At 45.8% G+C, this 115,343-nt stretch carries 100 protein-coding genes, 1 tRNA gene, 9 rRNA genes and 3 riboswitches (2 of these 113 cut by a window edge); of the genes, 13 read left to right on the top strand and 97 right to left on the bottom strand.

The features are described 5' to 3' along the window. The 5 genes from NST45_RS26560 to NST45_RS26580 form a co-directional block, all read left to right on the top strand. Nucleotides 1-191 carry the 3' end of a hypothetical protein gene (locus NST45_RS26560; RefSeq protein ID WP_076100089.1) on the top strand. 640 nt of this gene lie to the left of the window's left edge, so only the last 191 of its 831 coding nucleotides appear in the window; its start codon lies off the left edge, out of view; its stop codon occupies nt 189-191. 217 nt (nt 192-408) lie between these two features. Beyond that, nucleotides 409-547, top strand: a riboswitch (cyclic di-AMP (ydaO/yuaA leader). Nucleotides 548-604: 57 nt separating this feature from the next. Further along, complete coding sequence (locus tag NST45_RS26565; RefSeq protein WP_052097401.1) at nt 605-1,033, top strand: C40 family peptidase; 429 nt, start codon at nt 605-607, stop codon at nt 1,031-1,033. 362 nt (nt 1,034-1,395) lie between these two features. After that, nucleotides 1,396-1,538: riboswitch (cyclic di-AMP (ydaO/yuaA leader) on the top strand. Between the two features lie 44 nt (nt 1,539-1,582). Beyond that, the gene (locus tag NST45_RS26570) at nt 1,583-2,035 is read left to right on the top strand and encodes a C40 family peptidase (RefSeq protein WP_232061490.1); all 453 of its coding nucleotides are present in this window, start codon (nt 1,583-1,585) and stop codon (nt 2,033-2,035) included. Nucleotides 2,036-2,224: 189 nt separating this feature from the next. Continuing rightward, nucleotides 2,225-2,710: a GNAT family N-acetyltransferase gene (locus NST45_RS26575; protein ID WP_076148017.1), complete on the top strand. Its 486-nt coding sequence runs from the start codon at nt 2,225-2,227 to the stop codon at nt 2,708-2,710. Between the two features lie 127 nt (nt 2,711-2,837). Next, nucleotides 2,838-3,194 carry a cytochrome c gene (locus NST45_RS26580; RefSeq protein ID WP_076148019.1) on the top strand — a complete coding sequence of 119 codons (357 nt, stop codon included), beginning with the start codon at nt 2,838-2,840 and terminating at the stop codon, nt 3,192-3,194. Between the two features lie 81 nt (nt 3,195-3,275). Here the strand turns inward: NST45_RS26580 and NST45_RS26585 are convergent, their stop codons facing one another. Beyond that, nucleotides 3,276-3,563 (bottom strand): 4a-hydroxytetrahydrobiopterin dehydratase, encoded by a 288-nt coding sequence (locus NST45_RS26585; RefSeq protein ID WP_036679964.1) that lies wholly within the window; start codon nt 3,561-3,563, stop codon nt 3,276-3,278. A 228-nt stretch (nt 3,564-3,791) separates the two neighbouring features. Next, complete coding sequence (locus tag NST45_RS26590; RefSeq protein WP_036679966.1) at nt 3,792-4,085, bottom strand: hypothetical protein; 294 nt, start codon at nt 4,083-4,085, stop codon at nt 3,792-3,794. A 206-nt stretch (nt 4,086-4,291) separates the two neighbouring features. On the opposite strand from NST45_RS26590, the gene motA reads away from it, so the two are divergent. Together motA and motB are read left to right on the top strand one after the other, a co-directional pair. Next, nucleotides 4,292-5,092 (top strand): flagellar motor stator protein MotA, encoded by an 801-nt coding sequence (gene motA / locus NST45_RS26595; protein ID WP_036679967.1) that lies wholly within the window; start codon nt 4,292-4,294, stop codon nt 5,090-5,092. After that, nucleotides 5,076-5,891, top strand: coding sequence for a flagellar motor protein MotB (gene motB, locus NST45_RS26600; RefSeq protein WP_036679969.1), 816 nt, complete (start codon nt 5,076-5,078; stop codon nt 5,889-5,891). Before motA ends, motB begins: the two co-directional genes overlap by 17 nt. 113 nt (nt 5,892-6,004) lie before the next feature. On the opposite strand, the gene rluF is transcribed toward motB, so the two are convergent. Further along, nucleotides 6,005-6,706, bottom strand: a complete 702-nt coding sequence (rluF, locus tag NST45_RS26605) for a 23S rRNA pseudouridine(2604) synthase RluF (protein ID WP_036679985.1) — start codon at nt 6,704-6,706, stop codon at nt 6,005-6,007. Then, entirely contained in the window at nt 6,696-9,023 is a 2,328-nt protein-coding gene (locus NST45_RS26610; RefSeq protein WP_036679971.1) for a sensor histidine kinase, read from the bottom strand. Before NST45_RS26610 ends, rluF begins: the two co-directional genes overlap by 11 nt. Nucleotides 9,024-9,327: 304 nt before the next feature. Here NST45_RS26610 and tadA point away from each other — a divergent pair, with 304 nt between their 5' ends. Then, on the top strand, nt 9,328-9,849 hold the full coding sequence (gene tadA, locus NST45_RS26615; protein WP_076142536.1) for a tRNA adenosine(34) deaminase TadA: 522 nt from the start codon (nt 9,328-9,330) through the stop codon (nt 9,847-9,849). Further along, nucleotides 9,850-10,419 (top strand): GNAT family protein, encoded by a 570-nt coding sequence (locus NST45_RS26620; RefSeq protein WP_076142537.1) that lies wholly within the window; start codon nt 9,850-9,852, stop codon nt 10,417-10,419. 105 nt (nt 10,420-10,524) lie between these two features. Here the strand turns inward: NST45_RS26620 and NST45_RS26625 are convergent, their stop codons facing one another. From NST45_RS26625 to pth, 48 genes are all read right to left on the bottom strand, one after another. Next, nucleotides 10,525-11,616 (bottom strand): hypothetical protein, encoded by a 1,092-nt coding sequence (locus NST45_RS26625; RefSeq protein WP_076138622.1) that lies wholly within the window; start codon nt 11,614-11,616, stop codon nt 10,525-10,527. Between the two features lie 105 nt (nt 11,617-11,721). Further along, complete coding sequence (locus tag NST45_RS26630; RefSeq protein WP_076138623.1) at nt 11,722-11,874, bottom strand: small acid-soluble spore protein P; 153 nt, start codon at nt 11,872-11,874, stop codon at nt 11,722-11,724. An 11-nt stretch (nt 11,875-11,885) separates the two neighbouring features. After that, nucleotides 11,886-12,227 (bottom strand): hypothetical protein, encoded by a 342-nt coding sequence (locus NST45_RS26635; protein WP_036679977.1) that lies wholly within the window; start codon nt 12,225-12,227, stop codon nt 11,886-11,888. A gap of 145 nt (nt 12,228-12,372) precedes the next feature. Further along, a tRNA-Ser gene (locus NST45_RS26640) sits at nt 12,373-12,461 on the bottom strand. 67 nt (nt 12,462-12,528) lie between these two features. Next, nucleotides 12,529-13,815 carry a serine--tRNA ligase gene (gene serS / locus NST45_RS26645; protein WP_038568043.1) on the bottom strand — a complete coding sequence of 429 codons (1,287 nt, stop codon included), beginning with the start codon at nt 13,813-13,815 and terminating at the stop codon, nt 12,529-12,531. 75 nt (nt 13,816-13,890) lie between these two features. After that, the gene (pdxT, locus tag NST45_RS26650; protein WP_036679979.1) at nt 13,891-14,487 is read right to left on the bottom strand and encodes a pyridoxal 5'-phosphate synthase glutaminase subunit PdxT; all 597 of its coding nucleotides are present in this window, start codon (nt 14,485-14,487) and stop codon (nt 13,891-13,893) included. Nucleotides 14,488-14,505: 18 nt separating this feature from the next. Beyond that, entirely contained in the window at nt 14,506-15,387 is an 882-nt protein-coding gene (pdxS, locus tag NST45_RS26655; protein ID WP_076148021.1) for a pyridoxal 5'-phosphate synthase lyase subunit PdxS, read from the bottom strand. Nucleotides 15,388-15,499: 112 nt separating this feature from the next. Further along, nucleotides 15,500-16,894 carry a D-alanyl-D-alanine carboxypeptidase family protein gene (locus NST45_RS26660; protein ID WP_036679981.1) on the bottom strand — a complete coding sequence of 465 codons (1,395 nt, stop codon included), beginning with the start codon at nt 16,892-16,894 and terminating at the stop codon, nt 15,500-15,502. A gap of 125 nt (nt 16,895-17,019) precedes the next feature. Then, entirely contained in the window at nt 17,020-18,477 is a 1,458-nt protein-coding gene (guaB, locus tag NST45_RS26665) for an IMP dehydrogenase (protein WP_036679982.1), read from the bottom strand. A gap of 432 nt (nt 18,478-18,909) precedes the next feature. Further along, a 5S ribosomal RNA gene (rrf, locus tag NST45_RS26670) occupies nt 18,910-19,026 on the bottom strand. Nucleotides 19,027-19,155: 129 nt separating this feature from the next. Continuing rightward, nucleotides 19,156-22,082 (bottom strand): 23S ribosomal RNA (locus NST45_RS26675). A 232-nt stretch (nt 22,083-22,314) separates the two neighbouring features. Further along, nucleotides 22,315-23,872: ribosomal RNA gene (locus NST45_RS26680) — 16S ribosomal RNA — on the bottom strand. Together the 16S, 23S and 5S rRNA genes form the textbook arrangement of a ribosomal RNA operon. 406 nt (nt 23,873-24,278) lie before the next feature. Beyond that, a complete protein-coding gene (gene lysS, locus NST45_RS26685) occupies nt 24,279-25,796 on the bottom strand; it encodes a lysine--tRNA ligase (protein WP_038573979.1) in 1,518 nt (505 codons plus the stop codon). 248 nt (nt 25,797-26,044) lie between these two features. Further along, nucleotides 26,045-26,524, bottom strand: coding sequence for a transcription elongation factor GreA (gene greA, locus NST45_RS26690; RefSeq protein WP_036678719.1), 480 nt, complete (start codon nt 26,522-26,524; stop codon nt 26,045-26,047). Between the two features lie 201 nt (nt 26,525-26,725). After that, nucleotides 26,726-27,742, bottom strand: coding sequence for a tRNA dihydrouridine synthase DusB (gene dusB / locus NST45_RS26695; RefSeq protein ID WP_036678722.1), 1,017 nt, complete (start codon nt 27,740-27,742; stop codon nt 26,726-26,728). A gap of 33 nt (nt 27,743-27,775) precedes the next feature. Further along, the gene (locus NST45_RS26700) at nt 27,776-27,985 is read right to left on the bottom strand and encodes a helix-turn-helix transcriptional regulator (RefSeq protein ID WP_076099929.1); all 210 of its coding nucleotides are present in this window, start codon (nt 27,983-27,985) and stop codon (nt 27,776-27,778) included. After that, the gene (folK, locus tag NST45_RS26705; RefSeq protein WP_036678725.1) at nt 27,937-28,488 is read right to left on the bottom strand and encodes a 2-amino-4-hydroxy-6-hydroxymethyldihydropteridine diphosphokinase; all 552 of its coding nucleotides are present in this window, start codon (nt 28,486-28,488) and stop codon (nt 27,937-27,939) included. The genes NST45_RS26700 and folK overlap by 49 nt, the downstream gene beginning before the upstream one ends. Before the next feature lie 11 nt (nt 28,489-28,499). Further along, nucleotides 28,500-28,862 (bottom strand): dihydroneopterin aldolase, encoded by a 363-nt coding sequence (gene folB, locus NST45_RS26710; RefSeq protein ID WP_036678726.1) that lies wholly within the window; start codon nt 28,860-28,862, stop codon nt 28,500-28,502. A gap of 30 nt (nt 28,863-28,892) precedes the next feature. Next, entirely contained in the window at nt 28,893-29,750 is an 858-nt protein-coding gene (folP, locus tag NST45_RS26715; protein ID WP_076142181.1) for a dihydropteroate synthase, read from the bottom strand. Beyond that, nucleotides 29,747-30,628, bottom strand: coding sequence for an aminotransferase class IV (locus tag NST45_RS26720; RefSeq protein WP_339824234.1), 882 nt, complete (start codon nt 30,626-30,628; stop codon nt 29,747-29,749). The genes folP and NST45_RS26720 overlap by 4 nt, the downstream gene beginning before the upstream one ends. Continuing rightward, complete coding sequence (gene pabA / locus NST45_RS26725) at nt 30,625-31,206, bottom strand: aminodeoxychorismate/anthranilate synthase component II (RefSeq protein WP_036678733.1); 582 nt, start codon at nt 31,204-31,206, stop codon at nt 30,625-30,627. Before pabA ends, NST45_RS26720 begins: the two co-directional genes overlap by 4 nt. Then, nucleotides 31,203-32,816, bottom strand: coding sequence for an anthranilate synthase component I family protein (locus NST45_RS26730; protein ID WP_076147579.1), 1,614 nt, complete (start codon nt 32,814-32,816; stop codon nt 31,203-31,205). Before NST45_RS26730 ends, pabA begins: the two co-directional genes overlap by 4 nt. A gap of 405 nt (nt 32,817-33,221) precedes the next feature. After that, the gene (gene cysK, locus NST45_RS26735) at nt 33,222-34,160 is read right to left on the bottom strand and encodes a cysteine synthase A (RefSeq protein WP_036678737.1); all 939 of its coding nucleotides are present in this window, start codon (nt 34,158-34,160) and stop codon (nt 33,222-33,224) included. Between the two features lie 141 nt (nt 34,161-34,301). Continuing rightward, nucleotides 34,302-35,246: a peptidylprolyl isomerase gene (locus tag NST45_RS26740; protein ID WP_081383712.1), complete on the bottom strand. Its 945-nt coding sequence runs from the start codon at nt 35,244-35,246 to the stop codon at nt 34,302-34,304. A 9-nt stretch (nt 35,247-35,255) separates the two neighbouring features. Beyond that, nucleotides 35,256-36,140, bottom strand: coding sequence for an Hsp33 family molecular chaperone HslO (gene hslO, locus NST45_RS26745; RefSeq protein WP_036678742.1), 885 nt, complete (start codon nt 36,138-36,140; stop codon nt 35,256-35,258). A 48-nt stretch (nt 36,141-36,188) separates the two neighbouring features. After that, complete coding sequence (locus NST45_RS26750) at nt 36,189-36,956, bottom strand: type III pantothenate kinase (RefSeq protein ID WP_036678745.1); 768 nt, start codon at nt 36,954-36,956, stop codon at nt 36,189-36,191. Next, the gene (nadC, locus tag NST45_RS26755) at nt 36,953-37,828 is read right to left on the bottom strand and encodes a carboxylating nicotinate-nucleotide diphosphorylase (RefSeq protein WP_339824236.1); all 876 of its coding nucleotides are present in this window, start codon (nt 37,826-37,828) and stop codon (nt 36,953-36,955) included. The genes NST45_RS26750 and nadC overlap by 4 nt, the downstream gene beginning before the upstream one ends. After that, entirely contained in the window at nt 37,818-39,434 is a 1,617-nt protein-coding gene (nadB, locus tag NST45_RS26760; RefSeq protein WP_076105842.1) for an L-aspartate oxidase, read from the bottom strand. The genes nadC and nadB overlap by 11 nt, the downstream gene beginning before the upstream one ends. A 39-nt stretch (nt 39,435-39,473) precedes the next feature. Further along, nucleotides 39,474-40,412: a quinolinate synthase NadA gene (nadA, locus tag NST45_RS26765; RefSeq protein WP_036678753.1), complete on the bottom strand. Its 939-nt coding sequence runs from the start codon at nt 40,410-40,412 to the stop codon at nt 39,474-39,476. A gap of 259 nt (nt 40,413-40,671) precedes the next feature. Then, the gene (ftsH, locus tag NST45_RS26770; protein ID WP_339824238.1) at nt 40,672-42,726 is read right to left on the bottom strand and encodes an ATP-dependent zinc metalloprotease FtsH; all 2,055 of its coding nucleotides are present in this window, start codon (nt 42,724-42,726) and stop codon (nt 40,672-40,674) included. 109 nt (nt 42,727-42,835) lie between these two features. After that, a complete protein-coding gene (gene hpt, locus NST45_RS26775; RefSeq protein ID WP_036678757.1) occupies nt 42,836-43,375 on the bottom strand; it encodes a hypoxanthine phosphoribosyltransferase in 540 nt (179 codons plus the stop codon). A 46-nt stretch (nt 43,376-43,421) separates the two neighbouring features. Then, nucleotides 43,422-44,864 (bottom strand): tRNA lysidine(34) synthetase TilS, encoded by a 1,443-nt coding sequence (tilS, locus tag NST45_RS26780; RefSeq protein WP_339824240.1) that lies wholly within the window; start codon nt 44,862-44,864, stop codon nt 43,422-43,424. A 36-nt stretch (nt 44,865-44,900) separates the two neighbouring features. Beyond that, a complete protein-coding gene (locus NST45_RS26785; RefSeq protein ID WP_094902328.1) occupies nt 44,901-45,845 on the bottom strand; it encodes a serine/threonine protein kinase in 945 nt (314 codons plus the stop codon). Further along, nucleotides 45,829-46,575 (bottom strand): VWA domain-containing protein, encoded by a 747-nt coding sequence (locus NST45_RS26790; protein WP_038568031.1) that lies wholly within the window; start codon nt 46,573-46,575, stop codon nt 45,829-45,831. The genes NST45_RS26785 and NST45_RS26790 overlap by 17 nt, the downstream gene beginning before the upstream one ends. A gap of 570 nt (nt 46,576-47,145) precedes the next feature. Continuing rightward, a complete protein-coding gene (spoIIE, locus tag NST45_RS26795) occupies nt 47,146-49,653 on the bottom strand; it encodes a stage II sporulation protein E (protein ID WP_036678764.1) in 2,508 nt (835 codons plus the stop codon). A 343-nt stretch (nt 49,654-49,996) separates the two neighbouring features. Then, a complete protein-coding gene (locus tag NST45_RS26800) occupies nt 49,997-50,497 on the bottom strand; it encodes a S1 domain-containing RNA-binding protein (protein ID WP_036678766.1) in 501 nt (166 codons plus the stop codon). Between the two features lie 124 nt (nt 50,498-50,621). Next, nucleotides 50,622-50,957: a septum formation initiator family protein gene (locus NST45_RS26805; RefSeq protein WP_036678769.1), complete on the bottom strand. Its 336-nt coding sequence runs from the start codon at nt 50,955-50,957 to the stop codon at nt 50,622-50,624. 24 nt (nt 50,958-50,981) lie between these two features. Then, nucleotides 50,982-51,545, bottom strand: a complete 564-nt coding sequence (gene yabQ, locus NST45_RS26810; protein ID WP_036678771.1) for a spore cortex biosynthesis protein YabQ — start codon at nt 51,543-51,545, stop codon at nt 50,982-50,984. After that, entirely contained in the window at nt 51,542-51,826 is a 285-nt protein-coding gene (gene yabP, locus NST45_RS26815) for a sporulation protein YabP (RefSeq protein ID WP_036678773.1), read from the bottom strand. Before yabP ends, yabQ begins: the two co-directional genes overlap by 4 nt. 158 nt (nt 51,827-51,984) lie before the next feature. Continuing rightward, the gene (locus tag NST45_RS26820) at nt 51,985-52,263 is read right to left on the bottom strand and encodes an RNA-binding S4 domain-containing protein (RefSeq protein WP_036678775.1); all 279 of its coding nucleotides are present in this window, start codon (nt 52,261-52,263) and stop codon (nt 51,985-51,987) included. Beyond that, nucleotides 52,263-52,535 (bottom strand): HU family DNA-binding protein, encoded by a 273-nt coding sequence (locus tag NST45_RS26825; protein ID WP_036678778.1) that lies wholly within the window; start codon nt 52,533-52,535, stop codon nt 52,263-52,265. The genes NST45_RS26820 and NST45_RS26825 overlap by 1 nt, the downstream gene beginning before the upstream one ends. A gap of 289 nt (nt 52,536-52,824) precedes the next feature. Next, nucleotides 52,825-54,324 carry a nucleoside triphosphate pyrophosphohydrolase gene (gene mazG, locus NST45_RS26830; protein ID WP_038568022.1) on the bottom strand — a complete coding sequence of 500 codons (1,500 nt, stop codon included), beginning with the start codon at nt 54,322-54,324 and terminating at the stop codon, nt 52,825-52,827. Nucleotides 54,325-54,351: 27 nt separating this feature from the next. Beyond that, nucleotides 54,352-56,049 carry a polysaccharide biosynthesis protein gene (locus NST45_RS26835; RefSeq protein ID WP_339824243.1) on the bottom strand — a complete coding sequence of 566 codons (1,698 nt, stop codon included), beginning with the start codon at nt 56,047-56,049 and terminating at the stop codon, nt 54,352-54,354. A gap of 147 nt (nt 56,050-56,196) precedes the next feature. Next, entirely contained in the window at nt 56,197-56,739 is a 543-nt protein-coding gene (gene spoVT, locus NST45_RS26840) for a stage V sporulation protein T (protein ID WP_036678783.1), read from the bottom strand. 255 nt (nt 56,740-56,994) lie between these two features. Beyond that, nucleotides 56,995-58,035 carry a peptidylprolyl isomerase gene (locus NST45_RS26845; RefSeq protein ID WP_036678785.1) on the bottom strand — a complete coding sequence of 347 codons (1,041 nt, stop codon included), beginning with the start codon at nt 58,033-58,035 and terminating at the stop codon, nt 56,995-56,997. Continuing rightward, a complete protein-coding gene (gene mfd / locus NST45_RS26850) occupies nt 58,022-61,546 on the bottom strand; it encodes a transcription-repair coupling factor (protein ID WP_339824245.1) in 3,525 nt (1,174 codons plus the stop codon). The genes NST45_RS26845 and mfd overlap by 14 nt, the downstream gene beginning before the upstream one ends. 131 nt (nt 61,547-61,677) lie before the next feature. Continuing rightward, nucleotides 61,678-61,908, bottom strand: coding sequence for an anti-sigma-F factor Fin family protein (locus tag NST45_RS26855; RefSeq protein ID WP_036678789.1), 231 nt, complete (start codon nt 61,906-61,908; stop codon nt 61,678-61,680). Nucleotides 61,909-61,992: 84 nt separating this feature from the next. Continuing rightward, nucleotides 61,993-62,553 (bottom strand): aminoacyl-tRNA hydrolase, encoded by a 561-nt coding sequence (pth, locus tag NST45_RS26860; RefSeq protein WP_036678864.1) that lies wholly within the window; start codon nt 62,551-62,553, stop codon nt 61,993-61,995. A gap of 125 nt (nt 62,554-62,678) precedes the next feature. On the opposite strand from pth, the gene NST45_RS26865 reads away from it, so the two are divergent. Then, nucleotides 62,679-62,879: a hypothetical protein gene (locus NST45_RS26865; RefSeq protein ID WP_036678792.1), complete on the top strand. Its 201-nt coding sequence runs from the start codon at nt 62,679-62,681 to the stop codon at nt 62,877-62,879. A gap of 88 nt (nt 62,880-62,967) precedes the next feature. On the opposite strand, the gene NST45_RS26870 is transcribed toward NST45_RS26865, so the two are convergent. From NST45_RS26870 to NST45_RS26930, 13 genes are all read right to left on the bottom strand, one after another. Continuing rightward, nucleotides 62,968-63,921 (bottom strand): ribose-phosphate diphosphokinase, encoded by a 954-nt coding sequence (locus NST45_RS26870; RefSeq protein ID WP_036678796.1) that lies wholly within the window; start codon nt 63,919-63,921, stop codon nt 62,968-62,970. 87 nt (nt 63,922-64,008) lie between these two features. Next, nucleotides 64,009-65,409 (bottom strand): bifunctional UDP-N-acetylglucosamine diphosphorylase/glucosamine-1-phosphate N-acetyltransferase GlmU, encoded by a 1,401-nt coding sequence (gene glmU / locus NST45_RS26875; protein ID WP_036678799.1) that lies wholly within the window; start codon nt 65,407-65,409, stop codon nt 64,009-64,011. 272 nt (nt 65,410-65,681) lie between these two features. Then, nucleotides 65,682-65,969 (bottom strand): septation regulator SpoVG, encoded by a 288-nt coding sequence (gene spoVG, locus NST45_RS26880; protein WP_020425826.1) that lies wholly within the window; start codon nt 65,967-65,969, stop codon nt 65,682-65,684. Between the two features lie 209 nt (nt 65,970-66,178). After that, entirely contained in the window at nt 66,179-67,006 is an 828-nt protein-coding gene (purR, locus tag NST45_RS26885) for a pur operon repressor (protein WP_036678807.1), read from the bottom strand. Nucleotides 67,007-67,081: 75 nt separating this feature from the next. Next, on the bottom strand, nt 67,082-67,936 hold the full coding sequence (gene ispE / locus NST45_RS26890; protein ID WP_036678809.1) for a 4-(cytidine 5'-diphospho)-2-C-methyl-D-erythritol kinase: 855 nt from the start codon (nt 67,934-67,936) through the stop codon (nt 67,082-67,084). Nucleotides 67,937-68,076: 140 nt separating this feature from the next. After that, a complete protein-coding gene (locus NST45_RS26895; protein WP_036678812.1) occupies nt 68,077-68,253 on the bottom strand; it encodes a small, acid-soluble spore protein, alpha/beta type in 177 nt (58 codons plus the stop codon). Nucleotides 68,254-68,396: 143 nt separating this feature from the next. After that, nucleotides 68,397-68,672, bottom strand: a complete 276-nt coding sequence (locus tag NST45_RS26900; protein ID WP_019914493.1) for a Veg family protein — start codon at nt 68,670-68,672, stop codon at nt 68,397-68,399. Between the two features lie 276 nt (nt 68,673-68,948). Beyond that, nucleotides 68,949-69,851 carry a sporulation peptidase YabG gene (gene yabG, locus NST45_RS26905; RefSeq protein ID WP_036678813.1) on the bottom strand — a complete coding sequence of 301 codons (903 nt, stop codon included), beginning with the start codon at nt 69,849-69,851 and terminating at the stop codon, nt 68,949-68,951. A gap of 165 nt (nt 69,852-70,016) precedes the next feature. Then, entirely contained in the window at nt 70,017-70,901 is an 885-nt protein-coding gene (rsmA, locus tag NST45_RS26910; RefSeq protein ID WP_036678815.1) for a 16S rRNA (adenine(1518)-N(6)/adenine(1519)-N(6))-dimethyltransferase RsmA, read from the bottom strand. After that, complete coding sequence (rnmV, locus tag NST45_RS26915; protein WP_036678817.1) at nt 70,898-71,449, bottom strand: ribonuclease M5; 552 nt, start codon at nt 71,447-71,449, stop codon at nt 70,898-70,900. Before rnmV ends, rsmA begins: the two co-directional genes overlap by 4 nt. A 176-nt stretch (nt 71,450-71,625) precedes the next feature. Then, nucleotides 71,626-72,792, bottom strand: coding sequence for a 3D domain-containing protein (locus tag NST45_RS26920; protein ID WP_036678820.1), 1,167 nt, complete (start codon nt 72,790-72,792; stop codon nt 71,626-71,628). A 285-nt stretch (nt 72,793-73,077) separates the two neighbouring features. Beyond that, nucleotides 73,078-73,307: riboswitch (cyclic di-AMP (ydaO/yuaA leader) on the bottom strand. 198 nt (nt 73,308-73,505) lie between these two features. Then, nucleotides 73,506-74,276: a TatD family hydrolase gene (locus tag NST45_RS26925; protein ID WP_036678823.1), complete on the bottom strand. Its 771-nt coding sequence runs from the start codon at nt 74,274-74,276 to the stop codon at nt 73,506-73,508. 51 nt (nt 74,277-74,327) lie between these two features. Then, complete coding sequence (locus tag NST45_RS26930) at nt 74,328-75,611, bottom strand: HD domain-containing protein (RefSeq protein WP_038568006.1); 1,284 nt, start codon at nt 75,609-75,611, stop codon at nt 74,328-74,330. Nucleotides 75,612-75,906: 295 nt separating this feature from the next. Between NST45_RS26930 and NST45_RS26935 the strand changes: the two genes are divergently transcribed. Further along, entirely contained in the window at nt 75,907-76,161 is a 255-nt protein-coding gene (locus NST45_RS26935) for an AbrB/MazE/SpoVT family DNA-binding domain-containing protein (protein WP_036678829.1), read from the top strand. 405 nt (nt 76,162-76,566) lie between these two features. Here the strand turns inward: NST45_RS26935 and rsmI are convergent, their stop codons facing one another. From rsmI to NST45_RS26985, 10 genes are all read right to left on the bottom strand, one after another. Continuing rightward, entirely contained in the window at nt 76,567-77,478 is a 912-nt protein-coding gene (gene rsmI / locus NST45_RS26940; RefSeq protein ID WP_038568004.1) for a 16S rRNA (cytidine(1402)-2'-O)-methyltransferase, read from the bottom strand. Then, nucleotides 77,475-78,248 carry a tRNA1(Val) (adenine(37)-N6)-methyltransferase gene (locus NST45_RS26945; protein WP_326047972.1) on the bottom strand — a complete coding sequence of 258 codons (774 nt, stop codon included), beginning with the start codon at nt 78,246-78,248 and terminating at the stop codon, nt 77,475-77,477. The genes rsmI and NST45_RS26945 overlap by 4 nt, the downstream gene beginning before the upstream one ends. Before the next feature lie 109 nt (nt 78,249-78,357). Next, nucleotides 78,358-78,723 (bottom strand): DNA replication initiation control protein YabA, encoded by a 366-nt coding sequence (gene yabA / locus NST45_RS26950; protein ID WP_036678835.1) that lies wholly within the window; start codon nt 78,721-78,723, stop codon nt 78,358-78,360. A 30-nt stretch (nt 78,724-78,753) separates the two neighbouring features. Further along, nucleotides 78,754-79,554, bottom strand: coding sequence for a stage 0 sporulation family protein (locus NST45_RS26955; protein WP_036678838.1), 801 nt, complete (start codon nt 79,552-79,554; stop codon nt 78,754-78,756). Between the two features lie 139 nt (nt 79,555-79,693). Further along, the gene (gene holB / locus NST45_RS26960) at nt 79,694-80,668 is read right to left on the bottom strand and encodes a DNA polymerase III subunit delta' (RefSeq protein WP_076099912.1); all 975 of its coding nucleotides are present in this window, start codon (nt 80,666-80,668) and stop codon (nt 79,694-79,696) included. Nucleotides 80,669-80,685: 17 nt separating this feature from the next. Next, nucleotides 80,686-81,129 carry a YaaR family protein gene (locus NST45_RS26965; RefSeq protein WP_036678842.1) on the bottom strand — a complete coding sequence of 148 codons (444 nt, stop codon included), beginning with the start codon at nt 81,127-81,129 and terminating at the stop codon, nt 80,686-80,688. A 51-nt stretch (nt 81,130-81,180) separates the two neighbouring features. Next, nucleotides 81,181-81,510: a cyclic-di-AMP receptor gene (locus NST45_RS26970; RefSeq protein ID WP_036678844.1), complete on the bottom strand. Its 330-nt coding sequence runs from the start codon at nt 81,508-81,510 to the stop codon at nt 81,181-81,183. Between the two features lie 126 nt (nt 81,511-81,636). Then, the gene (gene tmk, locus NST45_RS26975; protein ID WP_076099910.1) at nt 81,637-82,278 is read right to left on the bottom strand and encodes a dTMP kinase; all 642 of its coding nucleotides are present in this window, start codon (nt 82,276-82,278) and stop codon (nt 81,637-81,639) included. Then, nucleotides 82,279-83,817, bottom strand: a complete 1,539-nt coding sequence (locus tag NST45_RS26980) for an aminotransferase class I/II-fold pyridoxal phosphate-dependent enzyme (protein WP_339824248.1) — start codon at nt 83,815-83,817, stop codon at nt 82,279-82,281. Nucleotides 83,818-84,029: 212 nt separating this feature from the next. After that, a complete protein-coding gene (locus tag NST45_RS26985) occupies nt 84,030-84,215 on the bottom strand; it encodes a sigma factor G inhibitor Gin (RefSeq protein ID WP_339824250.1) in 186 nt (61 codons plus the stop codon). A gap of 209 nt (nt 84,216-84,424) precedes the next feature. Between NST45_RS26985 and NST45_RS26990 the strand changes: the two genes are divergently transcribed. Beyond that, entirely contained in the window at nt 84,425-84,949 is a 525-nt protein-coding gene (locus NST45_RS26990; protein ID WP_076105826.1) for a hypothetical protein, read from the top strand. A gap of 63 nt (nt 84,950-85,012) precedes the next feature. Here NST45_RS26990 and NST45_RS26995 read toward each other — a convergent pair whose 3' ends face one another. The 16 genes from NST45_RS26995 to gyrA form a co-directional block, all read right to left on the bottom strand. Next, nucleotides 85,013-85,426 (bottom strand): hypothetical protein, encoded by a 414-nt coding sequence (locus tag NST45_RS26995; protein ID WP_339824252.1) that lies wholly within the window; start codon nt 85,424-85,426, stop codon nt 85,013-85,015. Nucleotides 85,427-85,684: 258 nt separating this feature from the next. Continuing rightward, nucleotides 85,685-85,801, bottom strand: a 5S ribosomal RNA gene (rrf, locus tag NST45_RS27000). Nucleotides 85,802-85,930: 129 nt separating this feature from the next. Next, nucleotides 85,931-88,856: ribosomal RNA gene (locus NST45_RS27005) — 23S ribosomal RNA — on the bottom strand. Nucleotides 88,857-89,089: 233 nt separating this feature from the next. Continuing rightward, nucleotides 89,090-90,647: ribosomal RNA gene (locus tag NST45_RS27010) — 16S ribosomal RNA — on the bottom strand. A gap of 424 nt (nt 90,648-91,071) precedes the next feature. Further along, nucleotides 91,072-92,223 (bottom strand): amidohydrolase family protein, encoded by a 1,152-nt coding sequence (locus NST45_RS27015; RefSeq protein ID WP_076216158.1) that lies wholly within the window; start codon nt 92,221-92,223, stop codon nt 91,072-91,074. 2 nt (nt 92,224-92,225) lie between these two features. After that, nucleotides 92,226-93,284 carry an aminotransferase class V-fold PLP-dependent enzyme gene (locus NST45_RS27020; RefSeq protein WP_076106941.1) on the bottom strand — a complete coding sequence of 353 codons (1,059 nt, stop codon included), beginning with the start codon at nt 93,282-93,284 and terminating at the stop codon, nt 92,226-92,228. A 21-nt stretch (nt 93,285-93,305) separates the two neighbouring features. Beyond that, the gene (locus NST45_RS27025) at nt 93,306-94,055 is read right to left on the bottom strand and encodes an ATP-binding cassette domain-containing protein (protein WP_339824254.1); all 750 of its coding nucleotides are present in this window, start codon (nt 94,053-94,055) and stop codon (nt 93,306-93,308) included. Beyond that, entirely contained in the window at nt 94,052-94,810 is a 759-nt protein-coding gene (locus NST45_RS27030; protein ID WP_339824256.1) for an ABC transporter ATP-binding protein, read from the bottom strand. Before NST45_RS27030 ends, NST45_RS27025 begins: the two co-directional genes overlap by 4 nt. Next, nucleotides 94,810-95,676, bottom strand: coding sequence for an ABC transporter permease (locus NST45_RS27035; protein ID WP_139329994.1), 867 nt, complete (start codon nt 95,674-95,676; stop codon nt 94,810-94,812). The genes NST45_RS27030 and NST45_RS27035 overlap by 1 nt, the downstream gene beginning before the upstream one ends. Then, nucleotides 95,673-96,662, bottom strand: a complete 990-nt coding sequence (locus NST45_RS27040; RefSeq protein ID WP_063829812.1) for an ABC transporter permease — start codon at nt 96,660-96,662, stop codon at nt 95,673-95,675. The genes NST45_RS27035 and NST45_RS27040 overlap by 4 nt, the downstream gene beginning before the upstream one ends. After that, the gene (locus tag NST45_RS27045) at nt 96,659-98,275 is read right to left on the bottom strand and encodes an ABC transporter substrate-binding protein (RefSeq protein WP_076101044.1); all 1,617 of its coding nucleotides are present in this window, start codon (nt 98,273-98,275) and stop codon (nt 96,659-96,661) included. Before NST45_RS27045 ends, NST45_RS27040 begins: the two co-directional genes overlap by 4 nt. A 154-nt stretch (nt 98,276-98,429) precedes the next feature. Beyond that, nucleotides 98,430-98,546 (bottom strand): 5S ribosomal RNA (gene rrf / locus NST45_RS27050). 129 nt (nt 98,547-98,675) lie between these two features. After that, a 23S ribosomal RNA gene (locus NST45_RS27055) occupies nt 98,676-101,602 on the bottom strand. 262 nt (nt 101,603-101,864) lie between these two features. After that, nucleotides 101,865-103,422: ribosomal RNA gene (locus NST45_RS27060) — 16S ribosomal RNA — on the bottom strand. A 379-nt stretch (nt 103,423-103,801) separates the two neighbouring features. Beyond that, complete coding sequence (locus tag NST45_RS27065) at nt 103,802-104,899, bottom strand: HD-GYP domain-containing protein (RefSeq protein ID WP_038567989.1); 1,098 nt, start codon at nt 104,897-104,899, stop codon at nt 103,802-103,804. Nucleotides 104,900-105,155: 256 nt separating this feature from the next. Beyond that, on the bottom strand, nt 105,156-107,720 hold the full coding sequence (gene gyrA / locus NST45_RS27070; RefSeq protein WP_339824258.1) for a DNA gyrase subunit A: 2,565 nt from the start codon (nt 107,718-107,720) through the stop codon (nt 105,156-105,158). Between the two features lie 356 nt (nt 107,721-108,076). Here gyrA and NST45_RS27075 point away from each other — a divergent pair, with 356 nt between their 5' ends. Then, entirely contained in the window at nt 108,077-108,952 is an 876-nt protein-coding gene (locus tag NST45_RS27075) for a YheC/YheD family protein (RefSeq protein WP_076282221.1), read from the top strand. An 80-nt stretch (nt 108,953-109,032) separates the two neighbouring features. On the opposite strand, the gene gyrB is transcribed toward NST45_RS27075, so the two are convergent. The 6 genes from gyrB to dnaA all read right to left on the bottom strand — a co-directional run. Next, complete coding sequence (gene gyrB / locus NST45_RS27080) at nt 109,033-110,943, bottom strand: DNA topoisomerase (ATP-hydrolyzing) subunit B (RefSeq protein WP_036677726.1); 1,911 nt, start codon at nt 110,941-110,943, stop codon at nt 109,033-109,035. 47 nt (nt 110,944-110,990) lie between these two features. Then, nucleotides 110,991-111,239, bottom strand: coding sequence for an extracellular matrix/biofilm biosynthesis regulator RemA family protein (locus tag NST45_RS27085; protein ID WP_036677731.1), 249 nt, complete (start codon nt 111,237-111,239; stop codon nt 110,991-110,993). Nucleotides 111,240-111,256: 17 nt separating this feature from the next. Beyond that, on the bottom strand, nt 111,257-112,375 hold the full coding sequence (gene recF, locus NST45_RS27090; RefSeq protein WP_036677733.1) for a DNA replication/repair protein RecF: 1,119 nt from the start codon (nt 112,373-112,375) through the stop codon (nt 111,257-111,259). A gap of 23 nt (nt 112,376-112,398) precedes the next feature. After that, nucleotides 112,399-112,626 (bottom strand): S4 domain-containing protein YaaA, encoded by a 228-nt coding sequence (gene yaaA / locus NST45_RS27095; protein ID WP_036677736.1) that lies wholly within the window; start codon nt 112,624-112,626, stop codon nt 112,399-112,401. 48 nt (nt 112,627-112,674) lie between these two features. Further along, nucleotides 112,675-113,817: a DNA polymerase III subunit beta gene (gene dnaN / locus NST45_RS27100; RefSeq protein WP_036677739.1), complete on the bottom strand. Its 1,143-nt coding sequence runs from the start codon at nt 113,815-113,817 to the stop codon at nt 112,675-112,677. 197 nt (nt 113,818-114,014) lie between these two features. After that, nucleotides 114,015-115,343, bottom strand: partial view of a chromosomal replication initiator protein DnaA gene (gene dnaA, locus NST45_RS27105; RefSeq protein ID WP_036677741.1) — the 3' portion only. It continues 18 nt past the right edge of the window; 1,329 of the gene's 1,347 nt are visible here — the last part of the coding sequence; its start codon lies off the right edge, out of view; it ends in the stop codon at nt 114,015-114,017.

The following is a 115,343-nucleotide window of genomic DNA, read 5'->3' on the forward strand; positions in this document are numbered from 1 at the left end:
TAGGTGTTTCCATTGTACTTGGTGCGGGAGGCCTGCTCTTACTGCTAGTGTGCGGACTGACGGGTCTGTTCTGTCCCGGCCTACTGGCACTTATAATACGGCAAATCTCACCACTACCTTCTACGCTCTTAAAAATGTGGGGAATCTCTGCACAATATCATCTATGGCGTAGCAAAGCATTTCCACAATAAATCAACCTTATTTGACATAATAAAAAGGTCCCAATTCCTGTATTCAGGAGCTGGGACTTTTTCTCATTACGGATAACTTAAGAGTATTTGCAAAATCGTAAAAGCTCTGTTACAATAAGTCCTGTGCTATTAGTAACAATTTTGTAATCAATTGAAACGATTCCTACATAACTAAATGTATTTATCGTAAGTGTAACTGTCGAAACGTCATTCTCTGGTGCTTAACACGCCTAATTCCTTTGCACCGGGAAGTGGGGGAACCATATTTTGGGTGAATTGATCTCGCTTTACAGGGATCATAGGGAATCTTCTACCGAACCCTTAAGCTAACCTCGCAGGCCTTGGAAGGAGTACATCTTTTGAAAAGACATAATTTAAGAAAAAAATGCGTCGCTGCGGCGCTAGGACTTGTAATGGCGTTATCTATTGGTGGAGGAAGCGCCTTTGCCGACTCTAAAATGGACTCTGTAATCTCAAAAACTATTGGAGTTGCCTATAAAACCGGAGGTACAAGCACTGCCGGATTTGATTGCTCTGGATTTACAAAGTATGTATTCAAGAATGTGGGGCTTACTTTACCTCGTACATCAAAAGCTCAATATAGCGTTGGAACTGCTGTATCCAAAAGCAATCTGCGTTCTGGTGATCTAGTGTTCTTTAACACACTTGGCAATGGAGTATCCCATGTCGGCATTTATGTTGGAAACGGAAAATTCGCACAATCGTCCTCTTCGCGTGGAGTGACCATCACTTCACTCAGTCAGGCCTACTGGGCCAATCGTTATGTTGGCGCTAAAAGAGTAATGAGTACTTCAGCTTATCAAGCTGTAGCCTTCGATTGAAACCTTCCTCACAACTATAACCTCACAATTACAACTATATGAACCTGAATCTGATTATGCCCGTAATCAAATTCGGGTTTTTCTTTATTCCATAATATATTTTTACACTATTAGAGCCCAATTGAAACACGTTTATTTGATAAAAATAGCAATTATATTAAAAATTAGGTCATTATTAACGCTTACATATGCCTTTCTACCGTAAAAATGCCAATTTTTCTGCATTAATATGTTAAAAACGATTGCCAAGCGGCTTTCTGTTTGTTACAATTAGCGCAGTGAGATTTTAGTAACATTTTTGTAATCATTAAGTTGTTATTTACAAAGGTTTTGTCATGTATTGATTACAAGCTAATCCTAATCAACAGTATGAGCCGAGTTTCCTAACTATTAGGAAAACGGGGGAACCAACTTTGGGTGAATTGACCTCCATTATATAGAGGGGTCATAGGGGACCTTCAACCGAACCCTTAAGCTAACCTCGTAGGCATTTGGAAGGGGTATACACTTTTGAAGAAGAAGTTAGCAGCAGCAGTACTAAGCTTTTCCATCATCCTCACCATCGGAGCAGGAAGCGCTTTCGCAGATTCCAAAATGGATAAAGTGATTGACAAGGCCATCGGTACTAAATACGTATCCGGCGGTATATCCACTAACGGATTTGATTGCTCCGGATTTACAATGTATGTGTTTGATAAGATTGGCATTAACCTTCCACACCAATCAGGTTCCCAATATCAAATGGGCACAGCAATCTCCCGTGATGATATAAGAGCCGGAGATCTTGTATTCTTCAATACAAGTGGCAAAGGTGTCTCCCATGTCGGCATTTATGTCGGTGAAGGTAAGTTCGCACACGCTTCTACCTCACGCGGTGTTACGATTAGCTCTCTGAGTGATAGCTACTACGTGAAACGCTACGTTGGTGCCAAGCGCATTATGAGCACAGACGCTTACCAATCGGTTGCTGCTGAATCGGAAGACAATGATGATGTGCAATAAGTAACGTACATAGGCTCTTTTCCAAGGTAACTCTTGGAGGAGAGCTTGTTTTTTTGTCTTATTACTTATTTACCCCTCTCATAATTTGTAAAACATTTCTCTCATATAAAGTTTCTGAGTCGAACCTCCCCCATTTTGTATATAATTAGTAATATAGCAATGTCCTCGTGAAAGGAGATCGATGACTTTATGATAAATCCCTCGGTAACTTTTCATGTAGTTCCTATGGAGGCAATTCACGGAGAAGCTATTTGTAAGTGGAGCTATACGCCTCCATATAATATTTATGGCTGGATGCGGTGGGAGCAGATGCAGGCTCTTGGCATCGAGTTTGGTGATCTGCAGCTCCGGGAGGAACAATATATCTCCATATTAAATGAACAAGAGGTATTGTGCGGATTCGCACAGTTGTTCCCGATGGAAGGAGTCGTTCGTTTAGGAGTTGGGATGCGCCCCGATCTATGCGGCCATGGTTTAGGCAAACTATTCGTGGATGCCATCGTCCAGACAGCCTTGAATCGTTATCCTCATCGTGAGATAGATCTAGAAGTCCTGACCTGGAACCAACGCGCCATACGAACTTATCAAAAATGTGGATTTACGATTACAGATACGTATGAACGCCGCACACCTACAGGAGATAAACCTTTTTATTGCATGGTCTATGACAAATGATATTAAATACCATATATTTCATAAGAATGATTGTATTCTCGTTCATTTTTTTGTCACAAACCCTATGATAACGCTTCACCATAAGCTATAATGTAGGGAGCAGCTTACATAGAAGGGACGAATTGGGATGCAGAAATGGATCATGAGCGGTTTGTTTTTTGCCGCCTGTGCCTTTGCGGTAGTACTCATGTTTACACTTCCGGGTAAAGAAGAGGTAGCGGAAGAAAATAAGCCCACGATGCCGGTAGTTCAACTGGACGTAGCAAAGGCAGAAGCAACCGTGAAAGCCAGCTGTATCACCTGTCACGGCGATCAGCTTCAAGGTGGAGTTGGACCAAGTCTTCAGAATGAAGGCGGCCAGCATGACGCTGAGGAAATCTACAGCATCGTCACTAAAGGACGTGGTCAAATGCCTTCCTTTAAGGAGAAGCTAGCGCCTGAAGAGATCGCCAACGTCGCACTCTGGCTCTCAGAGAAAAAGTAACCAGCCAAGCAACCAAAAACGCCCGTGTATGAGATAGGTGACTATCTGTGCACGGGCGTTTATTTTATGATTTTGGCTAAACTAATGATTTTTTTCAAAGGCTTCATTAAATTCATGCGCCTCTCGAAGATCTAGAGCTGTAATCCCATCTTCTTCATTAGATTTCAGGCGCAGGGTAACTGTTTTATAATCAATCGTAATATGTGGATGGTGATCGAAGGCTTCTGAAATCGTGGCTACTTCATCAACGAACGCAATGCCCTTCATATATTGGCTGAACATATATTTTCGCACCATAACATTATCTTCCAGTTTCCAGCCCTCCAGCTTGGTGATCTCCTCACGCAGTTCCTCTTCCGTAAATAACAATTCGTTTCCTCCCTTACAAAAAATTGCAGTAAAGTGCGTAGTTCCCTTTACTTGTCTTAGGCGTTAAACAAAACATCCCTTAGCTTCTGAGGTCCAAGGGATGTGCCAGGATAAAGGCGATATTTTCGATTAAATGTATTCACAAATCCCAGCGATTATAACTCGGCTTTATCAATTTTAACACGGGCTACTAACTACGGGCAAATTACGTCCAGACGTCTCCTCTGCCTAAATCAAAACTACTGAAGCCAAATCCTCTTCGCCAACTAGAATATTAATGCGGTGCGTGTCCTTATCGTAAATAATTACGCCGCTCCCCACTTCAATCATAGGTTCATTACCCAGCGCGAAGAAAAGATCCTCAGCCAATGCTTCCCATACCTCCAGCTTTGATTCTTGGGGTAGTTCCTGCCACTCGTCCGGATCCATCTCAAAAAATAAATATCCATCGGAAATTCGTCCGACGGCTTCGGTCAAATCGGTTAGAATTTCACCGTAATCTCTACCATGCTTTACACCCACGTATATCACTCCGTTTTCTTCACAGATGAATAATTACTTACCTTATCCATTATAGCCGAAAAAATGACTTCACAAAAAACCGAATGATGTCGATAAATAAGAATATACGTTAATTCGGTTTCGCACAGAGTGCCCTGCCGCTGTTTCAAGGATGATATACGCGGCATTGTCGGAACACATCTTAAATCTCACGGACGAGGTGCAAAATGGAAATTTCAACAATAATTGGTTTAATTTTTGGTTTGGTTGCTGTAATCTGGGGCATGATCCTCAAGCACGCTCCACTTCATGCTTTGGCCACACCCGCTGCTTACGTTATTATCTTGGTGGGTACGGCAGCTTCTATTTTCATGGCCTTTCCTTTCAACGAGGTCAAAAAGATTCCAAGTCTGTTCAAAATGATTTTTATCAAAAAGAAATTAATCAGTAAACCCGAATTAATCACTATGTTCATGGAATGGGCTTCTATCACACGGCGTGAAGGTCTGTTGGCTCTAGAATCAAAGGTCGATGAAATAGAAGATAACTTCCTCAGAAACGGCATGCGGATGATTATTGATGGAAATGATCAGGATTTTGTCCGCGATGTCCTCATGGAGGATATCCACGCCACAGAGGATAGACATAAAGCAGGAGCCCTCATTTTCTCACAGGCAGGTATGTATGCTCCTACCCTCGGGGTGCTCGGGGCGGTTATCGGTCTCATCGCCGCTCTGGCTGATATGAGTGATATGAACAAACTGGCTGCGGCAATCGGGGCTGCCTTCATCGCCACATTGCTTGGTATCTTTACAGGTTACGTATTATGGCATCCTATTGCTAATAAGCTGAAACGTCTCTCCAAACAAGAAATCGAAGTTCGAATGATGATGGTCGAAGGTCTTTTGTCCATACAGTCCGGTGTATCTACTATTGCCATCAATCAGAAGCTTGCTGTATTCCTAACACCTTCGCAACGCGTTAAGTTAAATGAGAAGGACGGTGGATCAGGTGAGCAAAAAGACTAGACACGAAGAGCATGAAGAACATGCCGATGAATCGTGGCTGTTACCTTACTCCGACCTCATGACTCTTCTGGTGGCTCTGTTCATCGTTATGTATTCTATGAGTGCAACGGATGCCAAGAAATTTGAAGAGATGAGTCAGGCCTTCAGTTCCGCACTTAATGGCGGTACAGGTATTCTTGAAGAGCGGGCAGCAATGCCTAGTAAGACTCAAGAAGATCTAGGGAAAAATGATAAGATGGGTAGCTCTACTTCCAAGAAAGCTGAAGAAGCAGAAATGGCAAAGCTACGACAAAAGGAACAAGAGGATTTAGAGAAGCTTAAGAAACAATTCGATCAATATATTAAGAGCAACGGCCTAACTGATCTGCTCAGTACGAAGCTTAATCAATCTCAGCTAATGATTACGATCAGTGATAACGCATTGTTCGCTTCTGGCCAAGCCATTGTTAAGGATGATTCGCGGCAATTAGCTAAATCCATCTCAACGATGCTGCAGCAATTCCCGGATTATGATGTAGTAGTGCAAGGGCACACCGACGATATTCCGATTTCTAATAGCAACTATTCATCCAACTGGGATCTGAGTGCGGATCGGGCACTTCAGTTCATGAAGATTTTGCTGCAGAACACGAATTTAAATCCACGCAAATTTAGTGCGATTGGATACGGCGAGTATCATCCTATTTCCGATAATGACACAGCTACCGGTCGAAGCAAGAATCGCCGGGTAGAGGTTTCCATTATTCGAAAATATCAAGAAACCAAAGAGTTTACAGGGATTGTTCCCTCTGCTGAATAAGTGATTTCGTAAGGTAATAAAAAGAGCTGTCCAAAGGTCTTAGACCCCGGACAGCTCTTTTTTTTGTTGCAGTACTACATTCTATATGGAACTGTATTATTGTAATGACACTCCTACAGTAACTCGTAGTTCAGCGTAGCTCCAAGCTCTTTCTTCTCATCAGCAGACAGCTCACGCCATTCTCCCGTTTGCAATGCCCCCAGGCGAATATTCATAATCCGAATGCGTTGCAGCTTTCGAACCTCATACCCAAAAGCGCTGCACATACGACGAATCTGGCGATTTTTGCCCTCTGTCAAAATAATACGGAAGACACGCTCCGTAATACGCGTTACCTCACAGGGCAGCGTCTTCTCGCCTAATATTTTCACACCGCTGGACATGCCGGTAATAAAAGAAGGCGTAATGGGTCTGTCCACGGTAACCACGTATTCTTTTTCATGCCGGCCTTCCGCCCGCAAAATTTTATTAACGATGTCGCCATCATTGGTAAGCAGGATTAATCCTTCCGAATCCTTATCGAGACGACCAATCGGGAATATACGCTCATGATGACCTACAAAATCGACAATATTCCCCTTGATATGCTGTTCTGTGGTTGATGTAATCCCTACCGGCTTGTTTAGAGCAATGTAGACCGTCTGGCTTGAGGTTTCAAGCGCTATACCATCTATTCGCACATCATCGCCCGGAACAGCCTGACTGCCCAGCACAGCAGGCTCTCCGTTGATCGTAACTCTGCCGGCATCCACAAGCTTGTCTGCTTCTCGGCGTGAACAGTACCCTGTCTCACTGATGAATTTATTAATTCTCACGTTGTTCTTCACTCCGTTCATCCTTAATGTTAAGCCAAGGTGTACCCCCTCCAGCTGCAGGCAGCTTAATCATAACGGTTGTCCCCCGGCCAACTTCACTTTGTATTTCCAAATGACCCTTATGAGCCTGAATAATACGCTGGCTAATCATTAACCCAAGACCAGTCCCCGATTCCTTATTCGTGAAGAACGGTTCACCCAGCTTAGGCAGCACGTCCTCTGGAATCCCTTCACCCTGATCTTTGATTACTATAAAGACGCAATCCACAGAGTTCCACAGTTCCATTGAAATGACGCCACCCTCAGGCATAGCCTCAATTGCATTTTTAACAATATTAATGAATACCTGCTTCAGCTGGTTCTCTTCACAATGTACAGTAGCAGGTTGTTCAGAGAATTTCGTACTAAATTGAATATCATGTAGATGAGCGAGACTATCCAATAGAGAAACTACATCACCTAATATGTAGCGAAGATCTTTTTCCTGAAAATGAACGGCTTGCGGCTTAGCCAGGATTAAGAATTCACTGACGATAAGATTAATCCGCTCCAGCTCGGATAACATCAGCTCTACATGAAGCGGAACCAAGAGCTCCTTCTCCTGTTGAAGCTGTAGAAATCCTTTTAATGTGGTAAGAGGGTTACGAATCTCATGAGCTACTCCTGCGGCCAATTGGCCGACTGTAGTTAGTTTCTCAGAGCGTCTAAGCAGCTCCTCCATTCGATTGCGTTCCGTCATATCACGAGAAACGTGAATAAAGGAATGGGGATAACCCTCTTCATCTCGAATTATCGAGGTACTAACGCTAACCTCAACTAATGATCCGTCCCGTTTAAGTCTCACTGTCTCAATCGGCGGCAGAACTGCACCATTTCTTAACGCGTCCAGCCGCTCTTCCTCTTGCTTAAGCGCTGTCGCGGGTACAAGATATGGCATATTGCCGATCACTTCTGTTGCACTCCATCCATACAGCTCCTCAAAGGCCCTGTTAGTGCTAGTGATTCGTCCCTCCATATCCAACGTATGAATCGCATCAGACGTCCCGTTAATTACGGATTCCAAATGCTCCTTAACCGCCCGGTTCTCTTCCAGCGTCTGCTTAAGACGATTGGTGCGTTGCATAAGATGAGAAGTCATAGCGTTAATCCGCAAGGCTAATTGACCTAACTCATCACGAGAGGTTACCTTTAATGGAGGTTCGAACTTACCTCGCGCTACATCATTGACTTTGGCAAGTATAGCCTGAATTGGACGAGTAACAAAACCTGAAAGTATGTAACTACATAGCAAAAATAATGCCAGCAACAACAGAGACGTAGTCAAATAATTGGCTAATTGTTCATGAACTACGGATGAAATCACAGAATAATCCAAAACTACACCGATTACGTAGGGCTCCATTTTAGGATTCTGAATAGGGATGAAGCTTTTAAGCACTCTTTTCCCATGTACCCTCGTCTCCAGTGTAACTGGCTTCTGCTTCTGCTGAGCTAATAGAATGGCCGCTTTATCTTGCTCCACATTACCATAAGTATAGGTACCGAACTTAATTGGGCGGTTGCCAAGTTTCTTTTTAAATGCATCGCTTCCATCGCCCGCCATACTCGCTAAACCAAATGTTGTTGGATTAAATCCTGTAAGCTCTAAAATCCCTGGATTAACTTCTTTGGTTCGCTCTACAATTTGATCGGGATTGGTGATTTTGACATATTCACTAGCCGCAGTATTGAGAATAACAGGATTAATGATGTAATTGCTTGCTTCATCATGATAATAACCCCACTTCTCAATGAAATCGGGATTGTAGGTTGAATATTCAAATGGGCCTGACCAAAAATGATCCAATGCCTGACCTTGTCCCACAGTGACTTCCTGATTATCAAATAACTCCAAAAGGGCAAGGTACCAGTACCCCCAACCTTGAGTGGACATTCCAATATCAATAGGATTTGATGCCTTTGTCACCACGATATCATTATCAGTCTTTACCAGAATTGAAATATTAGACACGCCCAACTTGGAAGTTAGGGCCTTAAGTTGAGCATTGGTTATATTCTTATAATCCGGACCCAATTCCTTAGAGGCAAAGATGGCAGCCATTCTTAAGTTATGCGCAATTTGATATTCTACATAGTTAGAGCTATAGTTACTTTGTTCTACAGAAACAGCCATTTGCATAGCGGTGATCTGCATATTATTTACGTTTTCATTTCTTAGATTATTCTGAGCGGCATAAAGGTTAAATGTCAGGTTTAATGCTAAAATTAGCAGTACCGCTCCAAAAATAATAGCAGATAGTTTTGTCTTTATGGACAAACTGTTATTCACCTCTTATCCACTGGTAAATCCTTGCGGAGCCTATAATAAACATCATACCTTTTGCCCCCTCATTTGAAAAGGACATTTAAAACAAGCCTATTAATTCACGAAATATTGAAATTCAAAAGGTGTTTCTCTACAATATATAAGAAACCATCCACATCTTATGCACATATAAACAAATTATTAAAGTCCGGTGTGTACAAAAATGTGTATAAGTAGGCTGTTATCCACAGAGTTATACACATTTTGTTAAGAACGAATATTTGTTCGTTGTACAATGGTTACAGAAGAAGGGAAGATGATCTTGAATATTAAAGCCAATGAATCGCCAGAAGATATACAAGCGGTTCATGAATATTGGATGAGGCAGGCGATCGCAGAAGCACGTAAAGCTGAGGCATTAGGTGAGGTTCCTATTGGCGCTGTCATTGTTCGACATGGTGAAATTATAGGACGTGGATACAATTTACGAGAAACGACAATGGATTCGACAGCCCATGCAGAGATGGTAGCCATTCGTGAGGCCAGCAATGTCATGAATTCTTGGCGTCTGCTGGATTGCCAGCTGTACGTCACCCTAGAACCTTGTCCGATGTGTGCAGGAGCAATAGTGCAGTCCAGAGTGCCTCTCACGGTATATGGAACGCCTGACCCTAAAGCTGGATGTGCCGGGACCCTCATGAACTTGCTTGAAGAACCGCGATTTAATCATAGAACTGAGGTAATACAGGGTGTTTTACAAGAAGAATGTGCAGATCTACTCACCTCCTTCTTTCGCCGTTTACGTAAAAAGCCAATAAAACAAAAGGAGGACTCCTAAATGACCCTTACTCTATATCATACCTCTCAAGGCATCTATATTTCTCCACTTGAGCTTAAGGATGCACAGAGCCTGCTGGAGCTTCGTTTAAATAACCGGGTAACCCATGAACCGTTTGAGCCAAAACGTGATGAGCACTTCTTTACCCTGGAGAGTCAACAACAGATCATCAATCAGCGTATTGAGGACGGCCTACAGGACAGAGCTTATATGTTCGGCATTTATCTGCTGGATGGACAGCTAATCGGTCAGATCACATTGTCCAACGTCTCACGAGGTATAGCACAATATGCTGATTTAGGATATTTAATGGATCATCGGATGCAAGGACAAGGTTATATGACAGCAGCAGTCGGATTAGTCCTTGGCTATGCGTTCCGGGCCTTAGGTCTACATAGAGTTCAAGCAGCTATTTTATTGCATAATGAAGCTTCCCGAAGAGTCCTGGAGAAGAGTGGGTTCAAACCTGAAGGGATCGCCCGTCAGTATCTTAAAATAAATGGACAGTGGCAGGATCACCAAACCTACGCAATCTTAACCGAAGATGTGCTGACTGAGGAACGGAAATAAGATTCTGCATTGTCGCAGGAATGAGTGCTACTTTTTTTCCTAAAAAAAGACCCGCATGGGCGTATAATATACGCATCATGCGGGTCTTAATCTTGCTAACTGGGATTAATAAGTTCCCATACCACCGAATTCTTCTCCAAGTTGATCCATTGTAATTACATCATCACCTTGAGGGATACCAATCTTGAATACCGGCTTCTCGTTGATCTTACTGTATTGGCCCGTTCCATTTACTGAGAAGGCTACTTTTGTGCCATCTTCCGGATCATTTACTTTAACATCCATCAATAAATCCTGATACACAGCGTATCCATCTTTATTGATCGCAGTATTATAGTGGAACTGGTTGATGGTAAGGTACTTATCAAGATCAGCTAAGCCCTTATCCAATTCAGTTCTAGCTTCACCTGATGTCAGTTCTTCTTTAGCCTTAGCTAGATCTGCATCTTTAATCTGCAGCATATCCTTGTATTCTTCCTTGCTTACGATATCAATGATTTTAGGCAGGGCATTATTCACCAAGATAGTGATTGCTTCTTTAACATTATCGTTAGTCACTTGGAACTGAACGACTTGTTTAGCTTCCACGCCTTCTGGTAAATTAGCATCTTTGGGATCAATCTCGTTAAAATATTTTTCTTCGTCATATTCAGCTAGGACAGCGTCCACCACTTCATTAGACAGCTTCTGCATTTTCTGAGTATCCATCGTACTTGGGTTAAATTCTGCACCCTCCTGCTCTGCCAACGCCTTCAGATCAACCTCTACAAACTTATTGAGGATCGTCTCAGGAATCGGTACGAAAGGAATAGATGGAATCTTAACATACAACTTCTCGGCAGTCATTACCATAGGAACATTAAAGCTCATGCTCATATCGCCCTTCAGATTCAGAACCATAGTTAGTTCTGTCTGCATTGGCTCTGCTTGATATACCCCATCAACGGTAATATCAGCATTCTTAAGCATACTAAGTACCTGTGTAGTCATTGCAGCAGATTCAGCGTCAGAAGTCTCGATCGTAAGATCGTTGATCGTGAATTTACTCTTCATCTCATAAGATGACATTGTAGTCGCTTTAGTAGCGGCTGATTTTAAGGCCTCTTTTGGCGCCTCCTGTTTACTTGCACATCCCGGCAGAATTACTGCTGCTGTAAGCAGCAATGCAGCGGCCGACAAACCCCACTTTTTGTTCATTATTGTTCTCCTCTCCCATTGTAAAAGAAATCTCTCCCCCTCCTATGATAAACCATTTGTAAAAGTCAAGAAACACTTCTTTAAAATTCTTAACGTTTTTATTTGTTAACCTTGTGGATTATGGTGGTCAACATGGTTCGCTTGTTTCACCTTTTTAGAACCTGAAAGCGGTTCTGGACCTGAAGGTGTATGGTCTTTTCTCCGCTCACCACTTGTTGGCTCTGCCCCAGGAACAGGGATACTTTTTGGTTTCGACATTTTCATTCCTCCTAAGGATTGGTCAAGTTCTGAAGAGCCTGAGCACATTCATGAATTTGCCGTGAGTATTGCTGTGCCAGCTGCTGTACGGCATCACTACGCTCATCAATATGGAGACCGCTCTGTTCCACATCCAGCAGATCCACTGCCACTTCTCTGCTATCTACATACTTGCAGCGAAAATCCAATGAATAGCCTTGATGACCTGCCGCATTAAAATGAATCAGCAAGCTATTCGGATCCCCATTATCCGCCAGCACACTGAAACTATCCCCATCATCCATCAACGCCGGCAAACGCTCCTGCCAGGCTGAGACAAGCTTATGCTGATCAACTTCTAATGATCTATCCATGATTATGATCATCCTCCTTCTCTAATACATTGCGGAGAAATGAAGCTTTTTATTCTCAATAGAGCTCGGTCTACCAAACAAAACAAAAAACCGTCCCCCAGAGGGAACGGTTTCTATCTAATTATTCTTTAAGTTCATAAAGGAATGGCGGAGAGGATGGGATTCGAACCCATGTGGGCTTGCACCCTAACGGTTTTCAAGACCGCCCCGTTATGACCGCTTCGGTACCTCTCCAAATGCACTTAAATTTCACATGCATTAGGATTGTACCATACTATGCAAAGAAAAAGCAACTATATCTTTAAATAGTTTTTGGTTGTATCGATTTTACATTGCGCATATAAGGTTGTAGGCATTCTGGAATCAGAACACTGCCATCCTCTTGCTGATAATTCTCAAGAATTGCAGCAACTGTACGTCCAACCGCCAAAGCAGAGCCGTTCAGCGTATGAACAAATTCAGGCTTCGATTTTGGATCCTTACGGAAACGAATATTTGCCCGGCGCGCTTGGAAATCTTCTGTATTTGAGCAAGAGGAGATCTCACGGTACATCCCACTCTCAGGCAACCACACTTCCAGATCGTACGTCTTAGCCGATGTAAAGCCCATATCAGCCGTACATAACCCAAGTACACGATAAGGCAGTCCTAACAGCTGCAGCACACTTTCAGCGTCTGCTGTCATTTTTTCTAATTCCTCATAAGAGGATTCAGGGGTGGTGAGCTTCACCAACTCTACCTTGTTGAATTGATGCTGGCGAATCAAACCGCGAGTATCACGGCCCGCCGAGCCCGCCTCAGAACGGAAACAAGAGCTGTAAGCTACATGGTATTTAGGCAGGTCAGCTGCCGTCAAAATCTCTTCGCGATAGTAGTTCGTTACCGGTACTTCAGCTGTAGGAATCAAATAGTATTCGGTATCCCGCAGCTTGAACAGATCCTCTTCGAATTTAGGCAGTTGTCCTGTACCATACAAGCTATCTTTGTTCACAATGTAAGGCGGCAGCATTTCCTCATAGTTATGCTCACCACTGTGAAGATCCATCATAAAGTTAATCAGCGCCCGTTCTAGACGTGCTCCAAGTCCTTTATAGAAAACAAACCGGGATCCTGTAACCTTTGCTGCAGCTTCGAAATCAATAATATCAAGCTGCTGCGCAAGCTCCCAATGTGATTTCGGAGTGAATCCGAACTCTTTGGGCTCCGACCAGCGGCGTAATTCAACGTTATCATCCTCAGACTTCCCTACTGGAACTGAATCATGAGGAATATTAGGGATATTCATAGTAAGATCAGCAATCTGAGCTTCCAGTTCACGTACTTCATCATCAAGCTCTTTAATACGGTCAGATACCGTACGCATTTCTGTAATTAGGTCATCCGCTGGCTCGCCGTTCTTTTTCTTTTTCGCTACTTCACCCGAAACTGTATTACGACGGTTCTTAAGACCTTCGGTTTCTTGCAGTAATTCACGTCGACGCAAATCAAGTTGTGGAAAATCAGCAATTAAGTCCAGCGATTTGCCCCGTTTTTCTAAAGCCTCTTCCACTCTTGCGTAATCACTACGTAGTATTTTTACATCTAACACAATGTTTCCCTCCTGAAAAACAGCCTAAACTCTTTCAAAATGCTGATTACAGCTTTGAAAGAGTCAGGATGTTCTTTATATGCAATTTTGTTGTTGGACTTCCCTATTCGCCTCTACCATATCGGCAAAATATTGGTGCAGTCTGAAATCATCGGTCAGTTCTGGATGAAAAGAAGACACCAGCAAGTTCCCTTCGCGCGCGGTTACAATCTCATCATTATAGACTGTAAGCACATCAACTCCCGGTCCCACCTCGTTGATAAGCGGTGCACGTATAAATACAGCACGAACCGGCTCATCAATGCCTTTAACCTCCAGATCACATTCAAAGCTTTCCCGTTGGCGGCCGAATGCATTCCGGGCTACGGTAATATCCATCAGCTCCAAATGCCCCGGTTCACCACCGGCAATTTTTTTGGCCAGCACGATCATACCCGCACATGTGCCAAAAATAGGCTTGCCCTGATCAGAAAAATCACGGATGGCTTCTATGAAACCATATTTCCGCATTAGCTTTCCAATCGTTGTACTTTCTCCGCCGGGGATAATCAGGCCTTCAACCTCTTCTAGCTGCTCCACACGCTTGATAGGCACGCCTTCTGCACCGGTCTTCTCTATACTAACAATATGCTCCGTAACAGCGCCTTGAAGCGCCAATACTCCTATCTTCATCCTACAACCTTCTCTCTATTAACGGCCACGCTCCGACATACGTTCAGCCGGGGTGAGAGTTGCAATATCAATCCCCTTCATTGGTGCACCAAGGTTCTTGGATACTTCAGCAATCAGTTTGTAATCAGTATAGTGTGTAGTAGCTTCAACAATCGCACGCGCAAATTTCTCAGGATTGTCCGATTTAAAAATACCCGAGCCTACGAATACACCATCAGCACCCAAATGCATCATAAGAGCAGCATCGGCAGGAGTAGCTACACCCCCAGCGGCAAAGTTAACAACCGGCAGTTTGCCAAGCTCATGCACTTCGAGCAACAGCTCATAGGAAACTCCCAGGTTCTTTGCTTCATTATATAGCTCGTCCTTGGACAAATTCGTTACTTTACGGATTTGACTGTTGATAAAGCGCATGTGACGCACGGCCTCAACAATGTTGCCTGTTCCTGGTTCACCTTTTGTACGGATCATGGAGGCACCTTCGTTAATACGTCTCAATGCTTCTCCCAGATCCTTCGCTCCACATACAAAAGGAACGGTAAACTCACGTTTATCAATATGGAATACTTCATCAGCAGGAGTAAGAACTTCACTCTCATCCAAGTAATCAACACCCAAAGATTCTAGAACTTTCGCTTCTACATAATGGCCGATACGAGCCTTAGCCATAACAGGGATACTTACCACTTTGAGAACCTCTTCTACAATTGTAGGATCGGCCATCCGTGCTACACCGCCAGCTGCACGAATGTCAGAAGGTACGCGTTCCAGAGCCATAACAGCAACTGCACCAGCAGCCTCAGCAATTTTTGCTTGCTCTGCATTCATGACGTCCATAATGACGCCGCCTTTTTGCATTTCTGCCATGCCTCTTTTAACTCGCGATGTACCTGTTTCCATGTCCTAACCCCCCGAATGATCTATCTTAATCTAACTTGTAATTTTACCCCAATGAAGGGAAATCTACAACCCATTCACTCGGATTTACTGCTGATTTCGACACCGAACTGCATTAGAACAAGTTCTTGATCCCTGAAAATAAATCACCGAAGAAATCGCCAATCGCTCTAAGGAACAACTTGAACCAGCCAGCTTTCTCAGCTTCCTCTACAGTGATCAGATTAACTGTTTTCTCCTGTGCTGCTTGCATGCCTTCAGCCTTGTAGGAATAGGTAACTTTACCTACTTTAGAGGATTGGGCTATAGGAGCAACCAAAGTAGCAGGGTCATTTGTTACAACAGTTGTAGTAACTTCAGGAGAAACAGTTCCCTTAGGAACAATGAAAGAAACTCCTTCATCAGTAACTATAGAAACATCTTTATTCTTGCCTTTCAGTACCGGAACTGTTTCCGTGCCAGCAATAACGGCCTTCGGAGCTACAACCTGTTTGATTTCAAAGTTGTTAAACCCGTAGTCGAGCACTTTTTTAGTTTCTGTGAATCGATGTGCCTCTGAATTAGCACCCATAACAACACTGATTAGACGCATTCCATCACGCACAGCAGTACCTGTAAAGCAGTTACCTGCATTTGTGGTATGGCCAGTCTTCAGTCCATCTAGACCTGGATAAGCATATGCCTTAAAGTTGGGAATACTTTTGTTAGCTTCCAGCATCCAGTTGTAGTTAATGATCGGCGCTGTATCCCGATCACGGAATTTATAAGACTGAATCGTTGTAAATTCAGTGAAGTCCGGGTGGTCAGTAACTATAAATTTAGCAAGAGTAGCTGCATCTCTAGCTGACATTACAGTCTCTTTATCAAGATCAGGACGGAATTTCTTCGGCATGTCTGCCCGATCAAGTCCAGTTGAGTTAATAAAATAGGTATTTTTCATGCCCATCTTCTGTGCAGTCTGATTCATTAGTTCTACGAATTGTTCTTCTGAACCCGATACCAATTCTGCCAAAGCAACTGTGGCATCATTCGCCGATCCTACGGCCATCGCTATGTATAGCTCTTTAACCGTATGTTCATCTCCAGCTGCCAGAAAAATTCGTGATCCGACCTGTTTGGAAGCATTCTCTTGAATGATAACTTTCTGATCCCAAGAGATGTCTCCTTTTTTCACGGCATCAGATACAAGATATTCAGTCATCATCTTGGTCATACTCGCAGGTGGGAGTGGTGTATCTGGATTTAGAGCCATAAGTACTTGGCCTGTAGTTGGTTCTATTAGAATAGCAGAACTCAATTCCAAGTTAAGAGATTCCACAGAAGGGATCTTAACTGCGTTGGTCTTGGGTGCAGTTTCAGTAGTAGTTGCGGCACCTTCGGTTGTAACCGGAGTTTTGCCCGCTTCAGCCAATGCTGGAATTACTGGGTTCATTAACATATTTAAAAGCAGACCTACAGTCGCTGTCTTAATTACAATTTGCTTACCATTAAATTTTCGTTTGTGCTTCAATGATTACGACTCTCCTTTAAATCTCATATCAATAGCTTGTTCTATTCTAACACAGGGGTACCCGCAAAAAAAGACAGACAGGACGAAATAGTCCTGTCTGTCCAAAAAATAATACGGTTAGTCCATTATACGGAATAGTTTGGTGCTTCTTTTGTAATTTGCACATCATGCGGGTGGCTCTCACGAAGTCCAGCACTTGTGATGCGAATGAAAGAAGTATCGTTACGCAGTTCTTCCAATGACTTCGTACCGCAATAGCCCATACCTGAGCGCAATCCGCCGATCAATTGATGAACAGTGTCAGAAAGAGGCCCTTTAAAAGCAATACGTCCCTCAATTCCTTCAGGAACGAGCTTTTTATCATCATCTTGGAAATAACGGTCTTTACTGCCTTGTTTCATGGCACTCATGCTGCCCATACCACGATATACTTTAAATTTACGGCCTTGATAGAGCTCAGATTCCCCTGGGCTTTCTTCTGTACCCGCAAACATACTTCCCATCATTACAGCATGAGCACCAGCTGCGATAGCCTTTGTGATCTCCCCAGAATACTTAATACCGCCATCAGCGATAATAGGAATTCCATACTCACGAGCAACTGTCGCACAATCATAAATGGCTGTAACCTGAGGTACGCCGATACCAGCGATAACGCGTGTTGTACAGATCGATCCTGGTCCAATACCTACTTTAACTACAGATGCACCAGCTTCAATAAGTTCACGGGTTGCTTCGCCTGTAGCTACGTTACCAGCAACAATCGTAAGATCAGGATACAACTCACGAATTTGGCGAACCGCTTCAATAATATTAATGTGGTGACCATGTGCAGAATCGACGACGATCAGATCCACACCAGCTTTTACTAATGCTGCAGTACGTTCGAACGTGTCTTTAGAGATACCAACAGCTGCTCCAACAAGTAGACGGCCATGTGCATCTTTGGCTCCGTTAGGGAATTGAATAGCTTTTTCAATATCCTTAATGGTGATGAGACCCTTAAGAATATTATTCTCGTCCACAAGGGGAAGCTTCTCGATCTTATGACGTTGCAGGATACCTTCTGCTTCCTGAAGGGTTGTACCCACAGCAGCTGTTACAAGATTCTCATGTGTCATAACTTCTTTAATCTGAATATTGAAATCATGAATAAAGCGTAAGTCTCTATTAGTTAGAATACCGACAAGTTTATTGTCACTGTCTACAATCGGCACTCCGGAAATGCGATATTTACCCATTAAAAGCTCTGCATCAGATACCATGTGTTCTGCCGTAAGTGAGAATGGATTCGTAATAACTCCGCTCTCGGAACGCTTCACACGATCTACTTCTTCCGCTTGCTGCTCTACAGGCATATTCTTGTGTATAATCCCGATGCCACCCTCACGAGCAATTGCAATGGCCATGGCTGCTTCTGTGACTGTGTCCATACCTGCACTCATAAGTGGAATATTCAACTTCACATTCTTACTTAGAACTGTGGTCAAATCCACTTCTTTAGGCAGTACCTCAGATTTACGCGGAACCAGCAGCACATCATCAAAAGTTAGACCTTCTTTACCAAACTTATCTTTCCACACCTGGGTCATTCCTCCTCGGTTGTTTTAAATTATACCCGCCTACAAACTTTATGAAAGAAGAACCTTTGACTCCAGTCCATTCACGACAGACAATTCTGTACATCTGGGGGCTGAACAAGTGTAGATCTTCAATTAAGGTTTGAGATGCTTATCCAAAAATATATTATTGCCATCTTAGCAAAGGGCATTTGGACTGTCAAGAACATTACATCATCAGAGTAGGTATTCAAAAAACGGCCCCCGAGTAAGCGAATTATTGGACGTTAGTCCGTGCTCAGTGGACATATAGTGTATAAAAAATCCACAATGCATTTCTGCTCATCTTATTACCCACGCTTATCTCCATCATAGTATTTCAAAATATAGCCTAATGAATTCTCTATTTACATAACAAAAAGACCACTGTCGATTACTCCAACAGTGGTCTTGTGTGCTTGGCAACGTCCTACTCTCCCAGGACCCTTCGGTCCAAGTACCATCGGCGCTGGAGGGCTTAACGGTCGTGTTCGGGATGGGTACGCGTGGAACCCCTCCGCTATCGCCACCAAACATGCGTCTGTGAAACAGACGCTGCCGCGTGAAATTCGGTTCATCACTAGAAGTGACAATGAATTTCTAAGCGTATTTCAGGCTTAATCGCCTGAAAACTGAATCCGAAACGAATCTGCATTCTAAGTATAGGATAAGCCCTCGACCGATTAGTATTGGTCAGCTCCATGCATTGCTGCACTTCCACCTCCAACCTATCTACCTCGTCGTCTTCAAGGGGTCTTACTAATTGGGAAATCTCATCTTGAGGGGGGCTTCACGCTTAGATGCTTTCAGCGCTTATCCCGTCCGTACGTAGCTACCCAGCCATGCTCCTGGCGGAACAACTGGTGCACCAGCGGTACGTCCATCCCGGTCCTCTCGTACTAAGGACAGCTCCTCTCAAATTTCCTGCGCCCACGACAGATAGGGACCGAACTGTCTCACGACGTTCTGAACCCAGCTCGCGTACCGCTTTAATGGGCGAACAGCCCAACCCTTGGGACCTACTTCAGCCCCAGGATGCGATGAGCCGACATCGAGGTGCCAAACCTCCCCGTCGATGTGGACTCTTGGGGGAGATAAGCCTGTTATCCCCAGGGTAGCTTTTATCCGTTGAGCGATGGCCCTTCCATGCGGTACCACCGGATCACTAAGTCCGACTTTCGTCCCTGCTCGACTTGTAGGTCTCGCAGTCAAGCTCCCTTATGCCTTTGCACTCTGCGAATGATTTCCAACCATTCTGAGGGAACCTTGGAACGCCTCCGTTACTCTTTAGGAGGCGACCGCCCCAGTCAAACTGCCCGCCTGACACGGTCCCCGTACCCGATAAGGGTACTAGGTTAGAACCTAGATACGATCAGGGTGGTATCCCAACGGCGCCTCCACCGAAGCTTGCGCTCCGATTTCTACGGCTCCCACCTATCCTGTACAGATCGTACCCAAATTCAATATCAAGCTGCAGTAAAGCTCCATGGGGTCTTTCCGTCTTGTCGCGGGTAACCTGCATCTTCACAGGTATTAAAATTTCACCGGATCTCTCGTTGAGACAGCGCCCAAGTCGTTACGCCATTCGTGCGGGTCAGAATTTACCTGACAAGGAATTTCGCTACCTTAGGACCGTTATAGTTACGGCCGCCGTTTACTGGGGCTTCGGTTCATAGCTTCGGGTTACCCCTAACCACTCCCCTTAACCTTCCAGCACCGGGCAGGCGTCAGCCCGTATACTTCGCCTTGCGGCTTCGCACAGACCTGTGTTTTTGCTAAACAGTCGCTTGGGCCTTTTCACTGCGGCCCCCTCGTGCTATTCACACTACCGGGGCACCCCTTCTCCCGAAGTTACGGGGTCATTTTGCCGAGTTCCTTAACGAGAGTTCTTCCGCGCGCCTTAGAATTCTCTTCTCGCCTACCTGTGTCGGTTTGCGGTACGGGCACCTTCTCCTGGCTAGAGGCTTTTCTTGGCAGTGTGAGATCATGACCTTCGCTACTATAATTTTCGCTCCCCATCACAGCCCAGCCTTAATGATGTGCGGATTTGCCTACACATCAGCCTCACTGCTTAGACGGACATCCATCAGTCCGCGTCACTACCCTCCTGCGTCACCCCATCGCTCATAGCGGATTACGGTGGTACAGTAATTTCAAACTGTTGTCCTTCGACTACGCCTTTCGGCCTCGCCTTAGGTCCCGACTTACCCTGAGCGGACGAGCCTTCCTCAGGAAACCTTGGGCTTTCGGCGGATCAGATTCTCACTGATCTTTTCGTTACTCATACCGGCATTCTCACTTGTGTAGTGTCCAGCGCTCTTTTCAGTACACCTTCAACCCCTACACAACGCTCCCCTACCCCAGATACATACGTATCTAGCCATAGCTTCGGTGGTGTGTTTAGCCCCGTTACATTTTCGGCGCAGAGTCACTCGACCAGTGAGCTATTACGCACTCTTTCAATGGTGGCTGCTTCTAAGCCAACATCCTGGTTGTCTGTGCAACTCCACATCCTTTCCCACTTAACACACACTTGGGGACCTTAGCTGATGGTCTGGGCTGTTTCCCTTTTGACAATGGATCTTAGCACTCACTGTCTGACTCCCGGCAATAAGTATATGGCATTCGGAGTTTGACTGAGCTTGGTAATCCTTGCGGACCCCGCACCCAATCAGTGCTCTACCTCCACTACTCTTATACCGAGGCTAGCCCTAAAGCTATTTCGGGGAGAACCAGCTATCTCCGAGTTCGATTGGAATTTCTCCGCTACCCCCACCTCATCCCCGCACTTTTCAACGTACGTGGGTTCGGGCCTCCAGTGCGTGTTACCGCACCTTCACCCTGGACAGGGGTAGATCACACGGTTTCGGGTCTACGTCCACATACTCAATCGCCCTATTCAGACTCGCTTTCGCTGCGGCTCCACCTTCTCGGCTTAACCTTGCATGTTAAACGTAACTCGCCGGTTCATTCTACAAAAGGCACGCCATCACCCATAGATCGGGCTCTGACTTTTTGTAAGCACACGGTTTCAGGTTCTATTTCACTCCCCTTCCGGGGTGCTTTTCACCTTTCCCTCACGGTACTGTTTCACTATCGGTCGCCAGGTAGTATTTAGCCTTAGCAGATGGTCCTGCTGGATTCATACGGGGTTTCACGTGCCCCGCACTACTCGGGATCCGTCTCGGAGAGAACACAGTTTAGGTTACAGGGCTTTTACCTCTATCGCGGGCCTTTCCAGACCTCTTCACCTACCATATTCCTTTGTAACTCCATGTGAGACGTCCCACAACCCCTAAGAGCAAGCTCTTAGGTTTAGGCTGTTCCGCGTTCGCTCGCCGCTACTGACGGAATCACTATTGTTTTCTCTTCCTCAGGGTACTTAGATGTTTCAGTTCCCCTGGTCTGCCTCTACACACCCTATGTATTCAGGTATGAGTAACTGCGAATTACCACAGCTGGGTTTCCCCATTCGGACACCCCCGGATCAAAGCTTGCTTACAGCTCCCCGAGGCAGTTTCGTTGTTCGCCACGTCCTTCGTCGGCTCCTGGCGCCTAGGCATCCTCCGTGTGCTCTTATTAGCTTAACCTTGATTTTTCCGTAGGAAAATCTCACTAATAACATTTACTTGTTTACACAAGTTGCTAAAAGATGTTCTAAAACGCAAATTCGTTTCGGTATCCAGTTTTCAAGGATCAAGTCTTATTTGAGAGCTTAAACTCTCAAAACTGAGCAACGAGTGAGTAACAGGCCTAAACCTGAGTTTTGGAAGCTGAGCTTCCGATTTGAATGTCTTCATTGCAGAAGACGATTCTCCATAGAAAGGAGGTGATCCAGCCGCACCTTCCGATACGGCTACCTTGTTACGACTTCACCCCAATCATCTACCCCACCTTCGGCGGCTGGCTCCCTTGCGGGTTACCCCACCGACTTCGGGTGTTGTAAACTCTCGTGGTGTGACGGGCGGTGTGTACAAGACCCGGGAACGTATTCACCGCGGCATGCTGATCCGCGATTACTAGCAATTCCGACTTCATGCAGGCGAGTTGCAGCCTGCAATCCGAACTGAGACCGGCTTTGATGGGATTGGCTCCACCTCGCGGCTTCGCTTCCCGTTGTACCGGCCATTGTAGTACGTGTGTAGCCCAGGTCATAAGGGGCATGATGATTTGACGTCATCCCCACCTTCCTCCGGTTTGTCACCGGCAGTCACTCTAGAGTGCCCAGCTTAACCTGCTGGCAACTAAAGTTAAGGGTTGCGCTCGTTGCGGGACTTAACCCAACATCTCACGACACGAGCTGACGACAACCATGCACCACCTGTCTCCTCTGTCCCGAAGGCCGCTGCTATCTCTAGCAGATTCAGAGGGATGTCAAGACCTGGTAAGGTTCTTCGCGTTGCTTCGAATTAAACCACATACTCCACTGCTTGTGCGGGTCCCCGTCAATTCCTTTGAGTTTCAGTCTTGCGACCGTACTCCCCAGGCGGAGTGCTTACTGTGTTAACTTCGGCACCAAGGGTATCGAAACCCCTAACACCTAGCACTCATCGTTTACGGCGTGGACTACCAGGGTATCTAATCCTGTTTGCTCCCCACGCTTTCGCGCCTCAGCGTCAGTTACAGCCCAGAAAGTCGCCTTCGCCACTGGTGTTCCTCCACATATCTACGCATTTCACCGCTACACGTGGAATTCCACTTTCCTCTTCTGTACTCAAGCCACCCAGTTTCCAGTGCGACCTCAGGTTGAGCCCAAGGTTTAAACACCAGACTTAAATAGCCGCCTGCGCGCGCTTTACGCCCAATAATTCCGGACAACGCTTGCCCCCTACGTATTACCGCGGCTGCTGGCACGTAGTTAGCCGGGGCTTTCTTCTCAGGTACCGTCACTCCGATAGCAGTTACTCTACCGGACGTTCTTCCCTGGCAACAGAGCTTTACGATCCGAAAACCTTCATCACTCACGCGGCGTTGCTCCGTCAGGCTTTCGCCCATTGCGGAAGATTCCCTACTGCTGCCTCCCGTAGGAGTCTGGGCCGTGTCTCAGTCCCAGTGTGGCCGTTCACCCTCTCAGGTCGGCTACGCATCGTCGCCTTGGTGGGCCGTTACCCCACCAACTAGCTAATGCGCCGCAGGCCCATCCCTCAGTGACAGATTGCTCCGTCTTTCATTCTTCTCTCAGGAGAAAAAAGAAATTATCCGGTATTAGCTACCGTTTCCGGTAGTTATCCCAGTCTGAAGGGCAGGTTGCCTACGTGTTACTCACCCGTCCGCCGCTAAGTTATTTTGAAAGCAAGCTTTCAAAATAACTCCGCTCGACTTGCATGTATTAGGCACGCCGCCAGCGTTCGTCCTGAGCCAGGATCAAACTCTCCAATTAGTATTGAAAAGAGCGATATGCTCATTTTGAAACATCTGACGAGAAAATTAATTCTCTAATTTTGGATTTCACTTGCGTGATTTCCTACTCACTCGTTGTTCAGTTTTCAAAGATCAAGTTCTCGTTGGCGCCGTTTAATGTCTCAGCAGCAACTCTTATACTATATCATGTTCGGCTATTTAATGTCAAGCTCTTTTTTTAACTTCATTTTCGAGCTCGGCATGTGTATTTCTTGGCCGGACTTAGAATATATCATGTATAGAGATTCATTGCAAGAGTTTTTTTGAAACTAATATTAAATCTCTACATTCTATAGGAGCAATGAAGTGAAAGCACCGCTTCTAATCAACAGTAGCCAAGAGAACTGTCCTTAGACAGCTCCCTTAAGCCCTGTGTTGTATAGATACTATTCAGTACGGTTACGCATATGTGGAAACAGCAATACATCGCGAATCGATGCAGAATTGGTAAGCAGCATGATCAGACGGTCTACGCCGATTCCCAGTCCGCCAGTAGGTGGCATACCATATTCCAGGGCGCGGATGAAATCATCGTCCATCTCATGAGCTTCGTCATTACCTTGCTCTTTCTCCTGGATCTGTGCCTCAAAGCGTTGACGTTGGTCAATCGGATCATTCAATTCACTAAATGCATTAGCGTGCTCACGACCCACAATAAACAGCTCAAAACGATCGGTAAAGCGTGGATCCTCATCGTTTTTCTTCGCAAGTGGTGAAATTTCAACAGGGTGTCCCATTACAAAGGTTGGCTGAATTAGAGTTTCCTCTACAAATTGCTCGAAGAAAGCGTTAAGGATATGACCGAACGTCATATGTTTCTCAACAGGCACACGATGTTCTTTTGCCAAAGCTTGTGCTTCGTCATCTGTCATGTGAACACTGAAATCAACACCGGTTACTTCTTTAACAGCATCAACCATAGTTACACGACGCCATCCTGGAGACAGATTTACCTCTTTGCCTTGGTAATCCAGCAGTTGTGTACCTAATACCTCTTGGGCAATATGTGCAATCATATTCTCCGTGAGATTCATGATGTCCTTGTAGTCAGCATATGCTTCGTACAACTCAATCATAGTAAACTCTGGATTATGACGAGTCGACATTCCCTCGTTACGGTATACACGGCCGATTTCGTACACTTTTTCCAAACCGCCAACAATAAGGCGTTTCAAGTGAAGCTCGATAGCAATCCGCATATACAGCTGCATTTCAAGTGTGTTGTGGTAAGTAATAAACGGACGCGCAGCTGCTCCGCCGGCGATCGTATGAAGTGTAGGTGTTTCAACTTCAAGATAACCAAGTGAATCCAAATAGCGACGCATCGATTGAATAATTCTTGAACGGGCAATAAAGGTCTGTTGAACTTCCGGATTAATAATCAAATCAACATAGCGCTGGCGATAACGCAGTTCTACATCTTTAAGACCATGATATTTCTCAGGAAGTGGCAGCAGGGATTTGGACAAGACTTCGAGATTATGCACTTTGATGGAGGTCTCGCCTGTTTTGGTTTTGAATACTGTTCCACGAACGCCAATAATATCTCCCAGATCGAGAACATTAAACGCCGCGTATTGAGTTTCAGGAATGCTGTCTTGACGAACATAAAGCTGAATTCTTCCACTAAGGTCCTGGATATGCGCAAAGCTGGCTTTACCCATAACGCGTTTTGCCATAATACGTCCAGCAATGCTCACTTCAACAGAAAGCTCGTCCAATTCCTCTTTGGAAAGTCCATCATACTTAGCTACGATATCGCCAGCGTTAGCTGTGCGCTCGTATTTTTTGCCAAAAGGATCAATACCAAGTCCTCTTAGCTCGTCCAGTTTGGCACGGCGGATCTGCAAAAGCTCACTAAGTTCGTTCTCTGCATTGTCCACATTGTTCATTTCCTCGGTCATGCGATTCATCCCCTTATAACTCAGTAATATCATATACACAAGAAGAAACGGCTCCGTCTCCATAGTTAGAGGACAGTCCCGTTCCAGCTCAAAATATAAGCAGTTTGTTTTACCTATCGTTTCTGGATGATTTGAAAAAAGCTTCCCTAAGGAAGCTTTCCCAAACATGTTCCCTTATCTACCTATGTACAGTGAAATGACTAATACATACGGCAGCACATCTATTTACAGACATTAAGGTCTGTATATTACTTCATTCTGATATCGAGAATTTTATATTGAATAACTCCTGCAGGTGTAGAAACATCAACAACCGTACCTATTTTTTTCCCGATAATAGCTTTGCCTACCGGACTTTCATTGGAAATCTTGTTATTCAGTGGATCAGACTCTGCTGTACCTACGATCGTATACTCCATAGTGTCCCCATATTCCAAATCCTCGACACTTACAGTAACACCAATACTTACTACGTCAGTAACGATCTCGTCGCTATTGATGATACGCGCGTTGCGAAGCATCTTCTCCAAAGTTAGAACGCGTCCTTCGATAAAAGCTTGCTCATTCTTCGCGTCTTCATACTCCGAGTTCTCACTGATATCTCCGTAGCCAATCGCTACCTTAATCCGTTCAGCAACCTCACGGCGTTTTACGGATTTGAGGGTCTCCAGCTCATCTTCCAGACGTTTTAGCCCGTCCGGCGTAAGGATGACTTCTTTATCGCTCATCTCAACCGATTCTCCTGTCGTATACAATTATTGAAAACACCATACTATATGCTAATCTAGAAGGATAAGAACCCTCCCTGCTGCATTGCTCTTACTGTAACGGCGATTTTATACTGTGAAATTATATTGGAACCGCTACAAAATGTCAATGACACCACATATAAAGTCAGATGTGTTCAAATATCAGCAGAAAAAAGGTGATTATACAGCAGAAGAAGACATTTCAATGCCCTTGCTCTCTTCTTCATGCTTTAATTGAACGACAAAATCATTCAATATCCTCACCATTCCATCGCGTTTTGTTTCTGTCATGAGAACATCCTTCACTCTAGCGGCAGCCTTCAAGCCTTTTAAGTACCAGGCCATATGCTTACGCATCTCACGGACAGCTACAGCTTCTCCCTTAAGAGCTACCAGTCGATCCATATGAAGAATAGCAACCTTAATCTTCTCATCCAAGCCAGGTTCAGGCATAAGCTCGCCGGTGCTCAAATATTGAATCGTACGATACAACATCCAAGGATTGCCGAGTGCTCCACGCCCGATCATTACGCCATCGCAGCCAGTCTGATCCAACATAGCCCGAGCATCTTCAGGTGTATTAACATCCCCGTTGCCAATAACAGGAATAGAAACTGCTTCTTTTGCCATCTTGATATAGTTCCAGTCCGCATGGCCTGTGTAAAGCTGCTCCCGGGTACGACCGTGTACGCTGACAGCCTTACCCCCGGCACGTTCAACCGCACGCGCATTATCTTCGACAAAAATATGCTCGCTATCCCAGCCAATCCGCATTTTCACGGTTACGGGTTTATCGACAACATCGACAACCGCAGAGACCATTTCATAGATTTTGTCGGGATTCAAAAGCCAGCGGGCTCCCGCATCACATTTAGTTACTTTAGGCACTGGGCATCCCATATTGATATCGATAATATCAGCATTGGTTTCTTTATCAACCACTTTTGCTGCTTGCACCAGTGATTCTCTATCCCCGCCAAAAATCTGCAAACTAAGCGGTTTCTCCCGTTCATCTACAAACAACATTTCGCGAGTACGTGTATTTCCGTGAATAATGGCCTTATCGCTTACCATTTCCGCACAGACCAGACCTGTACCAAATTCCTTAGCGATCAGACGAAAAGCCGGATTGCACACGCCAGCCATAGGTGCCAGAACAACCTGATTTTTCATCTCGATATCGCCAATCTTCAGCATTCGTATCACTTCCTGCCTTTTAATTCTTGGAAATTATGAGTTGGGATCCACAAGCTCTTCTGTTGTAACCCCTAGAACATTCGCAATTTTATCTAAAATTTGATCTTCTAATCGTCTGTTACCCCTCTCGACTGCACCAAGCACAGCCAAGGAAATTCCGGCAAGATCCGCAAGATCCTGTTGAGTATACCCTTTTAGCTTACGGAATGCCCTGACCCTCCGTCCCAAACGCTTGTTGTCCACAACCGAATTCCTTCCTTCCCGTCTATGTCTTGAAGCGCTGCTGTAATCAGCTTGCGAAGTCCGGAAGATTGTTCATTCTGTGGAACGATGTCACTGAGCGGAAACAATACAAAAGCACGCTCTAACATGCGTGGATGCGGTAACGTTAAATGTGGTGTATCGAGCACCTGACCCTCAACCCACAACAAATCCAAATCTACCGTTCTCGGTCCATAGCGGATATCCCGGATACGACCCAACTGCGTTTCAATCCCCAACATCACTTCCAGCAAGGACTCGGGCGCAAGTGTCGTTCGCAAAGCTGCTGCCATATTGAGAAACTGCGGCTGATCTAAATAACCTACTGGCTCTGTCTCGTAAACTTTGGAGCAGCGGACCACAGATATTTCATCATGAGCGTCCAGTCTGTTCAAAGCCTCTGACAGTGTGCCCTCGCGGTCACCCAAATTAGCCCCTAAAGCAATATAAGCCTCTGATTCTTCAGAGGTGGAATGTATATTCATGGACCTTGTTCTCACTTTCTAGTTCTGCGCAGCTCTACAGTCACTCCCTGAAAATGAATGTCGAAAGGCGGATGGGGTTTAGTTACCTTAACCGTTACTGCATTGATAACAGTATAAGTGTCCAGTACGGAGGATGCAATATATTCTGCCAAAGCTTCGATCAACTTAAAAGACTTTATTTCGACAATGTTTTTGACTAATTCATGAACTTCAGCATAATTCACGGTTTGACTCAAATCATCATTCAAGCCCGCACCCTGCAAATCAAGCTCCAGCTCTAAATCAATGTAAAAACGTTGTCCCAGCTTACGTTCTTCCTCAAATACACCGTGGTATCCGTAATATTCCATGCGATGCATTGTCATTTTATCCATGATTAATCCGCCCTTTTTCGTAAAATATAGCTATTCACGCACCAATGGAGGTGCAGCATACAACATCGCATCACACATCTTAACCGTTCGTTTAATCAGAGATACATCATGTACACGTACGATCTGGCAACCCTGAGCTATCCCAAAAGCTACTGTAGCTGCGGTGCCTTCCACAACATCATCAGACGGCAAATCAAGTACCGTGCGGATGAATTTTTTGCGGGAAGTCGCCAGTAACAACGGATAACCTAACTCAGTCAACCCGTCTAAAAGCGTCATTGCCTGCAGGTTTTCATTATAATCCTTAGCAAAGCCGATACCTGGATCCAATATGATATTGGCCGGCTTAACGCCTGCGGCTACCGCAAGATCAATACTTTCCTTAAGGTCAGCCGACATATCCGCACTCAGATTCGTATAATTACGGTCCTGCCGGTTATGCATCAAAATAATAGGACAGTCAGCAGCAGCGGCCACTGCCGCCATTTCCGGATCGGCCTTACAACCCCATATGTCATTAATGATATGGGCACCCGCAGCTATAGCTTGGCGGGCTACTTCAGCTTTATAGGTATCGATAGATAACGGAAGGTGAGGTGCCGCCTTATGAATACTCTCGATCACAGGCAATACACGGGCTAACTCCTCTTCAAGTCCCACCGGTTGATGACCAGGACGAGTAGATTCACCGCCGATATCAATAATATCAGCACCCTCTGCAGCCATACGCAGCGCATGCTCAACTGCTTTGTCCGGATGATCCCAAAGTCCTCCATCCGAAAAAGAATCCGGGGTCACATTAAGGATGCCCATAATCAATGTTCGATTTCCTAACTCCAAGTCTGTATTTCCACAACGGTATGTCCGCTTAAAGAGGACTGGTCTCATTTCGAAATCGCCGTCCTATCTCTATATAATGAAATCAAGCCAGCAGTAATTGTTCCACACTGGCCAGTACCTATAGTAAATCTTGCATCTCCGTGCCACACCCCAGTAACAGGAACGATTTCTTGTACGGAATTGGTAAGAAACACTTCATCAGCAGCTTTAAACTGCTCCCAGTGATATGTTCCTTCTTCAACACTAAGGCCTGCACTAAGAGCCAGCTCCATTACCATTTCCCGGGTAATTCCCGGAAGTATCCCTGTTGTAAGATCTGGGGTATAGAGCCTGTTGTTTTTTACAAAAAAGATGTTGCTGACAATGCCCTCGGCAATAAATTCTTCTGCCGTCAGCATTAGTCCTTCAGCACCATTTGCCGCAGAAGCATACCCTCTAAGCTCTCGCTTAGCCAGAATGTTATTCATATAATGCAGCGACTTGAATCGCACTGTTCCCTCAGGAGTATTACGCCGCAAGGACAACAGCTGCAGCTCTTTGCCTTCACTATAGAGTTTATCTGGTACTTTCGGCAGCGCTTTGATGTACAACAAATGATTAGGCTTTTGATAATCACCAGCAGGTAATCCGAGAACATCCTCACCGGCTGTTACGGTATAGCGTATATAAGCTTCTTTTAATTCATTTTTGTCCATAACGCGCTTAATCCAGTCAAGTAGATGTGCCGCTTCTGCTTCAAATGGAATGCCCAGTGCCTTGCAACCCTCTGCCATACGCTTCAAATGACGCTCCAGCAAAAAGGGAACTCCCCCATAGGTCCTAAAGGTTTCGAACAAGCCAATGCCGTACAAAAAGCCGTGATCCAAGGCAGAAACCACGGTTTCTCGGGCGTCAATGACACCATTGTTAAATCCTATATATTTCATGCCGTTTCTCCGGCTCTCCGTTTCAAGAAATTACGCAGCATCGTATGACCATGATCCGTAATAATAGATTCCGGGTGGAACTGCACACCTTCAATAGGGTATTCTTTATGGCGCAATGCCATAATCTCCCCTTCTTCAGTCTCAGCCGTAATCTCCAAGCAATCTGGGAGACTCTCCCGCTCTACAATCAGTGAATGATATCGGGTAGCTGTAAATGGAGACTCCAGACCTTCAAAAACTGAGGTCCCGTTATGGTAAATAGGCGATGTCTTCCCATGCATCAAACGCTCAGCACGGATGACATTGCCACCAAATGCTTGTCCAATCGCTTGATGTCCAAGGCATACGCCGAAGATCGGAATGATCCCCTTGAAATGATGCAACAATTCCAGACTAATTCCCGCTTCATTTGGCGTACATGGGCCTGGTGAAATTAGAATATGGTCAGGTGCCAGCTTTTCAATCTCTTCGATGGTAATTTCATCATTGCGGTGCACTTTAACCTCTTCCCCAAGCTCACCTAAATACTGTACGAGGTTATACGTAAAGGAATCATAATTATCGATGACCAAGATCACAGTGCTACTCCCCCTTCGGCTCCGCTGGTAGCTGGCAATTCCTGCTGCAGTTCACTACAGAGTACTGCCTTCACTACCGCTTTGGCTTTATTATGGCATTCACGGTATTCACGGTAGGGATCGGAATCGATCACTATGCCGGCACCTGTCTGAATATATCCGACCCCGTCTTTTACAGCCAGCGTTCTTATAATAATATTTAATTCCATATTGCCGTTATAGTCAATAAAACCCATCGATCCTGTATAGGGTCCACGTCGAACCGGCTCCAATTCTTCAATAATCTCCATTGTCCTTACCTTGGGAGCCCCTGTAATAGTCCCCCCGGGGAATAAAGCTGCGATAACCGCATACGCGTCTTTATCCGGCGCAATCTGGCCCTCTACCTGCGAAACGAGATGCATCACATGAGAGTAGCGCTCCACCGTCATCAGCTCCGGCACGCTGACGGAACCGTATGCAGCGACACGCCCGATGTCGTTGCGTTCCAGATCGACAAGCATGATATGCTCGGCGATCTCTTTTTCGCTCCCGCGAAGCTCCGCCTCCATGGCGGCATCCTCCGCGGGAGTGAGTCCCCGGCGCCGGGTGCCGGCGATTGGCCGGGCGCTCACTTTGTCCCCGTGCAGCTTGACGAGCAGCTCCGGTGAAGCGCTGGACAGCGCGAAGCCGGGCGACCGCAAGAGCCCCATGTACGGGGACGGGTTGAGCTTGCGCAGCCACTCGTAAACATCCTCCGGCGGGGACTTCAGCTGCGCCTCCTGGCGCAGCGAGAGGTTCACTTGGAAGACATCGCCTTGGCGGATGTATTCCTGAACGTCCAGCACTGCCTGCTGAAACTTCTCAGGCGAGAAAGCCGAAGCCATGCCCGGCCACTCTCCTGATGAAACTGTAAGGGCCTCAATGCTGCCCACAGCCTCATCATCCAATCCTGCGGCTGAAGATATCAGCTGCCACTGCTCTACCATTTGTCCAGCCTGTTCTATACTGCCAAGATAAAGATTTTGCAGCTCTTCCATCCCACAGTCTGCTGGAACTGGAACGTGAACAGCACAATAAAGCACATGCTCTTCGTGATCATAGATCCATACCTCGTCAAACCTCATAAAAAGAAAATCAGGAAAACCAGGATCATCTTGGGCAAGAGACGGCAATCGTTCCAAAGAACGAACCACATCATAACCAAGGAAACCAATACATCCACCAGAAAAAGGAGGAACATCTTCATCCTTTAACTTAGGCGACGTAAAATCCGACATCCATTGCTGCAGTAGCTCCAGCGGTTGTCCATGCAGTGTTGTTGCCTCAGGTATCCTCTCCTCGTCCACTGATGCTGATTCCAAAGATTCAGTAGGGAAGCTAAATACTTCCGCATTATCCTCCTTGCCCTTCAATATCGAAACAGGGTTCAAGCCCAAGTACGTATAACGGCCACCCTTACCACTTTCTAAAACTACAGAATACTGGGAAGCTAACTCCCAGGCTTTCTCCCAGGACGCGGGTAATTCGTTGGTGCACCGGGGGGATTTTATAATCAAGGGAAACATGCTCCAGTCTTCAGCAGCCCATTGTTCCCACTCGTTCCAGGTTGTTATGATTTCCAAAGCCATCCTCCTAAAAGTTTTGTCTAGCATCATCTTACAGTTTAATCTTCGAGACAAAACTCGCTTCGTAAGCATATGCTTAGTTTTATGAAGCCATTACTTCGTAGACATCACTTCGCAATAAAACTTGCTTCGTAAGCATTTGCTTAGTTTTGTCCAATCATCAGTAGTATATTGCCTGTCAGTATACTGTACTTAAGGCATTATTGAAAAGCCCTCAGCGATAGGAAATTATTATGATTTTTTCGTTTTCTGCAAAAACCAGAGCTTTTTTCAACAATAATAAAATTACCACGTCTAGCCTGCCATATATGCACAGTACCTAATGCCTTTTAAATCAACGAAAAGAGTCTCCATCACCACCAAAAAAGTGGTATGAAGACTCTTATAGATTTACGTTATTGCAAACAATTACGCTTCGAAATTGTAAAGTGGTGTGCTCAGGTAACGTTCGCCGTTACTTGGGATAATGACTACTACTTTTTTGCCAGGGCCTAAATCTTTGGCTACTTTAAGTGCGGCAAATACAGCAGCACCTGAAGAAATACCAGACAAGACGCCTTCTTCTTTAGCTACACGACGTGCAGTTTCGAAAGCTTCATCATTCTCAACGTGGATGATTTCATCATAGATATCTTGGTTCAGAATCTCAGGGATGAAGTTAGCTCCGATACCTTGGATTTTGTGAGGGCCTGGTTTGCCTCCAGCCAAGATTGGGGAAGCAGCAGGCTCCACAGCATAGATCTTAATATCAGGATATTGGCTTTTCAGCACTTCACCCGCACCAGTGATCGTTCCGCCTGTTCCGATACCTGCAATAAAAGCATCCAAAGGACCGCCGATGGATTCAATAGCGTCAATGATTTCAGGTCCAGTAGTCTCACGGTGAATCTTCACGTTCGCTTTATTCTTGAATTGCTCGGATGGGAAATAGCTTGGGTTCTCTTTCAAAATTTCGTCTGCTTTCTTAACCGCACCATTCATACCTTCCGATCCTGGGGTCAGCACCAATTCCGCTCCATATGCGCGAAGGAGATTACGGCGCTCCAAGCTCATTGTTTCCGGCATTACGATAACTGCCTTATAACCTTTAGCAGCAGCTACAAGTGCCAGGCCGATACCAGTGTTACCACTAGTAGCTTCTACAATCGTACCTCCTGGTTTCAGTAGACCTTCACGCTCAGCTTCTTCCACGATGCTGATTGCAATCCGGTCTTTTACGCTTGATCCCGGGTTCTGATATTCCAATTTCAAATAAATATCTGCGGAGCCTTCCTGTGCCAGACGATTCAAACGAACGAGCGGAGTACCTCCGATCAATTCTGTTACGTTGTTAACGACTTTAGCCATGAGCAAAAACCTCCTTAGAATGATAAATGCGATATAAGAACGTAAATTGTGACTTTATGCTTCTGTGTGTGGAGTTTAAATTGTTGACCACCGTCAGTTATTTCCGACTAAAATGGTAGGGTTTACGTTAATATCATATTATCAATCTTGCAGGCTGTTGTCAATATTTATTGACACCTCATATTTATTGCGTAAATTGCTTTCCACCTGCTGCAAGGGAGGGGCTTGCTCCAAAGCCAGCTCTTGACGTACAAGCGCCCGAATTTCTTTCTGATCTGGCATTTCTGGAGAGTGAATACTCTCCAAGCGAATAATGGCGAAGTCTTCCCCTGTCTCGATCGGACCGGCTATATCACCCACATCCAATCCAGCCGCAGTCTTTAACATTCCCTCTGGCCAAAAAGGGTCGTCTTCCTCTACTTTGCCTAAACTGCCTCCATGCTGCCGACTCTCTTCATCAATAGACACTTCCCTAGCCAAATCAGCGAAATCCTCACCCTGTTCCAAGCGATCCATTACCTGCTGACCTTCCTCATAGGATGAAACCTTGATCATAGAAAGCTGCATTTCCTTTTTTGGAACGAAGCGCTCGGCATTTTGCTCTAAATAAGCATCTATATCGGCATCACTGATTGTAATGCCCACCGTGGCTATCGCTTGTAAGGACAGACGATAAGCTGTCTCTGCGAACACTTCCTGACGAGATAATCCCAGCTGAGATTGCATTTGAGCATAATATTGCGCTTCTGATTCGTATCCAACTATAGTGCGTGCCAGTTCCTGCTTAACCTCATCGTCTGTCACGGTAATTCCTAAAGCCTTAGCTTCCATGTCCACGACAATATGGTTAAGCATACTGATTAACACTTCTTCTCCATGCTTTTTTTTGAGCTCATCCATCCACTGCTGATCCGTTATCGGTTGTCCGCCTGCAGTCGCTACATCCGGTGATTCATTGTCTGTTGTATCTCCTTTAAGTAGGGCCATGGCGCGCAAACTCCAGAATAATAGACCCCCGAGCATTAAAGTTGCAACAGCTAGAATAATAACCGTATTGCGAAGTGCACGTTCCTGTCTCGTCATCATCCCAATGCCCTACGAATTCGCTTGTTCTAAAATGACCTGTAAATCGTCCTTATTGAAAACATAAGCCTCATTGCAAAAATGGCATACGACTTCAGCCTGTTCATCTTCTGCAATTAATCTCTCCAGTTCATCCCGCCCTAAGCTAACCAATGTCTGCTCTACCCGCTCACGCGAACACTGACAAGCAAAGTTAATATCCAGTTCATCCATAACCACTGCATCCGGCAAAAGGTAGCGCAGCATTTCTTCTGGCTCCAGCCCCTGATCGAGAAGTGCTGTTACAGAAGGCATCGCCCCTACAGCTTTTTCAATCTCAGTAATCTCCGCATCTGTCAGACCAGGAAGAAGTTGAACAATAAACCCTCCAGCCACAATTACCGACTCATCGGTATCTACCAATACACCTAGGCCAACCGCAGCTGGAGTTTGCTCAGAAACCGCAAAATAATAAGTAAAATCATCGCCAAGCTCCCCGGAGATAATAGGAATACTACCTCGGTACGGCTCTTTCATGCCTAAATCTTTTATAACATCAATGAACCCTTCAGTTCCCACCGCTCCAGCTACATCCAGTTTCCCCATACTATTGCTCGGTAAATGAATGTGTGGATTATGCACATAACCACGCACTTCTCCCAATGCATTGGATTCTGCAACGATTTGTCCGATCGGTCCATTCCCTTTAACCATAATACTCAGCTTCTCACTACCCTTGAGCATAGCGCCCATCATGGCTGCAGCGGTAACTGTACGTCCCATTGCGGCTGTAGCCGTTGGATACGTATCGTGTCTGCGTCTCAGTTCTTCAACCAATTCAGTTGTGCGGACAGCAAACGCTCTCACTTTACCATTAAGAGCCGTGCCGCGGATTAGTCGATCCTTCTTTTTTTCCATTGGGTGCATAGCCCTCCTATCTCTTCGCCTTTTTAGGCTTCTTTATCTTTATTGGTTACGATCGTAAATAATTCTTAATCCTTCTAGCGTTAACATAGGATTTACTTCATCAATACAGTCCGTTTCACCCGCAATTAGCGAGGCGAGGCCTCCGGTCGAAATAACCTTCAGTTCGGGAGCGTTCATCTCGACTTTAATTCGTTTAACGATGCCCTCAACCTGACCCGCATAGCCAAAAATAATTCCGGCCTGCATCGCATGCACCGTATTACGCCCGATGACCTTTTTAGGCTTCTCCAATTCAATTCGCGGCAGCTTAGATGCCCGCTGGTATAATGCCTCTGTTGAAATGCCTAGACCAGGAACTATCGCGCCACCAAGATAATTAGCACCTGCATCAATGCAATCAAAAGTCGTAGCCGTACCAAAATCAACAACCACAAGTGGACATTTGTATTGTTCAATCGCAGCAACTGCATTAACAATCCGGTCTGCGCCAATTTCACGCGGATTCTCATAACGTAAGTTAAGCCCCGTCTTAATCCCTGGTCCAACAATCAATGGGTCTTTCCCTATATATTTAATACACATATCCTCAATAGTCTTAACCAGTGGTGGAACAACCGAAGATATAATTACACCTTCAACGTCTTTGACAGATATACCTGACATATGAAAAAGATTGTGTATCATTACTCCATATTCATCCACGGTCGATTGGCGCGCAGTGCTTAGCCGAAAATGATGCAGCAATTCGCGTTTTCTATATACACCGAGAACAATATTGGTATTACCGATATCGACAGCAAGCATCATGACAAAGGCCCTTCCTTCTTAGCATTAAGGTCTAGACTAATATCCAGACTGGAGAAGGAGTACGTAAGGCGCCCGACAGAAATCACATCCACACCCGTTTCAGCAATCCCGCGTACGGTTTCTAACGATACATTTCCAGAAGCCTCTGTCTTAACATGCGGAGCTTGGGATTTAATCCTAACCACGGCTTGCTTCATCATATCGTTAGACATGTTATCGAGCATTATAATGTCGGCACCTGCTGCCAGCGCCTCTTCGACTTGCTCTAAATTTTCGGTCTCCACTTCGATGCTCATCGTATGCGGGATGTTCTTCCGAGCACGACCTACAGCCTGCCGAATACCACCCGCGCCTTTGATATGATTATCCTTGATCATAACTGCATCATATAAGCCAAAACGGTGATTAAAGCCTCCACCAATACGAACAGCATATTTCTCCAGCATCCGGTGACCTGGTGTTGTCTTACGTGTATCCACTAAGCGAGTCGGTAATCCCTCCAGCACCTGCACGAAAGAAGCTGTACGTGATGCCACACCCGAAAGACGCTGCATCAAGTTAAGCGCAAGCCGCTCACCTGTTAGAATCGCATGTGTGCTGCCCTCAACCTCAATAATTACAGTCCCTTTGGTTACAGCTTGACCTTCCTCGACAAAGGCTGTAAAACTAAGCGCCGGATCCACAATTTCAAAGACCAGCTCTGCAATTGGGATGCCACAAATTATCCCGTCTTCCTTGGCATGAATAATCCCTTTGGACTCATGGCCCACTGAAATCGTCATCTGCGTGGTTACATCTCCGGAACCAACATCTTCCCGCAACCAAGCCTTGATGGATTGTACTAGCTCTTCATTGTAACCATTAAACATCATCGCTTAATTCCTCCACTATTCCCAGTTCGCGAATTTGAAGCAGGTGCTTACGCCACTGATCATCATCCCGCTGCGGATAATCCTCACGGTAATGCGCCCCACGGCTCTCTTCCCGTGCCAGAGCAGACTCTGTCACAAGCAAACAGCAGGTCAGCATATTAGCAAATTCATATTCCTCACGTTTGGACAAAGCTGATCCAAAGATTGGCAGCTGTCGTTTTAATTCATCTAATCCTTTAAGTAACATCTCTTCGTTACGACGTAGTCCGGCATATCGAACCATTACCTTCTGTAGCTTCAAACGACGTTCCACAATAGCTTGAGTTGGCGAATCTACACGGCCCTCGTTACTGATAACCGATAAAACATCACGGTCCAGCGGGGAAAGCTCATGAATCCGATCAATAATACGCTGTCCAAATACAATGGCCTCAGATAAAGAATTACTAGCTAAACGGTTAGCGCCATGCAGGCCTGTGGAGGAAACCTCCCCGCAAGCAAACAGACGCGGGACGGTACTCTCTCCATTCAGATCGGTCTTAATCCCCCCCATCATATAATGCGCAGCAGGAGCCACTGGAATCCAATCACTTGTAATATCCAGTCCATAGCCCATACATGTCTCATATATTGTGGGAAACCGATGCTTCACCATCTCTGGAGATTCATGTGTAATATCCAAATAAACGAACGTTGATTTAGTAAGTTCCATTTCACTTACAATAGCTCGCGCTACAATATCCCGCGGGGCTAGTTCAAGCAGGTTATGATAACGCTCCATGAACCGCTCTCCATTAATATTGCGCAAGACTGCTCCTTCCCCACGCACAGCTTCGGAGATTAAAAATCTAGGAGCTCCTGGGTAACTAAGTGCTGTAGGATGAAATTGAATAAATTCCATATCTCGTATATGAGCACCAGCGCGATAGGCGATCGCTACACCATCTCCTGTAGCTACCTCAGGGTTGGTAGTGTATCGATATAATTGTCCTGCTCCACCAGAGCACAAAATGGTCGCATCCCCTTGCAGGAACAACCGTCCACCACCGGGCCGCTGCAATAATGCGCCTACACATTCGCCACCTTCAGTGATGAGATCGATAACATAATGATCATCCCAGACCTCAATATTCTCATGTTCCGCTACCTGTTCCGCCAATGCACGAACAATCTCATAACCGGTAGCATCCCCATTAGCATGCAAAATACGGCGGTGGCTGTGCGCTCCTTCCTGAGTCAAAGCCAGTACCCCATCTTCCTTATCAAACAGGGTTCCTAAGCGAATTAACTCATGAACGCCTTCCGGCCCTTCATTAACAAGTGCATCGACAGCTGTTGAGGAGCAAAGACCTGCACCGGCCATTAAGGTATCCTGCCGGTGGTATGCAGGGGAATCATCCTCAGCTATAACAGCTGCGATCCCCCCCTGTGCATAGCGAGTATTACTTTCCATCACTGATTTCTTTGTGATCATTATGACACGCCGATCTTCACTGGCTTTAATAGCTGTGAATAACCCGGCAATCCCTGAACCAATAACAATACAATCTGTCTTTACCGTAGGAATATCCCGAAGATCAAAATCAACCAAATATTGTGGAATCATGACCGCTTTTCACCTGTTTCAACGAAAGAGTAGCGCATGCTACCGGACTTGTAGCATGCGCTCTAGGGATGTTCTGGCTTTGTCGGCGACAGCAGGCGGTACATAGATTTGTGGCTTCATCGTCTCCAGGCATTTCACCAGTTTTTTTAGATTATTAACTTTCATATTGGGACAAACAAGAAATTTGGTAGCAAAATGGAATTCTTTATCTGGACTATCCTTACGAAGCTGATATCCGGTACCATCTTCCGTTCCAACGATAAATTGCTTACGATCCGATTTCCGGCAATACTCCAGAATTGATGTAGTGCTGCCTACATAGTCACCCATGGCCACTACTTCAGGACGGCACTCTGGATGAACTACAAATTCCGCATCTGGATATTTTGCTCTCATCTCTACTACATCTTTGACGGTCAACATGTCGTGAGTGTTGCAATAGCCTTCCCAGATAATCAGCTTCTTGCCCGTCTGATCTTGTACATATTGACCAAGATTCTTATCTGGGACCCAAATAATCTCTTCGGCGTCAAGGGATTCGATTACTTTCACAGCATTAGCAGAGGTACAACAAATATCGGTTTCTGCTTTAATCTCGGCGGACGAGTTGATATAAGTGACTACTTTAGCATTTGGATGTTGAGCTTTTAGCTTACGTAAACCGTCTACATTGACCATATCTGCCATTGGACAGCCTGCACGTTCATCAGGAATTAGGACGGTTTTGTTCGGGGCTAAAATTTTTGCACTTTCCCCCATGAAATGAACACCGCAGAATACAATAACTTCCGCATCTGTCTCTGCAGCCTTCTGAGCGAGTAAAAAAGAGTCGCCCCGGAAATCGGCAACCTCCTGAATTTCATCACGCTGATAATAATGAGCTAAAATGATTGCGTTTCGTTCCTTTTTAAGCTGTTCAAGACGTATACGAAGTTCTCGATTCTGTTCCTGCTTGCGCTCAAGCGCCAGAGCTTCCACCGATTGTTCTCCCCCTTAAATCCTCGCGGCTTTTCGCCGACATGATGTTATCAAATGGCATGCGCCATCATGGTGAAAAAATGAACATGCTGATATAAATAGTAAGTAATATTAATCACTAATGTACACAACGTTCCAGCCCCTGTCAATGTAACTGGACAGGCTTTAAGGCATAGAATCCCTTAAAAATTAAAATAAAAAATCCGGAGAACAGTTACGTTCTCCGGATAAATTTACATCATATGAATGGTGGACCCAATTAGGTAAGGCTAGTGCCCCCACCTTTGTTGTCATCACCGGAACCGTCATTACCCTCAGAATCAGGGTTATTCGGGATATCCTTTGATAAGTCAGGAAGTGTGGACTGTTCGTCCTCAGGCTTGCCTTGAATGCGAACTCGCACATCACCGATATTGTCGATGACAGGCTCGCCAACTTCATGGGCAACACCTTCGCCACCCTCTGGTTTACCATCCTCGGAAAGGAATCCTTGTTCAATCAGTTGTGTGATCTGATCAAGCTCAAGTGTTTCTTTCTCAAGTAATGTATTGGCAATCAAGTGCATTTCTTTGGAGTGTTTGATCAACAGATCTTTACAACGTTCGTAACTCGAAGTAATAAAGTTCTGCATTTCCTGATCAATCTCATAAGCAATGGAATCACTGTAATTCTGTTCATGCCCAATATCACGACCTAAGAATACTTGACCTTGAGAAGATCCGAACTGCATAGGTCCAAGCTTATCGCTCATACCGTACTCCATAATCATGGCACGCACGATGCGCGTAGCCTGTTGGAAGTCACTGTATGCACCCGTACCGATCTCACCAATAAACAATTCTTCGGCAACACGTCCACCAAGTAATCCAGTAACCTTATCTAAAAGCTCCTGCTTGGTAACGATCATCCGATCTTCCTTCGGAAGCATAATAACGTATCCGCCTGCACGTCCGCGTGGGATAATAGTAACTTTATGCACCATATCGGCGTGCTCAAGGAAGTAACCAGCAATAGTATGGCCTGCTTCATGATAAGCTACAATACGTTTCTCGCGGTCACTGATCACACGGCTGCGTTTCTCAGTACCTACGATAACACGGTCAATAGCTTCATCCACTTCAATCATGGAAATATCTTTACGGTTACGGCGTGCAGCTAGCAAAGCTGCCTCATTCAGCAGATTCTCCAAATCAGCACCTGTGAATCCGGTTGTGCGTTTAGCAACAACATCCAGTCTTACATCTTTCGTAAGCGGTTTGTTACGAGCGTGCACCTTAAGTACAGCTTCACGGCCTTTCACATCAGGACGGTCAACCGTAATTTGACGGTCAAAACGTCCTGGACGAAGCAATGCCGGATCAAGTATATCAGCGCGGTTAGTCGCCGCTACAATAATAATGCCTTCGTTACCACCGAATCCATCCATCTCAACCAGCAATTGGTTAAGCGTCTGCTCACGCTCGTCATGTCCGCCACCAAGACCGGCACCACGCTGACGACCCACAGCATCAATTTCATCAATGAAGATAATACATGGAGCATTCTTCTTAGCATTCTCGAACAAATCACGTACCCGAGAAGCACCGACACCCACGAACATTTCCACAAAGTCAGAACCGGAAATACTAAAGAAAGGAACGCCAGCTTCACCTGCTACCGCACGGGCAAGCAATGTTTTACCTGTTCCCGGAGGACCTACAAGCAATACGCCCTTAGGAATACGTGCGCCGACAGCTGCAAATTTGCGTGGATCTTTCAGGAACTCAACGACTTCGACAAGCTCTTGCTTCTCTTCGTCCGCCCCTGCAACATCCTCAAAGCTGATTTTCTTCTTCTCTTCATTATATAACCGAGCCTTACTCTTGCCGAAATTCATGACTTTACCGCCGCCACCTTGCGCCTGGTTAAACAGGAAGAAGAACAAGATGAACATAATTACCAGTGGGATAATTGAAGAAAGGAATGTCAGCCAAATGCTGGTACCTTCCATTTTCTTCTGAGTTAATTCAATCCCATTAACATCACTGGCTTGAATAAGTTCATCGATAGCGGCATCTGTAGGAGGAATATATGTGGAGAAGCTTTTCGATTTAGTATCGGCAGGCAGCTCTCTATACTCGCCTGTGACCAGAAAGGCATTACCCTCAAACTGAACCGTCAAATCCTTCACATTGTTGTTCTTGATCTCCTGCCGTAACTCGTCGTATCTAGGGAAATCGGCGGCTTCATTTCCATTGCTCACAAACTGGACAATACCCACCACGACTAAAAATAAAATCAAATAAAAACCAGAATTCCGGATGAACCGATTCATCCCCTACCTCCTCTCACAACACTCAAGTTATTGTACCATAGCCTCTTGGGACACCTCAAATAAAGGAAGTTGTGGGTATCCGATCCGTATGATCGAGGCAGTCCTTAGTTCAATTGGAATAAATCTCAGGTTTCAGTACTCCAACATATGGGAGGTTCCGATACCGCTCGGCATAATCCAATCCGTAGCCTACTACAAATTCGTCAGGTAACACGAAGCCTGTGTAGCTGGCTTCAAGATTAACAGTGCGGCCTGATGGTTTATCAAACAAGGTAACCACAGAGATAGTAGCAGCATTCCGGTTGCGGAGCAACTCAATTAAATAGCTGAGTGTAAGACCACTGTCAATAATATCTTCAACGATCAAGATATCGCGGCCTTCTACCGATACATCCAAATCCTTAATAATTTTGACTACTCCAGAGGACTTGGTGGATGCTCCATAGCTGGACACTGCCATGAAATCCATCTCAACAGGTACTGTAATGGCTTTAACCAAATCTGCCATAAATATAAACGCACCTTTTAGTACACAAATTACTAAAGGGGTACGACCTGCGTATTCTTCGCTCAGTGTTCGACCGAGCTCCTTAATTTTCTGCTGAAGTTCCTCTTCGGTGATCAATACTTCTTGAATATCGTTTTGCAACTTGCGAAACCTCCTAAGTTATACTATGAAAGACTTACTTCGACCATTACGTTTCTTCGCGGTCATCCAGCTCTGCCAGAGACAATAGAAGTACGGAGGTCGTGTGCCGCCCTACTGCGGCATGCATCGAGCGTCTTACGCCCGGAATCCAGACGATATTGCCCAAACCATCACAAACGAGGGGAATCAATGACCGTTCGGAAGCAGGTATTTTATCATCAATATAAATATCTTTTACCTTTTTGCTTCCGTTTAATCCCATGATCCTTATGGTATCTCCAGGCAATCGGGATCGTATCGTCAGTGGAAAGACCAGTTCATCACGGTCAAACCAAGCCGACATCTTCCCATAATCCTCCCCCTGTACAAAAAAGTTTTCTCTCTCCAGTACCGCCATCGACATCACCTTACCTATTTCCTCCAATTTAAGCTCAGAGTCCGGTAAAAACAGACGATATGTATAGCTTGCCTGTGGCGTCGTGGGCTTGGACGAGAACAAGATACTATCATATTGCCGCACACAAGTCAGGCCTCCACCCAAATCCAAGCTCCAGGTGGTGGGATAGCTCTGCAGCGTTCCCCGACGTACAGTTTCGATCTTGGGGAAATCAAGGGCAGATAAATCCGCCGACAGATAATTTAATATTAGTTTAATCAAACGCCGTTGTAAAGCGGAGGGTATGGCAGCAAATGAAGCTCTGTTAAAGGTGTATTTCCCATCCCCTTCCGAAACTAGCTCTTCAAAGCATTTTGCCGCAGACGTCTCCATATACTCATCTTCAGCTCCCGCAATTTCCGCAAGCTGTACGAGGGATTGCCTCACTCTGCCATTATACTTTTCCAGAAAAGGGAGAACTTCCAAACGAATGGCATTTCGCTTGTATTTCGTCAGCAGATTGGTGGCATCCTCAGCATAAGTGAAACCTTCATTTTGGCATAACCCTAAAAGTGCTGTTTTGTTAATACGTAGGAATGGGCGAATGAGTTCCACCTTTTTTTCTGTTCTTTTCCACTTGATACCCGACAGTCCAGATAAGCCACTTCCGCGTAATAGACGCATAATTACAGTTTCTGCCTGATCATCAGCATGATGAGCCAGAGCAACAGAACGCGCCCCATATCGGTGTGCCGTATCAATCAGAAATTCGTACCGCTTCTCACGTGCAGTACCCTCAGGACCAAGTCCACTCTCTTTAGCCAAGGAGGGAATATCGAATTCCGCAAACTCAAAGGGCAGTCCCAGTTCTTCAGCCACACCACGTACGAGCTCTGCCTCTTCCTTCGACTCCGGCCTAAATCCATGATTCACATGAGCACATATTAAGGTAAGCGGTATAAATTTTAAAGATATTTCATGTAAAACATGCAAAAGAGCCACAGAATCCGGGCCGCCGGAAACTGCGACTACAATGGTGTCATGGGGCGCCCACAGCTCATGCTCGGCTGCTGACTCCAATACAGACTCCACCAGTCCATTCATTTGCTCCATATGCGCCCCCCTCTCTCTCCAACTATATGTATGAGTTCAAAAACGGAATACCCAATAAATCGTAAAGGCGAGCAAAAACAAAGACAATGCGAATGCATTTTTTAACCACCGAGGGGTGTCCATACTATCCGGGCGCTTTCTGCGCGAGTTATAAATATGGTTTCGCCAGACCTCAGTAGCATCCGCAGAGCCTGAGAACCCCCCTTTTAACGCCATACAAATCCAGGAGGATAGTTTCTTATTGGGTAAATTTCTAGCCAGCTTAAATAATTCGTCCACACTTCTCGTCTGCGGCAGCTGTAAGGCTGCCTTTTTGAGCCCTTCTTCATTGAGCAAACGAAGACACAGCACAGCAAATGCGAAAAGATCGTAACCCTCATCGCTGATTCGACTGCCCGCATTCCAGAAACCACGATCATGCCATTCGGTAAACTGCTTCACACTACGACCAATAGGGCTTGTGCCCCCAAAGTCGATCAGTTCCACTTCACCGTATTTCGATACCATGACGTTCTCGGGCTTCAAATCACCGAACACAAATCCACATTCATGCAGTGTGCGCAGCTTTTCAAGCAGACCAAGACCTACCAGGCCTAACCAATCGGGACCGTTTTTCGATAAAAAATGATGCAGCGGTTTGCCTTCAACATACCTCATCACATAGAAGGGGATATTATCCCCATTCGCAAAATCATCCGCTTCCAAAAAATAAGAAGACAATGGATTCTCACGACGAGCCCGATGTTCATTCCGCTTTCGTCGCGATTGCAGCGAGGTCAGTACATTGATCTCCGATTGAAGTTCAAGTGTATCGTATCCGATTTTTAGCGCGTACCTTTCCCGTCTGCCTTCTCTTTGCACAAGATATACGGTTCCGTTCGCGCCCCTTCCCAGCATCCGCTCAACGACATAACGGTTACCCCGCCATTTGCCGTTAATTAAGGTACCAGTAGGATAGGACGGATTAGACGACATACCCACCAATCATCCCTTCTCTTTCGTCGTGGTCATCGCTTAGTCGGCGTCCACGATGTTCATCCAGTGTATCATAACGATAATGTTCAAGCACCTTGAAAATAGCTGGGCCAGTCGGTGTTGCGCCTCTCATGTGTAATTTAGAGAATAGCGTACGAATACCTGACATGTCATGCGTCCAATCTAAATCAAGCTTGGCATCTTCACTGCTGTTATTTCCGGGAAAATGAAACACAGCGATCTCACTCTTGCCTTCCCGTGCTTCTAAACTGAGAGCCAAATCGCGGATTGCATCCTCCACAGCACCCAGTTTAGGCTTCATACTGGCACTGGCATCGATAAGAAGTGCAATGCGCAGCGGCGTTGTTTCTGTCAGTTCATCTACAACTGTAACAACCTGTGAACGTTGAACAGGAGGCAGCTGATCCAGTGAGCCGTCGCCTAGTATCTTTTTTACCTCTTTATTAACCGCCTGCTGGATCGTCTGAACCACGGTCTTGCGTGTCATCATCTGAATCGTCTGCGCCAGTTGTGGTGTTCCGACTATGCGGCTAAGGCCTCCCCCGGCCTTGGCAATGTCGGCAATCTCCCGGCTGCCGATTTCACCGATCGTACCATAATCAACTACACCGACCACATTTACGGTGATTCCCTCCTGCAGGGCATGCGCCGCTGCCAACACCGGACTTTCTCCTACATTCGAACAACCGTCAGTAATGAGCATAATTTGCTTCATAACCCTCAACTCCCCCTTTGTTTGAACCTCTGTTTCTAGCATATCCAGAAATGAGAGATTTCAAACGGTCGATGTTAAGTGAGGAGTCTAGATCAAAACAGAGGGGGTTAGTGAATAGGGGAACTACGAGAAATGTTTGGGCTTTCGATCGCTGTTGTCCTCAGATTCCTTGATTAGAACCGCCTCTCGCGGTTGGAATCCGAGGACAAAGGCGAACGCTCCGCTTCTACAGCTCCAAACTTTCTCTCCGTTCCATACCTTCACTAGTAAACAGTTTAGATCTACAGATTCCGTCCCAAGTCAGCCGACCATTGAAACGAGAATAGTAGAAGCCGGCGAGTTACATGTCACGGACTCGCCTCGAATACCTCCATCAGCACGACGGCTTCGCGCGTGCTTAAACCTATATTCAGCACGACACCTTACGCGTGCTACAAGCTTACAAGCAACACGACGCTTCGCGCGTGCCCCAAGCAGCACGATATCTTACGCGTGCCTTAAACTATACAAGCAGTACGACGCTTCGCGCGCACCCAACATTAAAACCTACTAAACCTAAACCTAAAATAACTAACTTACCGTACGCGGGCGCTCCATACGGCCGATGCCCGGCATATGCAGGCTGGACCATTCCGGATGGAAATGATCAAGACGGCTGACGACAATAGTCATGTCATCAAGGATCTCATTGCCCTGGTAACGGATCACTTTCTCCAACAGGCTGTCCGCTAAATCTTGAGGATCATCACCCTCAAGCTCTTGGATCATCCGTTTCATCCATATCTCCTTATTAACGGCATATCCAGGCGCATCATAAATACCATCGGTCATCATAATTAAAATATCGCCGGGGCGAAGCTGCATACTGATTAAATCCACATCAATATCTTTAATGATTCCTATCGGCAGATTGCTAGAGGTTATTGGAATGACCTCACTCCCCCTCCGGATAAAGCTTGGTGCAGAAGCAATCTTCATAAACGTTGTCTGCGCAGAATATTGATCGATTAAAGCCATGTCGACAGTAGCATAGAATTCATCAGGGGAGCGTAATAAAAGAATTGAGTTGACCGACTTTACAGCCAGCTTCTCATCCATTCCGGATTGCAGCAGCTTTTCTAACATGCCGAGTGCGGCACTGCTCTCCATCCTTGCCCGTTCACCATTCCCCATTCCATCACTGATGGAAACTGCAAAGGTGCCATTTCCAAGCTCTACGGTGCTGAAGCTATCGCCAGATAGCATATCTCCACCTTTAGAAACAACTGCCACACCCGTATTTACCTCAAAGGCTTTGGCTGAACCAAAGGTAACCATCGAGAGTCCTTCCCGGGGATGAACCGCCGTCTCACTCATGACAGCAATATTCTCATCCAGAATGTCGGAGAGGAGTGGGGCAATCATTTTACGGCATTCATCAAAACCGCGATTATAAGCGTGCACTACTTCTATTTCTACGCGTCCGGGGTCCAGACTTAAAATTTCAATGCCATGAATAGACAGTCCCAATTTCTCAAGAGCCTCGCGGATTTGCGCTTCCTGCCGATACATGGCCTGCCCCTCACGCTTAATTTCCTTGGCCAAGTCTTCCATAACCTGTGACACGCCGGACAGCTGCTCGGCAACAAATTGCCGACTATCGTATATTTGTCTTTTCCACCGCATATCATGTTGGTAGAGATCATATTGTCCCTTCATGACCTCAAGCACTTCACCGGTTTTGCCACAAATACGGCTCCATTCCGGTGGCAGCTGAGCAGCCGTAATATCAGGGCATTCCTCAACAGTTGTCATCATATCTGTCATGTATCTATATGTCTGATAGAATTTTGCATCCCAGCAGTGAGTACGGCGAATGCAGCCAGCGCAGGCTCCTTCTGTGACCGTATTCATAAAATCTTCCATTTCACGATCCGATTTGCCCACTTCTCCGGCACGTGGAATCTGACCAAAGCTACTGGAGAGCTGTTGGAATACCTGTGAGAATTGAGTGACCCGTTCTGCAGTCAGATCCCTGACCCTGCGGGCATATTCATGTTGAGATCGGCTATGATCTGACGTGCCCGGTACATATTTTGCAATCGCTGATATCATCGCCTTAGGTGTTATTAGAAACAGCACTACTGCTGCGCAGGTCTCCCATGTTGAGGCCATCATATCACCCGGACCCGTAAAATAGACGGAAAGGATCGTTGATCCTAGCAGCATACCAATAGATACCGCACCCTTTCGCCCACCTTGCATCATTCCCGCTAGCATTCCGGAAAAAGCAAGCAGACTCATCTGATAGATAGCACTGATATCGGCCAGACTAAGGATCAACCCCGTCACCACCCCAACAGCTGCACCGAGGGGAGCGCCCCCTGCCATGGCAAAGAGCAGAATTAAATAACGAGACAATATATGCTCTAATGACAAACCATTAAGGGTCCATCCCACAAGGCCTGTCATTACGGAGGCTAACAGAATAATAAGGCATAAAACCTCCTCGTTCCTCAGCGATCTGCTCTTTTGTTTGTAAGTTAGTAGAGGAAGTGCCTGAATGAACACAAGAGTAAGTACAAACCCAAGTAAAGCATCCAGAGTTGTCATCATAAAGGGGTACCAGGAAAGAGAAGGTCCGAGAACAATCTTGAACAGGCCAACCATAAACGAGGATACGAATACCATAAGGGGTGCATAGGACAAATCTATTCGTTCGAAACTTTCAAGCCCTCTATAAACAAGAAAGAAGATAATCAGTTCAGCCGTAGTAACCAAGGCACCCGGAAACGGAGTGAAGAGACTTCCAGCTATAATAGCACCCGCTACAGGTAAAATAGAGTCTCGACGCATAAACACAATGACGGCAAAATATGCGACAGCAAAAGGGGACAGCTCGTCCAGGATCATAGCTCTACCTAGCAGAAACCCCATAAAACTTAACAGAAGCATCCACTTCTTCGCTGTTATAAGCTGAATATAACGCTGCTTCTGACCCCAAGCTATAATACGCGTGCCTAAGGCTTGTCTCTGCTTCTTATCTTCGCTTCCCACTCTTGTCCACTCTGGCAAATTCACCACATTGCTTTTACTCATTTCCCTACACCACCCGTTTAAGAATTTATGGTTCTCATTATATAGCGGGTCATTTGAGAAAGTTTGTCAGAAATGGAGGGACAGTCATAAGAAATTTCCGACAAAAAAGCCTTTGTTCATTATTCCTAAAAAAATAGAGCGATCCCTTGCGGCGCAGTAGTTTGCTTCTCCTCAAGCTTGATTCCAGTGCAGTTTTAGGCGCAAGCCTGGCGGTCATTCGCCAGCGATTGCCCTAGAGTTATGTGAAAATGACATGGATGCTGTCGGCAAGTTTATATGACACGACAAAAAAACCGCAAGGGCGAAATGCCCTTGCGGTTATTTATGATGTACAGGTATTGGATTATACGCGTTTGGCTCCACGGCCTCCGCGCTTTCCTTCTGTGTTCTTCTTAATCGAAGATATCCGTTCTTCGCTGTCTTTCAGGAATCGCGACATTTTATCCTCGAATGAAGGTTTACCGGCTGCAGGCTTAAATGGACGCCCACCCCGTTCACGATTGAATCCACCGCCGCCTCCACCACTGCCGCCACCGCCGCCGAAACGGTCTCCGCCGCTAGGACGTTCTGGTCTTGGAGCTCTAGGCGGACGTACTTCCGATGCTGGCTTGTCAACAGCCTGCTTAATGGAAAGTCCGATCTTGCCGTCCTTATCGACGTTGATCACCTTGACGGTTACTACATCACTAATCTTCAGATGATCGTTAACATCCTTGACGTAATTATCGGCGATTTCCGAGATGTGAACGAGACCTGTGACACCTCCTGACAGATCCACAAATGCTCCGAAATGCGTGATGCCTGTCACTTTGCCTTCTAACTTGGTGCCCACTTCAATTGCCATAGAATAAAATGATCCTCCCTTAAAAATATACAGACGAATATTAAGGTCATCCTGTCTGCGGTGATTTGATTATACAGTAAAGAGCAAAGCAAGGCAACAGAGTAAAAGCCTCTTTTAGCCAGTATTATTGCTCTGATTGCTCTGTTCGAATAGGAGTTTCCCCTTGAGGATAGATATTGTACCATTTACGCGCTAATTGGCCAATATACTCATCATCATTAAGTCTGGACACTTCATATTTCAGTTGATTCAAAGATGACGTGACACTCTCGCTAGTCTTTTGTTTCTTGGCGAGTTGCTCGCCCTTGTCCGCAATAACTGCACTTTGATTGAAGTAAGTATAACCCGCCCAGCCAAAAAATACTGCCACAAAGAGAATCCACATGAATCTTCTTCTCTTCGCGCCTGCGGCCGAATTTTTGCTAGGATTACTTTTCTCTTCCGCAGTGAATCTGTTCATGCAGCGTACCCCCTAATTCAAAGGTCAGCGTTTCCGCCATTTGGTAATCCATCCAGTGATCTTCACGATCCAGGCGCTATGCTTAAGCCGTGATAACCATGGAGAAATCCACCTTACAGGTAATACCCAAATTGGCTTCGTTAGACGCAGCAGAAGCTTAAGGATGAATAATAAAATACGACCTAGCAGCACTAGCAACCCTATAATAAGGCGCCAAAGCCAGCGAAGAGGTTTACCTATCATAATCTCCATAAGTCTCCATAGCAATCTGCACATATACTGAACCGATTGAATTAACATTAACACAAAACGTCGCACCGTAACACTGAAGATCAAAAAATAGATCCATATTCCTAGAAATAAACCTAAAAAGACATAAAATCGCAATTGCCCCTGATTTCCGGCATAGAGCATTCTAAAAACAAACAAAGCAGCACAAAGCCAATACAGCAGGTCAAGCATGGCATTCAGCCATTTGGGAAAATTGAACTTGAGCGACAGCACCCGGTAGCTGTCATAGGCCAGTCCCATTGTCACCCCGGCCAATATCATGTAGAACAGCGTCAGCCACTGAACTGCAGGATTCATTTAAATAGCTTACCGAGTAGACCTTTATTTTTGCCCTGCGATCCGGGATCTAGATAAATCAGGGAATGTACATTGCCCTCCAAGGACAACAGTCCATTCTCCAGACTTAAATTTTTGATATGTAAATGATTCCCGCGAATGGTGAGATGGCCGAGTTCTGTACGAAGCAAAAATTCCTCGCTATCAAAGCTCTCCACATTTTGCACGCCCGTCAACTCTAGCTGTTTACGACTGCGCATGTGCAGATCATGCTGTTTATTTACCTTTCCTGGCTCGATCATAGCATGTACCCCTCCTTCTTACCTCTAATCTATGGCAGTAGAAGAAGTTATAGAACATTCCAATCCACTAAAATAAGAGAGGCAAAAAGAAAAAAAGAAGGTGCAACTCTACAATATGTAAAGTTGCACCTTCTTATTTACTATTCATTATGTTACTCCTACCAGTCCAATCCGCTGCTTTTGGCAACAGGCTCTTCCCGAAGTAGAGTATACATACCAGCGGCTTCGTCCTTGCGCGTCGTTTCGACTAGCTTTTCGACTTTGACCGTTACAAGCTTTTGTCCAAATTGCACAGTAATCTCGTCACCGATCTTAACTGCGCTACTTGGTTTAGATTCCCGCCCGTTAATCAGCACCCGGCCTTGTTCGGACACATCCTTGGCCACTGTCCGGCGCTTGATTAATCGGGACACTTTCAGGAATTTGTCAAGACGCATTAGTTAACGGCTTCTTTAAGCTTGTTACCAGCTTTGAATGCCGGTACAGTTGATTCTGGAATTTCAATCGTTGTGCCCGTTTGCGGGTTGCGACCAGTACGTCCTGCACGTTTGCGAGTTTCGAATGTACCGAAACCGATCAGTTGGACTTTATCGCCTTTTGCCAAAGCTTCTGTGATCTCACCCAAGAATCCGTTCAATACTGCTTCTACATCTTTTTTTGCCAATCCGTTTTTCTCGGAAATGTTGTTTACCAAATCTGTCTTGTTCATAATTTAAAGTTCCTCCTAGGATACGAAAAAATAAATGAAACGAGATTCACCGCCATATTATGGGGCAAGTCGTCATTTCGTCTTTATGATATTCTTGATGTCATCTTAAAATCCTGCCACGAATCGTCGTTTTTTAAAAAAAGAAACAGTTATTTCTCAGAAATCGTCGCAGAATCTATTCTATAGCACTATTAAACTACTCGCCATAATCTAAATCAGAGATGAATGCTACTTTCACAGCATTGCCTCATCTTAAGGTCCGTATACCGTACATAGTCTGAGAAAATCACTATACTTTTCGTTCCTCAGTCTTTGCCTCCTGCCACAACTCTTCCATCTCTTCCAAGCTGCTATCCTCTACACTCACACCCTTGGCTCGCAGACTTTGCTCGATATACTGAAACCGACGCACAAATTTGCGGTTGGTCCGGGTTAAAGCTTCTTCCGGATCTGCACCAATAAATCGGGCAACATTGGTAACAGCAAATAATAGATCGCCCAGCTCCAGGATTTGATCCTCCGCGGCTGCGTCAGTATCGATGGCTTCTTGCAGCTCTTCTATTTCTTCACGAACCTTAGCTAAGCAATCCGTAGCGTTGTCCCAATCAAAGCCCACCTTGGATGCTTTTTTCTGAAGCTTGTACGCCTTCATAAGAGCAGGCAAATCACGCGGAACTCCACTGAGTACGGATAGTTCCTCGGGCTTTACGCCTTTCCGCCGCTTCTCCTCTGCCTTCATGCCCTCCCAATTGATCAGAGCTTCTTCAGCGTCATTCGCATTCTTGTCACCAAATACATGAGGATGGCGGAAGATAAGCTTATCATTCAGTCCTTCTATGACGTCAAATACGTTAAACGTGCCTAGCTCCTCTTCCATTTGGGAGTGCAGCATGATCTGCAGCAAAAGGTCGCCCAGCTCCTCTTTCATATGGTCTGGGTCATCCTCATCAATCGTCTCAAGCACTTCATAGGTTTCTTCGATTAGATTTTTACGCAAAGATTCATGAGTCTGCTCCCGATCCCACGGACAACCGTCCGGACTGCGCAAAATATCGACAATCTCATGCAAGCGAGCGAAAGTACGACTTCTTAGCTTCTCATCACGATTCGCAGGTACATAGACCAGAGACAAATTGCCATAACCCTCAAGCCGGTCCAATTCGTATAGAGGAACAGTCACAATGCTTTCTTCGTTCTCCACGCCAAGGGCATGACCCACCACCACTTCATATTCCGGCGGATACAGCTCCATCAGACATAACTTTGTCTCCGAAGCTGTAAAGCTGTCATAAACCTGGCCAATCAGAGTATGCAATTCAGGTTGAAGCTGAGCGCTGCGAATGCCTGAAGCATCTAATAACTGGAACCCTTCAATAGGGTCAAATCCCAGTCGTACAAACGCCTCGTCCAGAAAACTCTCCCCGCCTAATATTTGCAGTTCTATTCCTTCTTCCGGGCAACGCTGACGCAGCTGTGAAACAGCTGACTCTGCAACCATGGGATGCCCCGGAACCGCATAGACAATATCTGTACCGTCTGCGGCAGAGCGAGCCTCTTCAATCAATTTTGATGTAATTGCCGTATAGACCTCAGGAAACGAAGATAATGTTTCATACAGTCCATCAAAGGATTGCGTGGCGATTTCAAGCTCGGTGAGAGCAGCCATGACTGGATGCTCTTGGGTACGAACGTAGACAACGGATGCTGCCTTCAGTTTTTTTATAATTCCTAGTGTCAGGCGATCGGGATTACCTGACCCGAGACCAACAACTGTTAATGTTGCACTCATATCTGTTCCTCCTTTTAAGCGAGTTAATTATGGAAATAACCGCAGCTTTTTGAACTTGTCCGCCAGAGACGGGCCGATGCCCGGAAGCTGGCGAAGTTCGCTTTCGCTGAGCAGCCGCAGCACCACCGCGCCTACGGCAAAGACAACGCAGCCTGCGAGTACCCCGAGCAGGCTCTGCGCCAAGCTGGCGGTGCGTCCGCCGCCGATGCCAGCGGCCGTAGCCGCGGCGCCAGTGCCCCAGCTGGCAGCTGCGGCGGCAAGAGCCAGGCCCGCTGTGAGCAGCGCGGGCCGTGCCAGGGCATCTGCGAGGCGAAGCCGCAGATGGCCCTGGCGGTACAGCAGCAGCACGTTAAGCGCTGCTGCGAACGAATGCGCGGCCACGCCAGCGATGGCCGCGCCGGTAATGCCCTGCTGCGGAACCAGCAGCAGGTTCAGGGCCGCCTTGAGCAGCGCGGCGGCCAAAAGGTGCAGGGCCGGGGCGCGCACGTAGCCGAGGCCCTGCAGGAGCGCAGCAGAGATGATGCTGACTGTACCGCCAACAGCGGTAAAAGCCAGCCAAGTCATTGTGCTGCTGCCAGCGGTATCGCCGTAAAGAGCCATATTAATCGGCTCAGCAAGCACTGCAAGGCCCGCTGAGGCCGCTAGACCCAACAGCCAGAACCAACGCAGCGACAAGCTGCAGCGGGTCTCAATCAGCTTCATATCTCCCTTGTACTTCGCTTCCGCCAAAGCGGGAATGAACACAACAGACAGTGAGGTGGCAATCATCGTTATAATCTGCACAAGTGGCAAACCCCGATTGTACACACCAAACTGGGCCATCGCAGCTACTTCACTTCCGTCAGACGACAGCAGTCGAGGCACAGTGAATACATCTACAAGACCGATAAGAGGCATAGCCAGTGCACCTAGCATTACGGGAATTCCATAAGCCAGCAGTGTACCTGCTTTAATGCCCATGAACCCTTGCTTGGAACCTAGTCCATGTCCTGCATCCAGCGCTCTTACACGCTGACTTTCGACAGCAGCAGCTACTTCAGCAGCAGCTACTTCAGCAGCAGCTTCCTGTTTTACCCTCCGGCGGTGACGTCTCAAGTACAGCAGCATAATTACAAGCCCTGCGGCTCCCCCTCCGGCAGAACCAAGCAGCGCGCCAGCAGCGATGCTCTCAGCTCCTGCTCCCTGCGAAGTGAGATATAACAGAAGAACAATCATCACTGTAACCCGTACAGACTGCTCTACAATCTGTGACACGGCAGTAGGAACCATATTATGCAGCCCCTGAAAATACCCGCGTATGGCCGACATGACAGGGACAACTGCCAAACCCCAGGCGCTTGTCCGCAAGGCAGGCATTACATGTGAGTTACCTACCCATTCGGCAATGATGGGTGCACCTGCATAGGTGATGGCGCCGATAATCAAGCCGCTGATGCCTGTAATTAGCGCGGATAATAGTAGAATCCGCCGGCCTTCTTCATCGCGTCTCCCAGCCGAAGCTTCGGCGACAAATTTGGAGATCGCCGCAGGCAGACCTAGCATAGCTACCGTTAACAGCATTGTATACAAGGGATACACTGTGTTGTATATACCAAATACAGCATCTCCGCCTAGATTTTGCAGCGGAATTTTTTGGAGTGTGCCAATAAGCTTTGAGATAATGGCCGCGGCACTAAGGATAAATGCGCCTTGCAGCAATCGTGATGTTTGTGTATTGGATTTCATATAATACCTGCTTCTACAACTTTGATGGGATGAATTTCTATATTATAACTTATGTATGCCCACAAGTAGAAACGGTTTGTGTAAACAACAAAACCCCGTTTGCCCTTTGTATATCTTACCAAAAGGAAACCGGGGTCTAAATTAAGATTACTGCTCCATTTGTTTGCCCAGGAAAGCGGCAGCCGTTTCGGCCATTTTTATTTCCATTTGCGCCATCTTCGCCGAATCATCCTTGCTCACCATCACTACACAACCAATAGGATCTCCACCGGAAATGATCGGTGAGGCTACATATGAGGACACCAAATCCGGATGATCTTTAGCGATTTCATAACTGCCTTCATTGGTTTCTAACACAGTCTTACGGCTGTCCATGACTTTCTCCAACAGCACTCCCACCTGTTTCTCCAAATAATCTTTTTTGGAGCCGCCTGCAAGGGCAATGAAGGTGTCACGATCAGCAATCATCGTAATGTGCCCAGTACCTTCGAACAATGACTCCGCGTACTCTTTTGCAAAGTCACCCAACTCACCAATCGGAGAATATTTCTTGAGAATGACTTCACCGTCCCGATCGACGAATATTTCCAGTGGGTCTCCTTCTCTAATACGAAGAGTACGTCTAATTTCTTTGGGAATAACCACGCGTCCGAGGTCATCAATACGGCGAACAATTCCAGTAGCTTTCATTTCACATGTGCCCCGCTTTCTTAAGAAGTATGGTCTTACTACTGTCCATTATGGGAAAGGATAATCCCAGTGATTTATCGTAATATCTGACCATAGTATTCATCTCTTCCCAGATCCTTATACATAAGCTGACATGTATTAATATCTGCATCAAGATAAAGGTAGTTCTACAACCGTTTCTGCGAAATAAAAAGCCATCTTCACTTTAAGTGAAGATGGCTTTTCTAAGGTAAGCTTGTCCATATTTACCGATGTTTATTCAGCGGCATCTGTAGCACTTGGGGATGCGCTTGGAGCTGTAGTGGCTTCTGTTCCACTATTTGTTCCGGTTTCATCTGCGGAAGCAGAGCTTTTTGGCAGATTGATGTTCTCAATAATGCCTTCCAGATCCTTTTCCATGAACGTTTCTAGGTTCTTGGATACAATTGAGCTCTTAATGCCTTCTTTTTGCTCATCCGTTAACTGGTCGAAAGTCTTGTCTGTACGGGACTCCACCTTGATGATGTGGTAACCGTAAGAAGTTTCTACAGGATCACTGATGGTATTTAGAGGCAAGGTCTGTGCAGCCTTCTTAAATTCATCCACATAAGTGCCTACAGCTTTATCTTTATATTCTCCGCCTGCCTCTTTAGAGCCAGTATCGTCAGAATATTCCTTAGCGATGGCTGCGAAATCAGCACCGCCATCCAGCTTCGCCTTAACTTCTTTCGCTATTTTAAGCGCTTCTTCGCTGGTACGCTCTTTGTTGTCTGCATCTGTCAGACCAATTAGCACATGACGCAGTGTGGCAACCGTAAAGTCGCCTTTAGTCGCTTCGAATTCTTTGACAACTTGATCATCAGTCACTTTAAGCAGCATATCCTGATAAACTGACAGCACACGCTCCATATAAGTACGAATATCTTTCTCTGTAACGTCAGCATCTTTCAGTGTCTTCTTATAGGTATCGCCCAATTGTTCCTTAATGCTTGCAATTTGAGTATCGGCTTCTTTCTCCGCTTGCTTTTTCGCTTCATCCGTTGCTTGGGAAGCCAAATATTCAAAGCCCACTTCTTGCTTCAGAATGGACTCCTTAAACGCATCAATCTCTAAATATTGCGCTTGTTGTGGAGATAGGAATTTCATGATTTTTTGATCCATTGCAAATTCCTTTTGTGTAATCGTTCCACCTTTATAAGTGGCTACAGCTTGATTATCATCAGCACTATTTCCACATGCTGCTAGCATAGAAAAGGAAACTGCCGCTGCCAATGAAACGAGCAGCACTTTCCATGATTTTGTTTTATTTAACGACATTGTGTAGTTCTCCCTTCGATTTAAAAGACTGTTTAGCTTCCTTAAGAAACTGTTCAAGCAAGTCAAGCAGCTGTTTATCACTTAAATCTTTCGATTTGACCCGGATACTGGCTTTCGCATCCCTATCAAATTGTACACGTCTTTCGAAGCTATTTCCAACTTTGGCGAGTTTCGCTGTGTCTAAAGCGCCGAGACTTCCCTCATAGAAATTCAAGGTAACATCATCTCCGCGTCTAATCATGGAATCAATGCCATACATTTTTCCATACACTTTCAAACGAGCAACCGATAGTAGATTCACCACGGCTTCAGGTAACTCACCGAACCGATCCAAGAGCTCATCTTCAAGCTCGGAAGCATCATCGAAGGAGGTTACTGCCGCCACTTTTTTATAAATTTCAATTTTTTGGATACTGTCGTAAATATACTCTGACGGCAGATACGCGTCAATCGACAAATCAATGACTGTATTGCCTTCTTTCAGGGATGTATCTTCCTCCCCAAGCACAGTAACCTTACGCTTACGAATTTCCTCCGCCAGCATTTGTGAGTACAGATCAAACCCCACGGATGCGATAAAGCCATGCTGCTCTGCACCCAGCAAGTTGCCTGCACCGCGAATAGACAGATCTCGCATCGCTATTTTGAAACCAGAGCCCAGCTCCGTAAATTCCTTAATAGACTGCAGACGTTTCTCTGCAACCTCTGTCAGAACCTTGTCCCGTTGATACGTGAAATAAGCGTAAGCGATCCGATTGGACCGGCCTACACGTCCACGCAGCTGATAGAGCTGAGACAAGCCCATTTTATCCGCATCATGCACAATAAGTGTATTAACGTTCGGAATATCTACGCCCGTCTCAATAATACTTGTGCTGACGAGCACATCGTATTCTCCGTCAAGGAAATCGAGAATGGTCTTCTCCAGCTCAGATTCCGACATTTGACCATGTCCGATGCCAACTCTAGCCTCAGGAACAAGCATAGAGATTTGAGCAGCCATTTCTTGAATGCCCTGCACACGATTATAGAGATAATAGACTTGACCACCGCGGGCTAATTCCCGCTCTACAGCTTCCCGCGTAAGGGTCTGGCTATGCTCCACTACATACGTCTGTACAGGGAATCTGTTCTCTGGCGGGGTCTCAATGACAGACAGATCCCGCACTCCGAGCATCGACATATGTAGCGTACGAGGAATTGGAGTTGCAGTCAGCGTAAGAACGTCTACATTCGTTTTCAGCTTTTTCAGCTTTTCTTTATGAGTTACGCCGAAACGCTGTTCTTCATCCACAATTAATAGCCCCAGATCCTTGAATACAAGGTCCTGAGATAACAGACGATGTGTACCGATAACTACGTCGACAGTTCCTGCCCTAACGCCTTTAATCGTCTCGTTCTGCTCTTTACGGCTGCGGAAACGACTTAAGACCTGAATATTAAGCGGGTAATTAGCGAAACGTTCCCGGAAGGTCTCATAATGCTGTTGAGCCAAAATCGTTGTCGGGACTAGCACCGCCACCTGTTTACCTTCAATCGCTGATTTAAAAGCCGCCCGAATAGCCACTTCAGTCTTACCATATCCAACATCACCGCAAAGCAATCGGTCCATTGGCCGGTTTTGTTCCATATCCTTCTTAATCTCTTCGATAGCCCGAAGCTGATCTCGGGTCTCTTCGTAAGGGAACATTTCTTCAAATTCATGCTGTTCCTGTGTATCCTTTTCAAAACCATATCCTGCGGCACTTTGGCGCTCAGCATATAGTTTTATCAAATCATCAGCAATATTCTGAACGGAGGAACGAACCTTATTGGTGACTCGTGTCCATTCATTGCCGCCTAGCTTATATACTTTCGGCTCTTTATCTTCGGAACCGACATATTTCTGAATCAGGTCAATCTGCTCAATCGGAACTGAGAGCTTATCGCCGCCAGCATACAGAATATGCATGTAATCACGGTGAATACCGCTGACCTCAAGCGTGCCGATTCCCATATATTTTCCGATACCATGGTTCTGGTGGACGACATAATCACCGATTTTCAGCTCTGTGTAACTCTTGATCCGTTCAGCATTATCTATTCCTTTGGAAATCTTCCGTGCCTTCCGCTGCTTCTGAGAGAACATTTCCCCCTCAGTTATAACTGATAGATGAATAGAGGGCAGCTCAAAACCAGAACCCAGATTTCCTTGTACAATCATCGGCTCGTTAATGCCGTAATCATAAAGAACTCTGCGCACTCGTTCAATCCGTTCCTCACTGCTCGCAAGCATCATTACCTTAACACCGGACTTCTGCCAACGCTCCATCTCCGATTTCAGCACATTCATCTGGCCATGGAAATCCTGCATTCCACGACTGATAAATCCAAGAATGTTCTGAGGCTGAATATGCGGAACCTGACGTAAAAAGATTGACATAAACAGACTTTGGAACGGGCGCTGATACATAACAACATCCGTATCGACAGAGAGATCTAGATCCGGTAAAGATTTGCCGTTTTGCAGCAAATGCAGGTTCCATTCCGATTCATCTCGTTCAAGCTGTCTCGCCGTTTCGAGCAGTCTTGTCGGCTCATCTAGAATAAGAATGGTATCCTGGGCCATGTAATCAAATAAATGAGAGCGTTCAGGATATAAAAGACTGATATATTTATAGATCTCCGGGAAATAAGTACCTTCCCGCAGCATTTCCAGCTCACGGCCAATTTCTTCCCGCAGCCTGAGCTTCGCCTGGCGATCCGCCATCTTCTCCAACTGTCGCTCCATCATAGCTGAGGCTTCAGCAGAAGCAGATTCCTGGCGCAATCTACTAGCTATAATCTCTTTAGCCGGTGTAATCTTCACACTACGTACCTTATCAATAGAACGCTGATCCACTGGATCAAAAGTTCTTATGGAATCAACCTCATCGTCAAATAACTCAACCCGATAAGCCAAAGGAGATGTCATTGGATAAAAATCAATTATTCCACCCCGTACGCTCAGTTCACCACGATTTTCAACCCGCTCTACTCTTTCATAGCCCATTTCAATCATGGACATCAAAAATTCATCCAGAGCAAGCGTTCCATCTTGGGAAACGGTGACTTGTGCCTCTGCCATAACCTCTGGGGCTGGCAGCAATCTACGCACTCCTGAGTAAGGAACTACAACAATACCACGGAAGCCCTGAGCACATTTGGTCAGCACATCTATACGCTGAGCCAGTGTCTCTGGGCTTGATACAGCCGCTTCTGCAGCCACTAGTTCATTGGCGGGATAGAGCAGAACCCGGTCAGGAGAAAGCGCTTCCTGCAAATCATCGGCCATCTTCTGGGCCGAAAACATATTATGAGTCACTACAAGTAAGGGACGAGTTGTCTCTTCATGTAATGCTGCAAGCATAATCTGTCTAGCAGAACCTGTAAGCCCCGAAATGAGCTGCTCTTTCATACCTGCAGCAACACCATGGGTGATAGACTGGAAATCGGGATCCTTGGAAAAAGCTTCTATAAGACCTTGTAACAACAGGCGCACCTCTCTTACTAAACAGGCTAACGGTGGCGTAGCCACCGTCACCTATTATGATTGGAATCGAAAAGAAGCCTCAGCTGTAACGCCAAGGCTTGCGGATGACGATAGAGACAGGCGCTTCCACCTTACTGAAGCGGACTTGTCAGCAGGCTAAGCTCCGGATTGTTCTCTAAAGCCTCCTTGCAATAGTCGCAAGTAACCTTTACCGTGATTTCACCTTCTGAATTATACGCTATTATATCTCTGCGCTCCGCAGGGGTCAAGGAATGAAGGCCCAACTGCATTTCTGTAACATCACTTCTATTAATACTGCCTAGAGATGTCTTACAGTGCCTACAAACATAGTTTATTGCCATCTATATGCCTCCTGAAGGTACTATATACCTTCAGTATGTCCGGGCAGCTTCATCTTTAGCCTTAAAAACAACAGGGTTTACAGATTAACCATTGAACTTAGCCATCGTCTGCTCGAATGAATGCTGTAAGCTGTATTCCAGTGCATCACAAGTATTAAGGATCATTTGCTTAAGCGGATCGCTTTCCTTCTTAGGAAAAGTAGAAAGTACATAATCGACAATAGCAAAACCTGGCTCAGGACGAGAAATACCCATTCGTACCCGATTGAAATTCTGTGTTCCTACATGCTGGATGATGGATTTAATTCCATTATGTCCACCAGCGCTTCCTTGATAACGCAAACGGATTTTTCCGATTTCTGTATCCAAATCATCATAAACGACGATCATATCTTCAAGTTGAACTTTGTAATAATCCATATAAGCGCGAACGGCCTCACCGGACAAGTTCATAAAGGTCATGGGCTTAATCAATACGGTTTTGACGCCACCAATGACCCCTTCACCGATGACGGATTTACATTTGCTCTGGTTGAAGGCAATTCCGTTCTGGGCGGCAAGCTCATCCAAAGCCATAAAGCCAACATTATGCCTTGTTTTCGCGTACTGTGTTCCGGGATTTCCCAATCCGACAATCCATTTCATTATCGAACCTTTCCTTTCCATTCGGGCTCTCCGGCAAGAGGAGTCCGTTTTTGGTACAATAGATCTAATCTACATATCTCTGTGCAACCAGAGCGAAATTATACTCCGAAGACAGGTGATAACCCATGCCGCACAAAGGCGAATTATTGACACATCAACGCCATTTTCAGTACCACATCCAATATGCTGTGCCCGTGGAAATATATAAGGGCGACGTGCATATTGATATCGGTGTATTAACAGCGGTAGACGAAGCTTTCGTGGAGCTACAAGGGACACTCTATAACCGCAGTTTATTCACCTTTGTCTCCCGCCCCGGATATTGAATCCAGTAGTTCTACCTGTAGCACGCCGATAAGGGTTACATCTCCGAGAACGGAGGTGTAACCCTTTTGTACTATTCATTCGTTATATTTATTCAATCTCGAACAATTTACTAATCGACAACTCTTCATGAACGCGGATAATTGCCTCACCCATAAGTGGAGCCACGGACAACACCTTGAGCTTAGAGGTTGGATTCGCGCTGCGAATTGGAATGGTATCCGTCACGATAATTTCTTTGATTGGAGAATTCTCCAGACGCTCGTGTGCAGGACCAGACAATACTGGGTGTGTACAGCATGCGTATACTTCCTTCACGCCGCCTTCCATCAAAGCATTAGCACCAAGTACGATAGTTCCAGCGGTATCGATGATATCATCGATCAGGATGGCTGTTTTGCCTTCGATATTACCGATGATGTTCATAACTTCGCTGACGTTAGGTTCTGGACGACGCTTGTCTATAATAGCCAGCGGAGCGTTCAGGAAATCAGCAAGCTTTCTTGCACGTACTACCCCGCCATGATCCGGCGATACGACAACTGGGTTCTCGATTTGCTTGGAACGGAAATACTGAGCCAGAATCGGTACACCAAGCAAGTGATCCACTGGAATATCGAAGAATCCTTGAATCTGCATGGCATGAAGATCCATCGTGATTACACGGTGAGCGCCAGCCTTTTCAATTAGATTTGCTACCAGCTTAGCGGTAATGGGGTCACGGGAACGGGCTTTACGATCTTGACGGGCATATCCGTAGTAAGGGATAACCACGTTGATGCTTTTTGCGGAGGCACGTTTAAGCGCATCTACCATAACCAAAAGCTCCATCAGGTTATCATTTACAGGGCCACAAGTGGATTGAACAATATAAACATGGCATCCCCGAACGCTTTCTGACAGCTTGACCTGAATTTCTCCATCGCTGAAACTTGTGGTGTGTGATTCACCCATCGGAATCCCGATGTAATCAGCAATTTGACTAGCTAGCTTAGGATTGGAGTTACAGGTGAAAATCTTTAACTTGGAATCACAATAAGTCATAAAATATAAACCCTCCGTGACGGAATTTAGCTTTCCAAAGGCGCCGGCGCGGAAATATAAGTCCGTCCGGCGCTTCTTAGCAACGCTTTACGATGGACTCGAGTGGTCTTTCTTCGCTTTAGCACGGGAACGGATCTTCTCTGCATATCCCGGTTTGTTCTCTTGTCTTACTCTAGCTACAGCCAGATCGTTCTCGGAAACGGAACGTGTAATTGTCGAACCTGCTACAACAAAAGCCCCTTTGCCCACAGTAACTGGAGCAATAAGGTTAACATTACTGCCAATAAAGGCATCGTCTGCGATTGTTGTCTTGAATTTATTATACCCGTCGTAGTTAACGGTAATCGCACCGCACCCGACGTTTACATTCTTACCTACAGATGCGTCGCCGACATAACTAAGATGTGACACTTTTGAACCGTCACCAATAGTAGCATTCTTGATCTCGACGAAATCTCCAACCTTAACTTCTTCTCCAAGCACAGAGCCTGGACGCAAATAGGCAAAAGGCCCAACGGTTGTCCGTGCGCCGACTTGAGCTTGATTCAATACGGACTGCTTAATCGTTGCATCATCCATAATCTGACAGTCTTCGATTTCACTAGCCGGTCCGATCACACAATTGTCCCCGATTACAGTCTTCCCTTTCAGGATGGTTCCTGGATAAAGCGTAGTATCTGATCCGATAACTACATCTGCTCCGATATAAGTGGAGGCTGGATCAATGATGGTCACACCGCCCAGCATGTGTTTACGATTAATACGTTGACGCATAAAGGCTTCCGCTTCGGACAAAGCTAAACGATCATTAACGCCGATAGACTCAGCTGCGTCATGGGTCTGATATCCTAGTACGGTATCCCCTTGTGAACGAAGAATCCCAATCACATCAGTCAAATAATACTCCTGCTGGTTATTACTGTTCGTTACCTTCTCGAGTGCAGCAAATAATTTAGCATTATCAAAACAATAAGTGCCTGTATTGATTTCCTGAACTGCATCTTCTTCAGTAGTGCAATCCTTCTGCTCTACAATCTTCAGAACGCCGCCATCTTCACCACGAATAATTCTTCCGTAGCCTGTAGGCTTTTCCATAACTGCTGTCAATACGGTTGCAGCCGCATTACGCTGTTCATGAAGCGCCATGAGTCCTTCCAGGGTCTCCGTGGTTACGAGTGGTGTGTCTCCACAAATAACTATAGTTGTTCCTTCTTCGCCAGCAAGTAAATCCTTTGCTTGTTTGACAGCATGGCCAGTGCCGAGCTGAGTTTCCTGCAGAACGTATTCCGCTCCATCACCTACATAGGCCTTAACTTTCTCTGCGCCATGCCCAACAACAACAACGGTGCGCTGGCATCCGGTCGCTTTTACTGTATCAAGCACGTGCCCTACCATCGGCTTACCGCAAACGGGGTGCAGCACCTTATATAATTTAGATTTCATTCGCTTGCCTTGACCTGCGGCAAGTACTACAGCCATTCTTTTCAAGAATGCCAACCTCCTACTCTTGAACTCACTACTGAATATATCTCATTCCGGGCAAAAAGAAAAGAGAACCATGAAGTCATGGTTCTCTTTTCTATAAACCCCAAGTTAGAAAAGCATTTATCGCTGCCTTTCGAAGATGTCGTCAAATCCTTCACCAGCAATAGCTTTTCTTGCAAGATCAGGCTGCTAATTCATGATGTGTATGTCGGTGTGATCTTATCAAAAACGGCGGATCCTACGCCACCCAAAAGGTAGCAGTCTTCCGAGGAAGCCTAAGCTCCCTCTTCAATAACTTCTTCTTCTTCCGTAGCGGCGCGATCGTACTCGGCCAGAACCGCGGATTGAATCTTCTCGCGTGTTCCCGAAGAGATCGGGTGCGCGATATCGCGGAATTCGCCGTCCGGTGTACGCTTGCTGGGCATTGCAACAAACATCCCATTATTGCCATCGATGACGCGAATGTCATGAACAACAAACTCGTTATCGATGGTAATGGATGCGATTGCTTTCATTCTCCCCTCAGAGTTAACGCGGCGGAGTCTGACATCCGTAATTTGCATGTGTGTGTTCACCACCTTTTTCCATCAGAGACTTGGTGTATAATTCCACACAGCAAAGCGAATTCCTTCTTTTTCATTCCATAAAATACCTAAAAAAGAAATATATTTTTTGGGATATGTTGTTTTCGACATACATCGAGTAGTTTACTTAATATTCCTTACGTTTTCGACAATTTCCACGCTTTTTGAAAATGTAAGAGAATGGCTAATCAAGAGGAAAAGTAGTTGCCCGGATGCGCCGAAATTCTCCGCTCTTTGGAGTCTACTTCACTTAGTTTTACCAAAGACACGTAATCGTGCAACAGACGCTCTTCCGTCTCTACAGCGCCTGATTCCACTAAAACGCCTACCCCAGCAACCTCGGCATTAAATTCACCGAGCAGATCGACCATACCACGTACAGTCCCTCCCGCCTTCATGAAGTCATCTACGATAAGTACTCGCGATTTCTCCTTGAGTGCCCGTCTGGAGAGAGACATTGTGTGTATGCTTTTATGAGATCCTGATACGTAGTTAATACTTACTGCTGATCCCTCTGTAACCTGATGGTCACGTCGCACAAGCACTACCGGCAAGCCTAGCTGTGCTGCTGTTGCATAGGCTAGTGGAATGCCTTTCGTTTCAACGGTCATCACCACATCGATTTCCGATCCGTAAAAGGCCGTTGCGATGATCTTACCCGCCTGTTCCATCAAAGACGGCAACCCAAGTAGATCCGACATATACAAATAACCGCCAGGCAATATCCGGTCAGTCTGCTCTAGCTGCACACATAAGCGCTGCACAAAGGTTAGCGCCATATCTTTAGGCATAACTGGGATATAACGAACTCCACCCGCTGCACCAGCTAAAGTCTGCAGCTCTCCGATGCCTTCACCTTCAAATACTTCTTTTATGATTGCCAAATCTTCACTAATGGAGGACTTAGCCGCTCCATAGCGATCGGCAAATATAGACAGCGGCAGTAGTTCATGCGGCCGCTCAAGTAAAAACTGAGTCATGTCTACCAAACGTTGGCTTCTTTTTAATTTCTTCACGGAATGCTCCTCGCCAAAACCGAATATTTTAGAAAAATATATCACTTTTGTACGGGTTTACACAAGAGAAGCAGACTAATTCAGTGATCTCACTGCGTAGACTTCCTTGCAGAACCCTCGCAGTCCGTTGTAAATCCTTGCTACTTTAGACTGCTTGGACACTAAACCGAATACGGTAGGTCCGCTGCCTGACATCAACACCCCATCTGCTCCGAGCTTTATCATCGCTTCCTTGAGCTGCTGAACCTCTGGATGCAGCCTTAGGGTAACATCTTCAAGCACGTTGCCTAGATGGTTGCATACGCCCCCAAAGTCTCCTGCTTCAATCGCTTGCTGCATCTTTCGAGCAGAAGGATGCACAGCTATATTATTGCTCCGAACGCGTCCATACACTTCTGCAGTCGATACATTGATCGGTGGTTTCGCCAACACAACCCAACATTGTGGCGGGTTGTTGATTGGCGTAAGCTTTTCGCCTCGTCCTGTAGCTAAGGCTGTGCCGCCTGTGACGCAGAAAGGCACATCTGAACCCAGCTCAGCGCCAAGCTCCTGTAGCTCCTGCGCAGGAATACCGAGACGCCACAGACGGTTTAGACCGCGTAGCGTAGCTGCGGCATCACTGCTGCCGCCAGCTAGGCCAGCCGCAACCGGAATTCTTTTATCCAGATGGATATGTACACCACTCTTCACGTTATAACGGTCTTTAATAAGCCTTGCCGCCTGGAAAGCTAAATTTTTCTCGTCCAGGGGAATATAACCAGCCTGACTTGATATTATAATAGTATCCCTTGGCAGCTCAGACAGCTCTAAGCGGTCTGCTAGATCTACCATGGTCATAATCATTTCCACCTCATGAAAACCGTCAGCACGTTTGTGCAGCACATCCAGCATCAAATTAATTTTAGCTGGTGCCTTTTCATACATTTTCAAGGCGTTCACCCACCTTCAGCTTTTCCCGTAAAAACAACTTAACATATTATATGAGAAACTTCTAATGAAGTCCAATAATAAAAGGGTGTCGCCTTTTAGACGCACCCTTTTTCAGTAATATTCACTTTATAGCCTAAAATTTAAGATTTCCGCGCGGCCTGTTCAGCAAGCTGTATCGCTTTTTTCACCATGTTGCCAGCGTCTTGAGTTGTAATTCCACCCCAGCCCTCACGTTCTACGGTTTCATAAAAACCCAGCTCCTTGGCTAACTCTGTCTTCAGTTCCTCCGACATCATGCCTCGTTTTCTGCGGCTCATTACGGAATTCCTCCCTTATGAAAATAAATGATTAACCCGTTGCCCAATTAGTATGCTTGCTTAGAACACGGATCATGCACCAAATATTTGTCCCAAAAAACGCAAACAAAAAACAGCCTCCAAAGGAGACTGTTCGTGAAACATTAAGCTTTAATATACATAATCCGCATCTGCCCATCGTCTTCACAAACTGTGATTTCCACAGATTCAGTAAGTATATCGGCATAGCTATAGGAGACTCGCTTAAAAGTTTGCTGCTCCTGATCCAGTTTGACAATAAATACAGAAGGGTACGTTTCTTCCAGGACACCTGTGCGTTCAACGGTTTTACGACGACCTCCGTTTGCACGCAATGTGATCTTATGACCGACGTGAGCTTCAAGACTGCGTTTGATTTCCAACAGCGCGTTATTAGCCATTACCTGACGACCACCTCTTTTCTTGTCCATTATACAACTTTTTCAGGACAATGTCAAAGCAAATAAATAATTAATTATAGTTGATGCATATTTCGTTGTCAACGGAATTTTTTTGCGAGAAATCAGCGCCGGACTAATATCCTTGTTATCTGTAATATAGGCATCACAAAGAAAAAAAGAAAGGGTTAAGCTCAGCGCTCACCCTTTCTTTCGGATATTCTATTCAGCCCATTCAAATTACCTATATTCCTGAAACCATAGACCTATCTCTGCCGCTTAAATGGCTGATGGTGTCACTTTTAGCGCCGACAGATTCTGCAGCCGCGGCATTCCGATACGGAAGCTGCCACGGGTCTCAACACCACCAATACCCTGATTACCGCTGATGGTATTATTCAGAACATCACTAAGATTTACAGTATCCCTGATGGAAGTAAAGGATGATTTTGCTGCTACATAAACGGGATCCAGAGCATGGATCAAAATTCGACCAGGTGAACTGGCAAAATTAGCCCCAGCTCCAAGTAATGCCTCGAAATGAGATTGGCAAGCACCGGCAACAATAGTCAACGCATCAAAATTCCGCTCATACTCCCTAGCTACCCTAATAGCAGCTATAAAGTTTTGCGAATTTTTGTAGCTATTCAGACTATATAGATCGTAAGTATGCTGTTGCTTCAGTACCCCATCATGACCAGTGATCACTACAATGTCTGGGCGTACACGGGGCAACAGCCGGTATAACGTATCAGCCATTGCAGATTCATGAACATGATGCCCTTCAGCGGGAATCCGCAGTTGCTCGTATAAGCTAAGGCTCTTATTCAAATATGCCGGATCGCCATCCAGATGCAGTACTTTACCCGGCACTTCAAAATAAGGAGCTTCCTTGGAGGGTGGAGCCCATGTCCCCTCTGTTAGGGTTCCCCCGCTCCGCTGACTTTGCTCCTGACGGTCCTTCCGCAGCTGTGTCAGTGATTCCTTCGCTTTGATCTGTGCTTGCTGTCCCCGTTCCGTTATTCGGGTAGGAGGCACTTGAACCAGGTCATCCAGAGGAGAATCCGCCAACAGGCGGAAATCTGTGCCTTTAATGACGGCTCTATCCTGCACGATATTATCTACACGAAATGTTAAATCACCGCCATAAGATTTGCGAACGACCAAGTCTCCTAAATTCATTACAACCACCACCTCTACCCCATCGTATGGGCAAAGGCCTCAGTTGGTTCATAACTCGCCATATTTTTAAAATATAAGAATGTATAATGCTCCACCAGAATAACATCCTTATATTTCTACGAGAAACGGTTGTCGTCCTTTAAGACAACAACCGTTTCTTATTGCTTATTCAATTCCAGCGGCTAGCAAAACACCGCTTAAGCGGGCGTATTCTTCAAGACTGAGTGTTTCTCCGCGACGGGTCGGTTCAATACCCGCTTCTGCGAGTAAAGCCTCCAGCTGCTCACGTCCTTGTTCAGGGAAGTAACGAGCCTTCAGATTGTTAGCAATCGTCTTGCGGCGCTGTGTGAAAGAAGCGTGAACCACTTCAAAGAAATGCTTCTCACTCTCCACCTTTACCGGAGGATGCTCTCTAACCTTCAGACGGATAACAGCAGACTCCACATTAGGTTGAGGGATGAATACCGTACGCGGCACGATACAGACGAGCTCAGGCTCGCTGTAGTACTGCACGGCAATGCTAAGACTTCCGTATTCCTTTCCACCTGGAGATGCAGCCATACGCTCCGCAACCTCCTTCTGAATCATTACAACGATGTTATCAAGGGGAAGCTTCTCTTCAAGCAGCTTCATCAGAATCGGAGTAGTCACATAATAAGGCAGGTTAGCAACCACACTGACCTTGTTCACAGTGGTGAAATCTTCCTTGAACATTTCCTGCAAGTTCACATTGAGGACATCATCGTTACGAACCTTAACATGGGGATAAGGGGAAAGTACGTCTTTTAATATTGGAATCAGTCTACGGTCTATCTCTACGGCAGTTACAGCACCGGCTGTTAGTGCCAGACGCTCCGTCAGCGCTCCAATTCCCGGCCCGATCTCCAGCGCCCCAGAATCGCTATCTAGTCCAGCAGCGTCTACAATCTTGTCCAAAATATTTTGATCAATCAAAAAATTCTGTCCCAGGCTTTTCTTGAACTTGAATCCATAACGTTGAATAATCTCTTTGGTCCGTTTTGGAGTCGAAATTTCCTCTCTACCACTCATGAAGTAATGCCTCCCTGATCAATTTGGGCGAGAGCCCCGGCAAATTCCTCCCGCGTAATCCCAAACATCGCCAGCCGCTTGTACAGCTGTTTGCCGTTACAATATCCGATTCCAAGCAAATTACCAAGCGCCATACGTCTTTCAGCAGCCCGAGGGTGTACAAGCATTCCAGCGGCCATAAGGTCATCAATACCAATCAAAGCAGGTGCTCCTTCAAAAGAGGTATGTACGTTACGCAGCGCATGACGAATCGCCTCTGGCGATGCATTCTCTACACCGATATCCCCTTTTCGAGTTGCGTCCTTCTCCGGAATAAAAGCATGCTTGCAGCCCGGCACCTTCGCTGAAACGATTTTACGAATTCGCTCCCCAGCATGGTCCGGGTCCGTAAGAATAATAACCCCTCTGCGTTCCATAGCTAGCGCAATCTTCGCAATTACAGTCCGGTTTACAGCAGAGCCGCCTGTCTCAATCGTATCTGCTTCCACAGCACGCTTAATGGCTACGGTATCGCTTTTGCCTTCAACGACGATTAATTCCTTAATCATATTTCTTGACTCCTTCCAAAAAAAGCAAAAAGAAGAGGATTCGCTCCTCTTCTTTTGGTTAAAGAATGTATAAGTGATGAGCGGTTGCTCTGCGATCAACGAAATGATCATCCAGCGTTCCTTAACGGTTATCATCACTATAGCTTATCAAAGGATTTTTTGCAAAAGCTTCAGTTCTAGTTAAGCTCTGGTTTCACAGGTCCAATCACATATACGGTACGTGATTTACGGCCGAAATTACGAGCATGGCTCAGGGAATCATAATAGACATCCACTTTATTGCCTTTAATGGCACCGCCCGTATCCTCTGCACGGCGGAATCCAAGCCCATCGATATAAACCCACCAGCCAATAGGAATTACATTCGGATCTACTGCAATTGTACGACCTTCCGTTACGCGTGTTCCGGAGGCAGTTTTAGTACCTATTCCTGGCTCTTCTGACGAATAAGCTGTCATGGAGACGTTCTTAATCATCTTCTTGTACTCAAAGTCTACGCCAGCCTTGCTTGTGACGTTCTTAGTCTTAGCGCTAACTTTAGTCGTTTTGGAGGTAGTGCTTGATTTGGAAGTTGTTGTAGCTTTAGCAACTACAGTAGGCTTAGGAAGTGCTTTAGTACCAACGGCAATGATCTTATCTTTTGTTACCGTTTGTACTTCCTTGCCGATCATGCGCATAGAGGCCAGTTCTCCGTCTTGATAGATCTTTTCAATATGCTGAACCATGACGCCTGGTTTGCCTGCCTGTGCCACTCTAACTGTTCCCACAGTAAGGGAGGGATCTGCTGTCTTAATAACACGGAAAGGTAAGTTAGTTGTTCGCTGTACCGTTTGCTTGTTGATACGAACGATCTTAATCTCCATGTCAGCAGAGATGGTGGTGTCTAACGAAGGAAAAATCTTATCATAGCCTTCTAGGTTGATACCCAGTTTGTCAATCGCCTGACCGATAGTGTCTTCGGTCGTATATAACGTTTTTGTTGCTCCGTCCGCAGTAAGGCTAAATTTCTGCGCACGATTGATAACGACACGGTCACCGTCTTTTATTTCATCACTCAGACCTAAAGATAATTCATCATGCGGCTGCAGCGAAATTTGCTCTTTCTCCAACACATCACCAAGAAGTGCTTCTCGCGTTTCAAGTGTCTGTGTTTGCCCGTCTATTACTAAAACAAATTGTTTGTTACTTTGACCGTGTACGTACAGCAGAATTAACAGCGCGATTGCGATTGAAATCACACCTGCAAGTAAAAGTACGCGAGTATTTACTTGCTCCCACCGTAATGCGAAAGACCTGCTGGATGACTGCGAATCATGGGATACCTCTGGTTGGAATAAGCCCATTCTCTCCATCCTCCTTACATAGCCTCGTCGTCAATTTGTATATCATGAGGACTGAATTTCTTTGACGAAACTATTTGAGATTGTCACAGGATACGCACGTATTAACTTAGCGTCTCCTGCTCATGGATCGCCTGCTCGGCACAGCTACTCCCACACCTGTTATATAACAGTATGCGGGCAACATTCAGTTTATTCAAAAATAAAGAAGCCTAAAAAGAGTTCTCTTGAGGACTCTTTCGTGGCTTCTCCGATGTCAGAATACGCGGGAATGTTTGTGCACGAGGTTGCCTCTCTTACTTGCGCTTACGGGGTTAGCTGTCGGGTTCGGACGAAAGAGAGACGCCCTATTTCAGGTCACCCGCTCACGGCGGTTGCCCTTAAATTCACCCCAAAGACCACGTGAAGAAATCAAATATTGTTCTGCGGCAATTCCTAGTCGTATTCAAGATACAGGCATGCGGCAGTTCAATATTGGTTCCCCCGTTCTCCATACGGAGACTCAGCGAGACGATCCATGAATCAATGGCTGTCACAATAACAACAGCTCACATCACTGAAAAGATGATATCCTGTTTTGATGCATGTTGTAAAGGACGATTCAACCACGTTTAAGCAAATATATGGTTAAAATATTGTAATAATCAGCCGTTTTTATATTAAAAAAGTTTAATATATCGGCTATTCTCTATTTTTCACCCGTTTTACTCCTGTTTTCAGACAATCCCAAATCGTTCCAGTGCGTTCGCATACGTAATTTTAGCCAATTCTTCCCATGTTAACCCTTTAATTTCAGCCGCAGCCTCTGCTACTAACTTCACATGAGCACTCTCATTTCGCTTGCCACGGAAGGGGTGTGGAGTCAAATATGGAGCGTCTGTTTCGATCAATAATCGGTCCAATGGCGTCTGTGCAAGCACCTCTTTAGGCACTCTGGCATTTTTGAACGTTATCGGTCCTCCAAATGACAAATGAAATCCAAGGTCTAGACACATTTTTGCTGTTTCCCAGCTGCCTGAGAACGAATGCATCACGCCACCAATTTCATTTGCTTTTTCCTCCCGTAAAATCCGTACAACATCTTCATGAGCATCACGGTCATGTATACAGATTGGCATTTTTAGTTCACGGGCTAGTCCGATTTGTTTGCGGAAGACCTCCTGCTGCACATCCTTGGGAGAGGTATCCCAATAATAATCCAATCCAATCTCTCCGATGGCCACCACTTTTTCATGGCTGCAAAGAGAGGCGATCCAATCGAGGTCCCCCTCTTTCATATCAATCGCATCCTGTGGATGCCAGCCCACCGCTGCATAAATATAATCATAAGATTCAGCCAGCTTCATCGTTGAAGGGATCGTTTCCCGATTAAATCCAATATTGATCATCTTGCTAACTCCGGCCTCTACTGCACGAGCAATAACTTCCTCGCGATCCTCGTCGAATTGAGGCGCATCTAGATGTGTATGTGTGTCGAACAGATACATTTTAAAGCTCACTCCTTGTTGTTTTTATCAATAGTTCCATAAATATTTGTATTATTTTGCAAAAATCTCTGCTACAGAAGAGGGCAAGCGTGTAAGGGCTTTTTTCAGCTTATCCTGTGGGAAATATAGATGATATCTGCCACGATGAATTCCGCTTATTGAGCGCACAATATCCGATACCTCTGAAATTTCCCGCAATTGCTCATTCCGATCAAGCAGTAAAATTTGATTATTGTCGAAGGCTGCTCCTGGACGGAACACATCATAAGGCAAATCTGTCGGATAATCAATCTCTAGGTCATATTCTGGGTTAAGTCCCACTCCCGCAAAACTGCTGCGGATTTCCGTAATCATATCTGTATCCAAATTCTCGATCTCTACATATTTATACAGTTTACGATGAATAAAACGGGTACACAAGTCGCTTAATAACTCATCTTCTTCAAGTGTCCATTGCATAAAAGCAGTCTGTACCAGTGCCTCATCAAGCATTAAATATTGCTTCACTGTTACTTCTCCTCGAAAGAGATCTTCCAGCGGAGCGATCATAAAGCGAAATTTGTACCCCTCTTGGAACAATTCTTTAGCTCTACGGAAGATTTGACGCAAAATAATTTCAGAGCTGCGCGTCACCGGATGAAAATATACCTGCCAGTACATTTGATAACGTGACATTAAATAATCTTCAATGGCATGCATACCTGATTCTTTTACTACAATCCGCCCATTATAAGGACGAAGCATTCTCAAAATCCGATCAATGTCGATGGTTCCATAGTTTACACCTGTATAGTACGCATCACGCAGCAAATAATCCATACGATCAGCATCCAGCGGACTGGAAACCAAATTGACAACAATTTCATGCTCATAAGTCTTAGAGATAACTGAAGCTACTTTACGAGGAAAATCTTCCTCCACATCACGCAATATTTCGGTAATCTCCGTGTCCTCCAAAATAATCCGGCAGGTCCAATCCTCATGGTTCATTTCAAAAGCTTCTTCTATAGAATGGGAAAATGGGCCATGCCCTAAATCATGCAGCAAAGCCGCACACAAAGTAAGCAAACTTTCTTCCGGAATCCAATCCTTATACCCGCTGCGCTCAAATTGCGAAATGATTCTTCGTGTAATTTCATATACTCCTAAAGAATGAGAAAATCGACTATGCTCTGCACCATGAAAAGTGAGATATGAGGTACCTAACTGGCGAATCCGGCGTAAACGCTGAAATTCTTTTGTATTAATTAGTCGCCAAATAATCGTATCCTGTACATGAATATAATTATGAACGGGATCCTTGAAAACCTTTTCTTCCGTGAGCGGCTGCTTCATGAGGTCAACTCCTTCTAATAATTTAATATGATTTTAACTAATATCAGTATATAATAAGTAATTATGTCGTACTTTGTCGAAAAGTATCATTTTTGGTCTTGGTAAATCGACAAAATGCTTTCAGGGCAATTCTTAATTTTTATAGGGACATTCAAAGTTCTTATGGAAATTTTCTTATTCAGCCTATGAAAAAAGGTTGACTGATTTGGGAATCGTTGGTATTATAAGTATCATAAAACAGTGAACAATGTCGAATAATGACGTTTTTGGAACATTGAGAGGAGTAACGATTGTTATGATGAAATCAACAGGAATTGTAAGAAAAGTAGACGAACTTGGACGGGTTGTTATTCCTATTGAATTACGCCGTACACTTGGCATTGGCGAAAAGGACGCACTGGAAATTTACGTTGATGGCGAACGGATTATGCTTAAAAAGTATGAGCCTGCCTGCATTTTCTGTGGCAACGCTGAGAACGTAACTTACTTTAAAGGAAAAATAGTTTGTCATGAATGCATTTCTTCCATCCCTACCCCTGTGACAAACTAAATTAAATAGTATATAATAGAACTAATCAAATTGTTAATTCTAACCTTTTCATATCTCCTTGACCTCCCGTGACCGCGGGAGGTATTTTTTATGTCTGGGTTTGCCCTCCCTAAGGGCAATGTACTTCAAGACGGAACCAGTAATACTTAGTTGTATTTCTTACAGTTATTTTAAATGATTTTTACCATTAAACGAATTAATTGTATTTTGTACACTTATATTCCCTATATCTCCGTGAAATCAATCATTTCCACCTTTATAACTGTATGAAGTACAACTAAACGAACAAATACATAAAAAAATTCAAAAATAACTGTACAAAGTACATTTAACCCACAGATAAATCATTCAAGCTCGGGCCGTTTCCAAGAATCCTTAGTTATTCTAAGAGTTCGTCTACAACACTTACTCTTCTGCTCTATCAAGCAACGCATTATAAATATCCCGTTTGGCTACACCCCGGTCTGATGCCGCTTTTTTCATAGCCTCTTTACGTGGCACATCCTGTGCTTCGTAATGAGCTACATGTTCTTCAATGCTTAACTGACGCCACCACGCCGATTCTGCGATTTCTGCATCTTCCTTGCTCTCCCCTTCTACGACAATAACATATTCGCCTAGCGGAGGATGTTCAGCAAGCCAAAGTGTACATTCCTCAATCGAACCGCGTAGAAATTCCTCATATCTTTTCGTTAATTCACGTGCCAACACAATCTGGCGATTGCCGAATGCTTCTTGAAGATGAGCAAGTGTCTTAACTACGCGATGGGGAGATTCGTAGAACAACAAAGTTCCTTGAGCCGAACGAAGTGGACTTAATACTGCTCGGATGTCCTTACGCTCTCGGGGAAGAAAGCCGATAAAAGTGAACGTATTCGTAGATAGACCAGAAGCGATCAAAGCTGACAACGCTGCGTTAGCTCCAGGGATAGGAATCACCGGAATTCCATGACTTATAGCAAGGGCTACAAGATCCGCTCCAGGGTCAGAAATCGCTGGTAAACCGGCATCGCTGACGAGTGCCAAATTTTTTCCTTCTATTATATAGCGTACAAGCTCAGGTCCACTGGCGGCCTTATTATGCTCATGATAACTAAACAACATCGAAGGTGAAATCTCAAAGTGGCTGAGTAATTTCCGGGTCTGTCTCGTATCTTCCGCGGCAATAATATCACATTCCTGTAAAGTGCGGACTGCACGATAGGTCATATCCTCCAGATTACCGATAGGTGTAGCCACCAGAAAAAGCGACCCTGTTGTCTCCTGAGTACTGGTATTGGTCTTGTTTTGAAAACTGCTTTGGCATGATATCGTCATGATTTACCCTCTTTAGCACCATAGTAGATGTCCATAATCTCTGGACAGTATTGATTGTCCTCATTATATACGATGAGCGGTGGTTGTAAACGAACCTCAGGCTTTCCATCACGTGTAGCTTCGATTAATACCATATTAGCCTCTAGATGGGCACGTGGATGTACAAACCGAATAATCTTTGGCTCGAGTCTATATTGTCTCATAAGACTGATAATATCAACCAACCGTTGTGGTTTATGAACCATACTTACCTTTCCGCCCGTCCGAACCAATCGCACACAAGCCTGAATAACCTCCTCCAGAGTACAGCCTATCTCATGACGAGCCATAGCCTGATGGTTGTTCAGCTTCAGATCACTGCCATTAAGCGGCATATAAGGAGGGTTCACCGTTATTGCATCATACACACCATGTCCTGCGGTAGTATATAACTCGCGTAAATCACCTTCATGAATTACAACCTGATCCTGAAGGCCATTGAGAGCCACACTACGACGAGCCATATCAGCTAAACGAGGTTGTATTTCAATACCTTCTATAGAGGCTTTTGTCCGGGTAGTCATTAAAATCGGTATTACACCATTTCCCGTACAAAGATCTAGAACTCTTCCACGTGGCGGAACACTGGCGAAACGAGCAAGCAATACAGCATCCATAGAAAAGCTAAATACTTCATCACTTTGAATAATGCGCAGGTCATGCGTTAGTAAATCATCCACCCGCTCCGTCGGTAACAAGGGGACAGATATATCATTAAAAGAATTCTTCATGTAATAATCTCCTAAAGGTTTTGTTGAAAAAAACTTGCTTCAAATGCATATGCCTATTGGCCAAAATTCAAAAAAAACCGTAGGATTAATCTCCTACGGCTGGATATCCTCATTTATTAAGAAAAGAAAGACAGAACAGACAGTCACCTTCCGTGCGTAAATGTCCAAAATAAACATTACAGATGTGAAAGCCTTCGTGGTAAAGTCGAGCCAAGTTGTCATAACCTTCCCCGACAACCTCTTCTGTTCCCTCTCCGGTAGCTAAAAGAGCTTCCGCCTCCGCAGAATCTACGGTAGGATCCAAAGGTGCATCCCGCTTTAAAATTTTGCGAAGCTGTTCATTCTCCAGAGTTAACCTCTGGTTAGCTTCCATCAGTTCTTTTACCGTCTGTTTCCATTCTCCAAGATTGGCGCGCATCGTTTCCATCTGCGCTTCCATATCCTGCATGTGTGCAAATATATTTTTCTTCTCCAAGTTTCCACCCCGAAAGTAACCTTATATGGTTTACTTGACGACAACATCATCCATTGGAAGTTCCTTAACTTTGCCCACTTCAAACAACTGTACATGAACCGTACGGTTTCCGGCATTGATTCCTACTACTTTGCCATCCCCCAATGAGGTCACGACAATCTTGCCGACCGCTGGCATTTCTTCCTTTACACTCTCATAATTGTCATGCTCAAATTTCAAACAACACATCAGACGTCCACAAAGTCCGGAAATCTTGGTCGGATTAAGTGAAAGGTTCTGATCCTTGGCCATTTTTATGGATACGGGTTCAAAATCCCCTAACCAAGATGAACAACAAAGCACTCGTCCACAAGGTCCAAGTCCACCTAGCATCTTTGCTTCATCACGTACCCCAATTTGCCGAAGCTCAATGCGGGTCCGAAAAATACTTGCCAGATCCTTAACCAATTCTCTAAAATCAACGCGTCCTTCGGCCGTAAAGTAAAATATAATCTTATTACGGTCAAAAGTAAACTCTACATCTACGAGCTTCATTTTGAGACCGTGGTCGCGTATTTTATTTAAACAGGTTGTAAAAGCCTCCTTAGCGGCGCTTTTGTTCTCCTCAACTACGCGTGCGTCGGTTTCTCCGGCAATACGCATCACTTTTTTGAGGGGTAGTACAACATCGGACTCCTCCACCTCTTTTTTGCCTACGACAACCTTACCGTATTCCACCCCACGTGCTGTCTCAACAATAACACATTGATCTCGTTCAATCGGAAAATCAAGTGGATCAAAATAATATATTTTACCCGCTTTTTTAAAACGGACACCTACTACGCTGTACAAAAATTAACCCCCTTGTTTGCCGGTAAAAGGAACCTATGGGCATGTCCGCTCCCTGATGATCCATGCTTGTCCTTCCTCGTCTGTTAAAACGATACTTCCAGGTAAAGCGACATCCGGAGGATATATCATTGCTAATCCTTTAACTTTCCAGTCGGATTAAGAACTGCTCCAGACACAACTGGGCATTGGCATTGGAACGCAGCTTCTTAGTACTCTCTGCTGCATATCCCATATAAGCCACCCATTGTTCCGCACTGCGCCCACGGGCATGCCTGGAAATAAAGTCTAACTGATCTATAAAAACGATACTTTCATGCTTGCGGTACAGGAAGTAGAGCATATCTTTAAACCATAGATGGAACATGCTGAAAAGGATATCCAAATGTTCAGCGAGCCCAGTCTTGAACAGCTTCTGCCCGGCAGTTGCTACCGTGGAGCTGCCCTTGCTTAAGGACTCCTTAGCTAATTGTAACACTAGATTTCTCATTTCTGCAAACCAATTCTGTTCCAAAAGTTCCCTGCAACCATCAAGTCCCGAACTAAGTGATACTGCACATCGAGCTAAGGGGATCGGCACACCCTCACTTGCTAGCGCTTGAAGCATAATATCCGGATTTAACGGACTAAATGGAATCCGCTGAGTCCGTGACTGAATCGTCGGCAATAAAGAACGACTATTATCAGATATTAGGATTCCTACTGCCGGAGCTGGCGGTTCTTCCAGAAACTTCAACAAACTATTGGCAGCTTGTACCGTCATTTTGTCTGCCCCATCTATAATATAAACCTTTGGATTCACACCCTCAGATCGATAGGAAAAGACACGCTGCAGCTCACGGATCTGATCTATTTTTATGCTTGCACCGTCGGGCTGCAGCAATGACAAATCAGGATGGTTTCCATGCTCAACCTTTCGGCACTCTAGACATTCGCCACAGGCGTCATCCTTGCTTTCAGTGCAAAAAATTGCTTGGGCAAACATCAGCGCCGTCTTCATTTGTCCACTGCCTGCTGGTCCTGTAAATAAATAAGCATGGCTCACAGCGTCCTTGCGCAAGGCATTTTGGAGTAGCCGTTTAGCATGCTCCTGGCCTACTATATCATGAAAAGGCATAATTTCCTCCCAAAACTTTAAAAAGAAAGGTTGATTAACAACCCGCGAATTTCTCCAACACGTCCCAACAGATCTATTCGGCCCTGCTCACTATTCAGCAGATCGTCTGCCATAGATAGCAAAGCCGCATCAATTTCCTCAAGCAGCTTGTAACGCTTGCCCCGCCCACGTCTATCCCATCCACGTGTCTCTTTCAGTATAACGCCTCTACGAGCGGTTTCTTCCAGAAACCTTTTGATCATCATCCGGTAAATGGTGAGTTCACGAATGGTCATAGACTTAGATAAACGGTCGCCTTGTGACTGTATTTCTTTGATCTGGCGGTTTAGTTCATCTTTGGTTTTCTGTTCACCTTGCTGCTGAAAAACGTCAGAGAACGATTTCTGCTGAACAGGCTTATTAGCCCCTTCTGCATTTGGAAGCTCACTCTTTAAGGGCCTATATCCCGGATTGATCTTCAAAGGTTATCTACCGCCCCTTTTTTGTAAATGACTTGCTCATTTATATTATACTTAATAATGTTCGAAACGATCTACAGGAAGCACGAATACAGTAGCGCCACCGACCTGTACTTCAACAGGGAGCGGTAAATAGGAATCCGTCGTGCCACTCATCGGAGTTACTGGAGTGACTAGTTGTTCACGCACTTTACAGCTGTTACGGATAACGTTTAGTACAGCTTCGATCTGACTGTCTTCTACCCCAATCATAAATGTCGTATTTCCCGCCCGCAGAAATCCACCTGTACTTGCGAGTTTGGTAGCACGGAAATTGGCTTTTACTAGCTCACTGGATAACCGGTTACTGTCTTTATCCTGGATAATTGCAATGATCAACTTCATCTTCGCATTCCCTCCCAAAAAAGTTTTATGGAGTATTACTACTTAATGTGTTCTTAGTAGTAACCTCACTTCATAAGCAAACGCTTAGTTATATGCCACTTCTCTTATTATATTAGACAAAACACCCTAAAAACCCTTTAATACTCTCTCTTCAAGAGTTCTCACGATATCTTGTTCTACCAGATGAATAGGGCGGTTTGCATCAAGAACTACTATTCTCTCCGGATTCGCCTTAATTAATAAATGATATCCTTCACGAACCTTCTGATGAAAGGCAAGACTCTCCATATCCAGACGATTGACTTCGCGATCTTGATTGGCCGCAATCCGTGATAATCCAATCTCAGGTTCTACATCCAGATAAAAGGTTAGATCGGGCATGCGATTTCCAATAGCAAAGCGGTTAATACTCCACACCTCTTCCATACCTAATCCTCTTGCATGTCCTTGATAAACGAGACTACTGTCTACAAAGCGGTCACAGAGGACTGTAAGCCCTTCTCTAAGAGCCGGCTCTACTACTTCAGCGAGATGTTGGCTTCTTGATGCAGCGTACAGCAATGCCTCTGTACGTGCATCCATTGCAGTATGGGCAGGATCCAGAATAATAGAGCGAATTTTTTCGGCGATTTCAATGCCTCCAGGTTCACGTGTAATTCGATAGGGCATGGACCGATTCTGCAAATATGCTGCTACTCTGCCCAGTACCGTTGTTTTTCCGGAGCCTTCGCCCCCTTCTAATGTTATGAAGAAACCTTCTTTGCCCACTTATACTTCTCCGCCCTTCTGAATGTTGTATACCTTAATACGCTGCAAGACCGGATCAGCACAAGCCTGGAACTTCGCGCCTCCATAAGCTAAACCAGTCAGTCTTTGCTGTATCTGATCTGTGATGACCTCACCCGGATATAATAATGGAATGCCTGGTGGATAGGGAATTACCATCTCTGCAGCTACTCTCCCCACGCTGTGTTCAAGATTAATACTTTCTACCTCATTGGCTGTCACCGGCTTCAAAGAGAAGGGAACGGGTGCTGAGATTTGTAAAACATTCAAATTGTTCCACGTGGAAATATTTCGAGATTCTGAAATGGCAGCGGTGTGCGGTGATTCGGATGTATCCTCCGACTCTATTTCCCGCAGCGCCTGCAATAACCTTGCTGCATCTTCAGCCTTCGAACCGAGGCTGAACAGCAGCACTACGTGCCGGTCGTCACTCATCTCCGGCACACAGCCCTTAGCTTCGAGCCTGCGCTGCAGCTCGAAACCGCCTAGGACCCCGGTGGCGTCATAAATGACGACTTTGAAGGGGTCCTGCATCTCGTACGCCGCCTTATGCAGCGGCGTACCGTCGTGCAGCGGCTCTGCCGGCTGCACCAATCCATAGCGCGGCAGCTCGGCAAGGCCGCGCCGCAGGACATCCACGGCGGCCAGCCCCGCCGTGAAAGCATCGCTGCCCCGGCTGTGCAGCAACCGCCGGGCAAGATCAAGCGACGCCATCATAGGATATGATGGGCTGGAGCTCTGCACCATGGCGAGCCGCTGCGAGAGCAGGGCACGGTCGAGCCGCTGCCCTTGAACATGCAGCATAGCGCCCATGGTCATTGCTGTGAGCATCTTATGCGTGGACTGCACTACGCCATCCGCGCCACAAGCAAGCGCCCCGGCAGGCAGTGCCGGGTGCTGCCCGTAATGCGCCCCATGCGCTTCATCGACAAGCAGCGGTACTCCGCTGTCGTGGCAGATACGCGCGAGGGGCGCGAGGTCACTGCCCATGCCGTAGTAATTGGGCATGGTGACAAATACAGCGGCGGCTTCAGGATAGGCTGCAAGTGCAGCCTCAACAGCCTCTGCCGCCGGCGCTACTGCCAAGCCGCTGAGTGGATCAATCAGCGGCTCGACGAAAACAGCCCGCACTCCAGCTAACATAAGACCATGAATCACTGATTTATGCACATTTCGTTGAAGGATCAGAATCATTCCAGGCTCGGGGCAAGCCGTTAGAATCAGCGCCAGGTTGCCCGCCGTACTTCCGCCAACTAGAAAAAAGCTCTCCTCTGCTCCAAAGCAATCAGCAGCCAACTCCTGTGCTTCCTTAATGACTCCCTCAGGATGATGAAGATCATCCGTGCCGGTAATCTCCGTAACATCGTACTTCATAACCTCATCTAGATACCCAGCGCCTTCTACGCCGTCATATGCCGCTCCATTTTTATGTCCCGGCACATGATAAGATATATTACCCACAATTCTATATTGCTCCAGCATTTCGTATACAGGCGCCCTACATCGTTGTAATTTATTCATATTAAATTCCTTCCCATAGGGTTCCTTCTATTTTAACGTAAATATTCAAAAACTCCTATGTTTCCTCATAAAAGCATCTGACTGAACAGCAAAACGGCTCCCCCCGCTTAAACAACGAGGAAGCCGTATATGAATATCTCTAATGCAGTCCTTATATCTTTCATCCAGACCGCTCTCTTATCCGCATCAATTAACAGAGTTACTCTACTTACTTAAGCGTTCTTTTGCAATCCGATCTTCTTCATCTGGCCAATAAAAAAACGGTACTTAGCATCTTCTGCCTCGGTACGGATCATTTCTGCCTCACAATCCTCACAAATAAAATGCGAGACAATCACAATACCTTCTTCTTTTTCCTGTCCACAAATGATACAAGCTTGCTCGGTTTGCTGTTCCATAACCATCCCACCTTGACTCTTTTAAGAACAGTATGATACACCTTCTATCATTTTAAACCTTTTCATAGTTTTTTCATATCCTTCGTTTCGTGTATTATATATATTCCGCTGCCCCCATATCGGTGAATATTCGCCCATAGTTTAATAAAATGCTTTCATTCGCCGATATTAAGAACATATGAATCTGTGAGGAGGTTAGTCTATTTTATATGGAATCCAACACCAAAGGCGCTGCTACATTCTATCAATATAAATTAATCAAAAAAATTAATCTAACGGCACCTCTGCTGCGTGTTTATATTTTGCTCCCTCTTTTGGTCCTTGTGCTCGAGACAGTCTTTCTTTCTTGGTGGAGTATTCTCTACTTAATTATAGCTGCACCGGTTATGTTCTGGGTTCAATATGTTATTTCACGCTCAGTACTTCTAATCTCCGGGCATCCTATTTCAAAAAGATGGTCCATCTCATTTAAAATCCCGTGGCTTGGCTTCATGCCAGATCAACACATTAGTTACCGCATTTTCCGTAAAGTACAGTTACATAATTTTTATATTGGTCTTTGTATTGCAGCTCTCTTTATTTTTTGGTCACCACCGGCATTTACAGTATCCCTGATTATTTGCCACTTGTGGCTTTTACTACCCCGTCTCTATACACTGTTCAAAATAAATCAACGCAACAAGGAAGGCATGCTGAAGTTTAATCCAACCGATGCCTCCTATTACTCTCAATAGAGTACGGTTAACCTGTATTCGCATATAAATAAATAATCGCCATCCATAAAGGACGGCGATTATTTATTTTGTCTTAAGACCTTTAATTAAGACCTTCTTTTCTTTAGGGATCATAACTATAAAATAATCATCATGTACTGTTAAATGAACCGTTACTCCATCCTTCTGAAAAACACCAGATGAATCGGTATTCTCCTCTTCCTGTTCAACCCATCCCCAGGCCTTAATAGTATCCATATACTCCTCTGGGATACCATTCTTCTCCTTTAATCCAGGTAAAGAATAACGTACATAATCCATAGCAACGTTTGTCGTAGTCTGGTCTGGTGAGTACGCCTCTTGGGGTACAGGGAAATTCTTCTCGTTTAGCGCACCCTCAAAAGCATCCCAGCTGGGCGCTTTCGTACCGCAGCCTGCCAGTATTAAAGCTACTATACACGAAAAAATTAATATCTTAATAATTCTTGTTTGTTTCATGCCTTAAATCCTCCTTACCTCCACAATGCATCTAAAGACACAAGAAAATTCAAAGTTAGAATTTATGAGTAGTTCCTTCGTATTAGAGATGTTGCTTATTATTTGCACTTATCTATTATACTTGTATCGACCTCAGCGTCGGTAACAAAAATGTCACTCAATTACAGCCCCTTCAGATGTTGTACTCCCCTTCAAATATCACTCTTGTCCAAAAAAAACAAAAAAGCCACTGCTGATAAATCAACAATGGCTTAATGTGCTTGGCAACGTCCTACTCTCCCAGGACCCTTCGGTCCAAGTACCATCGGCGCTGGAGGGCTTAACGGTCGTGTTCGGGATGGGTACGCGTGGAACCCCTCCGCTATCGCCACCAAACATGCGTCTGTGAAACAGACGCTGCCGCGTGAAATTCGGTTCATCACCAGAAGTGACAATAAATTTCTAAGCGTATTACAGGCTTAATCGCCTGAAAACTGAATCCGAAACGAATCTGCATTCTAAGTATAGGATAAGCCCTCGACCGATTAGTATTGGTCAGCTCCATGCATTACTGCACTTCCACCTCCAACCTATCTACCTCGTCGTCTTCAAGGGGTCTTACTAATTGGGAAATCTCATCTTGAGGGGGGCTTCACGCTTAGATGCTTTCAGCGCTTATCCCGTCCGTACGTAGCTACCCAGCCATGCTCCTGGCGGAACAACTGGTGCACCAGCGGTACGTCCATCCCGGTCCTCTCGTACTAAGGACAGCTCCTCTCAAATTTCCTGCGCCCACGACAGATAGGGACCGAACTGTCTCACGACGTTCTGAACCCAGCTCGCGTACCGCTTTAATGGGCGAACAGCCCAACCCTTGGGACCTACTTCAGCCCCAGGATGCGATGAGCCGACATCGAGGTGCCAAACCTCCCCGTCGATGTGGACTCTTGGGGGAGATAAGCCTGTTATCCCCAGGGTAGCTTTTATCCGTTGAGCGATGGCCCTTCCATGCGGTACCACCGGATCACTAAGTCCGACTTTCGTCCCTGCTCGACTTGTAGGTCTCGCAGTCAAGCTCCCTTATGCCTTTGCACTCTGCGAATGATTTCCAACCATTCTGAGGGAACCTTGGAACGCCTCCGTTACTCTTTAGGAGGCGACCGCCCCAGTCAAACTGCCCGCCTGACACGGTCCCCGTACCCGATAAGGGCACTAGGTTAGAACCTAGATACGATCAGGGTGGTATCCCAACGGCGCCTCCACCGAAGCTTGCGCTCCGATTTCTACGGCTCCCACCTATCCTGTACAGATCGTACCCAAATTCAATATCAAGCTGCAGTAAAGCTCCATGGGGTCTTTCCGTCTTGTCGCGGGTAACCTGCATCTTCACAGGTATTAAAATTTCACCGGATCTCTCGTTGAGACAGCGCCCAAGTCGTTACGCCATTCGTGCGGGTCAGAATTTACCTGACAAGGAATTTCGCTACCTTAGGACCGTTATAGTTACGGCCGCCGTTTACTGGGGCTTCGGTTCATAGCTTCGGGTTACCCCTAACCACTCCCCTTAACCTTCCAGCACCGGGCAGGCGTCAGCCCGTATACTTCGCCTTGCGGCTTCGCACAGACCTGTGTTTTTGCTAAACAGTCGCTTGGGCCTTTTCACTGCGGCCCCCTCGTGCTATTCACACTACCGGGGCACCCCTTCTCCCGAAGTTACGGGGTCATTTTGCCGAGTTCCTTAACGAGAGTTCTTCCGCGCGCCTTAGAATTCTCTTCTCGCCTACCTGTGTCGGTTTGCGGTACGGGCACCTTCTCCTGGCTAGAGGCTTTTCTTGGCAGTGTGAGATCATGACCTTCGCTACTATAATTTTCGCTCCCCATCACAGCCCAGCCTTATCGATGTGCGGATTTGCCTACACATCAGCCTCACTGCTTAGACGGACATCCATCAGTCCGCGTCACTACCCTCCTGCGTCACCCCATCGCTCATAGCGGATTACGGTGGTACAGTAATTTCAAACTGTTGTCCTTCGACTACGCCTTTCGGCCTCGCCTTAGGTCCCGACTTACCCTGAGCGGACGAGCCTTCCTCAGGAAACCTTGGGCTTTCGGCGGATCAGATTCTCACTGATCTTTTCGTTACTCATACCGGCATTCTCACTTGTGTAGTGTCCAGCGCTCTTTTCAGTACACCTTCAACCCCTACACAACGCTCCCCTACCCCAGATACATAGTATCTAGCCATAGCTTCGGTGGTGTGTTTAGCCCCGTTACATTTTCGGCGCAGAGTCACTCGACCAGTGAGCTATTACGCACTCTTTCAATGGTGGCTGCTTCTAAGCCAACATCCTGGTTGTCTGTGCAACTCCACATCCTTTCCCACTTAACACACACTTGGGGACCTTAGCTGATGGTCTGGGCTGTTTCCCTTTTGACAATGGATCTTAGCACTCACTGTCTGACTCCCGGCAATAAGTATATGGCATTCGGAGTTTGACTGAGCTTGGTAATCCTTGCGGACCCCGCACCCAATCAGTGCTCTACCTCCACTACTCTTATACCGAGGCTAGCCCTAAAGCTATTTCGGGGAGAACCAGCTATCTCCGAGTTCGATTGGAATTTCTCCGCTACCCCCACCTCATCCCCGCACTTTTCAACGTACGTGGGTTCGGGCCTCCAGTGCGTGTTACCGCACCTTCACCCTGGACAGGGGTAGATCACACGGTTTCGGGTCTACGTCCACATACTAAGTCGCCCTATTCAGACTCGCTTTCGCTGCGGCTCCACCTTCTCGGCTTAACCTTGCATGTTAAACGTAACTCGCCGGTTCATTCTACAAAAGGCACGCCATCACCCATAGATCGGGCTCTGACTTTTTGTAAGCACACGGTTTCAGGTTCTATTTCACTCCCCTTCCGGGGTGCTTTTCACCTTTCCCTCACGGTACTGTTTCACTATCGGTCGCCAGGTAGTATTTAGCCTTAGCAGATGGTCCTGCTGGATTCATACGGGGTTTCACGTGCCCCGCACTACTCGGGATCCGTCTCGGAGAGAACACAGTTTAGGTTACAGGGCTTTTACCTCTATCGCGGGCCTTTCCAGACCTCTTCACCTACCATATTCCTTTGTAACTCCATGTGAGACGTCCCACAACCCCTAAGAGCAAGCTCTTAGGTTTAGGCTGTTCCGCGTTCGCTCGCCGCTACTGACGGAATCACTATTGTTTTCTCTTCCTCAGGGTACTTAGATGTTTCAGTTCCCCTGGTCTGCCTCTACATTTCCTATGTATTCAGAAATGAGTAACTGCGAATTACCACAGCTGGGTTTCCCCATTCGGACACCCCCGGATCAAAGCTTGCTTACAGCTCCCCGAGGCAGTTTCGTTGTTCGCCACGTCCTTCGTCGGCTCCTGGCGCCTAGGCATCCTCCGTGTGCTCTTATTAGCTTAACCTTGATTCTTCCGAAGAAAAATCTCACTAATAACATTTACTTGTTTGCACAAGTTGCTAAAAGATGTTCTAAAACGCAAATTCGTTTCGGTATCCAGTTTTCAAGGATCAAGTCTTACTTGAGAGCTTAAACTCTCAAAACTGAGCAACGAGTGAGTAACAGGCCTAAACCTGAGATTGTGGAAGCTAAGCTTCCGATTTGAATGTCTTCATTGCAGAAGACGATTCTCCATAGAAAGGAGGTGATCCAGCCGCACCTTCCGATACGGCTACCTTGTTACGACTTCACCCCAATCATCTACCCCACCTTCGGCGGCTGGCTCCCTTGCGGGTTACCCCACCGACTTCGGGTGTTGTAAACTCTCGTGGTGTGACGGGCGGTGTGTACAAGACCCGGGAACGTATTCACCGCGGCATGCTGATCCGCGATTACTAGCAATTCCGACTTCATGCAGGCGAGTTGCAGCCTGCAATCCGAACTGAGACCGGCTTTGATGGGATTGGCTCCACCTCGCGGCTTCGCTTCCCGTTGTACCGGCCATTGTAGTACGTGTGTAGCCCAGGTCATAAGGGGCATGATGATTTGACGTCATCCCCACCTTCCTCCGGTTTGTCACCGGCAGTCACTCTAGAGTGCCCAGCATTACCTGCTGGCAACTAAAGTTAAGGGTTGCGCTCGTTGCGGGACTTAACCCAACATCTCACGACACGAGCTGACGACAACCATGCACCACCTGTCTCCTCTGTCCCGAAGGCCGCTGCTATCTCTAGCAGATTCAGAGGGATGTCAAGACCTGGTAAGGTTCTTCGCGTTGCTTCGAATTAAACCACATACTCCACTGCTTGTGCGGGTCCCCGTCAATTCCTTTGAGTTTCAGTCTTGCGACCGTACTCCCCAGGCGGAGTGCTTACTGTGTTAACTTCGGCACCAAGGGTATCGAAACCCCTAACACCTAGCACTCATCGTTTACGGCGTGGACTACCAGGGTATCTAATCCTGTTTGCTCCCCACGCTTTCGCGCCTCAGCGTCAGTTACAGCCCAGAAAGTCGCCTTCGCCACTGGTGTTCCTCCACATATCTACGCATTTCACCGCTACACGTGGAATTCCACTTTCCTCTTCTGTACTCAAGCCACCCAGTTTCCAGTGCGACCTCAGGTTGAGCCCAAGGTTTAAACACCAGACTTAAATAGCCGCCTGCGCGCGCTTTACGCCCAATAATTCCGGACAACGCTTGCCCCCTACGTATTACCGCGGCTGCTGGCACGTAGTTAGCCGGGGCTTTCTTCTCAGGTACCGTCACTCCGGTAGCAGTTACTCTACCGGACGTTCTTCCCTGGCAACAGAGCTTTACGATCCGAAAACCTTCATCACTCACGCGGCGTTGCTCCGTCAGGCTTTCGCCCATTGCGGAAGATTCCCTACTGCTGCCTCCCGTAGGAGTCTGGGCCGTGTCTCAGTCCCAGTGTGGCCGTTCACCCTCTCAGGTCGGCTACGCATCGTCGCCTTGGTGGGCCGTTACCCCACCAACTAGCTAATGCGCCGCAGGCCCATCCCTCAGTGACAGATTGCTCCGTCTTTCATTCTTCTCTCAGGAGAAAAAAGAAATTATCCGGTATTAGCTACCGTTTCCGGTAGTTATCCCAGTCTGAAGGGCAGGTTGCCTACGTGTTACTCACCCGTCCGCCGCTAAGTTATTTTGAAAGCAAGCTTTCAAAATAACTCCGCTCGACTTGCATGTATTAGGCACGCCGCCAGCGTTCGTCCTGAGCCAGGATCAAACTCTCCAATTAGTATTGAAAAGAGCGATATGCTCATTTTGAAACATCTGACGAGAAAATTAATTCTCTAATTTTGGATTTCACTTGCGTGATTTCCTACTCACTCGTTGTTCAGTTTTCAAAGATCAAGTTCTCGTTGGCGCCGTTTAATGTCTCAGCAGCAACTCTTATACTATATCATGTTCGGCTATTTAATGTCAAGCTCTTTTTTTAACTTCTTTTTCGAGCTCGGCATGTGTATTTCTTGGCGGACTTAGAATATATCATGTATGGAGAATCATTGCAAGAGTTTTTTTATATAAAATCAAAAGCATAAAACATCATCTATGTATTATCGTATTATAATAACTACCTCCACTTATCATCTAATTATCTAGAAAGTAAAAAACAACTGCAGAAGATAACAGTTGTTTTTTTAGAAGAAGCTTAGACGATTCTAGATTAATTCCGCTTCCTTTGCTCCAGTAATTACGGCAACGATATTGTTTCGAAGGGCATCTGCATCGTGCGCTTCGTATGGATCCACTTTGAAAACAACAGCATCTGCAATAAAGCCTTCTGCAATTTGCCCCAGCTCGTTACCGCTCCCCAGAATATCAGCAGCACTTTTAGTCGCAGCCTGCCACGCTTCTCTCCGAGTTAAGCCATAATCAATCAATGTATCCAGTTCTTGAAGGTTATAGCCATGTAGTGCAGGTGTGGCATAATCTGTACCGAATCCAATACGAACGCCTTCTCTTTTTGCATAATGAATGGCCTTGGAATGACATTCGGTAGCTCGGGCAGCTCGGTCGCAAATGATCGGGTTTAACGCTAGAACGCCTTTTGGGTCTGCAGCAATACGATAAATTGATGTGGTGGGCACAAACGCTACCCCCGAGTTAGCAAGTCTTCCTGCCTGATCCTCAGTTAAAAACATCCCATGCTCTATTGATGCCACGCCGGCCTGGATGGACCAGTCTATCGTCACTCCACCCCAGGTATGAACCAGTACCTTCTTATCATGGGCATGTGCATTACGAACAATGAACGCGAACTCTTCTTCGGAAAAGATCGGGTCAACGACTTTCTCGGTAGGTGCTCCAAGCCCGCCTGTGGCCATGATTTTTATCCAACCCGCTCCTGTAGCAAAGATTTCCGCCATGCGTTGTTCTAAATGCTTGAGACCACGGGCATCTGCTGCTCCAATCATATCGCTACTGGCCTGCACTCTTAATGGATGCTGATATTGCTGAACAAGATGCTGCACTGTGCTCGGCAGAATCCCACCTGCATCACGGGCAGTCGTTACACCCGTCCTAAGAGTAGCTTCAAAAGCTTGTGCCTGCATAATTTCGATCTGGTTGGCATCGCGCTTCAATTGATCAGAGTGGTCAAAATCTGTCCAAGCTAAATGCGTATGAAGATCAATAATACCCGGACTTAGCCACAGATCTGTTCCTGCAAGATTTGACTCCACTTGATGCGGCTCCGCTTCAGTAATGGATGAAAAACGACCATCCTTTATCACGACATCAAAACGTCTGCCTTCGATACCTGCTATAAAAATATCATTGAACGTTTGCAGCTCTGGATGCTTAAGGATCATCTTCATTCCCCCCATGCCAGCCGAACAGCTGCTAATGCCTGAACAGGGTCTTGTTTCAACAGTTCGGCAAGCGTGGATATAGCCTTCTCCACACTTTGCCGCTCAGCATTCGTTCCAAAATGGTTGATCCGCAGAAGATGGCCAAATAATTCTCCGTCTCCGGGAGCCACAATGCCTATAGGCTGCTCAATCCGCAACTCTTGCTTTTCAGAAATCCGCACCGTTGTAGTCAGCGTAGAATAATGTCTGCTGTCCTTTTGCCAAGGCTCAAGCCCCAAGGATTTAATACCAGCTACAGCAGCTGCTGCGGCTCGCTCATGGCGTTTGATTACTTGATCCAATCCTTCTTCTTCAATTCGTGTCAAAGCTTGAATCAAGGCTCTAGCCTCCAGCGTAGGAATGTTTGGGGCAACCCGCAGTGGCGCGGCGTCTCCCAGTGATGGTTTCAGATCCAGCAAGGATAAAATAGAATTGCGTGGAGCATTTTCATTCGACTCAAGAAATTCCCAGCCACGTGGAGAAATACTTACGGCACTAACACCGTTGGGTCCAGCTAAGGCTTTTTGCGCACCTATAACTGCAAAATCAACGGACCATTCATCCACCAGCAGGGCCTCTCCCCCAACCGCAGATACGGAGTCCGACACAGTAATAAGATTGAATTCTTTTGCAATTTCAAATATTTCTTTAGCAGGATTAGAGCCTCCAGTAACCACTTCAGCTTGAACAAAAGAAAGGGCACAAGGTTTAAACTCCTTAATTGCGGAAGCAACTTGGTCGCTAGTGACCACTTCATCAAAAGGAACCTTTACTTCAACAACCGTTGCTCCACCCCGCTCAAGCCATTTTCCAAATAAACTTCCATAGGGACCTGTTACTATATTTACAATGGTTCGACCAGGTGCAGCTATACCGGCGGCTACCGCCTCGATTCCAAGGATTGCCTCAGCCGGGATGATAACTGGAGGGTGCTCAGTAAACAAAACTTTGGAAATTAAATGTGTTAGCTTATTGTACTCAGCCAGTGAAAGTGGCACGTATCCTTTATGTTCTCGGTTCATAAGAAAACCTCCTGATGTACTTTATTTTGGCATTTTCGGAACCGCTGACAACAGCTCATAACTGTATTCATGTTTAGGACGGATGAAGAATTGGTCCCGCGGACTCTGCTCCACGAGCTTTCCTTGCCGCATAACTGCTACCGTATCACTAATTGCATTGATTACACCTAGATCATGAGAAATAAAAAGCATGGTGAGATTAAGCTCAGCCTTCAGCGTATTAAACAGTTCGAGCACACTAAGCTGCACAGATACATCCAACGCACTTGTAGGTTCATCCGCGATCAGGATGCTTGGCTCAACACTTAATGCACGAGCGATCGCTATCCGTTGACGCTGGCCGCCGGAAAATTCATGTGGGAATTTGTCTAAGGCCTTCTGTTCTAAATGAACTTGATTCAAAAGCTCTTTGCATCTTTGTTCAACACCTGTACGCCCCACTATTTTATGAAACAATAAGGGCTCGGAAAGAATTTGCCTAATCGAATGTTTAGGATTTAGCGAAGCATCTGGATTTTGGAATATCATCTGGATTGTTTTGTGCTGCTCACGGCTTCTTTTCTTTTTTAATTCTTGGGTACCCAACAGAATCTGCCCCTCATTTGGGGCAATCAGTCCAGCAATTACTCGCGCCAGCGTAGATTTCCCTGATCCGGATTCTCCAACAAGCCCAAGGGTGGTGTGCTGCTCAAGATTCAGATTGATACGATCCAGTGCAGTAAAGCCGCCATAATGAACAGTTAAATCTTTTATTTGCAAGGCTAATTTCATGATTCTCTACTCCTTTCAAGCTCTGGCAAAGGAAGCACCGAATCAATCAGCATCTGTGTGTAAGGGTCTTTCGGATTTTGCAAAATATCAAGGGTATTGCCCTGCTCAACAATCTGTCCCTGTTTCATTACACATAGCCGTGAACACAAGTTTGCTGCAATCGCTAGGTTATGCGTAACAAATACCATGGCAAAACTGAGCTCATGCTGGAGGCTCGTGATCGTCTCAATAATTTGCCGTTGAACCGTGACGTCCAGCGCCGTTGTCGGCTCATCACAGAGAAGTATGCCTGGCTTGCACGCCAGTGCCAGAGCGATGACTACCCGTTGACACTGACCGCCTGACAGCTGACTCGGATACCGGTCCTTTTTCTTCAATGAATCGGGAAGACCAAGCCTTTCGAGCAGTTCCAGTGCAATTACCCGCGAAGTCTTACGGCTTATTCTCTGTCTGTAATACACAACTTCAGCCAGTTGTTTGACAACCGTACAGAGCGGATCAAGCGCACCTCTTGGATCTTGAAATACCATTGCACTACTTACGGCACTTTTAATGGTGCCACCAGTCTGTTCAACACCATTTGGAAGCAAGCCTAAAATTGCACGCAGTGTAAGTGATTTTCCTGATCCCGATTCACCTACTAATCCCAGACTCTCCCCTTTACCCAGCGAAAAACTAACATTATTGACCAATCTGTCATTTGACTTAGCTGCCAGCGATAGCGCCTCTATTTCTAAAATGGGTTGTATAGACATTATTTTTTCCTCCATATGTCTGCCAAACCATCACCTAGGAGCGACAAAGCTATCCCCGTATACACCACTGCAAATCCCGGCACGGCCGAGAGCCACCAAGCTGTAGTGATGAAGGGCTGTCCATCTGAAATCATTGTCCCCCAGTCAGGAGTTGGCGGTGTAATGCCGATACCAAGATACCCGAGCGTAACAATGGCAACAAGCAATCCAATCATATCTGTCATAAGGACGACCACGGCTTGCGGAAGTACATTAGGCAGGAGATGACGTAAAATAATTTTCACTCCAGGTAGCCCTAAGGTTTGAGCGGATGCCACCCATTCCTGATTGCGAAAAGAAGCACTAAGACCTCTGACGACACGGGCAAAGACAATCCATCCTACAAAGATAAAAGTAATATAAATGCCTCGTTCTCCTGCTCCACTAGCAAAAGCAACGATAATAACGATCAGATAAAAAGGAAAGGCGATGAATGTATCTGACAACAGCGTAATAACTGTATCGATCCATTTGCCGTAATATCCTGCCAGCATTCCTAGAAATACACCTGTGCAAAAGGGAATGATTTCTGCCAAGACCATGATTTTCAAATCAGTCCTCGCTGCATAGATCAGTCTAGTAAACAAATCACGCCCTAACTGATCAGTTCCCAACCAATGTTCGGCTGACGGAGGCTGTAAAAAGGCACTCAAATTTTGCTCAGAGGGGTCATAAGGACTTATATAAGGTATAAACACAGTCAAGAGAATAAGAGCTGCAAACATAATAATTCCCACTAAAAGTGAAGGGGTATTCCATATTCGCTTTAAGCCGCTTGTTATCTTACCGTCTTCATACAATCGCGAGTCTAGTCTTATAGTTTTCATTGTTTTCCTTTCGTTCTGGGATCAAGCCACCAGGAAATGATTTCAATCAAGAGACTGATGATCACAACAGATAGCGCACAGTAAAGTGCTATTCCTTGAATAACCGGAAAGTCCCGTTTCGAAATTGAAGTGAACAATAAGCTGCCAATTCCCTTAATTCCAAATACCTGCTCAACGACCAAGGTGCCTCCGATTAAATAAGAAATATTCACACCCAGCAGCATTAGCGTAGGAAGAGCAGAGTTGCGCAGCACATGTTTAAATAAAATAACCCTGTTTGGTATGCCCGCAGCCTTAAGGGTGACTACAAAATCCGATTCTAACACTTCAAGCATCTGCGCTCTTAATGAACGAACAAGCGTAGGAACCTGTGAAAAAGCAACAGTGATTGCTGGAAGTGCAAGACTATGCAAGGTTCCGACCCACCCTTCACTTACTCCCCCAACAGGGAACCAGCCAAGCCGGACACTAAAGAGCAAAATTAAAAGTAAGCCAACCCAGAAGATTGGCATACCTAGAGTAATTGTAGGAAAAATACGTATCAAATGGTCCAGCAGTTTATCCTTATGCGTAGCGGCTACCGTAGCGAGCAGAAGAGATACAAAAATCGCCAACACACAAGCCATCACGATGAGCAGCAAAGTAACAGGGGCCCGTTGTGTAATCAACTCTCTTGTTGATGTCCCCATAATAATGGAGTTTCCAGTATCTCCTCGAGTAAACAGCGTCTTCACAAATCGGATGAATTGCTCCCATAAAGGGAGGTCCAGCCCAAGAGTATGATGCATACTCTTGAGCGCCTCAGGGGTGCTGTATTCTCCCAAAATCATTTTTGCTGGATCTCCCGGCACGATTCGAATGATGAAAAAGACTGCTATCATTACACAGAAGATCACTGCCAATGCTTTTATAAGAGATATCACAAGCCAGTTATAAGAACCCTTGCTTCCTTTCGGTTGATTTAACGCCTGCTTAAGATTCATCATTGGCTGATGCGGACATCTTCGAAACGGGCACTGCCGTTCGGTAGAACAACGAGACCGTCAACTGAAGAACGAATACCTTTTAAAACATCTGGATAGTAAAGCGGAATATACGGAACTTCATCAGCAAGGGTCTGCAGCAGCTTAGTATAGATTTGTGCACGTTCATCGCCATCCGCAGTTTTTTGTCCCTCATATAGAAGCTTCGTAACTTCATTATTTGTATAATGCGTCCAATATGATTTGCTGAAGCCTTCCGGATCAGTTTGGAAAGCAATAATTGAGTTCGCTTCAGGGGAATCCGCCTGACCGCTGTTCAGCATTGCCGCAAAATCATATGCGAAGAAACGTTCACGGAAAGTGGCAAGTTCAATCGATTCAATCTCAATCTTAATCCCGATCGTTTGACCCGCTGCCTGAATAATTTGTGCCTCTTGAGCTCTTGTGCTATTACCGGATGCTACAAGTAATTTGGTAGTGAAGCCATTAGGGAAGGCAGATTTTGCAAGCTCCTCCTTGGCTGCTTCGATATTAAAGTTCAGTGCTTTGATTGTATCATTTGCGTTATAAGGAATCGTTGTTGGCAGCAATGAGTTTGCTGTTTGTGCATAACCAAAGGTTAGCGCCTTGGTCAAGCCCTCACGATCAAGCGCCAGCGCCAGAGCGCGACGGACATGCACATCAGAAAAATGTTCATCCAACGTATTAAAGAACAATTGCTCTGTCACCCAACTACCGTTAGTAACTACTTTAGTGTCAGCCCCATCTTTAATCTCATTGGCATTTTGCAGAGCCAAAGATTCAATAGCATTAACTTCTCCAGCCTTCAGCTGGTTAATCGCTTGGCTGTCATCTTCAATCAGCTTATAAACAAGCTTATCAATATAGGGTTTACCTTCTTGCCAGTAGAATGTATTCTTAGTGAAGGTCAGATCACCTGCAGTGTCCCATGTTTCAACAACAAAAGGTCCCGTACCGATTGGTTTCTTGAAGAATTCTTCTTCGGATACTCCACCGAAATTGTTAGGAAGGATACCATTTGAGAAATTAGATAGCTCCGAGATAAATGGTGTATAAGGCTCTTTAAGTGTAATAACAAGCGTTTTGTTATCTTGCGCTTTGATTGTGTCGACCTTTGCAGATATTGCCAGCGGGCCGCCTACCTTCAAGTGCCGCTCAAGAGAGAAAACAGCATCTTCTGCAGTCACATCCGTACCATTTGAAAACTTCAAACCATCACGAAGCTCGAATGTATACGTCAGACCATCTTCACTGATAGTATGTGACTTAGCAAGCCAATCTACAATTTCACCTTCGCTGTCAAAAGCGACTAATGATTCAAAGACTTTGTCGATTGCAAAAGCATTGTTGGACGTAATCTGATTATGCAAATCCAGCGAAGTTACAGAAGCAGGTCGTCCATAGACGAAAGTCCCTCCCGTTGCAGGCTCTGCAGTTTGAGGACTTTGAGTTGCCGGACTCGCACTTTCCTGTGCCTCTTTATTTGAATCAGCCTTATTATTAGACCCCGAGCACCCTGCAATTAACATCAATAGCAAAACTGCTATTGCCCCCAACAGAATCGGTTTCTTAATAGATACACTAAAGTATGACATAATTTGCTCCCCCTATAATTCTTATATGTTTAGTATGAATTGTATTATGGGTTAAACACTGTAGTCTGTCAAACATAATTTAATTTGCAACAATCCTAAAGTAAATATACATAACAAAAAGACCACTGTCGATTACTCAACAGTGGTCTTGTGTGCTTGGCAACGTCCTACTCTCCCAGGACCCTTCGGTCCAAGTACCATCGGCGCTGGAGGGCTTAACGGTCGTGTTCGGGATGGGTACGCGTGGAACCCCTCCGCTATCGCCACCAAACATGCGTCTGTGAAACAGACGCTGCCGCGTGAAATTCGGTTCATCACCAGAAGTGACAATAAATTTCTAAGCGTATTACAGGCTTAATCGCCTGAAAACTGAATCCGAAACGAATCTGCATTCTAAGTATAGGATAAGCCCTCGACCGATTAGTATTGGTCAGCTCCATGCATTACTGCACTTCCACCTCCAACCTATCTACCTCGTCGTCTTCAAGGGGTCTTACTAATTGGGAAATCTCATCTTGAGGGGGGCTTCACGCTTAGATGCTTTCAGCGCTTATCCCGTCCGTACGTAGCTACCCAGCCATGCTCCTGGCGGAACAACTGGTGCACCAGCGGTACGTCCATCCCGGTCCTCTCGTACTAAGGACAGCTCCTCTCAAATTTCCTGCGCCCACGACAGATAGGGACCGAACTGTCTCACGACGTTCTGAACCCAGCTCGCGTACCGCTTTAATGGGCGAACAGCCCAACCCTTGGGACCTACTTCAGCCCCAGGATGCGATGAGCCGACATCGAGGTGCCAAACCTCCCCGTCGATGTGGACTCTTGGGGGAGATAAGCCTGTTATCCCCAGGGTAGCTTTTATCCGTTGAGCGATGGCCCTTCCATGCGGTACCACCGGATCACTAAGTCCGACTTTCGTCCCTGCTCGACTTGTAGGTCTCGCAGTCAAGCTCCCTTATGCCTTTGCACTCTGCGAATGATTTCCAACCATTCTGAGGGAACCTTGGAACGCCTCCGTTACTCTTTAGGAGGCGACCGCCCCAGTCAAACTGCCCGCCTGACACGGTCCCCGTACCCGATAAGGGTACTAGGTTAGAACCTAGATACGATCAGGGTGGTATCCCAACGGCGCCTCCACCGAAGCTTGCGCTCCGATTTCTACGGCTCCCACCTATCCTGTACAGATCGTACCCAAATTCAATATCAAGCTGCAGTAAAGCTCCATGGGGTCTTTCCGTCTTGTCGCGGGTAACCTGCATCTTCACAGGTATTAAAATTTCACCGGATCTCTCGTTGAGACAGCGCCCAAGTCGTTACGCCATTCGTGCGGGTCAGAATTTACCTGACAAGGAATTTCGCTACCTTAGGACCGTTATAGTTACGGCCGCCGTTTACTGGGGCTTCGGTTCATAGCTTCGGGTTACCCCTAACCACTCCCCTTAACCTTCCAGCACCGGGCAGGCGTCAGCCCGTATACTTCGCCTTGCGGCTTCGCACAGACCTGTGTTTTTGCTAAACAGTCGCTTGGGCCTTTTCACTGCGGCCCCCTCGTGCTATTCACACTACCGGGGCACCCCTTCTCCCGAAGTTACGGGGTCATTTTGCCGAGTTCCTTAACGAGAGTTCTTCCGCGCGCCTTAGAATTCTCTTCTCGCCTACCTGTGTCGGTTTGCGGTACGGGCACCTTCTCCTGGCTAGAGGCTTTTCTTGGCAGTGTGAGATCATGACCTTCGCTACTATAATTTTCGCTCCCCATCACAGCCCAGCCTTAATGATGTGCGGATTTGCCTACACATCAGCCTCACTGCTTAGACGGACATCCATCAGTCCGCGTCACTACCCTCCTGCGTCACCCCATCGCTCATAGCGGATTACGGTGGTACAGTAATTTCAAACTGTTGTCCTTCGACTACGCCTTTCGGCCTCGCCTTAGGTCCCGACTTACCCTGAGCGGACGAGCCTTCCTCAGGAAACCTTGGGCTTTCGGCGGATCAGATTCTCACTGATCTTTTCGTTACTCATACCGGCATTCTCACTTGTGTAGTGTCCAGCGCTCTTTTCAGTACACCTTCAACCCCTACACAACGCTCCCCTACCCCAGATACATACGTATCTAGCCATAGCTTCGGTGGTGTGTTTAGCCCCGTTACATTTTCGGCGCAGAGTCACTCGACCAGTGAGCTATTACGCACTCTTTCAATGGTGGCTGCTTCTAAGCCAACATCCTGGTTGTCTGTGCAACTCCACATCCTTTCCCACTTAACACACACTTGGGGACCTTAGCTGATGGTCTGGGCTGTTTCCCTTTTGACAATGGATCTTAGCACTCACTGTCTGACTCCCGGCAATAAGTATATGGCATTCGGAGTTTGACTGAGCTTGGTAATCCTTGCGGACCCCGCACCCAATCAGTGCTCTACCTCCACTACTCTTATACCGAGGCTAGCCCTAAAGCTATTTCGGGGAGAACCAGCTATCTCCGAGTTCGATTGGAATTTCTCCGCTACCCCCACCTCATCCCCGCACTTTTCAACGTACGTGGGTTCGGGCCTCCAGTGCGTGTTACCGCACCTTCACCCTGGACAGGGGTAGATCACACGGTTTCGGGTCTACGTCCACATACTAAGTCGCCCTATTCAGACTCGCTTTCGCTGCGGCTCCACCTTCTCGGCTTAACCTTGCATGTTAAACGTAACTCGCCGGTTCATTCTACAAAAGGCACGCCATCACCCATAGATCGGGCTCTGACTTTTTGTAAGCACACGGTTTCAGGTTCTATTTCACTCCCCTTCCGGGGTGCTTTTCACCTTTCCCTCACGGTACTGTTTCACTATCGGTCGCCAGGTAGTATTTAGCCTTAGCAGATGGTCCTGCTGGATTCATACGGGGTTTCACGTGCCCCGCACTACTCGGGATCCGTCTCGGAGAGAATACAGTTTAGGTTACAGGGCTTTTACCTCTATCGCGGGCCTTTCCAGACCTCTTCACCTACCATATTCCTTTGTAACTCCATGTGAGACGTCCCACAACCCCAAGAGGCAAGCCCCTTGGTTTAGGCTGTTCCGCGTTCGCTCGCCGCTACTGACGGAATCACTATTGTTTTCTCTTCCTCAGGGTACTTAGATGTTTCAGTTCCCCTGGTCTGCCTCTACACACCCTATGTATTCAGGTATGAGTAACTGCGAATTACCACAGCTGGGTTTCCCCATTCGGACACCCCCGGATCAAAGCTTGCTTACAGCTCCCCGAGGCAGTTTCGTTGTTCGCCACGTCCTTCGTCGGCTCCTGGCGCCTAGGCATCCTCCGTGTGCTCTTATTAGCTTAACCTCGATTTTTCCGTAGGAAAATATCATACGATGATATTCTCTTTGGAATCATCTCACTAATAACATTTACTTGTTTACACAAGTTGCTAAAAGATGTTCTAAAACGCAAATTCGTTTCGGTATCCAGTTTTCAAGGATCAAGTCTTACTTGAGAGCTTAAACTCTCAAAACTGAGCAACGAGTGAGTAACAGGCCTAAACCTGAGTTTTGGAAGCTGAGCTTCCGATTTGAATGTTCTCATTGCAGAGAACGATTCTCCATAGAAAGGAGGTGATCCAGCCGCACCTTCCGATACGGCTACCTTGTTACGACTTCACCCCAATCATCTACCCCACCTTCGGCGGCTGGCTCCCTTGCGGGTTACCCCACCGACTTCGGGTGTTGTAAACTCTCGTGGTGTGACGGGCGGTGTGTACAAGACCCGGGAACGTATTCACCGCGGCATGCTGATCCGCGATTACTAGCAATTCCGACTTCATGCAGGCGAGTTGCAGCCTGCAATCCGAACTGAGACCGGCTTTGATGGGATTGGCTCCACCTCGCGGCTTCGCTTCCCGTTGTACCGGCCATTGTAGTACGTGTGTAGCCCAGGTCATAAGGGGCATGATGATTTGACGTCATCCCCACCTTCCTCCGGTTTGTCACCGGCAGTCACTCTAGAGTGCCCAGCATTACCTGCTGGCAACTAAAGTTAAGGGTTGCGCTCGTTGCGGGACTTAACCCAACATCTCACGACACGAGCTGACGACAACCATGCACCACCTGTCTCCTCTGTCCCGAAGGCCGCTGCTATCTCTAGCAGATTCAGAGGGATGTCAAGACCTGGTAAGGTTCTTCGCGTTGCTTCGAATTAAACCACATACTCCACTGCTTGTGCGGGTCCCCGTCAATTCCTTTGAGTTTCAGTCTTGCGACCGTACTCCCCAGGCGGAGTGCTTACTGTGTTAACTTCGGCACCAAGGGTATCGAAACCCCTAACACCTAGCACTCATCGTTTACGGCGTGGACTACCAGGGTATCTAATCCTGTTTGCTCCCCACGCTTTCGCGCCTCAGCGTCAGTTACAGCCCAGAAAGTCGCCTTCGCCACTGGTGTTCCTCCACATATCTACGCATTTCACCGCTACACGTGGAATTCCACTTTCCTCTTCTGTACTCAAGCCACCCAGTTTCCAGTGCGACCTCAGGTTGAGCCCAAGGTTTAAACACCAGACTTAAATAGCCGCCTGCGCGCGCTTTACGCCCAATAATTCCGGACAACGCTTGCCCCCTACGTATTACCGCGGCTGCTGGCACGTAGTTAGCCGGGGCTTTCTTCTCAGGTACCGTCACTCCGGTAGCAGTTACTCTACCGGACGTTCTTCCCTGGCAACAGAGCTTTACGATCCGAAAACCTTCATCACTCACGCGGCGTTGCTCCGTCAGGCTTTCGCCCATTGCGGAAGATTCCCTACTGCTGCCTCCCGTAGGAGTCTGGGCCGTGTCTCAGTCCCAGTGTGGCCGTTCACCCTCTCAGGTCGGCTACGCATCGTCGCCTTGGTGGGCCGTTACCCCACCAACTAGCTAATGCGCCGCAGGCCCATCCCTCAGTGACAGATTGCTCCGTCTTTCATTCTTCTCTCAGGAGAAAAAAGAAATTATCCGGTATTAGCTACCGTTTCCGGTAGTTATCCCAGTCTGAAGGGCAGGTTGCCTACGTGTTACTCACCCGTCCGCCGCTAAGTTATTTTGAAAGCAAGCTTTCAAAATAACTCCGCTCGACTTGCATGTATTAGGCACGCCGCCAGCGTTCGTCCTGAGCCAGGATCAAACTCTCCAATTAGTATTGAAAAGAGCGATATGCTCATTTTGAAACATCTGACGAGAAAATTAATTCTCTAATTTTGGATATCACTTGCGTGATTTCCCACTCACTCGTTGTTCAGTTTTCAAAGATCAAGTTCTCGTTGACGCCGTTTAATGTCTCAGCAGCAACTCTTATACTATATCATGTTCGGCTATTTAATGTCAAGCTTTTTTTTAACTTCTTTTTCGAGCTCGGCATGTGTATTTCTTGGCCGGACTTAGAATATATCATGTATAGAGATTCATTACAAGTCTTTTTTTGAAATATAATAGATAAATGAGAGACTGTGCTGCCATAAGCCTCAATACTGCGATATATAATGGCTAGCACAGCCTTATTCCCTTGTAACTACACCCTAAGCAATGATCTCTTGAATATACAATTCACGTTCCAACATCAAGTTAACTATCGTATCTTCAATTTTAACCATCGGACGTGTAGGGTTTGCGCGATCAGTGAAGATAATCTCCCCATGACGGCCATCACTTAATTTGATTCTAGTGCCATTAAAGAGATCAGTGCTCTTCTGTATAAACGTCTGCACAATCACTGGGTCAAGCTTACCGAAGCTTTCTGTCAGAATCTGCTCTAGTACCAAATAAGGAGACTGTGCTCTTCTGTAGGCTCTTTCTAAGGTCATAGCATGGAATATATCTGCTACTGCGACTACTTTAGCGTAGAAATGAATCTGACTGCCATCCAGCTTCAATGGATAACCAGAGCCATCAACCTTCTCATGATGCTGCAAGGCGGCAAGTCTTACCCCTTCATTAATCGCTGTAACATTGCGTAATAATTGATAACCATATGTAGTGTGTCGGCGAACCTCTTCTATTTCACTATTGTTAAGCGACTCCGGTTTCTGTAAAAGTGAGCTGTCTACTTTTGCATTGCCGATATCATGTAATAATCCTGCAAAAGCAATCTGCATCCAATCCTTTTGTGGGTACCCACACCACTGAGCGATTTTATAGGAGGTCAACGCGGACAACACAGCATTGTGATAGTTGTAATCCTCATATTTTAAAGTGCGCGGTGTAAACTTCAAGACATGATAATCCTTCAAATAACCTATTAGTGTCTCTAACTGACTGCGCAGCTCAAAAATAGGAAGTGAAGCTGCCGTTACCGATCGATAGCTGTTCTTAATAAGAGTGAGCAGTTTATCGTATTCATCATGTAGAGGAGAATTAGTCTTGGCCAACATCGATTCGTTGATAATGGCTCCAGCTTTAGGGGAAGCTTGCTTAGCTGTTGTTTTGGCTCCATCCGAACTCGCCTCACCTTGGTCACCTTCGATTTCCACTTGCCCTATCAAAAAAGCCTGTAAAATATCTAGATCACGAGGGAGCAATATTTTTCCCTTAGTGAATAAAGTCCCCCCTAAAGGTGTAATTACATCCTTTATTATCTTTGAGCCTGCTTTAACTTCTCCAACCAATATATTTGGCATATACTCAGCCCCTTAATTTCTATAAGCCGTACACCCAGCATTACCTCACATTGATAAGACAGATAATTTCTGAGAAATTAGTACTTTATAGGATTCTATTGGCTAATTATAGTACGGAAAAATGGAAGACACTAGTGCAGTGAAAACTATTCTTTCAAAATATTTATTTTATTTTATGAAGCATCGCTCATTCAAAAAGCAACAAAAAGAGCAAGAACTTCTGGAATAGAAGCCCTTGCTCATTTTTGAATTCAACCTATTCTAAGTCAGTGTCTTCGTCCTCAGTCAGAGTCTCAGGCTGATCAATATCGCCAGATTCCTCGACTGTATCTTGCCCATCCAGGCCTTCTTGCCCTTCCAAGCCTTCCAGACCTTCCACTTCCTCAGATTCATCCTCTTCGTTCTTGTCAGCTCTACACAGGGTAGCTACTGCGTCATCCTCGCGGATGTTAATCAGCTTAACCCCTTGAGCGTAACGGCCCATAGTAGAGATTCCATCCATGCTGGTACGAATCAGGGTACCGCTAGTCGTAATGATCATTAAGTCTTCATCCTTCTTAACGACCTTAAGACCCACTACAGGACCATTCTTATCGGTGAGATTAATGGTCTTGATCCCTTTACCACCACGAGTCTGGGAACGATAATCACCGGCTGGTGTCCGTTTACCATAACCCTTGGTAGTAACAATCAGAACCTCAAGCTCTTTATCTACACAGTCCATACCAATGACATGGTCATTACCGTCAAGCGTAATGCCCTTAACGCCAGTCGCGCTACGTCCCATAGAACGCACATCATTCTCTGAGAACGTAATCGACATTCCGCGAGCTGTACCGATAATGAGATTTTGCTGTCCATCAGTCAGCTTAACCTCGATCAGGGAATCTTCTTCACGAAGATTAATAGCAATAAGACCGCCTTTACGGATGTTATTATAATCCCCAAGAGGCGTCTTCTTCACGATACCCTCGCGGGTAGCAAAGAACAAATATTTGTCGCTATCGCCATCTTCCACTTGGATTACCGCACTAATCTTCTCACCTTGTTCGATTTGAATCAGGTTGATGATTGGTGTCCCCCGGGCTGTACGACCCAATTCTGGGATCTCATAAGCTTTAATCCGGTATACTTTACCCTTATCGGTAAAGAACATCAGATAGTTATGAGAGTTACTCACGAAGAGATGCTCCACAAAATCCTGGTCCTTGGTGTCCATCCCCATGACTCCGCGACCACCACGCTTCTGACTGCGGTAGGTGCTGACAGGTAGACGTTTGATATATCCTGTATGTGTAATAGTGATAACAACCTCTTCACGTGGAATAAGGTCTTCATCCAGGATACTTTCTTCACCAACCGTAATCTCTGTCCGGCGTTCATCAGAATATCTATCACGGATATCCTGCAGCTCGTTGCTGATGATTTCCAGTACAAGATGCTCGTTAGCCAGAATTTCACGGTACTCTGCAATTTTAACGATCAATTCGTTATATTCATTCTCGATCTTTTCCCGTTCCAGACCGGTCAGACGTTGCATCCGCATATCGAGGATAGCCTGAGCCTGCTCTAAACTGAGGCTAAAGGTGCTCATTAATCCTTCGCGGGCTATATCAGTTGTCCGCGAAGCACGGATTAACGCAATCACTTCATCCAGATGATCAAGCGCAATGCGCAGACCTTCTAAGATATGAGCGCGTGCTTCAGCTTTTTTAAGATCAAATATAGTACGACGACGAATAACTTCAATCTGGTGCTGCAAATAATGATAAAGTACATCACGCAGATTAAGAATTTTCGGCTCGTTATTTACGATGGCAAGCATGTTGATCCCAAATGTGGATTGCATAGAAGTATGTTTATATAGATTGTTTAATACTACATTTGGATTAACATCGCGTCTCATCTCAACAACTACACGCATACCATTACGGTCAGACTCATCTCGAAGATCCGTTATACCTTCGATCCGTTTCTCACGTACTAATTCTGCGATTTTTTCAACCAATCTTGCTTTGTTAACCTGGTATGGAAGCTCATGCACAATGATGCGAGCCTTGCCGTTGTTCTCTTCGATCGTTGCCTTCGCACGCATGGTTACTGAACCACGACCCGTACGATAAGCCTGACGAATGCCCTCACGACCCAAAATATATCCAGCCGTAGGGAAATCCGGACCTTGGATAAACTCCATCAATTCCATTGGCGTGATATCAGGATTCTTAATCATCGCCTGCACACCATCGATAACTTCACCAAGGTTATGCGGTGGAATATTAGTAGCCATACCTACAGCAATACCAGATACCCCATTTACGAGCAGATTCGGATAACGGGCTGGCAGTACAACCGGCTCATTCTCTTCACCATCATAGTTGGGTGCGAAGTCAACTGTCTCTTTGTTCAAATCACGAAGCATTTCGCCTGCAATCTTGGAAAGACGGGCTTCTGTGTACCGCATCGCCGCGGCCATATCACCATCAATCGAACCAAAGTTCCCGTGACCGTCTACAAGCATATAGCGCATCGAGAAATCCTGAGCCATCCGTACCATTGTTTCATAGACAGCTGAGTCACCGTGAGGGTGGTACTTACCGATAACCTCACCGACGATTCTTGCAGATTTCTTATGAGGCTTATCCGCAGACATTCCAAGCTCCGACATCGCAAACAAAATGCGTCGGTGAACCGGCTTGAGTCCGTCCCGCACATCTGGCAAAGCCCGGCTAACAATGATGCTCATTGCGTAATCCATAAAGGATTCACGCATTTCCACGCCAATGTCCCGATCTTTGACTTGTGGGTTATTTTGTTCAGCCATGAGTTGCTGGACCTCCTTCAGTTAAAAAACCGCTACCCTTAATTATATTACTTTCACAAAAGTAGCACAATTAAACATGATAGCCTTTTATCTTCTAATATTGATTTCTTTTTGCGCTTATCAGGGTATTTGCCCTTTCCGCAAATATCTTTACTACATAGACTGTAAAGACAAGAAACACGGTTTTATTATCCTAATATCGTTCGATAAGGCATAACCCCATATCCTTATATTATACCATTGTTTAGGTAGCTTGTCCTGATTTTCAGCTGTCAAAGATTATGCTGCCACTGCATTTTTTACAACAAGGAACCCAAAGGACCTATTCCTGCACAAAACTCATAAGGAGGAAGATAATGAAGATTCAACGCGTCCCAAGCAAATGGGCTAAAACGAAAGTCATCCTTCAAAATCACTCTCTATTGCAATATGTGCCTGATACCCGTAAATTCGATGTCAATGCTCTTAAGGAAATGCTTGCGTTATATACAATGGTCTATATTAAGCCTGATCGAGGAAGTTATGGTATCGGTGTAATGAGAGCTGAGCAGCGTACTGTAACTCTTAGCACTAGCAAACAGAAAGCTGAACACGGTACCGACCTCGATAACGTCAATAAAGAAGAGCCCGAAGAACAGATCTTGTATATTTTAAGATATGGGAAGACTGCGGAAGTGTTTTTCTCACCAGAAGAGCTGTATGAGAACTTACAGAAACGAATTCAGAATCGAACCTATTTGATTCAAAAAGGGATTGACCTTCTGCGTCATCAAGACCGCCCTTTTGATCTTCGGGTTCTTACCCAAAAGACTCCATCAGGAGTATGGGAAACAACAGGAATGCTTGGAAGAGTAGCTGCCCCTCAAAAAATCGTCACCAATTATCACAGTGGAGGCAGTATCCTTTCCGTAAGTACTCTACTAAAAAATTATATGCCGCCCTCTGAAGTCCTAGTTACGATCAATCACTTAAAAGCTTTGGGTATACAAATCGCGACACAGCTTCAATCTGCCTATCCAGGAATCAAAGAGATTGGTCTGGATATTGCCATGGATCAACATCTGGATATGTGGCTGCTGGAAGTCAACACTCTTCCGTCCATTGCTGTATTCAAATTATTTCCTGATAAATCAATCTATCGTAAAATACATCGCTATGCCGTAGCCTATGGACGTGTAAAAGCAAGAAAATCCCCTTATTCGACCCGCAATAAACAATCTACAAGAGCCTAAAAAGAAGCTTGAAATCAAAGAACCTCCAGCGTTCTCATTCCGTTAGGAATAGAAGCCGGAGGTTGTATTAAATATTGTTCTTACACATCAAGGTATCTAACGTTCTTGGCATGCTCATGGATAAAGTCACGTCTTGGTTCAACATTGTCACCCATAAGTGTATCAAAAATACTATCTGCCAGCATCGCATCTTCAATCGTAACCTGGAGCATCATACGGGTCTCTGGGTCCATCGTTGTGTCCCAAAGTTGGGTTGCATTCATCTCTCCCAAACCTTTGTAACGTTGGACGTTAACCTTCGCATTTTCTCCAAAAGAAGCGATAATATCATCACGTTCCTTCTCGCTGCCTGCGTAGCGGATAACCTTATTGCGCTCAATCTTAAAGAGAGGAGGCTGTGCAATATAGATATAACCCGCGTCTACTAGCTTCCGCATGTAACGATAGAAGAACGTTAGTAATAGCGTTCTAATATGGGCTCCATCGACGTCGGCATCGGTCATAATAACGACTTTATGGTAGCGAGCCTTCGATAAGTCAAAGTCATCGCTGATCCCTGTGCCCAAAGCCGTAATGATGGCGCGAATCTCGGCGTTAGATAAAATACGGTCAAGCCGAGCTTTTTCAACGTTTAGGATCTTACCACGCAACGGTAGAATCGCTTGGAAATGGCGATCCCGGCCTTGCTTAGCCGATCCACCCGCTGAGTCACCTTCGACGATGTATAGTTCGCTGATCGAGGCATCCTTGGATGAACAGTCGGCGAGTTTACCAGGCAGAGCACTGACTTCAAGCGCACTCTTCCGACGGGTTAACTCACGTGCCTTACGGGCAGCTTCTCGTGCGCGTGAAGCGGAAAGTGATTTCTCAAGAACGCGACGTGATACTGCTGGGTTTTCTTCCAGGAACTCTTGTAATTTCTCTCCGAACAGTGATTCTACGATACCCCGCACTTCACTATTTCCGAGCTTAGTTTTCGTTTGACCTTCGAATTGTGGATCTGGAATTTTGACAGAAATAATGGCTGTCAATCCTTCACGCACGTCATCACCAGTCAGATTCGAATTGCTATCCTTCAGTACTCCCGCTTTACGAGCATAATCGTTGATGATACGGGTCAGCGCACTTTTAAAGCCGGATTCATGCGTTCCGCCCTCATGCGTATTAATATTATTCGCAAAAGAGTAGATGTTCTCAGTATACGAATCGTTATATTGGAGAGCCACTTCAACTTGGATCATATCGCGTGAGCCTTCCACGTAGATCGGATCCTCATGTAGTGCTTCTTTTTTCTCATTCAAATATTTCACATATTCAACGATACCACCCTCGTATTTGAACACGTTGGTGACATCCGTCCGCTCATCATGAAGCGAAAGCTCGATTCCTTTGTTAAGAAAAGCTAGCTCCCGAATACGAGTAAGCAGTGTCGAATATTCAAAAACTGTGGTTTCCGTAAATATTTCAGGATCCGGATGAAAGGTTGTAGTCGTTCCTGTCTCATCTGAATCGCCAACAATTTTGATATCATACTGCGGTGCACCGCGTCTATATTCCTGTTGGTAGATATGACCGTCACGTTTGACCTTAACAAGGACCTTTTCAGACAAGGCATTTACTACAGAGATACCCACACCATGCAAACCACCGGAAACTTTATATCCGCCACCGCCGAATTTACCGCCTGCATGCAGCACGGTCATTACGACTTCAAGCGTCGACTTCTTAAGCTTTACATTCTCACCTACAGGTATGCCACGTCCATTATCGATAACAGTGATCGCGTTATCCTCATGTATAATCACTTGAATCCGGTCACAATAACCTGCGAGTGCCTCATCGATACTATTATCGACGACCTCCCATACCAAGTGATGGAGACCTTTAGAACTAGTCGAACCAATATACATGCCCGGACGTTTCCGAACCGCTTCCAGCCCTTCCAGTACCTGAATCTGGCTCTCATCATATGTCGGTTGATTCATTGACATGCCTTCACCTACTTCTTTCTGATTATCTCTTTGTTACCAAATGCAAGTTATATTTCGAGCAAAATTTTGGCTCTTTTTTTAAGAGTGGAGGAGGAAATGGGGGAGTAATACACGATATTTTTAGTTACGACAATAGATTTCGCTTCCTCTTCGCCAATCCGCTCAAGCTTCTTATCCTGCTCAGAGTGAATAACGAATTGCTTAGATACCTTGGAAGATTTCTCAATCGAAATATCAAATATAGCAATTAACTCCGAAGACCTAATGATCTTCTCCCCGCCCAAATGAATATACATGATCGTCCTCCGCTCTTTTATAACTCAACTTTTCCATCATGAACATGAAATAGGCTGGCGCCCTTTAATTTATCGGCATTCAGACCCTCAATTCCGGTAGCGGTAATGAATGTCTGTACCTTGCTTTGAAAGGTTTCAATAAGCTGGGTCTGGCGGTAAGGATCAAGCTCGGATAAAACATCATCAAGAAGCAGCACAGGATATTCTCCGATTTCTTCATGGATCAGCTCGATTTCCGCCAGCTTAAGCGATAAAGCCGTGGTACGCTGCTGTCCTTGAGAACCGTAGACCTGAGCTTCCCTTCCGTTGATAAAAAAGGACAGGTCATCCCGATGGGGACCCGTCAGCGTCATGCCGCGCCTGATTTCTTGTTCTCTCGTTTGTGATAACTTTAACATAAAATTGTCTAATAAGACAGCTTCATCTTCCTCATCCCGATCGCCGAAAGAGGGGACATAGAGCAATTTCAGTTCTTCTCCGCCGTTCGTAATCCCCCGGTGAATGCTTTCAGCCCATATTTGCAGCTTCTTTATGAATTGTTTCCTTTTTTTGACGATTTTAACACCATGCTCTACAAGCTGAGCATCCCAGATTTCCAAAAGCTCTTTCCCTGCAGCCTCTTTTCCCCATAATTGCTTTAAGAGATTACCTCTTTGCAAGAGAATTTTTTGATACTGCTGTAGGTGAAATAGATAACTAGGCTGGACTTGGCCGATCTCCATATCAAGAAAACGCCGTCTGATGCCAGGGGTTCCTTTTACAATCTCTAAATCTTCCGGTGCAAACATGACCACATTCAGAGATCCAACAAACTCACTAAGGCGCCGCTGCTCCAAGCCATTGATCTTGGCTTTTTTACCTTTGGCAGACAGGGTAAGCTCCAGCTTGAGATCGCCATACTTTCGTTCTACCTCGGCAACGATCTGAGCTGCATCTCCGGGGGCATCGAAGGAGATAAGTTCGCGGTCCTTAGAGGTACGGTGGCTTTTGGTCATCGCCAGGACGAACAATGCCTCCATGAGGTTTGTTTTGCCTTGGGCGTTCTGACCCAGAATCAGATTCACATCGCCCAGGCTCTCCAGACGCAGCAGCCCGTAATTCCGATAATGCTGCAGACCGATATTTTTAACAAACACGAAATGGTTCCTCCCCTAGCGTACTACTCTTTTACTCCTCCGCCTTCAACCTCAAAGGTACCGTTATCCTGCACTTCGATTTTGTCACCCGGATAAAGTTTTCTGCCGCGCCGTTCCTCTACCTCTCCGTTGACCAGTACGTGACCTTCCTGCAATAAAGCTTTGGCCATTCCACCTGTGGATACACAATCTGCGAGTTTCAGAAATTGGTCCAGCTTAATGTATCCACTGTGGATAAGTATTTTTTTCATGGTTTTTATCCTTTCAGCCACTTATCCACATGTTCATGAATGTTGGCATTAATTTGTTGTACGGTAAGGCAAAATGATATACAAGCTATTGGTTTGGTCAAGTGGTTTCAAAATGATTGGACTCATCATCCCTGTAAATGCAATAACGAGCTGCTCACTCTCTATGACCTTTAATACATCTAGCATATATTTCGAGTTGAAAGATATTTTGAGAGGTTCACCTTTGAAATCAATGACTTCAAGTTCCTCACGAACTTTACCCAGCTCTGATGAGCTTGAAGAAATTTCAATACCGCCTTGATCAAGCGTCTGCATACGAACAATATTTGTTTTCTCTTCCCGGGACAGCAAATAAGCACGATCAATCGATTCGCTTAATTTTTTTGTATCTAAAGTTAGTTCTGTTTTGTAGGTTGTTGGAATAATTCTAGAAGTATCAGGATAAATCCCATCAAGGATCCGTGAATAAAACAGTACTTTGTCGATTTTGAAGAGAACTTGATTATCCGCAACGACAATATCAACCAGCATATTTTGGTCAGGGATAATTTTGCTGAGCTCATTAAGGGTTTTACCGGCAATAACAATATTTCCGAAATTGACATTTTCTGTGCCTTCAAGTTTAGCAGCTCTTGTTGCCAAGCGGTGACGGTCAGTCGCTGTAAACTTAAACTCATTGTCGCTCAGATTCCATAGTATACCCGTTAATATCGGAGTTGTCTCTTGGGTAGAAATAGAAAAGGCTGTTTGTTTAATCATATTTTTCAGCAAATCACCTGGTAGAGAGATCGTGTCATTCTCTTCAATGCTCGGCAACACTGGGAATTCTTCAGGGTCTAAACCTACCATCTGAATCTCAGTGGATCCGGAAGAAATGTACGTTTGGAATCCTTCTTTTACTTCCATGTGGATTTCTTTGGAGGGCAGCTTCTTAATAATCTCGACGAAAAATTTAGCGGGAAGAACAACACTTCCTGGCTGATCTATCTTCACGATGGTGTGGCTGTCATTCTCTGCTGGAATAAACGATTGAATAGAAATATCGGTATCACTTGCAGTTAATGTGACGCCTTGATGGCTAACTTCCAGTTTAATACCGGTCAAAATAGGGATTGTTGTTCTGCTGGATATAGCTTTGGATACGTGTTGAATGGATTCGTTGAGCTCATTTTTAAGAATGCTTATTTTCATGATTTCACTCCTAGCTGAAAAATTGGGAATTTCGATGGATTTGAGTCTGTTAATTACGCGTCTTTACATGATGAATTATTATAGTTATTTAATAGTATTAGTAGTAGGGGCGACGAATATGTGGATAACCCCACCAAACAGCATAAAATTAAGCCTACCCACATGTGTATAGATTGTGTATAGGCTCTTTGTTCCTCTTAGGAAGGATTTTTAATTTTCTCCGCAAGATTATTTACCACTTTGTACAACTCCTGATCGACCTTTAATGCCTGTGTAATTTTATCGTGCGCATGAATGACGGTCGTATGGTCACGTCCTCCGAAAGCCTCACCAATCTTAGGCAGTGAATAATCCGTTAGTTCACGGGATAGATACATTGCGATTTGACGTGGAAACGCTACGGCTTTGGTTCTTTTGCGTGCTTTGAAGTCTTCAAGGCGCAAATTGTAGTATTCTCCGACTTTTTGCTGAATATCAGCGATGGTGATCATCTTGGGACGACTGGAAGGAATAATATCCTTGAGCGCTTCAGCTGCCAAATGCGTGGTTACATCCTGGTTGGTAAGCGAAGAATAAGCAACTACCCGGATTAATGCACCTTCAAGCTCACGAATATTGGTGTCAATCTGGTTGGCAATATACATCATGGCCTCATTAGGGATATCAAGGTTCTCTGCCTTAGCCTTTTTGCGTAAAATCGCAATCCGGGTCTCCAGATCTGGTGGTTGAATATCCGTAATCAAGCCCCATTCGAACCGGGAACGCAGCCGTTCTTCCAGTGTGGGAATTTCCTTTGGTGGTCGGTCGCTGGAGATGATAATTTGCTTGCGTTCTTCGTGGAGCGCATTGAAAGTATGGAAAAACTCCTCCTGTGTAGACTCTTTTCCAGCGAGGAATTGAATGTCGTCGATAAGCAAAATGTCAACATTACGATACTTGTTACGGAAGCTTTCACCGCGGTTATCACGGATCGAATTGATAAATTCATTCGTGAATTTCTCAGACGAGATGTAAATTACCTTGTTATTTGGGTTATGTTCCAGGACATAGTGCCCAATTGCGTGCATCAAATGGGTTTTGCCCAGACCTACACCACCGTATAAAAACAAGGGATTGTATGCTTTGGCTGGTGCTTCGGCCACTGCCAGTGAGGCTGCATGCGCAAAGCGGTTCCCAGAGCCGATTACAAAGGTGTCAAAAGTGTACTTTGGATTAAGCAGATGCGTTTGTGCTTCTTCTCTTGATACTACGGGAGTCGGAGCGGATTGCTGAACCACAAGCTCAGGCGGCTTGCTTTCTTCAATCACGAATTTTACATCCACTTGTTTCCCCGTGACTTCGTAGACGGTTGCTCCTACCAGTTTGGTGTAACGACTTTCCAGCCATTCTACAGCAAACGTTGTAGGTGCCGAGATAATGAGAACCTGGGAGTTGAAGGTTATCGCTTTAGTAGCCTTAAACCAGGTATCAAAGCTCGGCTTGCTTAATTTGGTTTGAATAATCGATAAAATTTGCTGCCATAATTC

Origin of the sequence: Paenibacillus sp. FSL R7-0163 (assembly GCF_037969975.1) — a bacterium.
In the GTDB taxonomy this organism is placed as follows: domain Bacteria; phylum Bacillota; class Bacilli; order Paenibacillales; family Paenibacillaceae; genus Paenibacillus_AQ; species Paenibacillus_AQ odorifer.

What these genes read in the sequence shown, in the direction of transcription:
- dusB (WP_036678722.1), bottom strand. Translation starts at nt 27,742, where the DNA reads ATGCTGAAGATTGGCGATATCGAGATGAAAAATCAGGTTGTTCTGGCA.
- folB (WP_036678726.1), bottom strand. Translation starts at nt 28,862, where the DNA reads ATGGATAAAATGACAATGCATCGCATGGAATATTACGGATACCACGGT.
- spoVT (WP_036678783.1), bottom strand. Translation starts at nt 56,739, where the DNA reads ATGAAAGCTACTGGAATTGTTCGCCGTATTGATGACCTCGGACGCGTG.
- NST45_RS26925 (WP_036678823.1), bottom strand. Translation starts at nt 74,276, where the DNA reads ATGTATCTGTTCGACACACATACACATCTAGATGCGCCTCAATTCGAC.
- NST45_RS26870 (WP_036678796.1), bottom strand. Translation starts at nt 63,921, where the DNA reads ATGACTTATTGTGATTCCAAGTTAAAGATTTTCACCTGTAACTCCAAT.
- tadA (WP_076142536.1), top strand. Translation starts at nt 9,328, where the DNA reads ATGATCTTGAATATTAAAGCCAATGAATCGCCAGAAGATATACAAGCG.
- NST45_RS26835 (WP_339824243.1), bottom strand. Translation starts at nt 56,049, where the DNA reads ATGAAATCCAATACACAAACATCACGATTGCTGCAAGGCGCATTTATC.
- greA (WP_036678719.1), bottom strand. Translation starts at nt 26,524, where the DNA reads ATGAGCGATAAAGAAGTCATCCTTACGCCGGACGGGCTAAAACGTCTG.
- NST45_RS27065 (WP_038567989.1), bottom strand. Translation starts at nt 104,899, where the DNA reads ATGCCAAATATATTGGTTGGAGAAGTTAAAGCAGGCTCAAAGATAATA.
- nadC (WP_339824236.1), bottom strand. Translation starts at nt 37,828, where the DNA reads ATGATGTTTAATGGTTACAATGAAGAGCTAGTACAATCCATCAAGGCT.
- NST45_RS27035 (WP_139329994.1), bottom strand. Translation starts at nt 95,676, where the DNA reads ATGAAAACTATAAGACTAGACTCGCGATTGTATGAAGACGGTAAGATA.
- gyrB (WP_036677726.1), bottom strand. Translation starts at nt 110,943, where the DNA reads ATGTCAATGAATCAACCGACATATGATGAGAGCCAGATTCAGGTACTG.
- NST45_RS26945 (WP_326047972.1), bottom strand. Translation starts at nt 78,248, where the DNA reads ATGAAGAATTCTTTTAATGATATATCTGTCCCCTTGTTACCGACGGAG.
- NST45_RS26820 (WP_036678775.1), bottom strand. Translation starts at nt 52,263, where the DNA reads ATGCGTCTTGACAAATTCCTGAAAGTGTCCCGATTAATCAAGCGCCGG.
- hslO (WP_036678742.1), bottom strand. Translation starts at nt 36,140, where the DNA reads ATGGAAAAAAAGAAGGATCGACTAATCCGCGGCACGGCTCTTAATGGT.
- NST45_RS26630 (WP_076138623.1), bottom strand. Translation starts at nt 11,874, where the DNA reads ATGTCGAAACCAAAAAGTATCCCTGTTCCTGGGGCAGAGCCAACAAGT.
- NST45_RS26625 (WP_076138622.1), bottom strand. Translation starts at nt 11,616, where the DNA reads ATGAACAAAAAGTGGGGTTTGTCGGCCGCTGCATTGCTGCTTACAGCA.
- pdxS (WP_076148021.1), bottom strand. Translation starts at nt 15,387, where the DNA reads ATGGAAACAGGTACATCGCGAGTTAAAAGAGGCATGGCAGAAATGCAA.
- NST45_RS26935 (WP_036678829.1), top strand. Translation starts at nt 75,907, where the DNA reads ATGATGAAATCAACAGGAATTGTAAGAAAAGTAGACGAACTTGGACGG.
- yabP (WP_036678773.1), bottom strand. Translation starts at nt 51,826, where the DNA reads ATGATCGAGCCAGGAAAGGTAAATAAACAGCATGATCTGCACATGCGC.
- NST45_RS26750 (WP_036678745.1), bottom strand. Translation starts at nt 36,956, where the DNA reads ATGATGCTTGCTGTCGATATCGGTAATACCAATATTGTTCTCGGTGTA.
- NST45_RS27075 (WP_076282221.1), top strand. Translation starts at nt 108,077, where the DNA reads ATGAAGATTCAACGCGTCCCAAGCAAATGGGCTAAAACGAAAGTCATC.
- NST45_RS27020 (WP_076106941.1), bottom strand. Translation starts at nt 93,284, where the DNA reads ATGAACCGAGAACATAAAGGATACGTGCCACTTTCACTGGCTGAGTAC.
- NST45_RS26565 (WP_052097401.1), top strand. Translation starts at nt 605, where the DNA reads ATGGCGTTATCTATTGGTGGAGGAAGCGCCTTTGCCGACTCTAAAATG.
- rnmV (WP_036678817.1), bottom strand. Translation starts at nt 71,449, where the DNA reads ATGATTAAGGAATTAATCGTCGTTGAAGGCAAAAGCGATACCGTAGCC.
- NST45_RS26865 (WP_036678792.1), top strand. Translation starts at nt 62,679, where the DNA reads ATGCCGCACAAAGGCGAATTATTGACACATCAACGCCATTTTCAGTAC.
- NST45_RS26575 (WP_076148017.1), top strand. Translation starts at nt 2,225, where the DNA reads ATGATAAATCCCTCGGTAACTTTTCATGTAGTTCCTATGGAGGCAATT.
- NST45_RS27015 (WP_076216158.1), bottom strand. Translation starts at nt 92,223, where the DNA reads ATGATCCTTAAGCATCCAGAGCTGCAAACGTTCAATGATATTTTTATA.
- NST45_RS26720 (WP_339824234.1), bottom strand. Translation starts at nt 30,628, where the DNA reads ATGAAATATATAGGATTTAACAATGGTGTCATTGACGCCCGAGAAACC.
- yabG (WP_036678813.1), bottom strand. Translation starts at nt 69,851, where the DNA reads ATGAATTTAGGAGACTTGGTCGTTCGCAAATCTTATGGCGGTGATTTA.
- NST45_RS26930 (WP_038568006.1), bottom strand. Translation starts at nt 75,611, where the DNA reads ATGAAGCAGCCGCTCACGGAAGAAAAGGTTTTCAAGGATCCCGTTCAT.
- NST45_RS26855 (WP_036678789.1), bottom strand. Translation starts at nt 61,908, where the DNA reads ATGGCAATAAACTATGTTTGTAGGCACTGTAAGACATCTCTAGGCAGT.
- NST45_RS26580 (WP_076148019.1), top strand. Translation starts at nt 2,838, where the DNA reads ATGCAGAAATGGATCATGAGCGGTTTGTTTTTTGCCGCCTGTGCCTTT.
- dnaN (WP_036677739.1), bottom strand. Translation starts at nt 113,817, where the DNA reads ATGAAAATAAGCATTCTTAAAAATGAGCTCAACGAATCCATTCAACAC.
- lysS (WP_038573979.1), bottom strand. Translation starts at nt 25,796, where the DNA reads ATGACCGAGGAAATGAACAATGTGGACAATGCAGAGAACGAACTTAGT.
- tilS (WP_339824240.1), bottom strand. Translation starts at nt 44,864, where the DNA reads ATGGAGCAAATGAATGGACTGGTGGAGTCTGTATTGGAGTCAGCAGCC.
- folK (WP_036678725.1), bottom strand. Translation starts at nt 28,488, where the DNA reads ATGAATATACATTCCACCTCTGAAGAATCAGAGGCTTATATTGCTTTA.
- NST45_RS26920 (WP_036678820.1), bottom strand. Translation starts at nt 72,792, where the DNA reads ATGGGCTTATTCCAACCAGAGGTATCCCATGATTCGCAGTCATCCAGC.
- NST45_RS26805 (WP_036678769.1), bottom strand. Translation starts at nt 50,957, where the DNA reads ATGAACAGATTCACTGCGGAAGAGAAAAGTAATCCTAGCAAAAATTCG.
- NST45_RS26825 (WP_036678778.1), bottom strand. Translation starts at nt 52,535, where the DNA reads ATGAACAAGACAGATTTGGTAAACAACATTTCCGAGAAAAACGGATTG.
- NST45_RS26970 (WP_036678844.1), bottom strand. Translation starts at nt 81,510, where the DNA reads ATGAAGTTGATCATTGCAATTATCCAGGATAAAGACAGTAACCGGTTA.
- NST45_RS26730 (WP_076147579.1), bottom strand. Translation starts at nt 32,816, where the DNA reads ATGGCTTTGGAAATCATAACAACCTGGAACGAGTGGGAACAATGGGCT.
- gyrA (WP_339824258.1), bottom strand. Translation starts at nt 107,720, where the DNA reads ATGGCTGAACAAAATAACCCACAAGTCAAAGATCGGGACATTGGCGTG.
- NST45_RS27030 (WP_339824256.1), bottom strand. Translation starts at nt 94,810, where the DNA reads ATGTCTATACAACCCATTTTAGAAATAGAGGCGCTATCGCTGGCAGCT.
- yaaA (WP_036677736.1), bottom strand. Translation starts at nt 112,626, where the DNA reads ATGAAAAAAATACTTATCCACAGTGGATACATTAAGCTGGACCAATTT.
- rsmA (WP_036678815.1), bottom strand. Translation starts at nt 70,901, where the DNA reads ATGAGTGGTAGAGAGGAAATTTCGACTCCAAAACGGACCAAAGAGATT.
- NST45_RS26900 (WP_019914493.1), bottom strand. Translation starts at nt 68,672, where the DNA reads ATGGCTAATAACGCGCTGTTGGAAATCAAACGCAGTCTTGAAGCTCAC.
- NST45_RS26635 (WP_036679977.1), bottom strand. Translation starts at nt 12,227, where the DNA reads ATGGATAGATCATTAGAAGTTGATCAGCATAAGCTTGTCTCAGCCTGG.
- spoVG (WP_020425826.1), bottom strand. Translation starts at nt 65,969, where the DNA reads ATGCAAATTACGGATGTCAGACTCCGCCGCGTTAACTCTGAGGGGAGA.
- ftsH (WP_339824238.1), bottom strand. Translation starts at nt 42,726, where the DNA reads ATGAATCGGTTCATCCGGAATTCTGGTTTTTATTTGATTTTATTTTTA.
- cysK (WP_036678737.1), bottom strand. Translation starts at nt 34,160, where the DNA reads ATGGCTAAAGTCGTTAACAACGTAACAGAATTGATCGGAGGTACTCCG.
- folP (WP_076142181.1), bottom strand. Translation starts at nt 29,750, where the DNA reads ATGAGACCAGTCCTCTTTAAGCGGACATACCGTTGTGGAAATACAGAC.
- yabQ (WP_036678771.1), bottom strand. Translation starts at nt 51,545, where the DNA reads ATGAATCCTGCAGTTCAGTGGCTGACGCTGTTCTACATGATATTGGCC.
- NST45_RS26985 (WP_339824250.1), bottom strand. Translation starts at nt 84,215, where the DNA reads ATGGAACAGCAAACCGAGCAAGCTTGTATCATTTGTGGACAGGAAAAA.
- spoIIE (WP_036678764.1), bottom strand. Translation starts at nt 49,653, where the DNA reads ATGAGTAAAAGCAATGTGGTGAATTTGCCAGAGTGGACAAGAGTGGGA.
- pdxT (WP_036679979.1), bottom strand. Translation starts at nt 14,487, where the DNA reads ATGAAGATAGGAGTATTGGCGCTTCAAGGCGCTGTTACGGAGCATATT.
- NST45_RS26995 (WP_339824252.1), bottom strand. Translation starts at nt 85,426, where the DNA reads ATGAAACAAACAAGAATTATTAAGATATTAATTTTTTCGTGTATAGTA.
- rsmI (WP_038568004.1), bottom strand. Translation starts at nt 77,478, where the DNA reads ATGACGATATCATGCCAAAGCAGTTTTCAAAACAAGACCAATACCAGT.
- NST45_RS26790 (WP_038568031.1), bottom strand. Translation starts at nt 46,575, where the DNA reads ATGAAGCAAATTATGCTCATTACTGACGGTTGTTCGAATGTAGGAGAA.
- NST45_RS27045 (WP_076101044.1), bottom strand. Translation starts at nt 98,275, where the DNA reads ATGTCATACTTTAGTGTATCTATTAAGAAACCGATTCTGTTGGGGGCA.
- NST45_RS26620 (WP_076142537.1), top strand. Translation starts at nt 9,850, where the DNA reads ATGACCCTTACTCTATATCATACCTCTCAAGGCATCTATATTTCTCCA.
- nadB (WP_076105842.1), bottom strand. Translation starts at nt 39,434, where the DNA reads ATGATTCCACAATATTTGGTTGATTTTGATCTTCGGGATATTCCTACG.
- NST45_RS27025 (WP_339824254.1), bottom strand. Translation starts at nt 94,055, where the DNA reads ATGAAATTAGCCTTGCAAATAAAAGATTTAACTGTTCATTATGGCGGC.
- NST45_RS26990 (WP_076105826.1), top strand. Translation starts at nt 84,425, where the DNA reads ATGGAATCCAACACCAAAGGCGCTGCTACATTCTATCAATATAAATTA.
- NST45_RS27040 (WP_063829812.1), bottom strand. Translation starts at nt 96,662, where the DNA reads ATGATGAATCTTAAGCAGGCGTTAAATCAACCGAAAGGAAGCAAGGGT.
- NST45_RS26980 (WP_339824248.1), bottom strand. Translation starts at nt 83,817, where the DNA reads ATGAATAAATTACAACGATGTAGGGCGCCTGTATACGAAATGCTGGAG.
- motA (WP_036679967.1), top strand. Translation starts at nt 4,292, where the DNA reads ATGGAAATTTCAACAATAATTGGTTTAATTTTTGGTTTGGTTGCTGTA.
- NST45_RS26740 (WP_081383712.1), bottom strand. Translation starts at nt 35,246, where the DNA reads ATGATGACGAGACAGGAACGTGCACTTCGCAATACGGTTATTATTCTA.
- pth (WP_036678864.1), bottom strand. Translation starts at nt 62,553, where the DNA reads ATGAAATGGATTGTCGGATTGGGAAATCCCGGAACACAGTACGCGAAA.
- NST45_RS26800 (WP_036678766.1), bottom strand. Translation starts at nt 50,497, where the DNA reads ATGGCAATTGAAGTGGGCACCAAGTTAGAAGGCAAAGTGACAGGCATC.
- NST45_RS26895 (WP_036678812.1), bottom strand. Translation starts at nt 68,253, where the DNA reads ATGAGCCGCAGAAAACGAGGCATGATGTCGGAGGAACTGAAGACAGAG.
- mazG (WP_038568022.1), bottom strand. Translation starts at nt 54,324, where the DNA reads ATGAGTGCAACATTAACAGTTGTTGGTCTCGGGTCAGGTAATCCCGAT.
- holB (WP_076099912.1), bottom strand. Translation starts at nt 80,668, where the DNA reads ATGCCTTTTCATGATATAGTAGGCCAGGAGCATGCTAAACGGCTACTC.
- NST45_RS27085 (WP_036677731.1), bottom strand. Translation starts at nt 111,239, where the DNA reads ATGTATATTCATTTGGGCGGGGAGAAGATCATTAGGTCTTCGGAGTTA.
- NST45_RS26845 (WP_036678785.1), bottom strand. Translation starts at nt 58,035, where the DNA reads ATGTCGTTAAATAAAACAAAATCATGGAAAGTGCTGCTCGTTTCATTG.